Origin of the sequence: Duganella fentianensis, from assembly GCF_009857835.1 — a bacterium.
Classification (GTDB): Bacteria; Pseudomonadota; Gammaproteobacteria; order Burkholderiales; family Burkholderiaceae_D; genus Rugamonas; species Rugamonas fentianensis.
In genome coordinates, this window is sequence record NZ_WWCL01000001.1 from 913575 (window position 1) to 1027466 (window position 113892).

Consider the following 113892-nt stretch of genomic DNA (forward strand, 5'->3'; position numbering starts at 1 on the left):
AGCCATGCAGGCGGTGCTGCCCGAGGTGGATCCGGCCTACTATCCGCGCATGGTGGAGCGTTACCGCTACCATTTCCTGTCGCGCGACCATGAACTGGCGCTGTTCCCCGGCGTCCACGACATGCTGACGGAACTGTCGCAGAATGGCTATTTCCTTGCCGTGGCCACGGGCAAGAGCCGGGTAGGGCTGAACCGCGCCATGAACGATGTCAAAGTGCTGTCCCTGTTCGATGCCACCCGTTGCGCTGATGAAACATTTTCCAAGCCCCATCCTGCCATGTTGCAGGAATTAACGCGGGAGTTAGGGCAGGATATGCGCCGTACGGTGATGATAGGGGATACCACCCATGACTTGCTGATGGCCAATAACGCCGGTGCGCAGGGGATTGCTGTGCAATATGGTGCTCATCCGGTCGATCAGCTGGCGGCCTGTAATCCCTTGTACTCGGCTGCCACGGTGGCCGAACTGCACCAATGGTTGAGCGAGTACGCATGATGGCGAACGAAGAAATCCTGATCTGCGCGGCCGACACCGTGCTCGAAGGCGGTAAAGGCGTACGTTTTCCCGTAACGGCTGGCGGCGATGATGCCACCGGCTTTGTCGTGCGCTATGGCGGACAGGCGTATGCTTATCTGAATCGCTGCGCCCATGTACCGATAGAACTGGACTGGGCCGAAGGCGAGTTCTTCGAGTCCAGCGGCCTGTATCTGATGTGCTCCACCCACGGCGCCGTGTATGTGCCGGAAAGCGGCCATTGTGCCGGCGGCCCTTGCAAAGGTGGCCGGCTGCGGCCTATCGCAGTGGTCGAACGCGATCAGCAACTGTACTGGCAGCCTGACGACTATGTGCGTCCGGCCCGCGCCTGAATGTAGTTAAAAGATAAATATGAGCGATAACACCAGCGAAAACCCCGAAAACCAGCCCAACGGCGCCGAAAAGTCCGTCAACTCGCCCGCCGCCAGTGCGCCGGTGGCGGCGGCGCCATGGGAGCGCGAAGTGCTGGAAAAACTGGTGTTTGCTGCCTTGAACGAGCAGAAAGCGGCTCGCCGCTGGGGCATCTTCTTCAAAGCCATTACCGTGGTGCTGGTGGTAGTGGCGCTCAGTGCCTACCTTGATCTGGGCTGGACCGGCTCCGACGGCGAAGCGCTGGGGCGGCATACGGCGCTGATCGAGATCGAAGGTGCCATCGAATCGGAAGGCAGCGGCTCGGCGGCAGTGGTGATCCCCGCGCTGAACAAGGCTTTTTCCGACAGTGGCTCGGTGGCGGTGGTGATGCACATCAATAGCCCGGGCGGTAGCCCCGTGCAGGCCGGCATGATCGTTGATGAAATGCACCGTCTGCGCAAAGGCTATCCGGGCAAGCCGCTGTACGTGGTGGTGGACGAAATTTGTGCCTCGGGCTGCTACTACATTGCCGCCGGTGCCGACCGCATCTATGTCAACAAGGCCAGCATCGTCGGTTCCATTGGCGTGCTGATGGATGGCTTCGGCTTCTCCGGCATCATGGACAAGGTGGGAGTGGAGCGCCGCCTGCTGACGGCGGGCGAGAACAAGGGCTTTATGGATCCGTTCAGCCCGCTTTCCGACAAGCACAAGCAATATGCCCAGTCCATGCTCAATGAAATCCACCAACAGTTCATCCAGGTGGTGCGCGAAGGGCGCGGCAAACGTCTGAAGGAAAGCCCGGAAATGTTCTCCGGCCTGTTCTGGACGGGGGCAAAGTCCATCGACATGGGGCTGGCCGATGCTTTCGGCACTGTCGATAGCGTGGCGCGCGATGTGATCAAGGCGGAAGACATCATCGATTACACCCAGCATGAAGGCTTGCCGGAGCGGGTGCTGAAAAAATTTGGCGCGGCGCTAGGCGCTGGCGCCATGAAAGCCAGTCTGGAGCGGGTACAGCCGGCCCTGCGCTGAATCGTGAGTATTGGTGAAAATCTCGCTTGCATCCCCGATGTGATGAGCTATAGTGAAGCTGTAGTTCTTTCCAAGGGGGGCGATATAAACAGTTTATTTTGTTTTCACCACAATCTTGATCAGACAGACGGAACTACTACACTGCATCGTGGATGCAGCCTCGAGTGAATTGCGATTCCTCATACAGCCCCTGCCGGGGTTGAAGACAGCGGTGCAATGCCGCTGTTTTCTTTGGGTCTGTCAGTTTGCGTAAAGCCCCCCTTATCTAACCATGCAAGAAAATCCACCTGCCGCTGCGCGTGCCATAGCTGGTTGGCGGCGACAGGCACGTCGTCATTTTGCAGGGCGTAGCGGCACTGCATGATCAGGAGCTCGGTGCGGTGGCTGGCTGCCGCTAAGGCACTTAGTGCTGGAAGTTTAGTAAGCTTAGACATAACAGTTCTCTCTGGCACATTCCTAGTCGATTAGGCGGATTCCTAATCGGGTTTCAGTCTAGCAAGTGAAACGGTGCTCGATTTGATGTGCGTCAACCAACAGCTTTGTCTAGGACATTGCTTTCAAGCAGATATCACTGGCTTTCCCCCGTCCTGCACCATCCTGTAAAATCGGCCTATGAGCAAACTATCCCTAGACCGCATCCTGCAATCGCAGGGTTTTGGCACCCGTAAATACTGCCGTTCGCTGATCGACGATGGCGAAGTCAGTATCGCCGGCGTGGTGCACGACAATTACAAAGAAACCATAGCAACGGATGGACTGGTCCTCACCATCTTCGAAGAAGAATGGGCCTACCGCGAACATCTGTATATCGCGCTGTATAAACCTGCCAATTTCGAATGTTCGCGCAAGCCCAGCCACCATCCCGGCGTGCTGACGCTGCTGCCCGAGCAGTTCAGCTGGCGCGAACTGCAGCCAGTAGGCCGGCTTGACCACGATACGACCGGCATGCTGCTGATGTCCGACGATGGCCCATTTATCCATGCACAATCGTCGCCGAAGCGCCATGTTCCAAAAATCTATCAGGCCACGACGGCAGAGCCGGTAACGCCTGAACTGATAGAGCAGCTGAAATCCGGCGTGCAATTGCATGACGAACCGGCGCCACTGGCGGCCCAGCATTGCGTGCAGCGCGGCGAGCATCAGCTGGAAATCGTGCTCGAGCAGGGCAAATACCATCAGGTCAAACGCATGCTGGCTGCAGCCGGCAACCATTGCAGCGCGCTGCACCGTTCGGCCATCGGCGGCCTGACGCTGGATGCGCTGGCGCTGGAAGAGGGCGAGTGGTGCTATCTGACGCCGGAGCAACTGGCTTTGCTGGTGCCTAGCGCATGAAACTGGCCACCCTGAACGACGGCACGCGCGATGGCCAGCTGATGGTGGTGTCGCGCGACCTGAAGACGGCGCAGCTGGCCGATGGCGTGGCACGCACGCTGCAGCGGGCGCTGGACGACTGGAGCTTTATTGCACCCCAGCTCGATGCCATCTATCAGGAACTGAATCAGGGCCGGGGCCGCCGCACGTTTGCGTTCGAGCCGGCGCGCTGCATGGCGCCGCTGCCTCGGGCGTTCCAATGGGCCGACGGTTCGGCCTATGTGCACCATGTGGAGCTGGTGCGCAAGGCGCGCGGGGCAGAACTGCCTGCAGCGTTCTGGGAAGACCCGCTCATGTATCAGGGCGGCAGCGATGATTTCATCGGACCCTGCGACGACATCGCCCTCTTCCACGAAGAATGGGGCATCGATTTCGAAGCCGAAGTGGCCGTCATCACGGACGATGTGCCCATGGGCGCGACGCCTGATCAGGCGCACCAGCGCATCCGCCTGCTGATGCTGGTCAACGACGTCTCGCTGCGCAATCTGATTCCGGAAGAGCTGGCCAAGGGCTTCGGTTTCGTCCAGTCCAAGCCGGCCACGAGTTTTTCGCCCGTGGCCGTAACGCCGGACGAATTGGGCGATGCGTGGAAAGGCGGCAAAGTCCACCTGCCGCTGCATTCCACCTGGAACGGCAAGCTGGTCGGCAAGCCACAGGCCGGGGTCGATATGGTGTTCAACTTCCCGCAACTGCTCGCCCATCTGGCCAAATCGCGCAATGTGCGCGCCGGGTCCATCATCGGTTCGGGCACGGTGTCCAATACTGATGGCAAGCGCGGCTATTCCTGTATCGCCGAGCAGCGTTGCGTGGAGATGATCGCTGATGGCGTGGCTAGCACGCCGTTCATGGCGTTTGGTGACACCATCCGTATCGAAATGTTCGATAGTGATGGCAAGTCCATCTTCGGTGCCATAGACCAGAAAGTCACCCAGGCAGGTGTTTGAAAGTTAAATTTCCAATAGGAAATACCGAGTAAGGCGGGAAAACCCGCCGTATTCGGCTGATGGGCCGGCGCGCGCGAGCGGGATAATGGCACGATCAACAGAGTTCCCTTAACCCCGACCCCCGCAGCAGGCAGGCACCATGGCAGAAGATAGCGACGCCGAAAAGACCGAACCCGCGTCACAGAAGCGCCTCGAGCAGGCGCGTGAGGAAGGCGACGTTCCCCGAAGCCGGGAAGTGGCGACGTTTACCGTGCTGATGGCAGCCGGTGCCGGTCTGTGGATGACGGGTGAAGGGCTGATCCGTCAGCTCAGTTCGGCGCTGGTGTCGGGGCTGGCCCTGACACCGGAGCAAGTGTTCGATGCCGATGTGCTGATCAACCGCATCCTGGTCGATCTGGTGCGCGTGCTGCTGGCCTGTCTGCCGCTGGGCGTGGCCGTGATGATCGTAGCGCTGGTGTCGCCCCTGCTGGTGGGCGGCTGGCTGTTCACCGGCAAGGCCGTGATGCCGAATTTCGGCAAACTCAATCCCATCAACGGTATCGGCAATATGTTCTCCACCAATGCGCTGGTGGAGCTGTTCAAGGCCGTGGCCAAGGCGCTGGTGGTCGGGCTGGTGGCCTGGCTGGTGGTGATGAAGCAGAAAGATGCCGTGATCGGGCTGGCCGTCGAGCCGCTCAAACTGGGCACCGCCCATCTGCTGCATATGCTGGCCAGCAGCTTTTTGTTCATCGTCGGTGCGCTCGGCTTTATCGCCGCCATCGATGGTCCTTACCAGATGTGGCATTACGCCAACAAGCTGAAGATGACCCGTCAGGAACTGATCCAGGAATCCAAGGAGTCGGACGGCAATCCCCAGATCAAGGCCAAGATTCGCCAGCTGCAGCGCGAGATGGCCAAACGCCGCATGATGGCCGATGTGCCGACCGCCGATGTGGTGGTCACCAACCCGACTCACTATGCGGTAGCGCTGAAGTACGACGACGGCATGCGCGGTGCGCCGCGCGTGGTGGCCAAGGGTACGGACGAAGTGGCGGCCAAGATCCGCGAGATCGCACGCGAGCACAAAGTGACCATGCTGGAAGCGCCGCCACTGGCCCGTGCGCTGTTCAAGCATACGGAAATCGGCGACGAAATTCCGGAAGCCTTGTACGCGGCAGTGGCCGAAGTGCTGGCCTATGTGTTCCAATTGCGTCTGTTCAGCAAAGGCAATGGCAACCGTCCTGAAGTACCGAAGAAACTCGAGGTGCCGCCAGAGCTGGACCCTCTGCACGTGAGCACGCTCAAGCAGCAAACTGATACGAATAACGGAGCACCTGTATGAACGCCCTGAGCAACATCAAACTGCCGCCATGGTTGCAAGGCCTGGCCAATAGCCGTAACAAGAGCAGTCTGGCCGCGCCTATCCTGATCATCATGATGCTGGGCATGATGGTGCTGCCTCTGCCGGCCTTCATACTGGATTTGCTGTTCAGCTTTAACATCGCCCTGTCCGTAATCGTGCTGCTGACCAGTCTGTACACGGTCAAGCCGCTGGATTTCATGGCTTTCCCGACCATCCTGCTGGTATCGACCATGTTGCGTCTGTCGCTGAACGTGGCCTCGACCCGCGTGGTGCTGACCCAGGGCCATACCGGTGCCGATGCGGCCGGTAAGGTGATCGAAGCATTCGGCCACTTCCTGATCGGCGGTAACTACACGGTCGGTATCGTGGTGTTCATTATTCTGACCATCATCAACTTCACCGTGGTCACCAAAGGTGCGGGCCGTATTGCCGAGGTGGGCGCCCGTTTCGCACTGGACGCGATGCCCGGTAAGCAGATGGCGATCGACGCCGACCTGAATGCCGGCCTGATCGGCGAAGCGGAAGCGCGCAAGCGCCGTAGCGAAGTGGCGCAGGAAGCCGAATTCTACGGCGCCATGGACGGTGCCAGTAAATATGTACGCGGCGATGCCGTGGCCGGTATTCTGGTGACGGTGATTAACGTGGTGGGCGGCCTGCTGGTGGGCTTGCTGCAGCACGATATGCTGTTCGCCGACGCGATCAAGAACTACACTCTGCTGGCCATCGGTGACGGTCTGGTGGCACAGATTCCATCGCTGGTGATTTCGACGGCAGCCGGTATCGTGGTGTCGCGCGTGGCCAGCGAGCAGGATATCGGTACCCAGGTGGTAGGCCAGCTGTTTGCCAAGCCGCAGGTGCTGTATATCACGGCCGCCATCATCGGCGGCATGGGCCTGATTCCGGGTATGCCGAATCTGGTGTTCCTGCTGCTGGCCGCTGTACTGGGCGGTTCGGCCTATCTGCTGACGCGCAAGGAAGAATCCACCAAGGCGGAAGAGGTGGCGGCGGCCGAAGCAGCTGCGGCGGCACCGGCCACGGCGCCCGAGCAGGAAGAAGCCAGCTGGCAGGACATCATGCCGGTCGATACGCTGGGGCTGGAAGTGGGCTACCGCCTGATTCCGCTGGTTGACAAGACGCAGGGTGGCGAGCTGCTCAAGCGCATCAAAGGCATCCGCAAGAAGTTTGCCCAGGAAGTGGGCTTCCTCGCGCCACCTGTGCACATCCGCGACAATCTGGAACTCAAGCCTTCGGCCTACCGTATCGCGCTCAAAGGGGTGGAAGTGGGTACGGGCGAAGCCTATAACGGCCAGTTCCTGGCGATTAATCCCGGCATGGCCAGCGGCACCTTGCCCGGCATGGCCACCAGCGATCCGGCCTTCGGCCTGCCCGCTACGTGGATCGATGCCAGCCTGCGCGATCAGGCCCAGAGCATGGGCTATACGGTGGTTGATGCGGGCACCGTGGTGGCCACCCACCTGAACCATCTGATTACTACTCACGCTTCCGAGCTGCTGGGCCGTGCTGAAGTGCAGGCGCTGCTCGACCATCTGGGCAAGGATGCGCCCAAGCTGGTGGAAGATCTGGTGCCGAAAACGGTGTCGCTGTCGACGCTGCAGAAAGTGCTGCAGAATCTGCTGGTGGAAGGCGTGCATATCCGCGATATGCGTTCGATTATCGAAACGCTGGCCGAGCATGCCGGCAATACGCAGGATCCGAACGACCTGACGGCGCTGGTGCGGATTGCACTGGGTCGTGCCATCGTGCAGCAGCTGTTCCCCGGTGCTAACGAATTGTCGGTGATGACGCTGGATAACCGGCTGGAACGCTTGCTGATGCAGGCGCTGGCCGCCAGCGGTCCGGATGGTGCCGGCATCGAACCGGGGCTGGCCGATACCATCGCCCAGCAAGCCCAGCAGGCTACGGCCCAGCAGGAAGCGCTGGGGCTGACGCCGGTACTGCTGGTGCCTGGCCCGCTGCGGGCGCTGCTGTCGCGCTTCCTGCGCCGTTCGCTGCCGCAGCTGAAAGTGCTGTCGCATGCCGAAGTGCCGGAATCGAAAACCATACGTGTGACCGCGCTGGTAGGTCAGCAGCCCGCCTAATCAGCAGCATGTGACTGGCACGCTATTGCGCCAGTCGCAGTACAGGCCATGCAGGCAGCCTAGACTGCCTGCATGGACGATGACTATGATAGCCCTTGGAAGGAAGTGCTGGTCCACTATCTGCCGGACTTTATGGCCTTCTATTTTCCGCGTGCCCATGCCGCCATCGACTGGACGCGGCCGTTCAGCTTCCTTGATCAGGAACTGGCCGCCCTTACAGTTGGTGCGGCGTCGGGTAGACGGATGCTGGATAAACTGGTCCGCGTAGCCCGAGCCGACGGTGCCGAGCAGAGCTTGCTGCTGCATGTGGAACTACAGGGCTGGCGTGACGCTGCCTTTGCCGAGCGCATGTTCATCTACCATTATCGGGTGTATGACCGCTATCGCCAGCCGGTGGCCAGTATGGCTTTGCTGCTGGATGATAGCTGGCGCTGGCGTCCCGCGCACTTTGGCTATCAGGTACTGGATAGCCGCTTGCAGCTGGATTTTCCGGTGGTGAAGCTGCGCGATTTCGAGGCGCACATGGAGCGGTTGTGCAGCGATCCGAATCCGTTTGCGCTGGTCACGCTGGCCCATCTGCATGCGCGCCGGACGCGGCGCGATGCGTTTCAGCGGCGCCATGCGAAATGGCATCTGACCAAGCTACTGTTGCAGCGCGACTGGGATAGGCAGCGTATCATCGATCTGTATCGCACCATAGACTGGCTGCTGCGGCTGCCAGCCAGCCTGGAAAGCCGGGTGCGGCGTGGCATACATCTGATAAGGGAGGGTACCGACATGGCATACCTATCTTCTCTCGAGCGTTACGGTCTGGAGCAAGGCTTACAGCAAGGACAGGCCGCGCAGTTGCTGGACATACTGGAGTTGCGTTTCGGTACTTTGCCTGAGGCCGTACGCAACCGTGTAGCGACGGCAGAATCTGCCCAGTTACGGCGCTGGGCGCGCAACTTTGTTTTTGCCGAGCGGCTGGAACAGGTATTTGCCGCGGAATAGGCGGCTGGGGCTGCATAGGGGAAATACGGCCGAATTGTCCTCTTGTTCATCGGATCGTTTCCGGAGTGCATCGTCAATAATGGCACTGTACGAGGAAAAGTCGTCTCACCCAGAAGACGCTACTCGCCCCAGAATGCAGAGAGCCGGCCATGAACGTCAAAAAATTTACCGCCCCGACCTCCCGTGAAGCGCTGCGCAAAGTGCGCGAAGCCTTGGGCCCGGATGCCGTCATCCTGTCCAACCGTCAGGCCGACGGTGAAATCGAGATCCTCGCGCTGGCGAACGAAGACGCCGCCTCGCTGGCCATGCCGGCTCCCCATTCGCCTATGGCCGAACCGCCACCGATGCTGGACCTGCCTAGCGCTGCACCGGTAGCACGCGCCGAAGCGCCACGCGCTGCCGCACCAGCACCGCGTGCTCCTGCCGCCGCACCACGCCGCCCTGCAGCACCTGTTGCCGCTGCTGCGCCAGCCTACGCTAGTGCACCGGCTGCTGCCCCCGCTGCTGCAGCCATGAGCGCCGACCAGATCAACGCCATGGTGGCTGCCGCTGTAGCCAGCGCCAAGGAATCGGCCGCTGCCGAAATGATGGGCATGATGAATGAAATCCGCGCCATGCGCGGCATGATGGAAACCCAGCTGGCGGAAATCTCGTGGGGTGCCACCCAGTCGCGCGAACCACAGAAAACTGCCGTACTGCGCGAAATGCTCGCCGCCGGCTTCTCGGCCAGCCTGGCCCGCTACCTGATAGAAAAACTGCCAGCCAACCGCGATGCGGCCGATAGCATGCGCTGGATTAAATCGGTACTGAGCCGCAATCTGTCGGTGATGTCCAACGAAGATGCACTGCTCGATCAGGGCGGTGTGTTCGCGCTGGTCGGTCCTACCGGCGTCGGCAAGACCACCAGCACGGCCAAGCTGGCCGCCCGCTGCGTGATGCGCCACGGCCCGGACAAGCTGGCCCTGATCACCACCGATGCCTACCGTATCGGTGCGCACGAACAGCTGCGCATCTACGGCAAAATCCTGGGCGTGATGGTGCATTCGGTGAAAGACGAAGCCGACCTGCGCATCGCCCTGAAAGAACTGAAAAACAAGCACACCGTGCTGATCGATACCGTCGGTGTGAGCCAGCGCGACCAGATGGTGACGGAGCAGGTATCGATGCTGCAAGGCGCCGGTGCCAACGTCAAACGCCTGCTGTGCCTGAACGCCACGGCCACCCAGGAAACCCTGAACGAAGTGGTGCGCGCCTACCAGGGCAGCGGTCTGGCCGGCTGCATCATGACTAAACTGGACGAAGCGGCTGCCATCGGCAATGTGCTGGACGTGGTGATCCGCCAGAAGCTCAACCTGTTCTATGTGTCGAACGGCCAGCGCGTGCCGGAAGACCTGCATCTGGCTGATCCGGCTTATCTGATCGACCGTGCTTTCAAACTCAAGCGCGATGCGGCCGCCAGCCAGTTCCTCGATGCCGAGCTGCCGCTGGTAATGGGCGCCGGCACCAGCGATTCCGCACTGCGCGAGGTGCACCTTGGCTAATTTCGATTTCGATCAGGCCGAAGGCCTGCGCCGCATGCTGGCGGGGCCCAAGCCCCGTATCGTTACCTTCCTGTCTGCTTCGCCAGCGGACGACAAAGCCGCCATGCTGGTCAATCTCGGTGCTTCGCTGGCCCGTGCCGGCAACGACGTGCTGCTGATGGATGCCTGCGCCAGCGCCCATGGCGTGGCCAGCCGTCTGGGCGTCGATAGCGGCGCCAGCCTGCTCAACGTGGCACGGCAGGAATGTGCGCTCGATCAGGTTATCCATCAGGTACCGCAGGGTTTTGCTGTCGCGTCGATGACGCGCGGCCAGCCACGCAGCGGCCCGGACGAGACGCGCCGTCTGGCCAAAGCCTTCGACGTACTGGTGAAACAGACGGGCATCGTGATCGTCGATGGCGAATTCGATGCCCACGGCTTCCCGCTGCCCGTCATGGATAGCTCGGAAATTGTGGTGCAAGTGGGAAAAAGTGCTGCCTCGATCACGGCCGCATACAGTATGATCAAGCGTCTGAATCAGGAACTGGGCCGTCGTCCGTTCGGAATTCTGGTCACCGGGGCTTCCGAAGCGGAAGCAAAGGTGGTATACGATAACATGGCACAGGCTGCTAGCCGTTATCTGGCAGTCAACCTGATTTCCATGGGCTCGGTCCCGGCGGATGAATACCTGCAACGCGCAGCACGCTTGGGGCGTGCCGTGGTCGATGCGTTTCCGCTGGCCGGTGCTTCCGTGGCGTTCCGCCAGCTGGCCGGACGGTTTGCCATGGCGGCAAGCCCGGCCTGGCGCTAGGTCCGGCACGACGAGTGAACTAGTACGGTTGCAGACACGTACTCAATGACGATAAAAATAGTTTATGTACACGGTTAAAGGGAAAGCGGACAAGAATTCTTTACTGACGGAGCATATGCCGTTGGTCAAGCGCTTGGCCCATCACATGAAGGCGAAACTGCCCCCCAGCGTCGAAGTCGACGATCTGGTGCAGGCCGGTATGATCGGTCTGCTGGACGCCATCAGCCGGTACGAAGATAGCCATGGCGCCCAGTTCGAAACCTATGCCGTGCTGCGCATCCGCGGCGCCATGCTGGACGAGCTGCGCAATAGCGACTGGCTGCCCCGTTCCATGCGCCAGAACATGCGCAAGATCGAAGCGGCCATGAGCACGCTGCAGCAGCGTCTGGGCCACCCGCCGACCGAATCGGAGGTGGCGAAAATGCTCAAGCTGTCGCTGGCCGACTATCAGGAAATGCTGTCCGATGGCGGCGGCCACCAGCTGGTCTACTACGAAGATTTTCACGACGACGATGGCAACGATAGCTTCCTCGACCGCTATTGCTCGGATGAAGAAAGCGATCCGCTGCGCGCACTGCTGGACGGCGACTTCCGCCAGGCCGTGATCGACGCCATCGATGCACTGCCGCCGCGCGAAAAGATTCTGATGGGGCTGTACTATGAAGAGGAGCTCAACTTGAAAGAAATCGGCGCCGTGATGGGCGTGTCGGAATCACGCGTATCGCAATTGCATACGCAAGCAGTGGCACGTCTGCGTGCTTCGCTGCGGGAGCGGTCATGGACTGGGCCAGCGTAGCCGGGGTGCTGCTGGCGCTGGCCGGCATCATCATCGGCCAGTCGCTGGAAGGCGGCAAGCTGGCCTCGCTGTTCCAGCCGGCGGCCTTCGCCATCGTGGTGGTGGGCACGGTCGGTGCCGTGCTGCTGCAAAGCCGTTTTGCCAGCTTCAAGCGCGGCCTGCGCATGCTCAAGCTGGTGTTCGCGCCACCGCCGGACACCCGGCTGGCACTGGCGCGCGAGATCAATGCCTGGAGCCTGTCGGCGCGGCGCGATGGCCTGCTGTCGCTCGAACGTTACATGCTGTCCTCGAAAGACCCGTTCATTACCAAGGGCCTGCGCCTGATCGTCGACGGCATCAATCCCGACAAGCTGCGCCAGATTCTGGACGCCGAAATCACCGTGTACGAAACGGAAGAGCGGCTGGCTGTGCGCATCTGGGAATCGGCAGCCGGCTATTCGCCCACCATCGGTATTCTGGGCGCCGTGCTGGGCCTGATCCACGTGATGGAAAACCTCACCGATCCGAACAAACTGGGCGCCGGTATCGCCGTGGCCTTCGTCTCCACCGTGTATGGCGTGGGGCTGGCCAATCTGCTGTTCTACCCGATTGCCAACAAGCTCAAGGCCGTGGTCACGCAAGCCGTGTTCCAGCAGGAGATTGCTGCGGCCGTGTTCTACGACATCGCCACCGGCGACCATACCCGCGTGATCGACGAACGGGTGGCCACGCTGATGCGGGGGCGCTAGCATGCAGAACCGGCGCGCCCGCAGAAAGTTCGACGACGAACCGGAAAACCACGAGCGCTGGCTGATCTCGTATGCCGACTTCATCACCCTGCTGTTCGCTTTCTTCGTGGTGATGTATGCGATCTCCTCGGTCAATATCGGCAAGTACCGGGTGTTTTCCGACGCGCTCGGCGATGCTTTCGGCGGCGCCGGTTCGGCCCAGCTGATCAACACGGAAGTGCCCAGCCTGCCGCTGCCGAATGTGGCCATCAAGCGCCACGCCGATGCCGTGCGCAAGGAAAAGGAACACATGACCAAGCTGGCACAGGACCTGCTGTCCACGCTGGCGCCGCTGGTCAAGGAAGGCAAGGTCAGGGTGACGCAGAACAGCCGTGGCGTCAGCGTGGAAATCAATGCCTCGGTACTGTTCGATCCCGGTGATGCGCGCCTGACCGCGGAGTCCACGGAAGCACTGCGCGCCGTCGCGTCGCTGCTGCGTAGCGATAGTCACAATGTGCAGGTGGAAGGGCATACCGATAACCAGCCTATCCGCAATGCGCTCTTCCCGTCCAACTGGGAACTGTCGGCCGTGCGCGCCAGCAGCGTGGTGCGGCTGTTCGTCGATGCCGGCGTGGGGGCGGAACGCCTGACGGCGGTAGGCTATAGCTCGAATGTACCGGTGGCCTCCAATGATGATCCTATCGGGCGCGCGCGCAATCGCCGCGTGGCCGTGACCATCCTGTCCGGCATACCGGAAACCGTCACGGAAATTCCTACCGGCCTGCCGAATCAGTAAGCGGCAAAGTAAGCCGGAAAATAAGCCGGAAAATAAGCCGCAAAGACAGCAATGGCGACAGCGCAGAGATGCGGTGTCGCCATTTTTTTCGTGTGCTGTGCCTGCTGCCGCCGGAGGGCAGCAGACGCATTGGAAGACTGTTAGCCGGCCAGGAAACCGCGGCTGCGTGGCAGGGTGGTGGACATGCCGCCGGGACCGTAGAAATTATTCGGTGCCGCATGGGCAGGGCGCAAGGCTTGCAGGGCAGCCTGGGTATGGTTCATCTGCTTGTTGATCAGCATGCCGTTGATGCGGTTCAGCTCTTTGGCTTCGCGCGTATGCTGTAACAGGGCTCGCCACAGTGTGGCGGCTTCGCGGGCGTCGGCGCCGCTGGCGGCCACCCAGGCATCCATGCCGGCTTCTTCGGCCGGATAACCGGCCCGGCCCAAAGCCCGGTGGCGCTGGGCCGACAGCATGGTCATCTGCGTGACCAGCGTGTTCTTCTTGGTGGTGATGGCCGGCATGCCTTCCATCTCCGCCGCTACCAGTAATTGCTGCTCCTGCTTGAGCACATCCACCAGCGTGGACATAATCTGTTGTTCTTCGCGCAGGCTGTTCAGCGGGGTAGCGGTTGCCATGATGGACCTATCGTTTACGTGAGTGCAGCAGATCCTTGACGGTGTCGAGTAAGCCATCTGCTACTTTTTCTGAATTGACCTGGAACTGGCCGTCAGCAATTGCGAGCTTGATGCGTTCGACTTTTTTAGTGTCGAACACTGCGCTGCTGCTGCCGGTCGAACTGGCCGCCAATGCCTGCCCTTGTGGCGACAGGCGCACATTGTCTGACGTCGCTGGCGTGGCCGGAGCAGCGGCCTTTTCTGCGCCGCGCGCAGTCGAGGTCGAGGCCGGAGTCGCCGACGGCAAACCAGTGGTGCTCTTCAATGTATCGTTAATTTTCACAGCATTTCCTTCTCTGGTAGGAGTACGAAACTCCGGGATCTGAGTATCTATCGGCACCGTCTTAAGAAACTTTAGCGTTGCCTCGTATAAACTTCAGATCTGCCGTCGTTACGTCTGTTCCTGCGCACGCTGGCGCTAGAAAGCTACCTCTACCATGCCGCCTGCTTTGGCGATGCCACTGATCTGCTGGCCGCCTGCGGTACGCACTTGCACTACCTGTCCATCGCCGGCTGTGCTCATGGCACGGCCTTCGGAAGACACACTGAAACCATTGCCGCTGGTGATCACGCGCACCAGCTGGCCCGACTGCACCACCGGTTTGCTGCGCAGCGTATCGAGCCGCAGCGGCGTACCGGCAGGTAAGGAAATATTGGCACTTCGACCAATCACTTGCGCCGCTTCGGTGGCGATGCCGGCCGGCAGCATGGTCAGGTCGCCCTTGAGCGTGACCAGCTGGTTGCCGTCTATGCTCTGGCCCTGGGCCAGCGGCACGGCACTGGCCACATAGTCACCGATCACGGTCACCGTGGCTTGTACATAGATAGTCCATGGGCTAGGCGCTACGCAGCGCACACCCACCGTGGTCTTGCCCCAGGCGCGCGCACCGGCCATGAAGAAGGCTTGCGGCTCGGCACAGGCGGCCAGCTGCATGCGCGGATCGATGGCGCCTATGCTCAGCGTTACCTGGCCCGGCAGGCCGGCCGTCTGCACTTGCAGAAACTGTTCGACGCTGCGGCGCAGGGTGGCCGGGTCCTGGCGCTGCGCGGTGTTCTGGGCAGCAGCCGTGCCGACCGCCGTGGCGCTCAGGCAGAGCAGGGCGGCGTTAAGAGTGCAGGCGAGACGAGTATTCATGGCAGTTCAGCGGCCGTAGCCGGAAAGAGTCTTTCTGATGCTGCCATCTTAAACTTCCGCGCCCCACTTGAATGGATGAATAGGCTGGAAAAGCCCCCCCTTATTGGACGATGGTGCGGCACTGCTGATGCGTATCATCGATCCTGTCATTACACCTTGTCCGTGGTTGGACATTCATCAGTAGGCATGTGGAGAGGTTGGAGGCTGTCATGTTAGGAAAACTCGACGCTTATCTGCGCTTTAACGAAGCGGCACTGAGCTTGCGCTCGCAGCGCCAGGCTGTGCTGGCCTCGAACATCGCCAATGGTGATACGCCTAACTACAAGGCACGCGACATCGATTTCACCAGCGCGCTGCAAACGGCCCTGGATAAGAGCGGCGGCAATGTGCCGGCCACGCTGAAGACTACGGCGGCCAAGCATTTCCCTAACCCCCTGCAAGCAGCCGGTACCAATGCTGACGGTACGCCGCTGCTGTACCGCGGCGTAGTGCAGGGTGCGGTGGACGGCAATACGGTGGATATGGACGTGGAGCGCAACCAGTTCACCGATAACGCGGTGCGCTACGAAGCCGGCATCACCATGATCAATGCGCAGATCAAGCACATGATGGCCGCGATCCAGGGAGGTAATTAATTATGTCGCTGTTTAATATTTTCAATGTGTCCGGTTCGGCCATGAGCGCGCAGTCGCAGCGCCTCAACGTGGTGGCCTCGAACCTGGCCAATGCCGACAGTGCCACCAGTGCCAGCGGCGAAGCCTATCGTGCCCGCCAGGTGGTGTTCGAAGCCACCCCGCAGGCTGGTGACGGCAGCTCCACCGGCGTGCGCGTCAAGCAGGTGGTGGAAGACCAGTCGCCCATGAAGCAGATGTATGACCCGAAACATCCGATGGCGGACGAAAAAGGCTATGTGACCATGCCTAACGTGAATGTGGTGGACGAGATGGTGAATATGCTGTCGGCCTCGCGTTCCTATCAGACCAACGTCGAAACCATGAACGCAGCCAAAACACTGCTGCTCAAAACCCTGACCATCGGCCAGTAAAACCTAAGAGGCAATCATGACTATTAGCGGAGTAATCGACACGCCCAAGACTTCCACCGTCGCCAGTGCTGCCAGCACGGTGGCCAAGGATAGCGTGGCAGCCGATCAGGATAAATTCATGAAGCTGCTGGTAACGCAGCTGAAAAATCAGGATCCCTTGAACCCCATGGACAACGCTGCCATGACCAGCCAGCTGGCCCAGCTGTCGACCGTGACGGGCATAAACAAGGTCAATGCCACGCTGGAATCGCTGCGTACCGACCAGGCCAGTGCGCAGTCGCTGACGGCAACCAATCTGATCGGCAAAGGCGTGCTGGTGGCGGGCAAAGGTATCGAACTGTCGAGCAGCACCGACAGCAGCGGCAAGACCACCAGCAGCAGCGTGTTCGGGGTCGATCTGGCTTCGGCTGCGCAGAGCGTGACGATCTCCATCCAGGACGGTAGCGGTGCCACGGTGCGCACCCTGAGCCTGAAGAGCTCCGACGTGGGCACCTATCCCATCACCTGGGACGGCAAGACCGATGCCGGTGGCAAAGCTGCCGACGGCAACTATACCTTCACCGTCAAGGCCGTCAGTGGCGGCAAGACGCTGAGCGATGCTACTGCCCTGCAACTGGCCTCCGTGGCCAGCGTATCGACCGGTAGCGGCGGCGTGAAACTGAATACTTCACTGGGACAGTTCACCATGTCCCAAGTGAAAGAAGTACTGTAACGATTAACCGCTTCGCTTTATCTGAAGCGCACTTTAGCTCAAACCTAGCAGGGGGAATACCATGTTCCAACAAGGACTTAGCGGCCTGAACTCAGCATCCAAATCGCTGGATGTGATCGGTAATAACATCGCCAATGCCAGTACGGTAGGCTTCAAAGGCTCGCAGGCACAATTTGCCGATCTGTACGCCAACTCGCTGAACGGCGTGTCGGGCAACAATGCCGGTATCGGTGTGACCACTGCCAAGCTGGCCCAGCAATTCACTCAGGGCAATATCGAAACCAGTACCAACCCGCTCGATGTCTCCATCAACGGCGGCGGCTTCTTCCGCGAAGTGGTGAATGGCGCTGTGCAGTATTCGCGTAACGGCCAGTTCCATGAAGATAATACCCACACGCTGGTGAATGCCCAGGGCGCCCAGCTGACCGGCTATCTGTCCAATGCAGCCGGGGTGATCCTGCTCGGCGCACCAGTGCCGCTGACGCTGGACAAGTCCGACCTGACGCCGGTGCAGACCACCACGGCCAACTTCCAGCTGAACCTGAGCTCGGCCGAGAAAGTGCCGGCCACCATCCCCTTCGATGCCGGCGATCCGACCAGCTATAACAAGCAGACCGTGCTGAACGTGTACGACAGCCTCGGTACTTCGCACATCATGACCACCTATTACGTCAAGACCGATGCCAACACCTGGGACGTGTACGCTGCGGCCGATAACAAGGAGATCGTGTCCGGCAGCGTGGCGGCAGCCATCAATAGCGATGGCACCGTGCAGGGCGCCCGTACGGCCTACAACGATGCCGTGCGCGCCACGCCGCCTGATGTGGCAGCGATTGCGTCGGCCGCCGGTGCCTATGCCAGCGCCGCCTACAACTCCATGCTGACGGCCGCTTCGGTGCCACCGGCAGCAGCCTCGCAAGCCCAGCTGGACGCCCTGACGGCCGCCTTCTCGGCACTGGACCCGACTGCCAGCGGTTCGATTACCGGCATGACGCCGGACCAGATCAATGCCAAGCTGTCGGCCGCGATTACGGTACCGGCCATCAAGGTTGGCACCCTGCTGTTCGACAAGAACGGTGCGCTCAATCCGCAGGCCATGGCGCTGATGACGCCGCCACAGACCCTGCCGTTCAACATCAGTCTGCCGATCTTCCCCGATACCGGTGCCCAGCAGCCTATGGTGGTCTCGACCACTTTCGACAAGACCACCCAGTACGGCAGTGTGACCAACGATCTGGGTTCGGTCCAGAACGGTTATTCGGCCGGTTCGTGGCAGCGTTATGCGATCGATGAAAACGGCGTGATTCTGGGCCAGTACAGCAACGGTAAATCGCGCGCCATGGGACAGATCTGTCTGGCCAACTTCGCCAGCGTGGATGGTCTGACGCCGCTCGGTAACAATGCCTGGTCGGAAAGCTCGGCCTCCGGCACGCCAACCGTAGGGGTGCCGAATGCAGGTTCGATGGGCAAGCTGCGCGCCAGCTCGGTGGAAACTTCCAACGTCGACCTGACGGCAGAGCTGGTGAACATGATTACCGCCCAGCGCGTGTATCAGGCCAATGCCCAGACCATCAAGACGCAGGACTCGGTGCTACAGACGCTGGTCAACCTGCGCTAAGCCTAGCCGCGCACGCATAGTTACAGGAACGGAAAAAGGAAACGGCCATGGATCGTCTAGTCTATACCGCAATGACGGGGGCGCGCCACGTGATGGAGCAGCAAGCCACCGTGGCCAACAACCTGTCCAACGTCACCACCACGGGCTTCCGCGCCCAGCTCGACAGTTTTCGTGCCGTGCCGGTGGTGTCGGAAGGCCTGCAAACGCGGGCCTTCGTGGTTGATTCCACGGTCGGCGCCGACATGCGTGCCGGACCGATCCAGACTACCGGCCGTCCGCTCGATGTGGCGGTGCGCGATCAGGGCTGGCTGGCCGTCACCTCGGCCGACGGTTCGGAAGCCTATACCCGTAACGGTAGCCTGAAAGTCAGCGACAACGGCCTGCTGCAGACCCAGAGCGGGCTGACGCTGGTCGGTGATGGCGGCCCCATCGCCATTCCGCCCGATACCAACATCAGCATCGCCAGCGATGGTACGGTGAGTGCCATCTCGAACGATTTCAAACCGGGTCCGGCCAACGTGCTGGGCCGCTTAAAACTGGTCAACCCCGACACCAAGGGACTGGTGCGCGGTAATGACGGCCTGTTCCGTCAAACTAGCGGCGAAGTGGCGGAAAACGACCCCGCCGTACGTCTGGTCGATGGCGCGCTGGAAGGCAGTAATGTGAATGCCGTCGACTCCATGGTCAACATGATCAGTCTGGCAAGGCAGTTCGAAATGCAAATGAGTCTGCTCAAGAACGCCGAGAATAACGCCGCAAAAGCCACCCAGATCCTCGCTTTGAGTTGATGCCTGCTCCCGCATAATGCTTGCGTGGGATGAGTAGCTGTCGCTACCCCGTCCAAGCAAGGGAGAAGCATCATGATACGTTCACTGTGGATCGCCAAGACCGGCATGGAAGCGCAGCAGACTGCGCTCGACGTCACCACCAATAATCTGGCCAACGTCGGCACCAACGGCTTCAAGAAGTCGCGCGCCGTGTTCGAAGACCTGCTGTACCAGAACCTGCGCCAGCCCGGCGCCCAGTCCTCGCAGCAGACCAATCTGCCATCGGGCATGCAGCTCGGTACGGGTGTACGTCCCGTAGCGATCGAGCGCATCCATACGCAGGGGAACTCGCAAGCCACCGGCAACGACAAGGACCTGATGGTCAGCGGCAACGGCTTCTTCAATGTGCTGCTGCCGGACGGTACCACCGCCTACACCCGCGACGGCTCGTTCCAGCGCGATAACAATGGCCAGCTGGTCACCTCCAGCGGCTATGTGCTGCAGCCGGCCATTACCATTCCCCAGGCCGCCACCTCGTTCACGGTAGGCCGCGACGGCACCGTGTCCGTTACGCTGCCGGGCCAGACGGCGCCGCAGCAGATCGGCAGCATCCAGGTCTCGACCTTCATCAACCCCACCGGGCTGGAATCCAAGGGCGAAAACCTGTACGTGGAAACCGGCGTGTCGGGCAATCCGCAGACCAACACGCCGGGCACCAATGGCGCCGGGGTGATACTGCAAGGCTATGTGGAAACTTCCAACGTCAACGTGGTGGAAGAGATGGTGAATATGATCCAGACCCAGCGTGCCTACGAAATCAATTCCAAGGCCATCACCACGTCCGACCAGATGCTGCAGAAACTGTCGCAGCTGTAAGGAGACCGAGATGAAATCTAGCTTCCTGATGATCATCGTGGCACTGGGCCTGAGCGCCTGTGCCACCACCCCGACTTCCATCGTGCAGATGCCGCTGACGGCCCGTCCGCTCACCAGCGCACAGATGCAGGCCGCGCCCAACAGTGGCGCGATCTACCAGCCGGCCGCCTACCGTCCCATTTTCGAAGACCGCCGCGCACGCCATATCGGCGATGTGCTGACGCTGGTCATCACGGAAAAGACATCGGCCGTGAAAGCCGGCGCCAGCTCGGGTAACAAATCGGGCAGCGTCAGCGCCAGCGTACCGGGCCCGCTGCAATCGACGTTCGGCGGCACCATAGGCGCCAACAGCGCCAGCAAATTTTCCGATGCCGACAACCAGTCGGCCAGCAATACCTTCACGGGCACCATGGGCGTGACGGTGGTGGAAGTGCTGGATAACGGCAACCTGATCGTGGCCGGCGAAAAACAGGTGGCCATGAACAAGGGCGTGGAATTCATCCGCTTCTCCGGCATGATCAATCCGGACAACATCGGCACGGGCAATACCGTGCAGTCGACGGCGGTGGCCGACGCCAAGGTGGAATACCGCACCAATAGCACGATAGACCGCGCCGAGATGACCTCGATGGCCTCGCGCTTCTTCCAGAGCCTGTTACCTTTCTGAGTACTATCATGGACAGCTTACAATCAATCACGGAAGGCGTACGCCGCGTCAGCGGCCTGTGCAAACTGGCCGCACTGCTGCTGGTGCTGCTGGTGGGCGCGCTGCTGGTGCAGCCGGCCCGCGCCGAGCGCCTGAAAGATCTGGCCAGCATTGCCGGCGTACGGCAGAATCAGCTGATCGGCTACGGCCTCGTAGTCGGTCTGGACGGCAGCGGTGACCAGACTACCCAGACCCCGTTCACGGTGCAGAGCGTGGTCTCGATGCTGCAGCAGCTCGGTGTGAACCTGCCGCAAGGCACCACGCTGCAGCTGAAAAACGTCGCTGCCGTGATGGTGACGGCTTCGCTGCCAGCGTTTGCCCAGCCGGGCCAGACGCTCGATATCACCGTCTCGTCCATGGGTAATGCCAAAAGCCTGCGCGGCGGTACGCTGCTGATGACGCCCCTCAAAGGTGCGGACGGTCAGGTCTACGGTATGGCCCAGGGCAATGTGCTGGTCGGTGGCGTGGGCGCTGCCTCGGGCGGCAGCTCGCAGGTGGTGAACCATCTGAGCGTGGGTAAAATTTCCGGCGGCGCCACGGTGGAACGTGCCGTGGCCAGCAAGCTGGGCGAAAACAATTTCATCAATCTGGAACTGAATACGGCCGACTTCGCCACTGCCAGCCGCGTGGTGGAAGTGATCAACGATAAATATGGCCCCGGCATTGCCTATGCACTCGATAGCCGCGTGATCCGCGTGCAGTCGCCCAGCAGCAGCGACCAGCGCGTGGCCTTCATCGGCACGCTGCAGGATATGCAGGTAGCACCTTCGGAACAGCCGGCCAAAGTCATCATGAATGCCCGTACCGGTTCGGTGGTGATGAACCGCGCTGTGACGCTCGATACCTGCGCCATTTCGCACGGCAATCTGTCGGTGTCGGTGTCGGCCGAACCGCAGGTCAGCCAGCCTAATGCACTGTCCGGCGGCCGCACGGTGGTGACGCAGAATCCGCAGATCGGCATCAAGGCCGATAGCGGCAAAGTCATGCTGGTCAAAGGCGGCGCTTCGCTGGCCGATGTAGTGAAAGCCCTCAACGCCATCGGCGCCACGCCGCAGGATCTGCTGTCGATACTGCAGGCGATGAAAGCCGCCGGTGCCTTGCGCGCCGAACTGGAAATCATTTAAGCGGGTACCATCATGACTAGCCCGAACGTATCTACCGATCTGAGCAACAAATTCGCCCTCGACGTCAAGGACATGGGCGGTTTGAAGCAGTCGGCGCGCGCCAATGATCCGGCTGCGCTGAAGACGGCTGCGACCCAGTTCGAGGCCATGTTCGTCAATATGATGATGAAGTCCATGCGCGACGCCACGCCGCAGGACGGGCTGACGGATAGCCAGACCACCAAGACGTTTACTTCCATGCTGGACCAGCAGACCAGCCAGAACATCGCCAAGCGCGGCATCGGCCTGTCCGACATGCTGGTGCGCCAGCTGTCGCAAAGCAGCCAGCAGCAGGCTCTGGCCATCGGCAACGATGGCACGGCCAGTGCCCCTGCTGACGGTGCCGGTGGCAGCTTCGGCGGGCTGGCCAGCCTGATGGATGCCCGCCTGCAGCGCGCGATTGCGGCCGCGGGCGGCCCCGGCACGGGTTCGGTAGACGATAACAGCGCCGTGCCGGCCACCACGACCGGTTCCGGCGCCGAGCACGTGCGCAAATTCCAGCAGAAACTCGGCGCCGCAGCCGAAGAGGCCAGCCGCAGCAGCGGCATCCCGGCCAAGTTCATGCTGGGTCAGGCTGCGCTGGAAAGCGGCTGGGGCAAACGTGAAATCAAGGGCCGCGATGGCAGCAACAGCCACAACCTGTTCGGCATCAAAGCCAGCGGCGACTGGAAGGGCAAGGTAGTGGAGGCCACGACCACGGAATATGTGAACGGCAAGGCGCAGACCAGGGTGGAGCGCTTCCGCGCCTATGACAGCTATGCCGATTCGTTCAAGGACTACGCCAAGCTGATCGCGACCAATCCGCGCTATGAAAAAGTGCTGGCCAGCGCCGGCGATGCGACCCGCTTCGCCCAGGGCCTGCAGAAGGCCGGCTATGCCACCGACCCCCATTACGCGACCAAGCTGGCGAGCATCATCAAGCGCTCGCTGGCCGGATAATCCCGAGAATCAAGTTTGACGCCGGCTTGCCGTAAACGACACCATAGAGAGTAATCCATCATGTCCAGTCTCCTCAGCATCGGTACTAGCGGTCTGTTGTCGGCGCAAGTAGGCCTGTCAACCACCGGCAACAACATCACCAACGCTGGTGTGGCCGGTTACAGCCGTCAGGTTGCCATCCAGGTCGATTCGTCCACCCGCGACGAAGGCTTCGGCTTTGTCGGTAGCGGTACGGAAGTGGTGGCGGTGCGGCGTTTCTACGATAACTTCCTGGCCACCCAGCTGCGCGGTGCCGAAGCGACCCAGGCTTCGCTGGAAGCCTATAACAAACAGATCGCCCAGGTCGACAACCTGCTGGCCGATCCGACTGCCGGCCTGTCGCCAGCGCTGCAGGATTTTTTCAACGGCGTACAGGATGCTACCTCGAATCCCGCTTCGGCCGCTTCGCGCCAGGCGCTGCTGTCGAGCGCCGGTTCGCTGACGTCGCGCTTCCAGGGCCTGAGCGCAAGGCTGACGGAAATTGCTTCCGGGGTGAATAACCAGATCGCTTCCAACGTCACGGAAATCAATTCCTACGCGCGCGAGATCGCCAATCTGAACAACACCATTTCCGGCCTGACCACGGATGGCAAGCCTGCCAATGATTTGCTGGACCACCGCGACCAGCTGGTGACGGAGTTGAACAAGCTGGTCAAGACCACCATCCTGCAAGGCCCCAACAATACCCTGACGGTGGAAATGGGCACGGGCCAGCCGCTGGTGGTGGGCACCACCGCCTTCCAGCTGGGTACCTCGAATTCGCCGACCGACGTGGCCCGTGTCACGCTCGGCTATCAGGCCGATAATGGCGGCTTCAGCCCGCTGCCGGAAAGCGTCTTCACGGGCGGCCAGCTGGGCGGCCTGCTGGAGTTCCGTAATGGCGCGCTGGACCGGGCGCAGAATTCGCTGGGGCAGGTGGCCGCCGGTCTGGCCGTCAGCTTCAATGCCCAGCATGCGCTGGGACAGGATCAGAATGGTGCTCTGGGCACGCCTTTCTTCGGCCCCATCAATGCCTATGTGGGCCGTAACAACCGCAATTCGGCGGCCAGTACGGCCGACGTGACGGCCGTGGTGACGGATGCCAGCGCGCTGACGGCGAGCGACTACAGCGTCGATTACGATGGCACCAATTTCAACGTCACGCGCAAGAGCGATGGCAAGATCACCCAGATCAATCCCTTCCCGCAGACGGTACCGCAGACCATAGACGGGGTGGATTACACCATCACGGGCACGCCGCAGGCCAAGGATAACTTCGTGGTCCGTCCGACCTATCAGGCGGCCAGCCAGATGAATGTGCTGATTGTCGACCGCAGCAAGATTGCGCTGGCGGCGCCTATCACCACGGCCGCGCCTACCACCAATTCGGGCAATGGCAAGATTACCTCCGGCACGGTCGACCCGGCCTATCTGGCACCGGGCGCGGCGCTGACGGCACCGCTCACGCTGACCTACGACAAGGCCAGCGCCAGCTTCTCCGGCTTCCCGCCCACCCAGGATGTGACGGTAACGGTGAATGGCACGAGCACCGTGTATCCGGCCGGTACTGCCTCGATACCCTATACGGATGGCGCCCAGATCAGCTTCGGCGGGGTCAACTTTGCCATCAGCGGTACGCTGGCCGATCAGGATAAATTCACCGTCGGCCCGAATATCAGCGGGGTGGGCGATAGCCGTAACGGCGCTTTGCTGGCTGCACTGCAAAGCAAGAATATACTCGACGGCGGCAAAGCCACCTACCAGACCACCTATGCGCAGATGGTCAACTTTGTCGGTAACAAGGCGCGCGAAGCACAGATCAGCAACTCGGCGGCCGATGCGGCGGTACAGCAGGCCACCAATCAGCAACAAAGCGTTTCCGGCGTTAATCTGGATGAGGAAGCGGCGAATCTGTTACGCTATCAGCAGGCCTATCAGGCTGCCGGTAAAGTGGTGCAGATGGCCAGCACCTTGTTCGATACCCTGCTCAGTCTCAGGTAACTCAGGTAACCATCTCAGGTAATCATCATGACTATGCGTATTAGTTCGAAGACTATCTTCGACGTTGGCGTCAACCAGATAGGCTCGCTGCAAAATGCGGTGTCGAAAACCCAGCAGCAGCTGTCGACGGGCCGGCGCAATCTGACGGCGGCCGATGATCCTATCGCGACGGCGCGCGCGCTGGAAGTGACGCAATCGAAATCGATCAATACCCAGCTGGTCACCAACCGCTCGAATGCACGCAGCATGCTGTCGCTGGAAACGGTGGCGCTGGCCAGTTCCACCTCTATCCTGCAGGACATCAAGACACTGACCGTGAATGCCGGCAATGGCGGCATGACGCAGAAAGACCGCGAATCGCTGGCGGTGGAACTGGAAGGCCGGCTGGCCGACCTGCTGGGCCAGGCCAATTCCTCGGACGGTGTGGGCGGCTATGTGTTCTCCGGCTACAAATCCACCACCTTGCCCTTCTCGCCCACGGCGACGGGCGCCAGCTACCAGGGCGACCAGGGCCAGCGCGAACTGCAGGTGGGTTCGACCCGCAAGGTGCCGATCACGGATTCCGGCTCTTCCGTCTTCGAAAACAATGTGACGGGCAACGGCAATTTTGTCACCGGCCCCGATCCGGCCAACTATACGCGCGGCGGTTCGGGCATCATCAGCCCCGGTTCCGTCAAGGATGCCACCCTGCTGACGGGGCACAACTACCAGATCGATTTCCAGGTGGTGCCGGCCACAGCCGGTACGCCCAAGGTGACCACCTACACCGTGACCGACCTGACCCTCAATCAGCCCGTGCCGCCAGCGCCCGTGCCGGCCGTACCCCAGCCTTATACCAGCGGCCAGAGTATCAACTTCGACGGGCTGCAGTTCGAAATCAAGGGCGATCCGGCTGATCAGGATAATTTCACCATCGCCCCGAGCACGCGCCAGTCGGTGTTCACCACGGTGACGGATCTGATTGCGGCCTTGCGCGCACCCGGCGATGGCGCAGCCGGTCAGGCTAGCCTGAACAACAAGCTGAATCAGGCCCACATGAATATCGACAATGCCACCGACAACCTGCTGTCGGTGCAGTCGGCCGTCGGTTCGCGTCTGAAAGAGCTGGACTATCTGGACAGTTCCGGCGACGACCTGAATCTGCAATATGCCGCCACGCTGTCGGACTTGCAGGACGTCGATACGGTGAAAGCCATATCCCAGTTCACCCAGCAGCAGACCATGCTCGATGCGGCACAGAAGTCCTTCAAGTCTTTATCCGGCCTGTCGCTGTTCAACTACATCAGCTAAATCCGCATCCCCCGCCAGAACGGCATACAGCCCGCCGCCTGAAGTGCTTCAGGCGGCGGGTTTTTTGTATGGGCAGGGGCAGGCGCAGGCACTACGGGCCAGCGCCCCCGGGCGGCTTTATTTGACGGCGAGGATGCCGTGCTGGAGCGGCTGGCGCAGCCAGTCCTGCGGGCTGCTGGCGGTGTCGCTCAGGCTGGCGCTGGCGGCATCGTAGCGGCGTAGCTGTTCGCCCAGCGCGGCCACCTGGCTGGACAGGCTGGCGCTGGCGGCTGCCAGTGGGCCGGCTGCGGCCGCAGGGACGCTGAGCTGGTTCGGCGTGCTGGTGGCGTACTCGCCGGCGGACTCGGTGATGGCCTGAGCGATGGCCTGGGTGAGAGCGCTGGTATTGGCGGCGCGGCTGGTCAGGAACCAGACGTCGGCCAGCTGGCCGCTGCTGCCATCGCTACGGGTAAAGCTGGAGCGCAAGCCTATCCAGTTATTGTTATCGAGTTCGCTGACCTTGCTGGCATCCACCGTCAGGCTGGCCACGCCGACCGAGCCCAGCGTGCGCAATTCTCCGCTCTGGCTGACGCCGTCGCTATTGCTGTCGACCCAGACGCGCAGAGCATCGAACTGGCTATCCTTGCTATCGACGATGCCGTCATGGTTGCTGTCCAGATCGGACAGGGCGGCGAAACCGTCGCTGGCGCGGCTGCCATCGCTGCGCTGGGTAGCGGTGCCGAACAGTTCGCGGCCGTCGCTGATCTGGCCATCGTGGTTGCGATCGAGCACCAGCAAGCCGTCGCCGCTGCCTACCCAGCCCGTGTTGATACGTTCGCCATCGGCATAGATGTCGAACCGGGTGCCTGCTTCGATGCCCGTAGTGCGGATGCCGTTGCCATCCAGATCGAGGATCAGCGGGCTACCGGCCGGCAGTACGGCCAGCTGGTCGGCCGTCAGCGCGGCGCGCTGGTCGGTGGTCAGGGCGCACACCTGGGTCGATGCCATGGCCGCCACATCGGCGATGCTGATGGCCGCAATCTGTTCGGCCGTCAGGGCTTTGATCTGGGTGGCTTTGAGCGAGCGCATCTGCGCGGTGGTCAGCGAACCTATCTGCACTGCGCTCAGGTAGGCGATGGCGGTGGCCGTCAGATTGGCCAGCTGGGCCGTCTTCAGGGCGGCGATTTCATTGCCGTCCAGCGAGCGTACCTGATCGGAGCCGAGGGCATTCAGTGCCGAGGCCGACAGCATCGACAGCAGCACGGGATCGAGCACGGCCAGCTGGGCCGTGGTCAGGCCGATGGACTGGGTCGAACCCATGGCAGCCATCTGTGCCGTGCGCATGCCGTTCAGCATATCGGACGACAGGCCGCTGATCTGGTCGGAACTGAAGCCGCCGATCTGGTTTGTGGTGAAGGCACTCATGGAACCCAGTGCTGCCAGCTGGTCGGTGGTAATGCCGCGCACCTGGGTTACCGCCAGCGAAGCCAGCGCCTTGGTGGTAAGGGCGGCAAACTGGTTGGCCGTGAGGGCGGCCAGCTGGGCCGTCTTCAGGGTCTGCAGCTGGCCCGTGGTGAGGCCGCCGACAGCGTCGGCATTGAGCGCGGCGATCTGGTCGGTATTCAGGGTGGTCATGTTCAGACCACGCGCCTGATTCGGCGTCAGGCTGTTCAGCTGTGACGTGCTCAGGGTGGACATCTGGCGCAAGGTCAGCGCCGCCAGCTGGGCCGAGTTGATGGTGGCCAGCTGGTCGAGGTTGATGGAGCTGAGCTGGTCGGTGGTCAGCGCCGCCACCTGGCTGCCTGTCAGCACGCCCAGCGTGGTCAGCACGTTGATCTGGTCGGTGCTCATGGCCGTGATGTCGCCGGGGCTGAGGGTGGCAATCTGGCGTGTGGCCAGGGCGGCGATCTGGTCCAGCGTCAGCGCAGCAAACTGGATGCGGCTGAGGGCATTCAGTTGCAGGCTGGTCAGGGCCGGTACGTCGTCGACTTCGATGGCCTGCAGCTGGTCCGTGCTGAGGCCGGCAAACGCCGTAACATTCAGCGAACGCACTTGCGCCGTGGTCAGGCCAACGATCTGGTCGGTGCTAAAGCCTTGCAGCTGGCCTTTGCTGAGCGCGGCAATCTGGCTGGTCTTCAGCGTCACCATATGGTCGCCATCGATGGCCACGAACTGGTCGGTAGTGAGGGCGCTCACCTGCAGCGTGGTCAGGCCGGCCAGCGTCTGCAGACCGTTGATCTGGTCGCTGGTCAGGGCTTTCACCTGGGTGGTGGTGAGGGCGGCCACTTCGGCCGTGGTGAGGATGCCGAACTGGTCCACGCTGAGGTTGGCGATCTGCTGGGTGGTGAGCGCAGCGACCTGATTGGTCTTCAGCCCGGCCAGATCTTCCACTTCCATCGACCCAATCTGGTCGCTGGAGAGGCCGCGCAAGGCTGCCGTGTTGAGGGCGCGCCACTGGTTCACGCTCAGCAGCTGAATCTGGTGGGTGTTCATGGCCCCCAGCTGGCGGCTGTTCAGCGCGCTCAGTTGCAGGGTGTTGAGCACGGCGATCTGGTCGTCGTTCAAGGCCTGGATGCGGTCCGTGCTCAGGGCCGCTATCTGCATGGTGTTGAAGGCGCCCAGTGTGCCCAGCATGAAGAACTGGTCGGGTGTCAGATAGCCGAGCTGGGTCGAGGTCAGGGCGGCAATCTGCGCCGTGCTCAGGCTGGTCAGCTGCACGCTGGTCATGCTGACCAGTTCGTCCGAGGTGAGGGCGCGGATCTGGTGGCTGCGCAGTGCGGCCAGATCGTTGAGTTCTATGGCCACCAGCTGGTCGGTGCTGAGGCTGGCAATGGCGCGGGTCGACAGGGCACGGAACTGGTTTTCCGTCAGGTTGACGATCTGGTCGGTCGTCAGGGCGCGGATCTGGTTCTGGCCCAGCGCACTCACGGTGGCGGTATTCAGGCTGCCGATCTGGTTGTTGCTGATGGCCTGGATCTGGTCGCTGCTCAGGGCCAGCAACTGGGCCGAACGCAGGGCGGCGATATCGCCCAGCGAAATGGCCTGGATCTGGTCGCTATTCAGGGCCGACAGATTGCGCGTATTCAGCGCCAGTATGCTGGCGGTGCTGAGCGCGCCGATCTGGTCGGTAGTCAGTACGGCCAGCTGGGCCGAACGCAGCGCGGCCACCTGCACCGTGCGCAGGCTGGCGATCTGGTCTGGCGAGAGCGACAGGATCTGGTCCGAAGTCAGCGATTGCACCTGGCTGCTGGCCATGCCGCGCAGATTGCTCAGGGCTGCCAGTTGTGCCGTGCTCAGCACGGCAACCTGGGCCAGCGTCAGGGCCGCGACTTCCTGCGAAGTCAAAGCCCCCACCTGGTCGGTCGTCAGGGCCAGCAGCTGGGCGCTGTTGAGCACTTGCAGCTGGGCCGATTTCAGCGCGGCGATATCGGGCACTTCGATGGCGGCGATCTGGTCCGAATTCAGGCCGGACAGGGCGGCCGTGGCCAGCGCGGCCAGCTGGTTGCCGCGCAGCTGCACCATCTGGTCGGTGGTCAGCGCCGCCAGCTGGGTAGCGGACAGCACGGCCAGTTGCCTGGTGTTGAGTAGGCCGATATCGTATTCCGTCAGGCCGGCTATGCGGGTGGTCGACATGGCGGCAATCTGGGCCGTCGAATACTCGGCCAGATTGCCCAGCGATGCGGCTTGCACATTGCTGAGGGCTGCCAGCTGGGTCTGCGAGAAGGCGGAAATGCTGGCGCTACTTAATGCGCGTAGCTGGTCGGTCAGCAGGGCTGCCATCTGGTCGGTGGTCAGGGCGCGCAGCTGGGCCGAGGTCATGGCCGCGAAGTCGCGTGCTTCGATGGCGTCGATCTGGTCGGTGTTCAGCGCGGCCAGCAGGCTCAGGTTGAGGGCGCGTATCTGTCCCGTCGACAGTGCCACGATCTGGTCGCTATTGATGCCACCCACTTGCTGGTTGCCCAGCGCCGCCAGCTGTTTGGTGGTGAGCGAAACAAAGCGGGCTGGCGTGAGCGAGACCAGCTGGTCGGTACTGAGGGCCGATACCTGCTGGGTGGTCAGTACGGCCAGATTGCTCAGTGCGGCGATCTGGTCGCTGGTCAGGTAGCTGAGCTGGCGCGTCGTCAGGGCTGCCACTTCGCTGCTGATCAGGGTGCCGTACTGGGTCAGCGTGAGAGCGGCCAGCTGGTCGCTGCTGAGCATCATCAGCTGATTGGTTTTCAGTGCGATCAGATCCGGGCCCGTCAGGTTGATCAGCTGGTCGGTGGTCAGTGCCGCGATCACCGTGCCGGGCAGGGCGCGGATCTGGCCCGTGGTCAGGGCGGGAATCTGGTCGGTACTCAGATAGGTGATCTGGGTCTCGTCCAGTGCAGCCACTTGCGAGGTTTTCAGCGCGGCGATCTGGCTTTGCGACAATGCCATGATCTGGTCGCTGCTCAGGCCGCGGATCTGGCGCGTGCTGAGGCCGGCCAGACTGCTCAGGGCATTGAACTGGCTGGTGGTCAGTATGCCTAGCTGGCCCGGCGTCAGGGCCGCGATTTCCTGCGAAGTGAAGGCGCCCAGCTGGGCCAGCGTGAGCGCGCGCAGCTGATCGCTGCTCAGGCTGGCTACCTGATCGCTGCGGAAGGCCGCCACATCGGGCAGCTCCATGGCGGCAATCTGGTCGGTGCTGAAGCTGGCCAGCGTGTTCAGACTGAGCCCGCGGATCTGGGCCGTGACCAGCGCCGCAATCTGGGCCGTCGTCAGCGCGGCCAGCTGGATATTGCTCAGTGCGTTCAACTGGCCGGTACGGAAGGTCGGTATCTGTTCCACGCCAAGGCTGGCCAGCTGGTCGGTGGTAAAGCCTCCGACCTGATCGGTGGTGAAGGGCGACAGCGTGCTCAGACCATCGACCTGGGCCAGCGTCAGGGTAGCGATCTGGTCATTGCGCAAGGCAGCCAGCGTGCGGCTGGTCAGCGCAGCGAACTGGTTAGAGGTCAGCGATACCAGCTGGTCGCTGCTCAGGGCGGTGATCTGGTTGGTGCCCAGCGCCGCCACATTGGCCACGCGGATGGCAACGATCTGGTCGGTCGACAGGGCGCCCAGGGTGGTGCCGCTCAGGCTGCGCACCTGCGCCGAACTGAGGGCCGCAATCGCCCCCGTGGTCAGCGCCCCCACCTGCAGATTGGTCAGGCCGGCGATCTGGCTGGTTTTCAGGGTGGTGATGCGGTTCAGTGCCAGACTGGCGATCTGGTCGGTGGTGAGCGCCGCAATCTGGCGGCTGGTCAGCGGTGCCAGCGAAGCGAAGGCGGCGATCTGGTCGGTCGAGAGCGAACCGATCTGCAGCGGCGTCAGGTTGGCGATATCGATGGTGCTGAGCGAACCGAATTGGGGCGCGGTCAGCGCCCGCAATTGATCGCTGGTCAGGGCCGTAATCTGCTTGGTCGAGAGTGCTGCCAGATCCTGCAGTTCGATGGCTTGAATCTGCTCGGTATTCAGGGCTGCCAGCTGATCCGAGGTAAGGGCGCGGAACTGGCCCGTGGTCAGCGCCACCACTTCGGCACTGCTCAGCGCCATCATCTGGTCGGTGGTCAGGGCAGCGATCTGGCGCGAGGTCAGGCCGGCCAGAATCACCAGCGAAAGCGAGGCGATCTGGTCGGTCGTCAAGGCGGCGATGGCTTCCGGCGAGAAGCTGGCCAGCGAAGTCAGCGAGGCCAGCTGATCGCTGCTCAGGGCGGCTTTCTGATCAGGCGTGAGGGCCGCGATTTCGGCCGTGGTCAGGATGCTGATCTGCGAGGTGCTCAGGGCCCGCACCTGATCGGTACTCAGACCGGCCACCTGGCGCGTGTTCAGGGTGGCCAGCGAGATGTTGCTGATGGCCGCAATCTGGTCGGTGCTCAGGCCGGCCAGATTGGCCGGGCTGATGGCGCGCAACTGGGTGCTGGTCAGCGTGCGGATCTGGTCGGTGTTGAGGCTGACCAGCTGGTCGGTATTGAGCACGGCAATCTGGCGCGAGCTCAGGGTGCGCAGGTCGGCCGTATTCAGGGTGGACAGCTGGTCGGTGCTGAAGGCGCCGATCTGGCGCGAACTGAGCGCAGCCAGCGTCACCAGTGCATCGATCTGTTCACTGTTCAGGCTGGCAATCTGGCTCAGTGTCAGCGCGGCCAGATTGGCCGATGGCAGGGCGCGCAGCTGGGCCGTGCTGAGCGCCTGCAACTGGGCGCTGGTGAGCGAGGACAGCTGGCGCGTGGTCAGGGCCACCAGATCGGCATTGCGCAGCGCCGCCATGCGGTCCGTACCCAGGGCGGCGATGGCCACCGAGCTCAGTGCGCGCACCTGATCGGTGCTCATGGCATAGACCTGGTCACTGCTGATGGCGGCGGCCTGATCGGTGTTAAAGGCGGCCAGCTGGTTGGTCAGCAGGCTGGCAAAGCTGGCCGTGGTCAGATCGGCGATCTGGGCCGTGGTCAGACCCGGCAGCTGGCGCGTGCTGAGCGGGTTGAGCGAACTCATCGCGGCCAGCTGCTCGCTACTCAGTGCCGACAGCTGGTTGCTGGTCAGCGAGCGGATTTCGGCCGTGGTGAAGGCGGCCAGCTGGGCCGTGCTCAGGGCTGCCAGCTGCTGGCTGCTCAGCTGCGCTACCTGCGCCGTACGCATGGCGCGGATATCGCGCGTCTCGATGGCTGCAATGGCGTCCGTGCTCAGGTAGGCGATGGCGCTGGTGCTGAGGGCGGTAATCTGGGCTGTGTTGAGGGCGACGATCTGGTCGGTATTCAGGGCTTGCAGCTGGTCGCTGGTGAAGGCCGAGAACTGGCGCGTGCTCAGGCCGGTCAGGTCGCTCAGCGTGAGGGTGTTGATCTGGTCGGTGGTGAGCGCCTTGATCTGGCGTGTGCTCAGGGCCGACAGATAGCGCAGCGCATCGATCTGCTCGCTGTTCAGGGCCACGATCTGGTCGCTGGCCAGTGCCGCCGTATCGGCCGAAGTCAGGGCTGCGATCTGTTCCGTGCTAAGTACGGCGATCTGCTGGCTCAGCAGCTTGTTGACCTGGCTGGAATCGAGCGCGGCGATGTCGCGCGTTTCGATGGCCAGCAACTGGTCCGAGGTCAGCGCCGTGATGGCGGCCGAGTTCAGGCCGCGGAATTGCGGACCGCTGAGCGCGACGATCTGGTCGGTGGTGAGGGCGATGATCTGGTCGGAACCCAGTACGCGCAGCTGGCCGCTGGCCAGCGTAGCCAGATTGCGGGTCGACAGCGATTGCAGCTGGTCGGTGGTGAACGAGGCGATCTGCCGGCTCGACATGCCTGCCAGCGTAGTCAGCGCATTGAGCTGGTCGGTGGTCAGCACGCTGATCTGGTCGGTGCTGAGGGCGGCAATGGCGCTGCTGCTGAGGGCAGCAAACTGGTCGCTCAGCAGCACCACCAGCTGTTCCGTGTTGAGCCGGTTCACCTGCGAGGAACGCAGGGCGGCGATATCGCGCGTTTCGATCGCTTCGATCTGGTCGCTGCTCATGGCGTTCAGCACATCGCCCGTCAGGCTGGCTACCTGGCTGGCCGTCAGCCAGATGATCTGGTCGCTGCTCAGTGCCTGTACCTGCTCGCCATTCAGGGCGGCCAGCTGGGTGCTGGTCAGGGCGACGATGGCGCGGCTCTGCAGCGACACCATCTGGTCGGTAGTGAGTGCGCGGATCTGGGCCGAATTAAGCAGCGGCATGTTGCGCAGTACATTGATCTGGTCGGTGCTCAGGCTGGCCAGCTGGCCCGGCAGCATGCCGGTCAGGTCATTGCTGCTGATGGCGCTGACCTGATCGGTACTCAGTGCCAGCAGCTGGTCGGAATTGAGCACGCGGAACTGGCGTGTACTGAGCACGGCCAGATCGCGCGTTTCGATCGCCAGCATCTGGTCCGAAACCAGTGCCGCCAGCACGTCCGTGGCCAGACCGGCAAACTGGTCGGTGCTCAGTGCAACCACCTGATCGGTGGTCAGGGTGATGACCTGATCGCTGTTCAGCGCAGCCAGCTGGGCCGTGCTGAGCGTGGTCAGGGTACGGGTGGTGATGTTGCTGAGCTGGGCCGTCGTCAGGGCGCCCATCTGGGCCGAATTCAGCGGCGTCAGCGTACTGAGGGCATTGAACTGGTCGGTCGTCAGACTGGTGATCTGGTCGGTGCTGAAGGCGGCGATGGCCTGGCTGCGCAGCGCCCGCATCTGGCTGGTGCTGAGGCCGGACAACTGGGTGCCGCCAAGCGAGCGTATCTGGCTGCTCGACATGCCTACCAGATCGCGCGTTTCGATGGCGCCCATCTGGTCGCTGCTCAGGCTGTTGAGCAGGTCGGTGCTCAGGCCGGCCACCTGGGCGCCACTTAAGCCCACCACCTGATCGGTGCTGATGACGTTGATCTGGTCGAGGTTGAATACATTCAGCTGGCCCGTGGTCAGCTGGGCCAGATTGGCCGTGCTCAGGCTGGCGATCTGGCTGGTGGTGAGTGACTGGATGGCGCTGGTATTGAAAGCGCGCAGTTGCTGCGAGGCCAGTATGCCCAGCTGGTCGGTCGTCAGGCTGGCGGCCTGATCGGAACCCAGCGCCGCCAGTTGCGCCGTGGTGAGGGCGCGCAGATCGACGGTTTCCAGCGCCACGACCTGGCTGGCATTGAGCAGGTTGAGCTGGCGGGTGGTCAGGGCGGCCATTTCGCGCGTGCTCAGGGCTACCAGCTGGTCGGTACTCAGGGCCGAGAACAGGTCGCTACTGAGGGCGGCGATCTGCAGGGTGGACATGGTGGGAATGTTGTCCGTGCCCAGACCTGCCAGCGCGGCTACGCTCAGGGCATTGAGCTGGTTGGTGCGCAGCACCTTGGTCTGCGCCGTACTGAGCACGGCCACCTGTTCCGAACTGAGCACGCTCATATCTTCGGTCGTCAGCAGGCCGATCTGCACAGTCGTGAGACTGGCGATCTGGTCTGTTGTGAAAAGATTAACGATCGAAGTCATTACATTGTTCTCCCGGATGCTTCCATGATACGCGCATTATTGCCACATGGAAACCAAATCCTTGCTATGTGCTGTTCATACCTTCATTGTATTTCTCTATGGCACTACACTCAGTCCGGCTGGCCGCCGTCCCTGTACCGGCGGCGCGGGCGGCGCATTATTCTGCCGTTGCGACCAGGTGCGCGGCATCAGCCGCGCCCGCTCTATGCCATCCAGGAACCAGTTCTGCACCGGCGTGGCCAGGTACGGGAGCGTCATGGCCACCACCAGCAAACCCACCCCCAAGGTAATGGGGAAACCGATACCGAACAAATTCAACTGCGGCGCTGCACGCGTCAATATGCCGAGTGCAACGTTGGTAATCAACAAAGCTGCCACGATGGGCAGCGACAACTGCACCCCCGTGCTGAAAATCCTGCCGCCCCAGTCTGCCAACTGCTTGAAGCCACCGCCGTACACGGGCGAGGCCGACACAGGCAGGCTGTAAAAACTCTCCACCAGTGCCGACAGCAGCACCAGATGGGCATTCACTGCCAGAAACAGCATGGTCGCCACCAATGCCAGAAACTGGCTGATGGCCGACGAGCGCCCCTGCGTGTTCGGGTCGAAAAACGTGGCAAATCCCAGCCCCATGGTCAGACTGGAAATTTCGCCCGCCATTTCCACCGCCGCGAACACGATGCGGATACTAAACCCCATGGCCAGCCCGATCAGCATTTCCTGCACCACAATCAGCAAGCCGGCCAGCGAGAGCGGGTCGGCAGCCGGCTGCGGCGGCACTACCGGTGCAATCACCATGGCCAGCAGCGTGCCCAGCGAGACTTTGACGCTGGCCGGCACGGCCGAATTGCCGAACAGGGGCGCCGAGGCCAGCAGGGCCAGTATCCGCGTCAGTGGCCACAACAGGCCAGCTACCCACAGGTTAATATCGGCAGACGAGAAGGAAAGCATGAGGGCAGCCGGCCTATTTATTTCCGTAAAGCATATCTGACCTACCCCACCAGACCCGGTATGCCATTAAACACTTCGCGCATGTAATCGAGCATGGTGGCCAGCATCCACGGCCCGGCCACGACCAGTGCCACAAAGATACCGACCAGCTTGGGAATGAAGGACAGGGTGGCTTCGTTGATCTGGGTGGCGGCCTGGAAAATACTCACCACCAGACCGATCACCAGCGCCACCAGCAGCATGGGGGCGGCGATCATCAGCGTGACTTCCATCGCGTGGCGGCCCAGCGTCATGACACTTTCCGGGGTCATCGCAGCTCCTAGTAGAAACTCTGGGCAAGCGAGCCCAGCAGCAATTGCCAGCCATCCACCAGCACGAACAGCATCAGCTTGAACGGCAGCGAAATCACGGCCGGCGACATCATCATCATCCCCATCGACATCAGCACCGAAGCCACCACCATGTCGATGATGAGGAAGGGGATGAAGATGGCAAAGCCGATCTGGAAAGCGGTTTTCAGTTCGCTGGTGACGAAGGCCGGCACCAGTATGCGCAGCGGCACGTCTTCCGGTCCCTGCAGGGCAGGGCTGCGCGAAAGTTTGACGAACAGGGCCAGATCAGCCTGGCGGGTCTGCTTCATCATGAACATTTTTAACGGTGCCGCACCCCTGTCCATGGCCACGCTCATGTTGATGCGGTTTTCCTGCAGGGGCAGATAGGCTTCCGTATAAATCTTGTCGAAGGTCGGCCCCATCACGAACAGCGTGAGGAACAGCGCCAGCCCCACCATCACCTGATTCGGCGGCGAGGACTGGGTGCCCAGTGCCTGACGCAGCAGCGACAGCACGATGATGATGCGGGTGAAGCTGGTCATCAGCAGCAACGCCGCCGGGATGAAGCTCAGCGCCGTCATCAGCAGCATGGTCTGGATAGGCAGCGTGTAATTGGTGCCGCCGCCCGGTGCCGGTGTGGCCGTCAGGGCCGGTATGCCTATGCTCGATTCGGCCCCGGCCAGCAATGGCAGGCTGAGCGTTGCCAGTAGCAGCAGGGCGCGCGCGCCATGACGGCGCAGGAGGGAGTTATTTGCCATGGCGCTGTTCGATGGTCTGTTTCAGCCATGCGGCGAAATTCGGTTTGGCGGTGCTGTCCGGGCTGGCTAGTTCCGGCGGCAGTTCCTGCCGCGGCAGCGTGGTCAGGGCATTCATGCGGCCGGCCGAAGCGCCCACTACTATCCATTGTTCGCCCACTTCCAGCAGCAGGATGCGCTCGCGCGCGCCCAGATTGAGGCTATCGACCAGCTTGATATGGCGCTGGCTGCCCGTCAGGTGTTTGGGGCCGAAGCGTTTCAGCAGCCAGGCCAGACCGACCAGTACGGCCAGCACGAACAGCAGGGCCATGGTGGTCTGCAGCAGGCCGCCACTGCTGGCAGGCGCCGGTGCCGGCGTGGGGATGGTCATGGCCAGCGGGCCGGGCGGGGCGGCGTTAGCACTGGTGGCCGGCGCAGCAGCGCTGGCCGGCAGGCCGGCAGCAGGGGCGGTGCTGGTCGTGGCTGGTGCAGGCTGGGCAGCTTGGCTGGCTGCTGCAGCAGATGCGGCGGCGCTGCTAACCACTGCCGCAGCAGGAGTGCTGGCGGCTGTGGCGTGGGCGCTGGCGCCGTGCTGGCCGCCTATGGTGCCGGAAACGCGGTGCTGGGCGATTGCAGGCGCGGCGGCCAGAGCCGCCGCGATCAGGAGGGTGAAAGTCAGGCCACGCTTCATTTATTGAGTTTTCGGATACGTTCGGAAGGCGTGATGATGTCGGTCAGACGGATACCGAACTTGTCATTCACCACCACCACCTCGCCCTGCGCGATCAGACAGCCGTTGACCAGCACGTCCATCGGTTCGCCGGCCAGACCGTCGAGCTCCACCACCGAACCTTGCGCCAGTTGCAGCAGGTTCTTGATGGCGATCTTGGTGCGGCCCAGTTCCACCGTCAGCTGGACGGGAATATCGAGAATGAAATCGATATCGTTATGGGTTTCTGTCTTCGGCGCCGTGTTGGAAAAATCCTTGAACACGGCAGCGCTGGCCGCCTGCGCCTGGGCTTTTTCCGCCGCAGCCGCTTCAGCCTGGGCTTGCTCGGCGATGGCCGCGCCCCATGGATCGTCGTCCATAGGCTGATCGTCTTGATTATCCGACATGCTTCTCTCCTGTATTGCGGTCACCGGCCACGCCGGTCTTATTTGATGTTATCGGCATTGGCCAGCAATTTCTCTACTTTTAGCGCGTACTGGCCGTTCATCACCCCGTAGCTGCAATCCATCACGGGCACGCCATCGACGGTGGCGGCCAGCAGTTCCGGTATGTTCAGCGGGATGATGTCGCCCACGCGCATATTCAGTATCTCGTCGAAATTCACTTTGGCCGTGCCCAGCGTGGCCACCAGTTCCACTTCGGCGATCTGGATCTGCTGCGTCATCAGGCGGATCCAGCGCTTGTCCACTTCCAGTGCCTCGCCCTGCAGGCTGGAGGTGAGCGAATCGCGGATCGGTTCTATCATCGAGTACGGCATGCAGAAGTGGATCTGGCCGGACACGGAGCCCAGTTCCACCGTGAAGGTGGAGGCCACCACCACCTCGTTCGGGGTGGCGATGTTGGCAAACTGGGTATTCATTTCGGAACGGATGTATTCGAACTCGACGGGGAACACCGGCTCCCACGACTTGGTATAGGCTTCGAACACGATATCGAGGATGCGCAGAATGATGCGCTGCTCGGTCTGGGTAAAGTCACGCCCTTCGACGCGGGTGTGGAAGCGGCCATCGCCACCGAACAGATTGTCCACCAGCAGGAATACCAGACCCGGATCGAACACCATCAGGGCGGTGCCGCGCAGCGGCTTCATGTGCACCAGATTCAAATTGGTCGGCACCACCAGATTGCGGATGAATTCCGAATATTTGGACACGCGTACCGAGCCGACCGACACCTCGGCGCTGCGGCGCAGGAAGTTGAACAGGCCGACGCGCAGCAGACGGGCGAAACGTTCATTGATAATTTCCAGCGTAGGCATGCGCCCACGCACGATGCGCTCTTGCGTGGCAAGGTTGTAGGTGCGGACGCCCGCAACATCTTCCTGTGCCGCGACATCGTCCTGGTCGCCGTTGACGCCCTTTAACAGGGCATCAACTTCTTCCTGGGAGAGAAAATTATCAGCCATGACGTTCTAGCTACTGTATGGTTACTGAATGATAAACGAAGTGAACAGGACGTCCTGAATGTCCTGCGGCTCGCCCCGGTCTTCGAAGGGTTCCTTGAGCTGGGCGATGATCTCGCGGGCCAGCTGGACTTTGCCTTCGGGCGACTTCAAGTCTTGCGCGTGCTTGCTCGACAACAGCAGCAACATGCGGCTACGCACCTTGGCCATATTGTCTTTGACGGTCTTGCTTTCTTCCGGGCCACCCACTTCCAGCGTAAAGGCCAGTTGCAGATACTGGTCGGCACCGCCTTCACCCGGTTGCAGGTTGACGGTGAACGGTTCGACCACCACATATTCCGGTGGACCGGCATGGCCTTTTTTCGAGGCCTTGTGCTTGGTTTTGGCTGGCGCTTCCTCTTCCTCTTCATGCGCTGCATCGGCGTTTTTCGCATGCAGGAAGTACCAGGCAGCACCGCCGCCACCGCCACCGAGCACCAGCAGCAGTGCCACGATGATGATAATCAGTTTTTTACTGCCACCGCCCGCAGCGGGTGCGGCTTCGACTTTCGGCTCGGCTTTCATTTTAGGGTTCGCTTTCAAGTTGCTCTTCTACGACGGAAAGTGGATCACTCCGCCATTATGTCATTTTCGCCTGTCCCTGCGGCATCGCATGCAGGGAAAAGCGGGGCAATTCAGCCAGTGTTTGCTGTTTCCCTAGTGTAACAGGCGGAGCCCCGGTCCGCCCTGTTTTACCTTACCTCAGGCAAAGGTATCGACTGCGCCGGCCGGCAGACGGCGTGGCGGCGCGCTGCGCGGCGCTTCGCTACGCTCGTTATCGCGGCTCAGGCCGCTACCGCCAGTGCCGCTGCCGGAACGGCCGGAGCCGCCGGAACCGCTCTGGGCGGCGCTGGCCTGCTGGCTGAAAGCGTTGCCTTGATCTGACATACCGGCCGAAACGCTGGCATTACCGAGCTGGATACCGGCTTCGCTCATCATTTCCTTCAGCTTGGGCAGGGCCGATTCCAGCGCCTGCCGCACTTCCGGCTGGGCCGAAGTGAAGGCGGCCGTGGCCTGATCCTTGTTCACGCTCAGCACGACCTGCAGCGGGCCCAGATCCGGCGGATTGAGTTCCATGGTGGCGCTCTGTTCGCCGCCGGCGGCCATGAAGATGATTTTCTGGCCCAGTTGCTGGTCCCAGGCTGGCGTGCCGACGCGGCTGCTCAGCTTGTCCGTAGGCACGGCGCTGGCTGCTGCCGCCTTGGCCGCTGCCATGGCGTTCTGGGCGTTGCTGACTGCGCTAATAGCCGGTGCTGCTTCTTTCAGCTGGGGCGTGGCTTCGCTGTTGCTGCTGCGCGTGGTAACGGCGGCGGCCAGCGGATCGGCGCTGGTGGCGGCCTTGTCGGCGGCAGGCTGGGCGCTCACACTGGCCGGTTCGGCCTTGACGCCAGCGCTGGCACTGTTGCTGGCCATGCCGGTGTCGGCCTGCACGGCGACGTGCGGCTGTTCGCTGATCGTGCTGTCGGCCGCTGCTGTGGCCGGCTGGGCCGGCGTGGCGACGGCGGCTGCCAGTTCTTTCGGCAGGGCAGTGGTGGTGCTGGCCGGCGTTGCCGTGCTGCTGTCCGGCGTGGCATCGATGCTGGCTGCGCTGCTGCCGCTCTGCGCCTGTTTGAGCGCGGTTTTGAAGCTGGCGGGCAGGTCGGCGATGTCGCTGGCACTTTCCTGTGGCAGGGTGGCCGCATCCAGTACGGGAGCCTCCGGCGCGGCACTGGCGGCGCTGCTGGCCACTTCCGCTACCACGGCGCTGGCGGCCGGATCGGCGGCCAGTACGTCGGGCGCGCTCTGGGCGCTGTCGGCCACCGCGGCAGTGGCTGCACTGGCGCTGGCGGCCGGATCGGCGGCTACCGTGCTGCTGGCGGGCTGGTTGAAGGCCGCGACCAGTGCCAGCATCTGTGCCATCGGATCGGTCTGGGCGGCGTCCTGCGCGTCGCTGGCGGCACTGGCCGTGCTGTCGCCGCTGTCCTTGCCATCTTTGCTGCTCTGGGCATCGGCGGTCTTGCCGGCATTGCTGGCCGGTGCGGCCGCCGTGCCGCTGCTTTCGTGGCTGCTGGCGCTGGTGGCTTCTTTTTCGCTGGCAGCGCTGGCATTGCTGTTCTGGCTAGTGCCGGCCGTGCTGCCCGTCTGGCTGGCCTTGCTGCCTTCGCTGCGGCTGGTGGCCGGGCGTTCGGCGGCCTTGGGCGCGACGCTGATTACCGGGCTGCTGTTCTGGCGCTGGTCCATTTCGCGCGATAGCGCGCGCTGGAAGGCATTATCTCCGCCGCTGGCCTGCAGATTCAGATTGACTCTGGGCGCGGCCGCCACGTTGGGATTCAGCGTAGGAGTAAGTAGATTCTGGGTTTGCATGTTCGCGCCATCTCGGTTGGTTGCGGGGTGCTTGCGGTTTCCTCGGGCTAGCGTTTGTAATACGCCTGCCTTGCTGCATGTTCATCCATGAGCTTCTGGTCGCGCTTGTTTTCCAGCTTGAGCGCCGCGGCATCGGCCCGGTCGTTCAGGGTGGAGTAGGACATGCGCTTGCGCTCGCTGGCCTGCCAGGCCGACTTTTCCTGTTCGGCGCGGTACTCGGCGTGCCTGATCATCTCCAGCTGTCCATTCACAGCCGTGTCGAGCTTGTCCATAAACGCCTGAAAATTCCGATAGGCCATGGGCGTGATGCCGGCTGCCTGCGCTGCGTGAAAACGCTGTACGTATTCTTCACGGTAGCCCTGCAGCATCTGGTGCTTCTGTTTGGCATCCTCGACCGCCTTCAGCGCCACTCCGAGGCGTTTTGCCGCCTCGTCAGTTTCGCGCTGGGCCAGTCCCATCAGTGTCTCTAATTGCGCTTTTGAAGCCATGATGCATCAATTATAGGAGGGCACCGGGCCCGCCCATCAGTCGAATAGAGAGGTAAGTTGCCCTAAGCTCTCGCCCATGGTCACCCGTTCGGTGATCTGCTGCTGGAGGAAATGCTCGATGCGTTCGTGCAGCACGATGGCCTGGTCGAGCACGGGATCACTGCCGGCGGCATAGGCGCCCACGCTGATCAGGTCGCGGCTACGTTCATAGCGGGAAAATAGCTGCTTGAGGCGGCGTGCCTGATTCTGGTGCTCGGCGCTGGTAATGCCGTGCATGGCACGGCTGATCGATTGTTCGATGTCGATGGCCGGATAGTGGCCGGCTTCGGCCAGCCGGCGGTTGAGCACGATGTGGCCGTCCAGAATTGCCCGCGCCGAGTCGGCAATCGGGTCCTGCTGGTCGTCGCCCTCGGTCAGCACGGTGTAGAAGGCCGTGATCGAGCCGCCGCCCTGTTCGCCATTGCCGGCCCGCTCGACCAGTATCGGCAGCTTGGCAAAGACGGACGGCGGATAGCCTTTGGTGGCGGGCGGTTCGCCGATAGCCAGGGCAATTTCACGCTGCGCCATGGCGTAGCGGGTCAGCGAATCCATAATCAGCAGCACGTTCATGCCCTGATCGCGGAAATGTTCGGCTATCGCCGTGGAATAGGCCGCGCCCTGCAAACGCATCAGCGGCGGGGTGTCGGCCGGTGCGGCCACTACCACCGAGCGGGCCAGCCCTTCCTCGCCCAGAATCTGTTCGATGAATTCCTTGACCTCGCGGCCCCGTTCGCCGATCAGACCCACCACGATGATGTCGGCTTCCGTATAGCGTGCCATCATGCCCAGTAGCACGGATTTACCCACGCCGGAACCGGCGAACAGGCCCATACGCTGGCCCCGGCCCACCGTCAGCATGGCGTTGATCGAGCGTACGCCCACATCCAGCGTATCGGTAATCGGCGCGCGGCCCAGCGGGTTGGCCGGGCGGGTGTTGATGGGGGCGCTGGCGCTGGCGTTGAGCGGGCCCAGCCCGTCGAGCGGGCGGCCGGCGCCATCGAGCACGCGGCCCAGCAGTTCCGGTCCCACCGGCAGGTGACGCGCGCGGTCGCTGGGGCGGCGGCGCGGATGGGGCACGCTGCCGGGGCGGGGGATGGCCGGTTCGACGGGGAATACGCGGGTGCCCGGCACCACGCCTTCCACATCGCTCTGCGGCATCAGGAACAGGCGCTCGCCTTCGAAACCCACCACTTCCGCTTCGATATGGCCGCCGGCCGGCAGCGGCACGGTGCAGGCGGCACCGACGGCGAGGCGCAGCCCGACAGCTTCCATCACGAGGCCCGCGACCCGCGTGACGCGGCCGGAAACATGCATGGGCTCGACGAAATCGGCCAGCGTGGCGCAGTCATGCAGATAGGCTTGCCAGCGCGCTGCATGCGGGCTGGCCGCGCCGCTGGCGGCGGGGGCGGGCAGGCTGGTATCCATGTCAGTCCAGCCAGCTGATATCTTTGCCCAGCGCGTGGCTCAGGCGTTGCCAGCGTGCGGCAGCAGTGGCGTCGATCTGGTTGCTGGCCGTATCGACCTTGCAGCCGCCACGGCCCACCTGTTCGTCTTCGACGATGCGCCAGCCATTCTGCTGCAGTTCTTCGCCTATGCCGGCGCGGACCACGGCCGCATCGTCGGGGTGCAGCATCAGTTCGGCCGGCTGCTGCAGCGAAGGCAGGTAGTCGACCGCTTCGCGCACCACGGGCAGCAGCAGTTCCGGTTTCACGGGCAGGGCCGTCTTGAGCATGTTCTTGGCCAGATGCAGGGCCAGTTCCAGCACATCGTTGGCGATCAGCTGGTCGGCCTGCTGCACGGCCGTGCCGAAGTTTTCGGCCAGCTTGTGCAGTTCGGCCAGCACGGCATCGGTGCGCTGCTGGCCTGCTTCCATGGCCTCGGCATGACCGTCGGCATGGCCGGCCGTATGGCCTTCTTCATAGCCTTCCTGGCGGGCCTGTTCGCGGATAGCTTCCAGTTCTTCCACCGTGGGATAGCTCGGTGGCGGCGGGATGGGCGGGCCCATGTCTTCCTGCTCGCGCGCCTGCCGTTCCAGTTCTTCCTGCTCGTGCTGCTCGGCTGCCAGCTGCGCCGCTTCGGCATCGCGCAGGCGCTGCTCGGCCTCGCGTTTGGCCACGGCGCTGGGGCGCTCGTCGCCGAACGAGGTCATTTGCCAGCGCTGGAAGGCTGGCTGGGGTGTTTTTACCGTACTGTTCATCAGATGAAGGAATCGTCGCCTTTACCACCGAGCACAATCTGGCCTTCGTCGGCCAGACGGCGCACGATCTGCAATATGCCTTTTTGCTGGGCTTCCACTTCGGACAGCCGCACCGGACCTTTGGATTCCAGATCTTCGCGCATCATTTCGGCCGCACGGGCCGACATATTCTTGAAGATCTTCTCGCGCAGCTCGGGCGAAGCGCCTTTCAGCGCAATCACCAGCATGTCGGACTGGACTTCGCGCAGCAGCAGCTGGATGCCGCGGTCGTCGATATCGATCACGTTGTCGAACACGAACATCTCGTCCATGATCTTCTGCGCCATATCGTTGTCGTAGTTCTTGATGTTGTCCATCACAGAACCTTCCTGCTCGCCGCTCATGAAGTTAAGAATCTCGGCCGCCGTACGCACGCCGCCCAGCGAGGATTTCTTGATGTTTTCATTACCTGACAGCAGCTTGGTCAGCACGTCGTTGAGTTCGCGCAGCGCAGCCGGCTGCACGCCGTCCAGCGTGGCAATCCGCAGCACCACGTCGTTGCGCAGACGGTCGGTGAAGTGGCCGAGAATTTCGCAAGCCTGATCGCGCTCGAGGTGGACCAGAATGGTGGCGATGATCTGCGGGTGTTCGTTGCGGATCAGCTCGGCCACGGATTGCGAATCCATCCACTTCAGCGATTCGATACCGGAGGCGTCCTTCCCGCCCAGAATACGCGACAGCAGCACGGACGCCTTGTCGTCGCCCAGTGCCTTGGTCAGCACCTGACGGATGTATTCGTCGGAGTCCAGACCCACGGTGGAGGCGGCCGCCACCATGTCGCGGAAGTTGTCCAGCGTGCCCACCACGTCTTCGTGCGGCACGTTTTTCATGGTGGCCATGGCGGCACCGAGCTTGAGTACTTCGCGCGGGCCGAGGAATTTCATCACTTCGGCCGCTTCCGTTTCGCCCATGCACAGCATCAGAATCGCTGCCTTCTGCAGTCCGGTATTCTCAGTCATTTGCGCCTATCCATTCCTTGATGATGTTAGCCACAATCCGTGGGTCCTCGGTCGCCAGTTTCTTCGCCATGGCCAGATTTTCGCGGTAGCTGCGTACCGTGTTTTCTTCCATGAGGCGCAGCTCTTCTTCGGCGATGAGCGCTTCGTTCGGACCTTCGTCCACCACTTCTTCCTCTTCCGGTTCCGGCTCTTCCGGCTCCGGCTCGACGGCATTGAACTCGTCGATTTTCTTGAATACGGGCCGCATCATCGGCTTCACAATCCGCAGCACGATGTACAGCAGGATCATGGCGGTGATGAGGAATTTGGCGAAGTCCTTGGCCAGCGGCAGGTTGGCCGGATCGCGCCACCATTCGGGCGGCTGCTCGTACGGGCGATCCACCCCTTCGAACGGTGCATTGGCCACGCTGACGGCGTCGCCACGGTCCTGGTTGTAGCCCATGGCCTGCTTGACCAGATCGTTGATCTTGCCCATTTCCTCAGGCGTATAGGCTTTGACCGTGACCTTGCCATCCTTGCCGACGATGCGCTTGTGGTTGACCACCACGGCCACGGTCAGGCGGCGCAGACCGCCCATGCCGCGCTGTTCATAACGCACGGTCTTGTCGACTTCGTAGTTGGTGGTCGATTCCTTGTGGGTGGGCCCCGTGCTGCCCGTAGTGCCGGTGGCGGCGCCCGGTGGCGTGCCCGGTGCCGGCGCCGTGGTGCCGGTGGCGGCGGTCTGGTTGAGCGGTGCCGTGGCCGTGCCCGGCGGCTGGTTGGACAGGGCGCCCGGAATGCCGTTCGGATTATTGCTGCCGGCGCTGCCGCTGGTTTCGCTGCTCTGCTGGCTGCGGATGGCGGAAGCGGCCGGTGGCGAGTTCGGTTTATAGGTTTCGGCGGCCTGTTCGATCTGGGCAAAGTCCACATCGGCCGTCGCTTCGGCCCGCACATTGCCTTCGCCGACGATAGGAATGATGATGGATTCGACCTGACGGATCACCTGCTGCTGCATGTCCTTGACATACTTGAGCTGGGTCTCGTTCATGTTCTTGGCGTTCTGATTGGCGTTGCCGTTTTTGTTCAGCTCGGAAATCAGATTGCCGGCCTGATCGACCACCGTGACGTTGGCCGGAATCAGTTCCGGCACGCTGGAGGCAACCAGGTGGACGATGGCGGCCGTCTGCTCGACGTTGATCATGCTGTTGGGGCGCAGCGTCAGCAGCACGGAAGCGGTGGGCTTCTGCTGGTCGCGCACGAACACGGACGGTTTCGGCAGGGCCAGATGGACGCGCGCGTTTTCCACCGCTGCCAGCGACTGGATGGAACGGGCCAGCTCGCCTTCGAGGGCACGCTGGTAATTGACTTGCTCGAGGAATTGCGACACGCCCAGCTTCTGGTTTTCCATCAGTTCGAAGCCGACGCTGCCGCCTTTGGGCAAGCCCTGCGCGGCCAGCTTCAGGCGCACATCATGCACCTGATCGGTGGGCACGAGGATGGCCGTGCCATTGTCGGAAAACTTGTGCTTGATGTTCAGCTTGTCCAGCTCGGCTGTGATGGCGCCGCCGTCGCGGTCGGTGTAGTTGGAAAACAGCACGCCATACTCGGGCGGCTTATTCCACAGATACAGCCCGAACAGCACGGCAATCACGGCCGCCGCGGCTGCTGCGCGGGCGAAATTGCGTCCCAGCGGAGTCTGGAAGAACGATAACTGCTCGGCGACTTCTTCGTCGCCCGTCTCGCTAGGGTTCTCGTTAGCTATGGTTTCGGCTACGGCCATGATGATGGTTTTCCGGTACGGGGTTGGTGTGAGGATGAACGATTATTGCCTGAGTTGTGACATTTCAATCCGGCAAATAGAGCCTCGTTTAGGCCTCTGCTCGCAACTGCTGCTGGACCTGTGCCCTGCTATTCTGCTAGCACTGAAAGAGCCGTGACGTATTGTAACGCTGCGGCCCGCCATGACGTGGAATTTGTTCCATGACAGCAACAAGACGGAGTGAGCAATGAAAACCGGTGGCATCGACAGTACCCAGATCCAGAACATGATTGCACAGCTGAAGGCGCATGCTGCCCGCCCGGGCCTGACGCCGCCTGTCATCAAGACGGAACCGGCCGCTGCAGCGCCGCGCGTACAGTTTGCCGATGCGCTCAAGTCGGCGCTGGACGGGGTCAATGCCAGTCAGGTCAAGGCGGAAGACATGAGCCAGAAGTTTGCGCTCGGCGATGATAGTGTCAGCCTGTCGGACATGATGATCGCCACCCAGAAAGCCAGTATCAACTTCCAGGCCACGATTCAGGTGCGCAACAAGCTGGTGTCGGCCTATCACGACATCATGAATATGCAGGTGTAAGCCAGTACGGGCCCGCAGCGGGCCTGATTGATCTAGTTCAGCCCGGCAATACGGGCATTACGCTCGCGTTCCAGACGGGTAATGTAGCGCTGCACGGCCGCCAGATTGCCCCGCGAAATATTCATGAACTCGCAACCGAGCCGGCGGTTGCTCTTGTTGTTGAGCAGCGTCAGATCCAGCGAGTTACGCACTTGCAGATCGGTAGTGACAGGGCCGATTTCCGGCAGTTCCAGCTTGCAGTCGCGGTATTCGCGGCCTATGGCTTCACCCAGCACCATGCGGTTATCGAGGATGGCGATGCCGCCGCAGCTGATATCGGCCAGCGGGAAGCTGGTCGGGCCGCCCAGTTCTTCCGGCAGCTTGAGCAGGATGCGCACGGGATTGCTGACCGGGGTGGCGATGCGGTAGTATTCGCGCCGCTGCAGACGGATCAGCGTGGGCGGCACGGCGATGCGGTAGGCCGGGCTGCCGCCATAGGTGCTGGCCGTGGCGCTATCGGCCGCAAACAGGATGCGTACCTTGTCGAGCGAGGTTTCGAACGACAGCCGGTGGGCCGACAGGATGCGTTTGTTCTGGGCCGTATCGATGGAGGTATCGAGGATGACGGTGTTGCTGGCTTCATCGACATCGAGGATGGAGGTGACGCAAACGTCGTTCTCCCCCTGGATCAGCATGCGGATCAGCTGTTTTTTGCTAGCGATGCCGCGCAACAGGGAAACAATTTCCTTGCGCGATTCGACTTCGAAATCGTGCCAGTTTTCTAAAGCCGTATCCTGAAAATGTGGGTACATCAGTTCCGAGTGTCAGTGAGTGAAGCGAGCGGGTCGGGCGGCGCCGGTAGCGGCAGGCCAGACTTTTGCGCTGATTCAATATGATATAGCCACGCTAGTAGTTCCGCAATCGTCCTATAGAGGGTGGGCGGAATTTGTTGGTCCAAGTCAATATCCATGAGCAAAGACACCAGATCGCGCGACTCGTGCACGAACACGCCGGCCTCGAGCGCGATGTCGATAATCTGCTCGGCGATCAGGCCGCGCCCCTTGGCCACCACCTTGGGGGCGGCATCGTTGGCGCCATAAGCCAGCGCGACGGCGCGCGGCACGGGGCGGGGGCTGTGTTCATCCGTCATGGTCGTCCCCATCCTGGATCTGGCAGGACGTCAGGGGGATGCCGGCTGCGGCCATGGCCTGTTCCAGCACGCCCGCCTGGGCGCGCAGGGTGGCGCCGCTGGCAGCATCGTCGGTCTGCAGCTGCAGATGGACTTGCTGGCCGACCAGGGTGATGGTGGCCGACAGTTCGCCCAGCGCGGCAAAGCGCAGGCGCAGGCTGCTGCGCCAGATGGGCGTGGCCTCGGCCTCGGCACCGTTGCGGCCGCGCGGCTCGCGCTCGGTCTGGCGCTGGATTTCCCACTGCATGGGCTGGCCCGGCCAGGCTTCGCCCTGCCACTGCACGCGGCCCTGTTCGTGCGTCAGCAATTGCTGGTTGATTTGCTGGGCGGCAGTGCGGTCCGGTATGCCGGCCGCGTCGTTGCCGTGATCGGCGGCGCGCTGGGCCTGCTGCATCTGCGGTTCGCGCTGTAGCTGTTCCAGCGTGCGCTCGCCGCGGCTCCATGCCGCCACGTGGGATTCATAGAACAGGCCGCTGTCTTCGATGGTGCTTTGCAGCGTCTGCGCCAGCCGGGCCGGTTCCGGCGCACCCTGACTGAACAAAGCGGTTTTTCCCAGCAGGGGCAGGGCGCTGGCCGCTGCTGGCTGGCTCAGCACGGAACCCAGTATCTTTGCCGCATTGCTCAGTTCCGGCTGGCTGGTGCCGGCATCGAGTCCGGGCAGCTCGGCCAGCGGCGTCAGTGGTGCCTTGCCCAGCAGGCTGGCGGCGGCGCTGTGGCCCCGCGTTGCCTGGCTGCCGCCAGCAGCACCGGCAGCAGCAGCGGTAGCGGCGCCGGAGGCCGGACGGGGCAGGCCGGGCGCGATCTCGTCGTCGCTGCCGGCGGGCAGCGCAGACGGTGGAGTCGTCGGGCGGCTGGAGGCTGGCCCGCTGGCTGCCATGACGCTGGCGGCCAGTGCAGGAAAGGCGGCTGCGGCGCTGGCCAGCTGGGCTGCGGCACCGGCCAGTGCTGCAGGATTGCCGGCGGCATTGCTGGCCGGAGTATTTGCTGCAGCCGCAGCGGCGGCCGAGGCGGCAGAGCTTGCAGGCGCAGCAGAGGCCGCCGCCGTGGCAGCGCTGTTCTGGCCGCCCGCTGCGCTGCTGGTGGCCGGGTGACTGCCGGCCGCCAGAGCGCTGGCCGTGCTGGCGCTGGCGGATGCGCCGCCAGCACTGGCGGGTGTGTACAGGTCGCCGGTGCCGGCCGGTGCATGGGCATCGCCATACAGCACGACGCTGCTGCTGGGCTGGTTGAGTTCGAAGGTCGCGCGCGGTTCGGCGCTGAGAACGGTGAGGGGCAGGCGGCTGCCCACGCTGGCGTCGGCCGGCAGCTGCATGCGCACGGCATGCTCGGCCACATTGACCATGAAGCTGCCGTCATTGAAACGCGAGAGCACTTCACCCGTGACGGACTGGCCGACCAGGCTTTGCAGCGCGCGCTGGAAAGCGGCCTGACGGCCATCGCCGATGGCGACGGCCGGGCTGGCTACCGCCACTGCGCCGACGGGCGGGATGGTCAGCGAGTTGGGCAGCATGGTGGGCTAAGCCCTCAGACGCTACCGTAAGCGTTGAGCACGCGCCGTTCCGTGCCGGTGGCGTTGATCAGTTTCGACAGCTGCGCCATCCACGGCATGGTCAGATCGCGGATCTGGCGGTCGGCGTTGAGCATCTGGCGTATCAGTTCGATCTTGCGTTCGCGCTGGGGGCCGCGCATGGGCGTGCCCGTATCCTGTTCGCGCAGGGTCTGGACGTGGGCCGCACACGCCTGCTCCAGCAGCACGAGCTGGTCCCAGTCGCTGCGTTGTGCCGCCAGCACCATCTGTTCGGTCAGGTCGGCCATGGTGGCATACACAGCTAAGACTTCTTGGTGGTTCATCATGTATCAGGCGCTCGCGAGAGAAGGGGTAGGGGCAGGCTGGCCGGTGACCGCTGGCGTATCGGCAATCGCATTCCAGGCGTCGCGCAATTCCGTCAGCAGGCGCTGGACTTCCTCGAGGATGCTGGGGTCGTTATTCAGGTTGGCCGTCAGCAAGCGGGCACTCATGTACTCATACAGCGCATCCAGACCTTCGGCAATTTCTCCGCCGGCTTTCTTGTCGAGCGCGGCGCGCAGGCCGCTATCGATAATCATGATGGCTTTGGAGATCGACTTGCCTTTTTCGCCGATATTGCCGTCGCGCATGCTTAGCAGCGCAGTGCCCAGCGCCACCAGCGCACCGTCGAACAGCATGACGATGAGCTTGTGGGGACTGGCGGCTACTACGCCGGTTTCCATACCTACTTTGGCATAGGCATGCACGCCAGTTTGTCGGGATCCGAACATACTCACTCTCCTGTTAAAGCGTTCGCGCCTAGCCTTTGCTGAGGGCGGCGAACTGTTGCGTCAGGAATGACGCGGTTTTATTCATACTGGCAATCGACGTATCGAGTGCCGTATATTGCTTACGATAACGCGCTTCGATGTCCGTCAATCGCGAATTAAAAGCGTCTTTTTGCTTGGTAATGTCTTTTACGGAATTATTCAAACCCGTGGTACGGCTGGTAATTGCCCCTTTGGCACCCAGATAGCTGGCCGCCAGCGCATTGAGCTGGTAGGCATAGCCTTGCGAGAAACCGAAGCTGCCCCGGTTGCCCAGCGCATCGCCGGTCACCGTCAGTTTCAGTCCTTCCACCGGTGCGCCGGCGGCGCCGGTCAGGTTCTGGCCGTCGCCGGTCGCCATATAGCCGCCGATAGTGCCGGCCACATCCAGACCATCGACCGAGCTGCCGCTGCCGAACACGGCGCTGGCATCCGTGCCGCTGGCCGTGATCAGATGGATATTCGATTTCGCGCCATAGCGCGTCGATTGCAGCTTGAGCTTGCCGTCGTCGCCCACCGTGGCCGTGACGGTGGCACCGGCATTCGCGAACGCGGAGACGCCATTGATCGACGATTGCAGCAGGGTGGCCAGCTGGCTGGGGTTGTAGGTACCGGCTGGCAGGCTGATGGTAGCCGTATTGGCCAGCGTAGGCGGCGTGGTGTCATTCAGCGTGACGGTCCAGGTGGTATCGGCATCGATGGTGGTTTCTGCCGGCAAGGCCACGTTCCCCTGCAGCGTGCCTTGCGTTGCCAGCTGGGTAATGTTGAGCGCATAGTCGCCCGCCTTGGTATTGCTGCCCGAGCTGACGAACTTGATATCGGGATCGGTGCCGCGCCCCACGGCAGCGAACAGACCGGCGATATCGTTGAAATTGGTGTTGATGGCCTTCTGCAGTTTGGCATTGTCTAGCGACAGTGTGCCATCCTTCTGGAAGGAAATACCGATCTGTGACAGATTGGTCAGGCTGGTGCCGCGCAAGCCCGTGATCGAGGCCGACAGCTGGCGCCGCACGCCTGATTGCAAGCTGCGCAGCGTGGTGTCGCCCAGCAGCGGGCCACCGGACTTGGTATCGGCGTTGTAGGCGCCGAGCGAAGTGATCTGGCTGTTCAGTTCGTTAAACGCTTTGACGAAGCCGTTCACATTGGTGGTCAGCGCGCTGCTATCCTTGGCCACTGTCAGGGTCGAGTTGCCGACTGCCAGCGCACTGATGTTGACGCCCGCGATGGCACCCGAGATGCTGGTGCTGGAACTGGTCACGGCGATGCCATTGACAGTGGCGCGGGTATCGGCCGCCGCCGCTTTCTGGCTCAGGTTCTGCACGCCGGCCGGATCGTAGCCCAGCAGGGACACCAGATCGGGGTCGGGCGGGTTGCCGCCCGAGCCAGCCAGCGTGATTTTCATGGTCGAACTGACACCGGTAGCGCTGGAAGTCAGAATCAGGTGATTCGGGGTGGCGCCGGTGCCCGTCGAGCCATCCGAAACTATGCTGGCGGTAACACCGAAATTGCCCTTGTTGATGGCATCGAGGATGCCTTGCAGCGTGTTATTGGTACTATCGATAACGATGTTGCCGCTGGTACGGGTCGCGTCGGCGGCGAAGCTGGCGCCGAGGTAGGCACCGCCGGTGCCGGCCGTGAAACCGGCACCGGCCGGATTGGTGCCGCCCACGGAAATCGGACTGCCATCGTTGGAGACCAGCGAAATACTGCCCACGGCCGTGCTGCTGGAGCCCACATTGGCCGTGCCGCTATTGCCGATGCCGCCAGTGACGCTGCCAGTGACGACTTCCGTGACGGCGATATTGCTGCCATCGGCATTCGAGAATCGCAGCGTGCCATCGGCGGCCGTGCCGCTCACGGTGATGTTGGCGTCGGCCAGTGCCCGTGTCACGGCGCTGCTGGTCAGTGCGGTATCGAGCGCCGCGGCCGTCAGACCGGCGCCGCCGGCCACGCCGCTAGCCTGGGCGGCAATTTCCACTCCGCCCACGGTGAGTGCGTAAGTGCCGCCACCGCTGGTATCCACGTCGCCATAGGTGCTGGCACCGGAGGCGCCGAACAGGTTGGCGCTGGTCACGGTAGCACTAGGCTTGGCGGACACGCCGGTGGTGGTGCTCTTGGCATTGATGGCGTCGGCCAGCAGACGGGCGCTGCGGGTGCTGCCATCGGTGGCGATCACGGTGTTGTTGAGCGTGAGCGAGCCCGGCGTCAGGCCGCCCGTGCTCAGGCTGGCACCGAGTGCGCTGCCGCTGATGCCGAAGGTGCCGCCGCTGACGGTGCCGAGGGCGAAGTTAATCGTGGTCTTGTTGCCCACGCCGATAGCGGCCGTGGTGCTCTTGTAGCCGCCCGAGGCGAGCGTCTGGGCCTGCGCGATCTGGCTGATGTTGACGCGGTAGTTGCCGGGCTGGGCGGTACTATTGGCGGTAGCGCTCATCACCGTCGAATCACTGGGGGTGCTGATGAGCGACTGGAAACTGGAAACCGAGGTCAGGCTGGCGAGCGAGCCCTGAAAACTGCCGAGCGCGCTGGACAGGTTGCCGAAGGCGGAAACCTGGGCCAGATAACTGGCCGACTTCTTGTCGAAATCCGCCAGCGGGGCAGACTCCACCGCCATCAGCTTACTGACGATGGTGTTGACGTCGATGCCTGAGCCGATGCCGGGTGATGAGATGCCCACGTTGCGCTCCTAAGTAAAGCAATAATATAAGACAATATCGGCCGAATCAAACCTGACTTGAGAGGGGAGAATACCCGCCAGTTCGGCAAAAGCTGAAAAAACAGGCAGCAGGGATGTGGCAAAACGACGGCCCGGCGTCACTCAGACGCCGCCGTGAGGGGCGGGCACGCGACTTACGGCGGCGTGGCGGTAGACAAGGCGACAACTGCGCGCAGTGCGCAGTTGCGTCAGGCGGTTTGCTGGATCAGCAGACCGGTGCTGGCTTTCGACTCCAGCGATTTGGCAATTTCCAGTGCTTCAGGCGAAGGAATCTGGCGCAGCACTTCACCGGTGCCGGAATCGACCACTTTGACCACCGTGCGTTTGGTGTCATTGTCGACGGAGAATTCCAGACCCTGCGATTTGGCTTGCGACGATTTATTCAGCTGCGACACGGCATTTTTCACCTGATCCAGCGTCGGCACATTGGCCGAAGCGGTCACTGCGGCGGCCGTTTCCACGGCAGTGGCAGGTGCCCGGGCTGCGCCTTGCGGTGCGGCCGTATCGCTGGCGGCAGGACGGTCGACCGTGCGGGCCGTCGTGCTGGTGCCAATAGTATCGATAGTCATGATGCTTCCTTTGTGAAAAATCCCCGACTGATGACATCAGCCGGGGAACCTAGTCAGAGTGACAATGTTACGTCAGCTCGTCCCCGGATTTTAGCCACGCAGCAGCGACAGTACACCGTTAGGCAGCGAGTTCGCCTGGGCCAGGATCGCGGTACCAGCTTGTTGCAGGATCTGACCGCGGGTGAGGCTGGCAGTTTCTGCAGCGAAGTCGGTATCTTGAATCCGGCTACGCGATGCCGACAGATTCTCGGTCGCGATGTTCAGGTTCGAGATGGTCGAAGCAAAGCGGTTCTGAATCGCACCCAGTGCAGCGCGGTTCGAGTTAATCTGGTTCAGTGCAGCGTCCAGAGTTTTCAGTGCTTTGTTCGAGCCGTCCACGGTGCTGACGTCGATTTTGGCGACCGATTGCAGATCCGAACCGGTGGAAGCTGCAACGATGTCGGTGGTGGTCGAGCTGATGGTGAAGCCGCTTTCCGACGAGAAGTCCAGGTGGCCACCAACCGTGCTCGAGCTGCCCGCGCCGTTGATGGTCTGTGGCGTACCTTCCACAGCGGCTACCGAACCGTTGGCTGGCTGGTCAGGACCACGCAGTGCAGCAGCGGCGAGCGAGTCGTCCGAAGCAGCATTGGTGTTGGTGATCTGGATGTCAGCGCCCGACGAGTTGGTCAGTTTGATCTCTTTGTTGTGGGTGGTGCCGTTGGTCTGGATCGTTGCGCTGATGCCGGTGGTGCCGACTTGCGCATTGATGGCCTGGGCTACTGCCGACAGATCGCCGCCTTTGATTTTGGCCGAGATGGTCACTGCGGTCGAGTTAGCATCTGCTTCGATCGAGTTGTCGCCACGCAGGGTGAATTGCAGCGAACCATCAGCGAAACCGGTCGCGGCTGGGCCGGACAGGGTAGCGGTGGTCGAAGCCGTTGCGGTGACACCGGAAGTGCCGCTCAGTGCATTGACGGCAGCCGCGATTTTTTTCGAGCTGTCGCCCACTTTCACGTCCACGCTGGTGCTCTGACCGGTACCGGAAGTCACGGTCAGGGTCTGGGCCTGAACACCGTTAGCGGTGGTGGCAGTGGCAGCATTGGCGCTACCGGCGGTGTTACCGTACAGAGCAGCCAGAGCATTGTTACCAATGTCGGTTGCTTTGGCCGATTGCACGCCCACGTTAATGGTTTGGTTGGCGTTAGCACCGACCTGGAATTGCGAGGAGGTCAGCGAGCCGTCCAGTACGTTCTGGCCGTTGAACTGGGTGGTGTTGGCTACACGGTTCAGTTCGTTCGACAGGGCAGCAACCTCACCCTGGATCGATTTACGGTCGGAATCGGAGTTGGTGCCGTTGGCCGATTGAACAGCCAGTTCGCGAATACGTTGCAGCAGATCGCCGGCGGTGCTCAAGCCACCCTCGGCCGTTTGCGCCAGCGAGATACCGTCGTTGGCGTTGCGTGCAGCCGTCGTATTACCGCGAATTTGCGAAGTGAAACGCTCGGAAATGGCCAGACCTGCAGCGTCGTCTTTGGCGCTGTTAATACGCAGACCCGAGGACAGGCGTTGCAGCGAGGTCGACAGGGATGCTTGCGAGGTGGTCAGGTTACGTTGCGAGTTCAGCGATGCAATGTTGGTATTGATGACTTGTGCCATGATGTTTCTCCAGACTTAATACTTCGATTGGGCTATTTGCTCATTCCCATTGGTCTGCCTCGTTATTCTGAGACAATCAAACCGCTGTTGTGATGACTAACGGTTGCCGTGTGGGAAAAATTTAGGGTAAAAAAGCCGCAAAATTTTGTATTAAACGCCTCAAGTTCCTAGCTGATGGGCGTCTAAACGACGCCAAAACGGGAAACTTTAGGGTGAAAAAATTTATTTTTCGCCCATGTTTTTAGGCAAAAAAAAGCCCGGCATAAGCCGGGCCCCCTAAGAAAACGCTGATTTAATTATTTATTCGGCAACGACGACGCGGTTTTTCCCCGTCTGTTTGGCCGTGTACATGGCTTTGTCGGCCCGCTTGACCAGTTCCGTCTGGTCTTCATTGGGGCGGCGCAGGGCGACCCCGGCCGAGAAGGTGATCAGCACTTTCTCGTTATCGTGCAGGAAGAAGTGCTTGGTCAGCTCGCGCTGCAGCCGGGTCATGGTGCTGGTCGCCGCTTCCACCGTGGTTTCCGGCATCAGGATGAGGAATTCCTCGCCACCGAAGCGGGCAATCACATCCATCGAGCGCAGCGTATCCTTGACGATCTTCACCAGATGCTTGAGCGCGCCATCGCCGGCGATGTGGCCATAGGTGTCGTTGAGCTTCTTGAAGTCGTCCAGATCGAGGATGGCGATGCACAGCGGCGTGCCGCGGCGGTCCGAGCGCGCCGTTTCACGTTCGAACACATCGTCGAGACCACGGCGGTTCAGGCTGCCCGTGAGCTGGTCTTCACGCACCAGCTCGCTTAAATGCTGCAATTTGGCTTCCAGCTGGTGGATGCGCTGTTCCGCGTCCTGCACTTCCTGCCGTGCCAGCACCATCTTGTCGCGTGCCTTCAGGGCTTCGCTCTGCACCAGCCGGGTTTCGCGCAGCACTTCGTCGAGGATGGTGTTGAGCTCGGCGATGTTGTCGGCCTTGCTGATCTTTTCCGAATAGCCGCCGATTTTCTCGTGGAAATCGCCGGTGGACGCCGCCACCTGGCCGAGCCGGTCGATAAAGGTCATCATCATATTCTTGACGGTGAGCTTGACGTCCGACAGGCTGTGCTTGAGCTGGCCCTGTTTATAGATGACTTCTTTCAGGCTGCGTGTCGCTTCTTCCAGCGCGCGCACATCGAGCGGGCCGGCGATCAGATTCTGCACGGCTTCGATCTGGCCGCGCAGCCAGCTATCGTCGTCCAGCAGCTCGCCGACGTTTTCCAGCAGCAGGCGGAACAGGCGCAGCAGCAGTTCCTGCTGTTCCGCGCTATCGCCGCCGCGCAGTTCGATCTGGTAGCACAGCTGTTTCAGCCGCACGGCAATATCGGCCAGCGCCTCTTCGCTGTGGGCCAGCTTGGTAGCCGCCCCCAGCGATTCCGCTTCCGCCACCAGCACGGGGGCGCCGCTGAGCAGCGAGGCCACAGCATAAGTCAGCGTGCGGCTGAGCAGATCACGCAGCGTACGGCTCTGGTCGTCGTCCGGCCCCAGACCGGCCACTTCGATGCCGCCCCGTTTGGGCTGCAAGTGTTTTTCTGCCAGCTGGCTCAGGGCGCGGCCATAGCCATCCCAGTCGCGCGTTTTGAGCGCACGCTGGCAGCGCCGGCCGAAATCGGCCAGTTCGCCATGCGGCTGTTCACCGAGACGGTTGGCAAACTGGCTGAGCACGGATTCCGGGCCGGGGTCTACCGCGCCCAGCGGGGTGGCAGGGGCGACGGCCTGAGTGCCGGCAATTTCATGGTAGATGTCGCGGTAGGCTTCCGGCGTGGGCGCCACGCGCCGCAGGGCCAGTCGGCGGAAAGCTTCACGCGCGATCTCGGCTGGATTCTGCTCGGGAGTATTCGGTTTGCTGGACATGTGAAGCGCGACCTCTTAAAGATAGACTCGTTCTTAGCATCTTAAGTGTGCGCTGAGCTCGCCATTCCCGCGAGTAGAGGGCAGAAAACCTGTTTCATTTTGGCATTAATAAACGGCAAGTATAAACGGCAAGTCCTCCGCGCACTGGCTCGCCGCTACATGGTCTTATTCTACCAAGTGGTTGCGGATCGCGTAGTGCGTCAGTTCCGCGCTGTTTTTGAGCTGCATCTTGACCAGCAGACGGGCGCGGTATTCGCTCACCGTCTTGACCGAGAGCGACAGTTCGCGCGCGATATGGCTGACGGTTTTGCCGGAGGCTATCATGGTCAGGGTCTGGTACTCGCGGTCGGACAGGCTTTCATGGGGTGGCGCCAGATGGTCTGCCCCCACGTGGTTGGCCAGCTGCTGGGCCAGCGTGGCGCTGACATATTTGAGGCCGCCCGCCACCTGACGGATGGCCTCGAGCAGCTCGGCTGGCGCACACTGCTTGCCCAGATAGCCGGCCGCACCGGCCTTGAGGGCACGCAGCGCATACTGCTCTTCGCGCTGCTGGGAGAAAATCAGCACAGCCAGTTCGGGGTGGTCTTTGCGTATCTGTTTGAGTACTTCGATGCCGCTACGGTCGGGCAGGGCGATTTCCAGCAGCAGCACCTGGCAGCGCGCCTTGCGCAGCAGACGGATGGCATCGAGGCCGTTATCGGCTTCGCCACCGAATTGCAGGTCCAGGGTGCCGGCCAGCACATGTTTCACGCCTTCGCGCACGATGGCGTGTTCGTCGGCGATAAAGATTTTGATGCGGTTCTTTTCAGACATGAGGCTAGGTCTTCCCGAGTTGCTACGCCAGAGTTACGGCGCCTGTCGCCTGCATGATACGTGAAACCATGTTCACTGCGGGGAAAATCGGGCTGGTCCGCAACAGTGCGCGCTCTGCACGGATAGTCTGTAAATGGCTACAATAAGCTTATGAATAAAGCCTTTGTGAAAGAATCCGATGGCGATGACGATGACGAAGCCGCCGCGCTGGCGCTGGCCATCCCGCCCGGTTCAAAAAATTACATTACGCCTGCGGGCTATCAGCGCATCAAGGACGAGCTGCTGCAACTGATCGATGTGGAGCGGCCGGAAGTGGTGCGCATCGTCCACTGGGCCGCCTCGAATGGCGACCGCTCGGAAAACGGCGACTACATCTACGGCAAACGGCGTTTGCGCGAGATCGACCGGCGCATCCGCTTCTTGACCAAGCGCATGGATCTGGCGGCCGTGGTCGACCCCAGCGTGCACCATGGTTCGGACCAGATCTATTTCGGCGCGACCGTCACCTATTGCGACCAGCACGGGCAGGAACGCACCATTACCATCGTCGGCATCGATGAACTTGATCCGCTCAACGGCAAGATCAGCTGGGTGGCGCCGGTAGCGCGGGCGCTGACCAAGGCGCGTGAAGGTGATGTGATCACCTTCCATGCGCCGCATGGGGTGGATGAGCTGGAAGTGCTGGCAGTCAGTTATCCGGCGCCGGCCGCCGATTAGGCTGGCCGGCTAGCGCAGCGGATGAGCGCCACGAGCGCAGCCAAGGCGCGCTGGCCGCGCCACCTGCCTTAGTTGGTCTTAGCTGCGTTCGCGCAGCACGCGGTTGACGCCGGCCACGCGGCGCACATTGCGCAGCAGGGCGGCCAGATGCACGCGGTCCTTCACCTGTATGGTGAAGCGCAGCTGGTGCAGCACGTGTTCCTTGTCCTCGTCCATGCCCACATAGGTGATGTTGGCATCGGATTCGCCGATCTCGGCCGCCACGCGGGCCAGTATGCCCTTCTCGTTATTGATCAGCAGCTTGATGCGGCTGTCGAAGCGGCGGTTTAGTTCCGTGCCCCACTTGACGGCGATCCAGCGTTCCGGCTCCTTGGCCTTCTGGCGCTTGGCCAGCACGCAATCGAAGGTGTGCACCAGCAGGCCCTGATCACGGCGCAGCTGGCCGATGATGGAGTCGCCCGGTATCGGCATGCAGCACTGCGCCAGCTGGACCGACACACCTTCGCTGCCGCAGATGGTGACAGGATCGAGTTCGGCCGCGTTGTTATGGTCGACCGGACCGCTGGCCGATTCGCCGCCGCGCAGGCCGAGGATGTGGCGCGCCACCAGTGCCGCCATGCGTTTGCCGATGCCGATATCGGCATACAGCTGGTCCAGCGATTTGGCGCTCGATTCGTTCAGCAGGCGTTCTACCAGCCCGTCTTCGAGTTCCTGATTCAGGCCCAGCGAGGACAGCGCATGCTCGAGCAGCTGGCGCCCCAGCGTGATCGATTCCGGCAGATTGATGGTGCGCAGATGGTGGCGGATGGCCGAACGGGCTTTGCCCGTGCGCACGAACGACAGCCAGCTAGGGCTTGGGCGCGAATTCGGATCGGTGACGATTTCGACGATGTCGCCGTTGCGCAGTTCGGTGCGCAGCGAAGCCGCTTCGTTGTTGATGGTGACGGACACCGTATGGTCGCCGATGCCGGTGTGGATGGAGTAGGCGAAGTCGATGGCGGTAGCGCCGCGCGGCAGCGCAATGATCTTCGACTTGGGCGTAAACACATACACGGAATCGGGGAACAGGTCGACCTTGACGTGTTCGAGGAACTCGGCCGAATCGCCGGTCTGCTGCTGGATATCGAGCAGCGACTGCAGCCAGGCGTGGGTGCGCTGCTGCAGGTCGGACAGATTGGCGTCGCCATTCTTGTACAGCCAGTGCGCCGCCACGCCCGATTCGGCCGTGCGGTGCATTTCCTGGGTACGGATCTGGAACTCCACGGGCGTGCCGTAAGGGCCGATCAGCGTGGTATGCAGCGACTGGTAGCCATTCAGCTTGCGGATCGCGATGTAGTCCTTGAACTTGCCCGGCATGGGCTTGTACAGCGAGTGCAGCGTGCCCAGTGCCACATAGCAGTTGGGGAAGCTGTCGACCACCACGCGGAAGCCGTACACGTCCAGCACCTGCGAGAACGACAGGTGCTTGCTGCGCATCTTCTTGTAGATGCCGTACAGGGTTTTTTCGCGGCCGTACACTTCGGCCGGAATATTCGCCAGCGCCAGCGTGTTGGTGACGGAATCGAGAATTTTCTTGACCACCTCGCGGCGGTTGCCGCGCGCTGCCTTGACGGCTTTCGCCAGCGTGCGGTAGCGCATCGGGTGCAGGTGCGAGAACGACAGGTCCTGCAGCTCGCGGTAGATATTGTTCAGGCCAAGGCGGTGCGCAATCGGCACATACACGTCCATGGTTTCGGACGAGATGCGCGCCTTCTTGGCCGGCGCCATCACTTCCATGGTGCGCATATTGTGCAGCCGGTCGGCCAGCTTGATCAGAATGACGCGCACATCCGAGGCCATGGCCAGCAGCATCTTGCGGAAGTTCTCCGCCTGCGCTTCGATCTGGCTCTGGAATTCGATCTTCTCCAGCTTGGACAGGCCATCCACCAGATTCGCCACCGGTGCGCCGAAGCGTTCGATCAGCTCTTCCTTCTTGACGTCCTGATCTTCCATCACATCGTGCAGCAGGGCCGCCATGATGGCCTGCGCATCGAGCTTCCAGTCGGTGCAGATTTCTGCCACCGCGATGGGGTGGGAGATATACGGCTCGCCCGATTTGCGCAGCTGGCCCAGATGCATCTCGTCCGAGAAGCGGTAGGCTTCCTTGACCTTTTTCAGGTCGGCCGGCGACATGTATTCGGCCAGGCGTTCAGTCAGATGGGAAATCGACGCGACGCCCGCAGTCACGGTGGGCGCAGCCAGAGGCGACGTAGCAATCACAGGGGCAGCAGCAGAGGTAGAGGGTGCAGCGGAGGAAGTACTGGATGCAGCCGATGCTGCAAGAGCGGGAGTGTCACTGCCGTTGCCATTGTTCGGGCTAGCCGTTGCCGCGACCGGCGCGCTGGCCGGTTCGTCGGGTGGCGTGCTCTGGCCAGAGCTGGCCAGAGACTGCGCGGCAGTGAGCTGATTCATACAGAAACCAGCTTGATTACATTGGTACCTTTTTCAACATTTCCAGACCGACTTTGCCGGCAGCGATTTCGCGCAGGGCGACCACGGTAGGCTTGTCCTTGGCTTCTACTTTAGGCGTATGGCCTTGCAGCAGCTGGCGTGCGCGGTAGGTCGCGGCCAGAGTCAGCTGGAAGCGGTTAGGTACGTTTTTCAGACAATCTTCAATAGTAATACGGGCCATCATAACTCCTAAAATCTTGTGTATTTATTCAGCGTGGATACCCAGTTGGGCAAACAGCGAGGCGTTGCGTGCCGCTTGTTGCGCAAACCGGCAACGGGCCGCTCTGACTATCGCCGTCAATTCACTGAGTGCGACGGCAAATTCTTCGTTGATAATAGCATACTCGAACTCGGGAGCGTGGGCGATTTCGCCGCCCGCTGCCAGCAGCCGGCGCGTGATCACGTGCGGTGCATCGGTTGCGCGTTTTTTCAGGCGTTCTTCCAGCGCATCGATCGATGGCGGCAGGATGAAAATACCAGCCGCCTGCGGGAACTGCTTCTTCACCTGACGCGCGCCCTGCCAGTCGATTTCCAGCAGAATATCGGTGCCGGTTTTCATCTGCTCTTCGATCATGATGCGCGAAGTGCCGTAGTAATTGCCGTGCACTTCGGCCCACTCCAGAAACTCGCCCGCGTCGGCGCGCTGCTCGAAATCTTCCGCCGTCGTGAAATAGTATTCCTTGCCATGGGTCTCGCCCGGACGCGGCGGCCGCGTGGTCGTCGAGATCGACAGTTTGATGCTGGGCTCCTGCGCCAGCAGTGCATTGACCAGCGTGGACTTGCCGGCGCCCGAAGGGGCGACGACCATGAACAGGCTGCCTGCAAATGCGTTGGTTAAGCTCATCGTGATCTTTCCTGAGGTGGGCAGTGAGCGCCCAAAGAAGTATTTTACCAAGAGCCCGGAAGGCGGACCAGATTCCGTCATCGGCGCTGATGCGCGGGCGCAGTTTTTTTTGCTTGCAGCGGCTGATTTTGCGTGCTAAAGTTATCGTCACAATGATTATCGCGATAAGTAAATTTCATAACCAGCCGCAGGAGTTGTTCATGAACTTATTCAAACTACCCTTGGCCGCGCTACTGGCAGCGTTGCTGGCAGCACCCTTGATGGCCGGCGCAACTCAGTCCTCGTGCGCCGAGCCGTTTGCCTGCATCCGTCAGGTCGATGCCGGCGAGCTCAATGTGGGCTATGTCGATGCCGGCCCGGCCGATGGCAAGGTGGTGATACTGCTGCATGGCTGGCCGTATGACATCCACAGCTACACGGACGTCGTGCCTATGCTGACCGGTGCCGGCTACCGCGTGCTGGTGCCCTATCTGCGCGGCTTTGGCACGACCCGTTTGCGTGCAGCCGACGGTGTGGCGGATGGCGAACCGGCCGCCGGCGGCGCCGACGTGATCGCCTTCATGGATGCGCTGAAAATCGACCGCGCCATACTGGCCGGCTTTGACTGGGGCGCGCGCAATGCCGCCATCGCTGCGGCGCTGTGGCCGGAGCGGGTGCAGGGACTGGTGGCCGTCAGCGGCTACCTGATCAGCAGCCAGCAGCAGGCCAGCCAGCCGCTGGCGCCCGAGGCGGAACTGCAGTGGTGGTATCAGTTCTACTTTGCTACCGAACGGGGGCGGGCCGGCTATGCGGCCAACCGCCATGCCTTCGCCCGTCTGATCTGGCAGCAGGCTTCGCCGCGCTGGCAGTTCGATAACGCGACGTTCGAGCGCAGTGCGGCAGCGCTGGATAACCCCGACCATGTCGCCATCACCATTTCAAATTACCGCTGGCGACTGGGGCTGGAAACCGGCCAGGCCCGCTATCAGGCACTGGCAGCCCGGCTGGCCAGCCTGCCGCCTATCAGCGTGCCCGCCATCACGCTCGAGAGCGATGCCAATGGCGCGCCGCACGCCGCGCCGCAAGCCTATGCGCAGCGCTTTACCGGCCCTTACCGCCACCAGCAGGTCAGCGGTGGCATCGGGCATAACCTGCCGCAGGAAGCGCCGCGTGCGTTTGCCGATGCGGTGATCGCCGTGACCCAATTTTGACGTGTGTTGTTCTCTTGAACTGGAAAGGAAATCTGATGCAAACGCTGGAAAAAATTCTGTACACGGGACGTACCCGTACCACTGGCGGCCGTAGCGGCCATGCCCGCAGCGACGATGGCCGGCTCGATATTCAGCTCGCGCCGCCCGGCAGCGCTGCCGCCGGCAGCAATCCCGAGCAGCTCTTCGCTGCCGGCTGGTCGGCCTGTTTCATCGGTGCGCTGGGCCGGGCGGCACAGGCGCAGCACTTGGTGCTACCGGCAGACACCGTGGTCGATGCCGAAGTCGATCTGGGTACTGGTGCGGATGGCTTTGCGCTGCAGGCGCGCCTGCGGGTCAGCCTGCCCGGGCTGGAGGCGGAACAGGCGCAGGCCTTGCTGGCGGCCGCACACCAGATCTGCCCGTATTCGAAAATGAGCCGCAACAACATCCACGTCGAACTGTCGCTGGCCTGAGCTGCTGGCCAGAGTCTTTAAACCCGGGAAGGAAGTGTCATGCAACCTCGTTCATACATACTGGCGATGCTGCTGGGCTGGGCCAGTTTCAGTGCTGCCCTGCCAGTGCAGGCGGCCAGTCCCATTGCGGCGGCCGTTAGCAGTGCCGCGCGTCCCACCATCGTGCTGGTCCACGGCGCCTTTGCCGATAGTTCCAGCTGGACCGTTGTGGCGCAGCTGCTGTCTGCGCACGGCTATCCGGTAGTCAGTGTGGCCAATCCGCTGCGCGGCGTGCAGGCCGATGCAGCCTATACGGCCAGTCTGGTCCGGTCGATTGCGGGGCCAGTGGTGCTGGTCGGTCATTCCTACGGCGGCATGGTGATTGCCCGTGCGGCACAGGACGAGGCGCAGGTCAGGGCGCTGGTGTTTGTCGCGGCACTGGCGCCCGAAGCTGGCGAAACGGTGGCCGGACTGGCGGGGAAATTCCCCGGCAGTACACTGGGCACTGCACTGGCCGATCCGGTCACGCTACCCGATGGTGCGCAGGAGCTCTACATACGGCAGGATAAATACTGGCAGCAGTTTGCTGCCGATGTGGCCGAGCCGCAGGCTGCCGCCATGGCTGTGGCCCAGCGACCGGTGGCGCTGGCAGCGCTGAACGAACCGGCCGGCGCAGCTGCGTGGCAGCGCTTGCCATCGTTTTTTGTGTATGGCACGGCTGACCGCAACCTGCCGCCGGCAGTGCTGCGCTACATGGCCGAACGTGCCCATGGCCGCGAGATCCGCGAAATTCCCGGTGCTTCGCATGCGCTGATGGCGAGCCATGCGCAGCAGGTGGCCGAACTGATAGAGGTGGCCGCCCGTACGGGCGCGCCAGCGCAGCCATGAGGCCGGGAGCGGGAGGCATGCGACGCTGGATGCTGACTCTGGCCGGAGCCGGCGTACTGGCGGGCGCAGTGCTGGTGGCGCGCGGTCAGGGCAGTTTGCCGGTGGAGGGAACGGGCGCCGGCTTCGAAGGCGCCAGTGGCTGGCTGAACTCGGCCCCGCTCAAGGCTGCCGATTTAAAAGGCAAAGTGGTGCTGGTGGATTTCTGGACGTATTCCTGCATAAACTGCCTGCGCACCATGCCGTATATCCGCGCCTGGGCCGAAAAATACCGCACGCAAGGGCTGGTCGTGGTGGGCGTGCACACCCCGGAATTCCGCTTCGAACAGTCGCAGGCCAATGTGCAGACGGCAGTGCAGCGCTTGCGCATCGACTTTCCGGTGGCGCTGGATAGCAGCCAGGCGATCTGGCAGGCTTGGGGGAATCGCTTCTGGCCCGCCTATTATCTGCTCGACGGCAACGGCAAGATACGTTACCACCAGTACGGCGAGGGCGATTACGACCGCACCGAGGCCGCCATCCAGCGTCTGCTGGCGGAAGCGCATGGCACGGCACCGACCGATCATAGTCTGGTGCGCCCCGAGGCGAAGGCCGAGCAGTCGGCGCCGGATCTGGCCCGGCTGGGATCGGACGAAACCTATCTGGGCTATGGCAAGGCAGAGCGCTTCCATTCGCCCCAGCCGCTGCGGCCCGATCAGCCGCAGCGCTACAGCGTGAGCACTTTGCGCCTGAATCAGTGGGGGCTGGCCGGCAACTGGCTGGCCGGCGAGGAGAAGATCGTCGCGCAGGAGGCCGGTGCCAGCATTGCCTACCAGTTCAGCGCGCGTGACCTGCATCTGGTGCTGGGCCCCGGTGCGGCAGGGCGGCCGCTACGCATACAGCTGACGCTGGACGGCGAGCCGCCGGGCGCCGATCATGGCAGCGATATCGACGCCGCCGGCATGGGGCTGGTCGATGCCACCCGCCTGTATCAGCTGGTCAGGCAGGGCACCAGAGTGGGTCCGCGGCGCTGCGTCATCCGCTTCCTCGACGCGGGCGCCGAGGCCTACGCCTTCACTTTCGGCTGAGGGAGCGCTTGATGCCGGGCTTGCGCAACGGGGGCGCAGCGACGACAATTCCCAGCTTGATAACCAACCATGGGCGCAATTATGGGTGCCAGTGAAAATCGCAACAGGCAGGCGGCCAGGCTGGGCGACTTTATGTGCTTTGCCATCTATTCCACCAATCTGGCCTATTCGCGGGTGTATAAGCCGGTGCTCGAAGCGCTGGGCCTGACCTATCCCCAGTACGTGACCATCATCTGCCTGTGGGAGCAGGACCATCAGACCGTCAAGGGCCTGAGCGAGCAGCTGTTTCTTGAGCCTAGCACCATGACGCCTATGCTGAAACGGCTGGAAGCCATGGGCTATGTATCGCGTGAGCGGGACAAGGACGATGAGCGCAGCGTCCGGATTTCGCTCACCGAGGCGGGGCGCCAGCTGCGCGAACAGGCGTTCGACTACCGCGACATCACGGCCAGAGCGGCAGGGCTGAATGCCGATGAGTTCAAGGCGCTGCAGAAGGCCATCGTCAAGCTCAGGTCCAATCTGATGAATGCGGCCAGCGCCAGCGACGCCGAATAAGCACCTCGGTACGCCCGCCTAGCGGCTGCGCGCAAAAAAAAACGCAGGCGCGCAGCCTGCGTTGTGTGGGCCGGACAGGGCCGGGCCTTATTCGAGGTTCTGTACCTGTTCGCGCATCTGCTCGATCAGCAGCTTGAGTTCCATCGAGGCGTCGGCCAGCTCCTTGACGGAGGCTTTGGCGCCCAGCGTGTTGGCCTCGCGGTTGAGTTCCTGCATCATGAAGTCCAGCCGCTTACCCACCTGACCGCCTTTTTTCAGGATGTGACGGGTTTCGTTCAGGTGCGCCGACAGGCGGCCCAGTTCTTCTGCGACGTCGATGCGGATGCCGTACAGGATCACTTCCTGACGGATGCGTTCCAGCGCATCCTGACGCGACAGCGCCGAGTTGGAACCCTGGCAGGCCAGCCCCAGTGCATCCTGCATGCGCTCCACGGCTTTCTGCTGGAAGGCTGCCACCACTTGCGGGATCAGCGGGGTAATGCGCTTGACGATGGCTTCCATCGCATCGATGCGGGCCGTCAGCATGGCTTCCAGCGCCGCGCCTTCGCGCTGGCGGCTGGTGACGAAGGCGCTCAGGGTGCGCGTCATCAGGGCGGCCACATCGGCCTGCAGCGATTCCTGGCCGATTTCCGCTTCTTCGATCACGCCGGGCCAGCGCAGCAGCTCCGCCACCGACATGGTGTGGGCGGCAGGGAAGTGGCTGCTGACTTCATTCTGCAGGCGTTGCAATTCCGTCAAGATGGGCAGGTTCAGCGCCTGGGTGCCGGCACTGGCTGCCTTGCGCCCGAAACTCAGGCGCAATTCCACCTTGCCGCGCGTGATCGCGCCCATGATGGCAGTGCGCAAATCCGGCTCCAGCGCGCGCAAATCGTCGTTTATTCGAAACTGTAGATCGAGAAAGCGCGAGTTGACGCTCTTGATTTCGATGGTCAGTGTACCCGCAGCACTTTCGCTGGTGGCGACCGCGTAGCCCGTCATACTGGAAATGCTCAAAGGATGTCCCCGGTTAAATCTTTACAAAACAGTGATTTATCCACACAATCGGCGGGTTCAGGCGAGGAGTCCTATGGCAGCACAAAACAACGCCCCCCTACCAGATGGTCTGGAAATTGCTGGATATCGCATTGTAAAGAAAATTGCGTCGGGTGGGTTCAGTATTGTTTACCTTGCTTACGATAGCGAGGGCGCGGCCGTGGCCATCAAGGAGTATTTGCCGGCCGCGCTGGTCCAGCGCCTGCCCGGCGAACTGGTGCCGACGGTGGCGCCGGCCCACCTGCCGGCCTTCCGTATCGGCCTCAAATGCTTCTTCGAAGAGGGGCGGGCACTGGCCCGTATCGCTCACCCCAACGTGGTCAGCGTGCGCAATTTCTTCCGTGCCCATGAAACGGTTTATATGGTTATGGCCTACGAATCGGGCAATACGCTGCAGGACTACATCGCCCGCCAGCGCAACCGCAACAGCAAAGTGGGCGAAGCCTTTATACGCACTATTTTTTTACAAGTGATCAAGGGCCTGCGTGAAGTGCACGCCAACAAGCTGCTGCATCTTGATCTGAAGCCGGCCAATATCTATCTGCGCACGGATGGCTCGCCCATGCTGCTCGATTTTGGTGCGGCGCGCCAGACGCTGAATCAGGATATGCCCACGCTGACGCCCATGTACACGCCCGGCTATGCGGCGCCTGAGCTGTACGACAAGGGCGGCGGACTGGGCCCGTGGTCGGATATCTACAGTCTGGGTGCCGCCATGTTTGCCTGCATGGTGGGGGCGCCACCCCAGCCGGCCGATCAGCGCCGCAGCGCAGACAAGATGGCGGCCCATTTCGTACAGCTGCAGGGCCAGTATTCGGATGAATTGCTGAAACTGCTTGAATGGTGTCTGGCGCTGGAGCCGCTGGACCGGCCGCAAAGTCTGTTCGCCCTGCAGAAGGTGCTGCTGGCTACAGCACCGGCGCCCGTGGTCACAGACGCTGCGGCGCCGCCTGCCAGCGGTTTCATGGCGCGGCTGGGGAGCGGCTTGCGGCGCTGGCTGGGCGGTACGGACAGCGGTAGCGCGCCGTCGGCCGGACCGGCCACACGCCAGTAGCAGGAGCGCGGTACGATGCAATTTTCCGTCTACCAGCAAAGCCATATCGGCGCACGCAAGCAGAATCAGGACCGCATGGGCTACAGCTACACGCGCGATGCGCTGCTGCTGGTGCTGGCCGATGGCATGGGCGGCCATGCCCATGGCGAAGTGGCGGCCACGGTGGCGCTGCAGACCATCTCGCTGCTATTCCAGCAGCAGGCCACGGCCTATGTGAAAAAGCCGGAACAGTTTCTGCAGCAGGCCATACTGGCCGCGCACGAAACCATACACCGCCACCGTCAGGTCAAAGGCATGAGCGAAACTCCGCGCACCACTGTCGTGGCGGCGCTGGTGCAGCACAACACGGTGGTGTGGGCCCATTGCGGCGATTCGCGCCTGTACTGGCTGCGCGACGGCCAGGTGCTGGCGCGTACGCGTGACCATAGTCATATCGAAAACCTGATCGCCAGGGGGCTGGTGCCGGCCGAGCAGCGCCACACCCATCCGGACCGCAACAAGCTGTATAACTGCCTCGGTGCGGATAGCCTGCCGCGCGTGGAGCTGGGGCAGGGTGTCCTGCAGAGCGGTGATGTGCTGCTGTTGTGCTCGGATGGTTTGTGGTCTATGCTGCCGGATCAGGAAATCGCCCACAGCCTGCAGCACCAGCCTATCGTGCGCGCCGTGCCGGCCATGCTGCAGGCAGCGCTGGCCGCCGGTGGACGCAGCTGCGACAACGTGACGGCGCTGGCCATCATGTGGCAGGGCAGTGCCATGGCCGACCAGCGCGGCAAGGCGGCGGACGAGCTATCGAGTATGATCTCGACCGAAGCGCTAAGCCAGCAGGAACATAGCAGCACCATTGCGCGCAGTGCTGCTGGCCAGCGCGCCGACCTGTTCGATGACGCTGAAATCGAAAAAGCCATTGCCGAAATACGCGGGGCGATCGCAAAATCTTCGCAATTACTCAAATAAGGAAAACAGTATGACTTTTGTCTCCCGCCCTAGCGGCCGCGCCGTCGATGCGCTGCGCGCCCTGCGCCTGACCCGCAACTACACCAAGCACGCAGAAGGCTCGGTGCTGATCGAATGCGGCGATACCAAGGTGATCTGCACCGCCAGCATCGAAGAGAAAGTACCGGGCTTTTTGAAAGGCAAAGGGCAGGGCTGGATGACGGCCGAATACGGCATGCTGCCCCGCTCCACCCATAGCCGCATGGACCGCGAAGCGGCCCGTGGCAAGCAGTCCGGCCGCACCCAGGAAATCCAGCGCCTGATCGGCCGTTCGCTGCGCGCAGCCTTCGATCTGGAAGCTTTCGGCGAGCGCACCCTGCACCTCGATTGCGACGTGATCCAGGCCGACGGCGGCACCCGCACGGCATCCATCACGGGCGCCATGGTGGCGGCCTATGATGCGTTCTCCAAGCTGGTGGCCAGCGGCGCCGTGCCGGCCATGCCGCTCAAGAGCTTTGTGGCGGCTATCTCGGTAGGCGTGTATCAGGGCATGCCGGTGCTTGATCTCGACTACGTGGAAGATTCCGGCTGCGATACCGACATGAATGTGGTGATGAACGATGCCGGCCACTTCATCGAAGTGCAGGGCACGGCCGAAGGCGCCGCGTTTGACCGTGAGGGCATGAACCGTCTGCTTGATCTGGCGCAGGCCGGCATTGCTGATCTGATCAAACTGCAGAAGCAGGCGCTGGGCCTGACGGCTTAACTCAGCGCCCCAGCCAGTAGGGAATCGGGCTGCCGCCGCAGGTGCGGCAGCCAAACGGTTTACAATGTCGGCTTCCATGCTTTTTTACAGCGCAGCAGCGCTCTTGCAGCCGACATCATGACCCAACGCCTGATCCTCGCCTCGAACAACGCGGGCAAACTCAAAGAATTCAACCAACTGCTGTCCACCGTGGGCTATGCCGTCCACGCCCAGGGCGAATACGATGTGCCGGAGGCGGACGAGCCTTTCCACACCTTCGTGGAAAACGCCCTGCAGAAGGCGCGCCATGCCGCCCGCCTGACCGGACTGCCAGCGCTGGCCGATGATTCCGGCGTCTGCGTGAATGCACTCGGTGGTGCGCCGGGCGTATATTCGGCGCGCTATGCGGGCGAGCCCAAGTCGGATGCCCGTAACAGTGCCAAGCTGATTGCCGATCTGGCCGCGCATGCTGATAAATCGGCCTATTACTATTGCGTGCTGGTGTTCGTGCGCCATGCCGATGACCCGCAGCCGGTGATCGCCGATGGGCGCTGGAATGGCGAGATCATCGCCGAAGCGCGCGGTGAAGGTGGTTTCGGCTACGATCCGCATTTCTATATTCCGGCACTGGGCAAGTGCGTGGCCGAACTGGCGGCAGACGAGAAGAACCGCCTGTCGCACCGCGGGCAGGCATTGCGCGCTCTGGTCGAGAAGCTCAAATGATTCCGATTAAAGTCGTGGGAGCCAAATCGGCTACCCAGCCCAGCGCAGCGGCCAGCCATAGCGATGTGGCGGGCGTGGCGGCCAAATATCTGGCCGGTGGCACGCTGAATCTGACGGCGCTGCCGCCGCTGTCGCTGTACATCCATTTTCCGTGGTGTGTGAAGAAGTGCCCGTATTGCGACTTCAATTCGCACGAAGCCAGGGACGGCGGCTATCAGGCCGGCTTCCCCGAAAAGGAATATCTGGATGCGCTGCGCACCGATCTGGAAATGGCGCTGCCGCTGATCTGGGGCCGCAAGATCTACACCATCTTCATCGGCGGCGGCACGCCTAGCCTGCTGTCGGCAGCAGGGCTGGACCGTCTACTGTCGGACGTGCGCACCTTGCTGCCGCTCGATAGCGATGTCGAGATCACCATGGAAGCCAATCCCGGCACCTTCGAGGCAGAGAAGTTCAAGTCCTACCGTGCCAGTGGTGTGAACCGGCTGTCCATCGGTATCCAGAGTTTTAGCGAGCGCCATCTGAAGGCGCTGGGCCGCATCCACGACGATGGCGAAGCGCGCCGCGCGGTGGATATCGCCGTGGCCAATTTCGATAACTTCAATCTCGACCTGATGTATGCGCTGCCGTCGCAGACGCTGGAAGAAGCGCAGCGCGATATCGAAACGGCACTGTCCTACCAGCCGCCGCACCTGTCGCTCTACCATCTGACGATGGAACCGAATACGCTGTTCGCCAAGTATCCGCCGGCTCTGCCGGATGACGATGCCAGCGCCGACATGCAGGACATGATCGCCGAACTGACGGCGGCCAACGGCTACCAGCATTACGAAGTGTCGGCCTATGCCAAGGCGGGACGGCGCGCGCGCCACAATCTCAACTACTGGGAATTCGGCGATTATCTGGGCATAGGCGCAGGCGCCCACTCCAAGCTGTCCTTCCCGCACCGCATCCTGCGTCAGGCCCGCTACAAGCAGCCCAGGGCGTATATGGAGCAGGTAGCGCTGGGCGCACCTGTGCAGGAAGAGCGCGAGATCGGTCGCGAGGAAATGGGCTTCGAGTTCATGCTCAATACCCTGCGCCTGTGCGGCGGTTTCGATCCGCGCCTGTTCATGGAACGCACCGGCATGGCGCTCAATGCCATCGAACGCCAGCTCAATGCCGCGGAAGCCAAAGGACTGCTATACCGCGATCACCAGCTCATCCGTCCGACCGAACTGGGTCAGCGCTTCCTCAATGATCTGCAGGAGATGTTCCTAACCACCTGAGTGGCACAGGTGGCTTAGAAGCTGGCGGCCTGTTTCAGATCGGGGCGCTCGCACCAGCGCGCGAAGTCTTCCGCCATGCGTTCGCTTTCGCCGATGGCGCGGCGCCAGTCGCGCATGCGCAGGCCGTGGTTCTGGCCATAGGCCTTGAAGTCGGCCCGGTCGGGCAGTTTGCTGTTGGGCAGATGGGCGACAAATTCCGGCGAGGGTGAAATCAGGATCACATTTTCCAGCGCGGCATCGCGCGCGCGCCGCCATGGCAGGCTTTTATCGAGCCAGCCCGGCACGATGTAGTCGCTAAAGTGCGGATACAGCACCAGTCCCTCGTCGCGCTGGTAGGGCAGGTGCAGGTGGTAGTCGATCAGTCCCCCGTCCCAGTACGGTCCTTGCGGTGCACCGGCGATATCGTTGACCGCCTGTAGCACCAGCGGGATGGAACCGGAAGCCAGCAGGGCATCGCGCAGATTGGCGTCGGACAGACCGACAAAGTGGGCATGGAAAGCGTCGAAGCCGTCGCGCAGCCACGCGCTGTGATCGTGCTGGTGATGGAAGATCACGCGTTCCATGGCTTTGGCCAGCTGGCTGCGCGCCAGCAGGTTGCCCGTCGCTGCACCGATGAAACCGGCCATTTCGCGCCAGCGCTGGCCATCGCTGCGCCCCAGCGCGCCGATGCCGCGCACCGTCAGCACGGACAGATGGTGCTGAGTATGGTGCAGCACTTCGGCGCCGCGCCCATCGAGCAGTTCATCGAGCAGGGTGCGGCAGGTGGCTGTCACCTGCGGCGACTTTACTTTTTCCGGATACTGCTGGGCCGAATACAGTTGCGCCAGCCGCTTGTGGGCGGCCACCGGATCATCAAATGCCGATGCCGCCATACGCCATGCACCGATGGAAGCGCCGATCAGACGGCGCTGGCGCGGTGCGCCTTTCAGCCATTCGCCGAAGGCCCAGATATCGAGGCCATTGAGGATCAGCCCTTTGGGGCCGCCTGCTGCGGCAGGGATGATGGCAATGTCGGCCGCCTGCATACCTTCGGCAGCGATGCGGGCGCGGGCCCGCTTGCCGAGGCGTATGGTGATCGACGACGTCATGGCTGCAGGCCGCCGCCCAGTGCGCGATACAGATCGACGGCACTGCCGCTACGCTGCTGGCGTACTTGCACCAGCGTCTGCTGGGCGCTGAACAGTTCGCGCTGGGCGTCCAGCACATCGAGGCTGCTGGCGATGCCCTGCTCGAAGCGCAGCTGCAGCAGCTTCAGGCGGTCGGCCTGTGCTTCGACGATGCTGTTCTGTGCCTGCACCTGTTCACCCAGATAGTCGCGCGCTGCCAGCGCATCGGCCACTTCGCGGAAGGCGGTCTGTATGGTTTTTTCGTAGTCGGCCACGGCGATATTCTTGCGCGTTTCGGCCAGACTCAGATTGGCGCGGTTGCGGCCCGCATCGAAGATGGGCAGCGACAGTTGCGGCGCGAACGACCAGCTGCCGGAACCGCTATCGAACAGGCCACCCAGCGATGGGCTGCTGCTACCTAATGAGGTGGTCAGGCTGATGCGCGGGAAGAAGGCCGCGCGGGCGGCACCGATATTTGCGGTGGCCGCTTTCAGGCGCTGCTCGGCAGCGCGGATATCGGGCCGGCGTGCCAGCAGTTCGGACGGCAGGCCGGCTGGCAGCGCGCTCATGGCATCGAGCTGGCGCTGGTCGGGCAGGGCGCCGCTGGTGCTAGTGCTAGGCTGGTTCTGGCCGACCAGCAGCGTCAGCGCGTTCTCTGCCTGCGCACGCTGGCGCGCCAGCGACAGGGCGGCGGCACGCGCGGTTTCCATCAGCGTTTCGGCCGAGCGCAGATCGAGGCGCGAAGAGGCGCCCACTTCGGCGCGCTGCTGGGTAAGCTGGTAAGTGCGGCTGCGCGCCGCATAGGTCTGCTGTGCCAGCGCCAGTTGTTCGGCGTAGGCGCGTTCCGTGTAATAGGCTTGCGCTACCTGTGCCACCAGACTGATTTGCGCTGCCTGACGGGCTTCTTCCGTGGCCAGATAGCTGGCCAGTGCCGCATCGCTCAGGCTTTTTACGCGGCCGAAGAAATCCAGCTCGAAGGCGGAAATCGCCAGTCCTGCATCGTAGCGTTTGCCGACGGTGCTGTGGCCGCTGGAGGACAGGAAGGCCGGCGTCTTGGCGCGCGCCACGCTGGCGCTGGCGTTCAGATTCGGCAGGCGGTCGGCCGATTGCACATCGTACAGCGCGCGTGCTTCGTCCATGCGCAGCACGGCAGTGCGCAGGTCGCGGTTATGTTCCAGCGCCGCGGCTATCAGTTGCTGCAACCGGGTGTCGGCAAAGAAGCTGCGCCAGCCCGTATCCACGGCGCTAGCAGCGCTGGCAGGCAGGGTTACGCTGGTGCGTGCGGCCGCACCGGCCGTATCCTGCGGATAGGCGTCGGCGACAGGGGCAGACGGACGCTGATAGGTCGGCGCCAGCGAGCAGGCCGACAGCAGCGCTGCTGCCAGCAAGGTAGGAGCCGTTTTAATCAATGGTTTCATGGTTCTTGTCGTTCAGTTCATGTGCGGCCAGTTTGCGCTGGCGTTCGCTGCCCTTGAAGATTTTGCGGATCACCACGAAGAATACGGGCACGAGGAATACGGCCAGCACGGTCGCAGTAATCATCCCGCCCATCACGCCCGTGCCGATGGCACGCTGGCTGGCCGAACCGGCGCCGGTGGCGATCACCAGCGGCAGCACGCCGAGGATGAAGGCCAGCGAGGTCATGATGATGGGGCGGAAGCGCAGGTGCACGGCTTCCAGCGTGGCTTCGATCAGGCCCTTGCCTTGCGCCTGCAGGTCCTTGGCGAATTCGATAATCAGAATCGCATTTTTGGCCGACAGACCGATAATCGCAATCAGGCCCACTTTGAAGTACACGTCATTGGGCAGGCTGCGCAGGGTGGCACCGAGCAGCGCACCGAGCACGCCGAGCGGCACCACCAGCAGCACGGCCACGGGAATGGTTTCGCTCTCATACAGCGCGGCCAGTACGAGGAAGGCAGCCAGCAGCGACAGGGCAAACAGGGCAGGCGCCTGCGAGCCCGAAGTTTTCTCTTCCAGCGACTGGCCGGTCCATTCGATGCTGAAGCCGGGCGGCAGCTGTTCGGCCAGACGTAGCAGCTCGTCCATGGCTTCGCCCGTCGAGCGGCCCGGTGCTGCATCGCCCGTGAGCTTGATGGCCGGGTAGCCGTTGTAGCGCACCAGCTGCACAGGGCCCTGTATCCAGCGTGACGATGCGAAGGAGGCGAACGGCACCATGGTGCCGCTGGCACTGCGCACATGCAGTTGCAGAATGTCCTGCGGCTGCAGACGGCGCGGCGCATCGGCCTGCACGATCACGCGCTGCTGGCGCCCGCTGCTGGCAAAGTCGTTGACGTAGGACGAACCGAGTGCGCCCGACAGCATGCTGTTGATGTCGGCGAAGCTGACGCCCAGCGCATAGGCTTTTTCGCGATCGATGTCGACCTGCAGTTGCGGCGCATCTTCCAGCCCTTCGGGACGCAGGCCCTTGAGTATCGGGCTCTTGGAAGCCAGTCCCAGTAACTGGTTGCGGGCTGCCAGCAGAGCAGCGTGGCCTTGCGCGCTGCGGTCCTGCAGGCGCGCCGTAATGCCGGTGGCATTACCCAGTTCGCGGATAGGCGGAGGGCTGAGCGGGAACACCACGGCGTCGGCGATGCCGGACAGGGCGCCAAAGGCGCGCTGGGCGATGGCCTGTGCCGACTGGTCGGGACCGCGCTCGCTCCAGTCCTTGAGCGGCACGAATACCAGACCGGCATTCTGGCCGTTACCCGAGAAGCTGAACCCGGCGACGGCGATGGTGCGCGCCACGCCCGGCTGCTGGCGGAAATAGCTATCCACTTTGGCCAGCACGGCTTGCGTACGGCTGGTGGATGCGCCCGGCGGCAGCTGCACGTTGGCGATCAGATAGCCCTGATCTTCGTTCGGCAGGAAGGACGAAGGCAGGCGTACATACAGCCAGCCCACCACGCCGCACAGCAGCGCGAAGATGATCAGATAGCGGCCGGTACGCTGCAGCATGCGTGCGATGACGCCCTGATAGCGCGTAGCGCTGCGCGCAAACACGCGGTTGAACCAGCCGAAGAAGCCGCGCTTCTCGTGGTGGTGGCCTGCCTGCACGGGTTTCAGGATGGTGGCACACAGGGCCGGCGTCAGGGTCAGCGCCATCAGCGCCGAGAACAGCATGGCCGACACCATGGCCAGCGAGAACTGGCGGTAGATGGCGCCCACGGCGCCGCCGAAGAAGGCCATGGGGATGAACACGGCGATCAGCACCAGCGTAATGCCGATGATGGCGCCGGTGATCTGGCCCATGGCCTTGCGGGTGGCGTCACGTGGCGACAGGCCTTCCTCGCTCATGATGCGCTCGACGTTTTCCACTACCACGATGGCATCGTCCACCAGAATACCGATGGCCAGCACCATGCCGAACATGGTCAGCACGTTGATGGAGAAGCCGAATAGCTGCATGGCGGCGAAAGTGCCCATCAGCGCCACTGGCACTACGATGGTGGGAATCAGCGTATAGCGGAAGTTCTGCAGGAACAGATACATCACGAGGAACACCAGCACCACCGCTTCCAGCAGGGTCTTGACCACTTCCTCGATGGAGATCTTGACGAACAGCGAAGTGTCGTACGGTACGGCGTACTTCACGCCGGGCGGGAAGTACTTGGACAGTTCTTCCATCTTGGCGCGTACGGCGGTAGCCGTCTGCAGTGCGTTACCCGTCAGCGACAGCTGCACGGCGATGGCGGAGAAAGGCTGGCCACTCAGGCGCGCGCTGATGTTGAAGCTGGCACCGCCCATTTCGATGCGCGCCACATCTTTCAGGCGTACCAGCGCGCCACTCGATTGCGAGCGCAGTACGATCTGGCCGAATTCGGCGGCAGAAGTGAGCTGACCCGATACCACGATGGGCGCGGATATGGTCTGCGCGGCAGGGCTGGGCAGGTCGCCCAGCGTGCCGGACGTGACCTGCGCATTCTGTGCGCGGATGGCGGCCGTGACATCGGCCATGGTCAGTTTCAGGCCGACCAGCTTGGCCGGATCGACCCAGATGCGCATGGCGCGTTCGGTACCGAACAACTGGGCCTGACCGACGCCGGGGATACGCTTGATTTCGTTGACCACGTTGCGCGCCATGTAGTCGCCCAGCGCGGTCGGATCGAGCCGGCCATCGGTGGAAGTCAGGCCAACGAACATCAGAATGTTGGAACGTGCCTTGTTAACCTGCACGCCCTGCTGTGTAACGGCTGCAGGCAGGCGCGATTCCACCCGCTTGATGCGGTTCTGCACATCCACTGCAGCCAGTTCGGGATTGGTGCCGGGCTGGAAGGTCACGGTGATGGTGACGGCGCCGTTAGCCTCGCTGGAGGACTCGATGTACTGCATGCCATCGGCGCCATTCATTTCCTGCTCGATCACGCTGGTGACAGCGTCGTCCAGCACCTGCGCCGTAGCGCCCGGATAGTTGGCAGTGATGACGATGGAAGGCGGGGCGATAGTCGGGTATTGCGACACGGGCAGCACGGTAATCGCCAGCATCCCGCCCAGCAGGATGAACAGGGCGATGACCCATGCGAACACGGGCCGGTCGATGAAGAACTTGGCCATCAGGACTCCCCGTTATTTCGCTGCGCTGGCAGGTGCAGCAGCGCTGGCGGCATTGCTGGCCGGGCTGCTAGCCGTAGCTGCAGCAGCAGCATTGGCGCTGCCGGCCGGGCCCTGCCATGGTGCCGGTTTGACGGTGGCACCCGGCTTGGCTTTCTGGAAGCCTTCCACGATGATGCGTTCGCCGCCTTTCAGGCCGCTGCTGACGATCCAGTTCTGGCCATCGGCTGCGCTGGCCGTGACCGGCAGCGACTGCACCTTGTTGTCGGCGCCCACCACCAGCACGGAGGAGCCTTCCGGTCCGCGTACCACGGCCTGCTGCGGCACACTGATGGCCGCGCCATTCACGCCCTGTTCAAGGCGGGCACGCACATACATACCGGGCAGCAGGGTGCGCTGCGGATTGGGGAATTCGGCGCGCATGGCCACCGTGCCCGTGCTTTCATCCACCGAGACATCGGAGAACAGCAGCTTGCCGGCCTGCGGGTAGGGCTGGCCGTCTTCCGTCAGCAGGGTGACGCGGGCGGCGCCATTGCCGGCGCTTTTCAGTTTGCCGCTGGCCAGCGCTTTCTGCAGCGCCAGCAGTTCCGACGACGACTGGGTGATCGTGACGTAGATCGGATCGAGCGTCTGCACGGTAGCCATAGGCGTCGCTTCGCCCTGACCGACCAGCGCACCTTCCGTGACCAGCGCGCGGCTGATGCGGCCCGAGATCGGCGCCGTCACGGTGGCATAGCCCAGCGTCAGGCTGGCATTGGTGCGGGTAGCTTTGGCGGTGGCCAGATCGGCGCTGGCCTGCTTCTGCGCTGTCACGGCATCATCGTATTCCTGCTGGCTCACAGCTTGCGCCGCCAGCAGTGGCTTGTAACGTTTGACCTTGAGTTCGGCCTGCGCCAGATTGGCTTCTGCCTTGGCTACTGCGGCCTGAGTGCTGTCGTAGCTAGCCTGGAACTGGGCCGGATCGATGCGGAACAGCACATCGCCCGCTTTGACTTCGCTGCCTTCCTTGTACACGCGCTGTAGCACGATGCCGGCGGTACGGGCGCGTACCTGCGCCACGCGCGAGGCTTCGGTGCGGCCCGGCAGCTCGCTGCTGACGGTCACGGCGCCCGAAGCGACGGTGATGACGGCGACGCCGGCCGGTGGCGGGGCGGAAGGGGCAGCAGCTTTATCGCCGCAGGCGGCCAGCAGCGACAGGCTGATAGCGCCGCCTGCCAGCATGGAGTAACGGAATGCAGATCGCATATTTGGTTCTCGTAATCGAAACTGAAAGTAGGTGAAGTGCGCCGCCAGACTGTGCAGCTGGCGATGGTCGCTGCATTGTAATACAGACGTTTATGTAACGTTTTGTAAATGGCAATTGCATGAAAAAAGGGCGGGGTGACAGCCTTTGCTGCCACCCCGCCCTGTATGCGGTTCAAGCTTTACGGTAAGGCGAAATCAACGCATGCCCGAGATGATCTGTTTCAGCTTGCCCGAATCGGCGCAGAAGGCGCGGATGCCTTCGGCCAGTTTTTCCGTCGCCATGGCATCTTCGTTGAGCTGGAAGCGGAAGGTCTTTTCATCCTGTGCCAGTTTCATCATGCCGGTGGTGGAAGCGGCCTCGCTGCTCAGCTTACGCTCGACCAGACCATCGCTGTCCTGCAGTTGCTGCAGCAGGTCGGGACTGATGGTCAGCAGATCGCAGCCGGCCAGTTCCAGAATCTGGCCCACGTTGCGGAAGCTGGCGCCCATCACTTCGGTCTTGTAGCCGAACTTGCGGTAGTAGTTGAAGATGCGCTTGACGGAAGCCACGCCCGGATCTTCCGAGGGCAGGTACTCGATGCCGGTGGATTTCTTGTACCAGTCATAGATGCGGCCGACGAACGGCGAAATCAGCTGGGCACCTGCTTCGGCGCAGGCGATGGCCTGAGTCAGCGAGAACAGCAGCGTCATATTGCAGCGGATACCTTCTTTCTCCAGAATCTCGGCAGCGCGGATACCTTCCCAGGTCGAAGCCATCTTGATCAGCACGCGCTCGCGGTCGATGCCGGCCTTGCGATACAGTTCGATCAGTTCACGTGCCTTGGCTACCGAACCTTCCGTGTCGAACGACAGGCGGGCATCGATTTCGGTCGAGACGCGGCCAGGAATAGTGCGCAGGATCTGCTTGCCGAAAGCGATCAAGAGGTGATCGATGGTGGTGGTGATGGAGTTGTCGAGGTTATCGCGCACGGCTTTTTCCAGCAGCGGCTGATACTCTTCTTTCTGCACCGCCTTCAGGATCAGCGATGGGTTGGTGGTGGCGTCGCGAGGGGTGTAAGCCTGGATCGACTGGAAGTCGCCGGTATCGGCTACCACGGTGGTGAATTTCTTGAGCTGTTCGAGCTGGTTCATGTGCGCTGCCATTTAGGGTGAGGACAATAAGTGGTCTTATTGTACTCAAGCTAACAGCTTGCGCAAAGAAAGCATGGCGATATAGTCGCTATATCGCCATACAATAAACGCCAGTTTGCCGTTCTTGCAACGTTAGCGAATGAAGGAATCGAACTGCAGGTCGAACTCCTGCAGGGCTTTCTGGGCATTCTGCATTTTTTTGCGGAAGTCCGGCCCCCGCTGCAGCGCCAGCCCCACGGCCAGCACGTCGATCACCACCAGATAGGCCAGACGGGCCGAAATCGGCGTGTAGGGGTCGATGTTGAAAATCAGATCGATAGGAATCAGCACCGTGGCCAGATCGGCCAGCGGCGTACCGGAAGGCGCCAGCACGATTACATCGGCGCCGCCACGGCGTGCCAGCTTGATCGAACGCACCAGCGACGGGCTGTTGCCGCGCTGGGAGATGGCCACCACGGCATCGCCAGTGCGCAGCAGGGCTGCCGCGATACTGTGAATGTGCGGGTCGGCGTAGGCCACGGTGGGCACGCCCGAGCGGAAGAACTTGTGCTGGGCGTCCGTGGCCACGATGCCGGAAGTGCCCTGACCGTAGAATTCGATCTTGTTGGCTTTGGACAGAATGTCGAGTGCCTTCTGGATCGCTTCCGGATCGAGGTTGTTACGCAGGTCGAGCAGGGTGTTGATGGAACGGCTGCAGATCTTGTTGACCAGATCGGCCGCCAGGTCATCCTGGGTAGGCTGCTCGTTCAGTCCGGGCAGGGCCAGTGCCAGCCCCTGCGCCAGTTTCAGCTTGAACTCGTGCCAGCCATCGTAGCCGAGGGTGCGGCAGAAACGCACCACCGTGGGTTCCGACACTTGGGCGCTTTTAGCCAGTGCAGTGATGTTCTGGCTGACCGTCTGGCCGGGGTTATCAAGCACGGCCAGCGCCACCTTGCGCTCCGATTTGGAGAGCGAGTCGAGCTGGGTGCGGATGGAATCGAGCAGCATAGTGGTTTGATCTTCTGAGGCTTAATCTTCCGGCAGCACTTCTTCGCGCCATTGCAGGCCATCGCGGCCGATCAGGGCCGAAGCGGCAGCAGGGCCCCAGGTGCCGGAGGCGTAGGGCAGCGGGAAGCTGTCGTCCGATTCCCAGTTGTTGAGGATAGGCTCGACCCATTCCCATGCCGCTTCCAGCTCGTCGCCGCGCATGAACAGGGTCAGCTGGCCGCGCAGTACATCCAGCAGCAGGCGCTCGTAGGCATCCATGCGCGGGGATTTGAACGATTCGCGGAAGTCCAGTTCCAGCTCGGCCTGTTTCAATCGCATGCCGTCGCCCGGGGTCTTGGCCATCAGGTTCATGCGCAGGCCTTCGTCCGGCTGCAGACGGATCACCAGCGAATTAGGCTGGAAGCTATTGGTCGGCTGGGCGAAGATCGAGTGCGGGATCTGTTTGAAGCGCACCACGATTTCGGCCAGACTGTCGGCCATGCGCTTGCCGGTACGCAGGTAGAACGGCACGCCGGCCCAGCGCCAGGTATCGATTTCCGCCTTCATGGCGACGAAGGTCTCGGTGCGCGAGTGTTCCGGCGCATCCGGCTCGTCGCGATAGCTAGGCACAGCTTTGCCGTCCACATGGCCGGCGCGGTACTGGCCGCGCACAATGTTCTGTGCCAGCGTGGTCGGAGTGAATTTTTTCAGCGAACGCAGCACGTGCAGCTTGGCGTCACGCACGGCATCCGGTGCGATCGAAGTCGGCGGTTCCATCGCCACGATACACAGCAGCTGCAACAGGTGGTTCTGCAGCATGTCGCGCAGCGCGCCCGAGGTGTCGTAGTAGCCCAGACGGTTGCCGACGCCGAGTTTTTCGGCGATGGTGATCTGCACGTCCGAGATCCATTCACGGCGCCACAGCGGCTCGAACAGGATGTTACCGAAGCGCAGAGCCAGCAGATTCTGTACCGTCTCTTTGCCCAGATAGTGGTCGATACGGTAGATCTGCGATTCTTCGAAGACTTTGCCCACTTCGGCGTTGATCTGTTTGGCCGAAGCCAGATCGCGGCCCAGCGGTTTTTCCAGCACCACGCGCGAATTCTTCGTCACCAGACCATTGGCTTTCAGGTTCTCGCAAATCTGCGAGAATATGGCCGGTGGCGTGGCCAGATAATAGACCTTGGTGATCGCATCGTCCTTGCGCAGGGCATCGACCAGCGTGTGGTAGGTGCCGGCATCGGTGGCGTTCAGCGAGACATAGGTAATGCGCGCAGTGAACTTGGCCCACGCAGCCGCCGAGACGGTGGTCGCCTTGATATGTGGTTTCGACGTGGTTTCTATGGTGTGCAGGAATTCTTCCTGACTGGCGTCGGCGCGGCCTACGCAGATGATGCGGGCCGAAGCCGGCAGATCGTTGGCCACATCGCGGGCAAACATCGCAGGCAGCAATTTGCGCATCGCCAGATCGCCGCTGCCGCCAAACAGAACCAGGTCAAAATCGGTAAGAGCCATAATAGTGTGAATTCGCAGTAAGTAGAGTGCAAAGAAAGGACTGCAGGTGTAAATTTACTACACGAATTGTTGACTTGCAAGAAAATTTACTACAAAGTGCCGGAGGTGATGCTTGTGGCCCACGTCCGGCTGCTACCGTCGGTCAGGATGACAAAGTTTATTCCATATACGGCACTTCCGTGCGGCCGGTCACGTCCACCCGTACGCGCAGCAATTTGCCGCTCAGCGGATAGGCCGCCAGTTCGTCCGCCGGACGCGCGCCGGCGCTGGTGATGTACAGCGTGCGCAGGTCGGCATCGCCAAAGGCCAGCATGGTGGGGCAGCGCACCGGCAGCGCCAGTTCACCGAGCAGGGTGCCATCCGGCGACAGCTTGACGAGGCGGGCGCCTTCGAACATGGCGACCCAGTAATTACCTTCGCTATCGACGGCAGCGCCATCGGGACGGCCGCCGTAGTTGCTGGCTTTATCGGCCGAGAACTGCATCAGCGTGCGCTGGTTGCTCACCGTGCCGCTATGCAGATTGAAATCGTAGCGCGACACGCGGTGGGCGCTGGTATCGGCGTGGTACAGGCTGCGGTAGTCTGGGCTGAATCCGAGACCATTGGAATTGGTCACGCCGCCCGACCATGCCAGACGCACCTGACCTTTTTCCAGTACATACATTTCAGCCGCCGGCTTGTCGCGCGGCTCGTAGATGGTGCCGACCCAGAAGCGGCCCGCGCCATCCACATGGCCGTCGTTGAAACGGGCGATGCTGGTGTCGTAAGGCGCTGCCGCGATAGGCGTCAGGCGCACTGCCTCGCTGCTGGTATCGAGGTGGGCAAAGCCGCTGCGCATGGCCACGATCAGGCCGCCGCGCTGGCACAGCGCCAGCGTGGCCGGTTCGCTGGCTAGCTTCCATGCCCGGTGTGCGCCCGTAGCGGGATCGAGCCGGTGCACGGTGAATGCGGGAATATCGACCCAGTACACAGCCTGTTCCTGCGGATGCCACAGCGGGCATTCGCCGGTCTGCATGACGGCGTCGTACGCGACGCTGATTTCGCTAGTGTTCATCATAGGTGCTGCGCTGCCTTGGCCATGACGATCAGGCCGTTGGTGGAGCTGTCGTGACGCTCCGGCTGTACGCTGCCCGTCAGTTCGGCCTGAATGTTCTTGGCCAGTACCTTGCCCAGTTCTACGCCCCACTGGTCGAAGCTGTTGACGTCCCAGATGGCGCCTTGCACAAAGGTCTTGTGTTCGTACAGAGCGATCAGCGCGCCCAGTGCGGACGGGGTGAGCTGGTCCATCAGGATGGTGTTGGAAGGGCGGTTGCCGGGGAAGACCTTGTGCGGCAGCAGCGCTTCGATTTCATCGGCACTCAGATTCAGCGCCTGCAGATCGGCACGGGCTTCTTCTGCCGTTTTACCTTTCATGAAGGCTTCCGACTGGGCGAAGCAGTTGGCCAGCAGGGCGTCATGGTGGCCGGCCAGATCATGGGTGGCGCGCAGGGTGGTGATGAAATCCATAGGCGTGACATCGGTGCCCTGATGCAGTAGCTGGAAGTAGGCATGCTGGGCGTTGGTGCCGCATTCGCCCCAGACGACCGGGCAGGTCGGCGTATCGACCACGGCGCCATTGCGGGTGACGCGCTTGCCGTTGCTTTCCATGTCGAGCTGCTGCAGATAGGCCGGGAAGCGGCTCAGGTCCTGATGGTAGGGCGCGATCGAGAGCGAACCGGCATCGAGGAACTGGCGGTTCCAGAAGCCCACCATGGCCAGCAGCACCGGCATGTTCTGCTCCAGCGGCGCAGTGCGGAAATGCTCGTCCATGGCATGCGCGCCCGCGAGGAAGTCATTGAAGTAGCCAAAGCCCACGGCCAGTGCCAGCGACAGGCCGATGGCCGACCACACCGAATAGCGGCCACCCACCCAGTCCCAGAACGGGAACATATTGGCGGTATCGATGCCGAAGGCGCTGACGGCCTGCTTGTTGGTGGAGACGGCGACGAAGTGGCGTGGCAGATCGGCTTCCGTGGCCGACTGCAGGAACCAGTGGCGCGCCGTGCCGGCGTTGAGCATGGTCTCGGCCGTGGTAAAGGTTTTCGAAGCGACGATGAACAGCGTGGTTTCCGGATTCACCTGCGCCAGTGCGGCGTCCATGTCGTGGCCATCGACGTTGGAGACGAAGTGCATTTTCAGGCGCGGGTGGCTGTAGGAGCGCAGTGCCAGCACGGCCATTTTCGGGCCCAGATCGGAACCGCCGATGCCGATGTTGACCACGTCCGTGATCGGCTTGCCCGTATAGCCCAGCCATGCGCCGCTGCGTACGCGGTCGGTGAAATCCTTGATCTGCTCCAGCACCGCATGCACGTCGCGGACTACATCCTGCCCATCCACCACCAGCGATTTGCCGCGCGGCATACGCAGGGCCGTGTGCAGCACGGCGCGTTGTTCGGTAAGATTGATTTTCTCGCCGGCGAACATGGCGTCGCGCAGGCGCTCGACACCGCGCTCGCGTGCCAGATCGAGCAGCAGTTCTACCGTGCGGCCATCGAGGCGGTTCTTCGAATAGTCGAGGAACAGGCCGGCGGCATCCACCGTCAGTCTGGGGAAGCGCTGGGCGTCATCGGCAAACAGCTGGCGCATCTGCCATGTGCGGGCTGCGGTAGCGTGGCTGGCGAGGGCTAGAAAGCTGGAGGTAGAGGTCAGAGCTGGCTGGCGCATAATAGTCGGCGTAGTGAGAGCTGATAGTGAGAGCGGATGGAGAGGATGCGGAATATCATACAGGAAAAACAGGTAAATTCACTACGTTTACTTCAAAAGCTTGTGTTTTTCGTATCGGGCTATGGGCGTTTTAGCGCCGGCTCACCATTTGTTGGCGAGGTTTTCGTCGCTTTCTGGCGCTCGCTGGCTATGTTTGAGTAAATAAAAGGCTGGCTGATACGGAAATTTGTAGTAAAATTTCATGGAATTCATTCATAAGGAACGATCATGGCGTTGCATCCAGTCCTAGAAACCGTCACCGCGCGCATCATCGAGCGCAGCAAACCTTCGCGTGGCGCCTATCTGGCCCATCTCGAAGCGGCCCGTATCAAAGGCGTGCAGCGCGGCGCGCTGTCGTGTACCAATCTGGCGCACGGTTTCGCGGCTTTCCCTGCCAACGACAAGCTGGTGCTGAAGGAAGTGAAGAAGCCTTCCGTCGCCATCATCTCTTCCTATAACGATATGCTGTCGGCGCACCAGCCGTTCGAAGGCTATCCGCAACTGATCAAGCAGGCCGTGCGCGAAGTGGGTGCGGTGGCCCAGTTTGCCGGTGGTGCGCCGGCCATGTGCGACGGCGTAACGCAGGGCCAGCCCGGCATGGAACTGTCGCTGTTCTCGCGCGACGCCATCGCCATGGCGGCTGCCGTGGCCCTGTCGCACAATATGTTCGACTCGGCCGTGTATCTGGGCGTGTGCGACAAGATCGTACCGGGCCTGCTGATCGGCGCGCTGCACTTCGGCCACCTGCCTGCCGTGTTCGTGCCGGCCGGCCCGATGACTACCGGTCTGTCGAATTCGGAAAAAGCCAAGATCCGCCAGCTGTACGCACAAGGTAAAGTGGGCCGCGAAGAACTGCTGGAAGGCGAGGCCAAGTCCTACCATGGCGCCGGCACCTGCACTTTCTATGGCACCGCCAACAGCAACCAGATGCTGATGGAAGTGATGGGCCTGCACCTGCCGGGTGCAGCCTTCATCAGCCCGAACACCCCGCTGCGCGACGAACTGACCAAGGCCGCGGCACGCCGCGCTGCCGTGATCACGGCGCAGTCGGACGAATATCTGCCGGTTGGCCATGTGGTGGATGAAAAGTCCATCGTCAACGCCATCGTGGCGCTGCTGACCACGGGCGGTTCCACCAACCACACGCTGCACCTGGTCGCCATCGCCAAGGCAGCCGGCATCGTGATCGACTGGAACGACTTCGACGAACTGTCGCGCGTGGTGCCGCTGCTGACCCGTATCTACCCGAACGGCGACGCCGATGTGAACCACTTCCATGCTGCCGGCGGCACGGGCTTTGTGATCCGCGAACTGCTCGATGCCGGTCTGCTGCATGACGACGTCACCACCATACTGGGCAAAGGCCTGCGTGCCCACGCTGCCGAGCCTTTCCTGGGCGAGAACGGTCAGGGCGTGGTGTGGAAAGACGCGCCGCTGGAATCGGGCGACGAAAAAGTGCTGCGCAAAGCAGGCGCGCCATTCTCGGCCGACGGCGGCATGGTACTGGTCAAGGGCAATCTGGGCCGCGCCGTGATGAAAGTCTCGGCAGTGAAGCCTGAACACCGCACGGTGGAAGCACCGGCGCTGGTGTTCAATTCGCAGGAAGCCTTCATGGCCGACTACAAGGCCGGCAAGCTCGATCGCGATTTCGTGGCCGTGATCCGCTTCCAGGGCCCGCGCGCCAACGGCATGCCGGAACTGCACGCGCTGACGCCAGCGCTGGCCAATCTGCAGGATGCCGGCCGCCATGTGGCGCTGGTGACGGATGGCCGTATGTCGGGCGCCTCGGGCAAGGTGCCGGCCGCGATCCACGTTTCGCCGGAAATTCTGGCCGGTGGCCCGCTCGGTCTGGTGCGCGATGGCGACATGATCCGCCTGTGCGCCAACACTGGCACGCTGGAAGCACTGGTCGATAGCGCGGCATGGCATGCACGTGCCATGGCCACGGCCGACCTGTCGCCGAATCAGGTGGGCATGGGCCGCGAGCTGTTCGCCATGTTCCGTAACAGCGTATGCGAAGCCGAGAAAGGTGCGACCACCTTCCCGCTGCCATCGCCCATCCCTACCACGGTAGGCCTGCACGACCAAGACCCGGTAGGTAATACCGTACCGGGTTCCGACGAAGATTTCTCGATGAAGAAAGAAGCCTAATCATGACCATGACTCTGCTCGACATTATGCGTACTTCCGCCGTGATCCCCGTGATCGCGATCGATGAACCTGAACACGCCGTGCCACTGGCACGCGCGCTGGTTGCCGGCGGTATCCGCGTGCTGGAAGTTACGCTGCGCACCAGGCACGGTCTGGGGGCCATCAAGGCCATGTCGGAAGTGGAAGGTGCCATCGTCGGCGTCGGTACGCTGACCCAGCCGGACGAATTTGCCGCTGCGCGTGACGCCGGCGCCGTGTTCGGCGTATCGCCGGGCCTGACGCCTGCGCTGATTGCTGCCGCCAAGAGCAGCGGCCTGCCGCTGCTGCCGGGCGTGATGACGCCTTCGGAAATCATGGCGGCGCGCGAACAGGGCTTCCGTCAGCTGAAGCTGTTCCCGGCTGTGCCGGCAGGCGGCGTGGGCATGCTGAACGCCATCGGTGGCCCGCTGCCCGATGTGACCTTCTGCCCGACCGGCGGCATCTCGCAAGACACTGCGTCGCAATTCCTCGCGCTGAAAAACGTCGCCTGCGTAGGCGGTTCGTGGCTCACGCCGAAAGACGCCATCGCCGCTGGCGACTGGGAGCGCATTACCGATCTGGCCAAAGCTGCCAGCGGCCTGCGCTCGCGCTAAGTACCGTCTCCCTTGGACGTGGTGTGACCGCTGCGGCGGTACACCACGTTTTTTTATGGCGGCGTCAGATTGCCTGTTGCGGCAGGCAGTGCAGGCCCGCTTCGGTAGCCAGTTTGAGTACGGGGGCGGCGAGGGCGGCATCGCGGTAGTACAGGATGTTGGTGTCATCCCAGCCGGCAGCATAGATGCAGCCCAGTTCCGGCATGATGATGAACTGGGCAGGCACGCCGTAATCGCTGTAGCGGCACTGGCGCAGATAGCCCGCCTTGTCGTTGTAGCGCTTGATGACCAGCTTGGCCTTGGCGGGCCAGCGGCCGCGGTAGCGCACCGTGTACAGTGGCGTGAGGTCGTACAGCGCGCCCCAGTGCTGGGCGAACAGGCGGTTGCGGCGTTCGCGCTCGGCGCCTTCGTAGCAGTCCAGCAGATGCCATTCGCTTTCATCTTCCAGCCAGTGGTCGAATACGGAGATGGCCATGCCTTGCAGGCCGCCGTCGCCGGCCAGTTCGCGGATCTGCTGCAGTTGCGGGAACTGGCGCTGGATTTCTTCAGTCACGCTGGCTTCAGCGCGGGACAACATTTTCATAACTTTCCTTCTGTATAGCGGTGCTTGCTGCGCAGCAGTATAACCCCTTACTGCGCACGGCAAGGCGGCAATTGCGATTTGCCTAGCTGATAGCGGCAACAATTTGTTCGCGCAGCCACTGGTGCGCGGCATCGCGATGCACCCGTTCATGCCACAGCATGGCCATTCGGAAGCCCGGCACTTCTACCGGCGGCGCGACGCTGCGCAGGGCGGGATTGCTGCGTACCAGCCGCTCGGGCAGCATGGCCACTAGATCGGTCTGCGCCAGCGCTGCCATGACAAACAGGAAGTGCGGCACGGACAGCGCCACATGGCGTGTCAGGCCGGACGCCGCCAGTGCCTGATCGGTCACGCCGCTAAAGCCGCCGCCATTGGGCGACACGATGACATGATCCAGCGCACAGAACTGGCTCAGGCTGGGGCGGCGTTTCAGGCGCGGATGGCCTTGCCGCCCCGCCAGCACATAGCGCTCCTCGAACAGCAGGCGATGGCGCATGCCGGCCGGCGCTTCCGTTTCGGTGTGAAACGCCAGATCGATCTCTCCCTGTTCGGCCTGACGGCTGATGCGCGGCGGCGCCAGTTCCACCACGGCCAGCCGGCTAGCCGGTGCTGCAGTGCGGATGGCTGCCAGTGCCGGTAGCACGATGGTCGATTCGCCATAGTCGGTAGCGGCAAGGCGCCAGGTATTGCTGGCCGCTGCGGGATCGAAGGCGGCGCTGGGCGCTACTGCATGCTCGAGCGCTGCCAGCGCCAGCCGCAAGGGTTCGCGTAGCGCTTCGGCTCGGGCGGTGGGCTGCATGCCGCGTGGACCGGGCAGCAGCAGGGGATCGCCGAAAATTTCGCGCAGGCGTGCCAGATGCACGCTGATGGAAGGCTGGGAGAAGTGCAGCCGTTTTGCCGCACGCGTGACATTGTGCTCGGCCAGCAGCACATCCAGCGTCACCAGCAGGTTGAGGTCTATGCTGCGTAAATTAATCATGACTATACCTGAAATACTTGAAATTCATTTCTACTATACCTCATGGCGCCCTAAGCTTTAGTCTTTCCCTCAACTAGCCGGAGCCAGACCATGAATGTATTGATTGTTTATGCCCATCCCGAAGCGCAGTCGCTGAATGGCGCCCTGAAGGATTTCACTGTGAGCCATCTGCAGGCAGCCGGCCATCAGGTGCAGGTATCGGACCTGTATGCCATGCAGTGGAAGGCTGCGTTCGACGCGGATGATATCGTCGGTGGTCCGCAGGGCCAGCGTTTCGATGCTTCGCGCGATTCCCAGTATGCCTACGCCAACGGCTTGCAGAGTGCCGATATCGCCGCCGAGCAGGACAAATTGCGCTGGGCCGATATGGTGATCTTCCAGTTCCCGCTGTGGTGGTTCTCCATGCCGGCCATCATGAAGGGCTGGTTTGACCGCGTGTATGCCTACGGCTTCGGCTATGGTGTGGGTGAACACTCGGATGCACGCTGGGGCGACCGCTATGGCGAAGGCACGCTGGCTGGCAAGCGCGCCATGCTGGTGGTGACGACGGGCGGCTGGGAGTCGCACTACAGCGCGCGTGGCATCAACGGCCCGATAGACGATATTCTATTTCCCATTCAGCACGGCTTGCTGTTCTATCCGGGTTTTGCCGTGCTGCCGCCGCTGGTGATTTACCGTACCAGCCGCATGGATCAGGCGCGCTACGCCAGCGTGCAGCAGGAACTGGCGCAGCGGCTGGACCGGCTGGCAACGATGGCGCCCATCCCTTATCGTGCGCAGAACCATGGCGATTATCTGATCCCCGCCCTGACGCTGAAAGAGGACGTGGCGGCCGGCCAGAGCGGCTTTGCGGCCCACCGCATGTAGCGCGGACGGCCTAGGCGCGACGCTCCGTGAGCGTCATGCGCAGGCCTATGGGCGACATGGTGAACGCCATGCGCTCTTCCGGCTCGGCGCCGTTTTCCGTACCCAGCATGGTGATGTCGAAGCTGCCGAGCAGCATGGCGCTGGCCAGCTTGATTTCGAGCAGCGCCAGATAGCGTCCGGGGCAGGTGCGCAGACCTGAACCGAAGGGCATGGCCAGATGCTTGTTCATGGCGTCGCTACCTTGCTGTAGCCAGCGTTGCGGATCGAATTCTGCGGCCTGTGCTACATGCTGTTCGCTCACGCTATCATGCCGCATCACACACCAGATCAGATTCCCTTTTGGGATGTGCACATCGCCGATCACGCTGTCGCGCAGCGCTTCCAGCGGAATGAAGGGCGCCACCGGCTTGAGGCGCATGGCTTCCTGTGCGCAGGCATCGAGGTAATCGAGGCTATCCATCTGCTCGATGGTGAAGGCGGCCGGATCGGGCGCCATCTTCAGCACTTCGGCGCGGGCCCGTTCCAGTGCAACCGGGTGCTGCTGCAATAGATACAGCATCCATGCCAGTGTATTGCTGGTGGTGTCCTCACCGGCCAGCAGCATGGTGGTGACGTTGCCTGCTACGGCAGCGTCATCCACACCGCTGCCGCCTTCATCGGCCGCACAGATCATGGCTTCCAGCAGATTGGCCGGACGCTCGCGCCGTTGCGGTTCATCCTGCAAACGCTGGCGCGCTGTGGCGATCAGCGCATCGACGGCGCTGCTCAGGTGTTGCACGCTGCGGTCCAGTTTGCGGTCGCGTGGCAGCTTGACATAGCGCCAGTAGGGGAACAGGGCGACGGAACGGCGTGCCACTTCGGGCAGCACGATATCCATGTGGCGCTGGATTACGTCTTCGCCGCCATCGATGGTGTTGACATCGCTGCCGAACGCCAGACCGGCGATGATGTCGACGCTGTAGCGTTTCAGGTCTTCGCACAGATCGATCACCAGGTGCTGCTGCGCGGCCTGCTGCCAGCGCTTCTGCAGGCGCAGCCCGACTTTGACCAGCGCCGGAAAATAGGCCTTGATGGCATGCGGTGCCAGCGCCGCCATGACCATGCGGCGCTGGTCGCGCCAGACGCTGCCTTCGGCCAGAAACACGCCGGGGCGGCCCCCCATTTCATTCGAAACCTGGGCCGTAATGGAAGGACGGCGGAAACCGTCGGGGCGGTCGCGCAGGGCCGCGTTGACCAGTTCATGCCCGGCCAGCACCACGATGGGCGTGGAACCGAACTGCATACGGAAAATGGGGCCATACTGCTGGCTCCAGCGCTCCACATGCTGGTGGATGCGCTCGGGGCGGATCTGGCCCAGATTGCCGGCCAGTGGCCAGGGGCGCGGGCCCGCTAGCTGGGCGATGCTGCGTAGGGCGGGCGTGCTGCCCAGAGTCTGTTCGATCATCTGCTGTCCTATGTGCTGCAGCTGACGCTGCGGTTGCGACCCTGATGCTTGGCCTGATACAGTGCGCGGTCGGCCGCACCGATCAGCATTTCGATATCGGGCTGGGTATCCACGTCCAGCGTGGCGATGCCTATGCTGACGGTAACATGCTCGGCATTGCTATGGCGCCCGTGCGGTATGGCCAGCTCCTGCACGGCCGCACGTATGGCTTCGGCCATACGCTGCGCCTGCGGCAGGTCGGTGTCCGGCAGGATGATGCCGAATTCTTCGCCGCCGTAGCGCGCCATCAGGTCGCACGGCCGCTTGAGGATGGCGGCCATGGTGGCTGCCACGCGGATCAGGCACTGGTCGCCCTTCTGGTGGCCGTAGTGGTCGTTATACGGCTTGAAGTGGTCGATATCTATCATCAGCAGCGATAGCGGCTGGCCGCTGCGGCGCGCGCGCCGGTGCTCGCGATCGATCGCCACATCGAAGTGGCGCCGGTTGGCGATGCCGGTCAGGCCGTCGGCAAAGGTCTGCGAGCGCAGCACCAGCGCCTGCTCGCGCAGCAGCTTCTCGCGCCCGACGGCGATGCTGACATCGCTGATCTGGATCAGGCAGTGGCGCCGGGCGCCGGCCACGGCGATCGGGCTGATCTCGATGGCCTGCTGGATGCGCTCCTGCTTTTCCATCGCCGTGGCATGGGCATACAGGGGGAAGGGCGCCTTGTTCAGGGTTTGCGACAGCAGGGAAGGGAAGTTGTTGCTGAGCGCCTGGGTGATCGCCATCTCCACCCGTCCGCCCTGCAGCTCGGGGCAGATCGCCAGAAACGGCTGGCCCAGCGCCTGTTCGGTGCTGATGCCCGAGTACTGCTGCATCCAGCTATTCCACAACACGATGCGGCGTTCGGGATTGAGCACGATAGCGCCCATGCTGATGGCGGACAGCACGCTTTGCAGCAGGCGCAGGCGGTGGTCGGGCGGCGAGTTCGGCATGCTGCGCCCCTCAGTCCTGGCCCATCGCGCGGGCGATGTAGCGGTTGATCTGCTCTTTGAGGTCGTGCAGCGCCGTGACATCGAGCACGAAGGCGACATAGCCCTGTATCTGGTGGCGTTCCAGCACGAAGTCGATATGCAGCATCAGCACCACGGTATCGGGCTGGCTGCCCGAAGCGATCATGATTTCATCGCTGGTGCCCACATGGTATTGCGGCAGCGAGCCATGCAGCTCCTGATGGAAGATATTGGCCAGCGTGCCCACGCAGGAATTCAGGATGATGTTGCCGATCTCGCACATGGCTTCCTGTTCCATCTCCGTCAGCTCTTTTAGCGGCACGGCTTCGCCCACCATCAGCCGGACGATTTCCAGACTTTTATCTTCGGGGAACATCAATATGGCCTGGGTGTCGAATGCGCCTTCGAAATGCTGGCTGACGCCGCAGATGCGCTCCGCTTCCGGGTCCCTGTTATCGAGCAGGCGGGCCGCCACGCTACGCTCGACAAAGCTGATGGACGGGACCGACATCGTCACCGCTTCGTTCACGATGGCGCTCATGGAGGCTGCAGCCTGACCCACGCCGATATTGAAGATTTCGATCAGCGCATCGTTTTCCAGTTCGGACAGGGTAAACATGGTCAGCCTTCGCTCAGGGGAGCCAGCAGGCTGGCGATACGGGCTTCCGTAATGGGCTTTTCCACAAAGCCCAGCCCCAGCGCCGTGGCGCGTTCGCGCGTGGCCGTCTGCACATTGGCCGTCAGCAGGGAGATCGGCACGGCCGGCCATTCGTGGCGTAACTGCTCGGCAGCAGCGATGCCGCCCATGCCGGGCATGTTGACATCCATGAGGACCAGATCAGGCCTCATGCTGCGCGCCTTGAGCAGGGCTTCCTCGCCGCTGGCGGCTTCTTCGATAGTCCAGTCGGCATGCAGCAGGCTGATGTAATTTCGCGCCACCATGCGCGAAACCCTGCTGTCATCGACGATCAATATGGTCTTGGGAGACGTCATTGCGCTATCCTCGGCGGGCGAGTGGCTAAGCGTTGATTCTCGCACATTCACGTGCATGAATGGCAAGCTTCTGGCGGTGGGTGCGGCAGGCACGCCACGTTACTTTTGCGCAATGTGGAATTGATTTCCTACTGGTAATTCGGGAGTGCGAGGCCTGATCCGTTAAAATAGCGCCCATCCCCTTTTTTACCCATCTCTTCGAATAGATAGACTATGACCCAGGACGAACTGAAACAAGCCGTAGCCCGTGCCGCCATTGCCTACGTGGTAGACAACGAAATCATCGGCGTGGGCACCGGCTCCACCGCCAACTTCTTCATCGACGAACTGGCGCTGATCAAGCACCGCATCAAAGGCGCGGTGGCGTCGTCGGAAGCCACGGCAGCCCGTCTGCGCGGCCATGGCATCGAAGTGTTCGATCTGAACGATGTGCCAGCGATTGCCGTGTACATCGACGGCGCTGATGAAATCAACGCTGCCGGTGCCATGATCAAGGGCGGCGGCGCAGCGCTGACGCGCGAGAAGATCGTCGCTTCCGTGTCCGGCCAGTTCGTCTGCATCGCGGACGGTTCCAAGCTGGTGGATGTACTGGGTAAATTCCCGCTGCCGGTGGAAGTGCTGCCGATGGCACGCAATGCCGTGGCGCGCGAACTGGCCAAACTGGGCGGCACGCCCAAGCTGCGCCTGAAAGCCGGTACGGACGAAGCGTTCGTGACTGACAACGGCGGCAATATTCTGGATGTAGCCGGTCTGGCGATCACCGATCCGGTGGCACTGGAAGCGCAGATCAACCAGATCGTCGGCGTGATCGCCGTGGGCCTGTTCGCTGCCCGTGGCGCCAATGTCTGCCTGCTGGGCATGGCCGAAGGCGTGAAAACCCTGAAGTTCTGAGCGTAAGCCAGAAATGACTACGGGCGGCACAGGCCGCCCGTAGCATGTAGTCCGGCGCAAGGCCGGACACGGATCGCTGAAACTAGCGACTAAGCGTGTGCTTAGGCGCTAGGCGGCACGTAGCCGGCAGCAGCATCGGCGCCATCGCCGAAGAAGTGCTTTTCCATCTGCTGCGCCAGATATTTACGGGCGCGCTGATCGGCCAGATTCAGACGGTTTTCGTTGACCAGCATGGTCTGGTGCTTGAGCCATGCAGCCCACGCTTCTTTCGACACCGATTCGTAAATCTTCTTGCCGAGTTCGCCCGGATATGGCGGGAAGTCCATGCCTTCGGCTTCCTTGTTAAGTTTGATACATTGCACGGTGCGGGCCATTTGCGACACTCCTAAAGCTGAACGTAAAACGCCATTATAAGGTTTTAATCAGAACCTGGGATTTGCGCTGCCAGTTGTACATGCGCTGCCGGTCTTTAGGCAGGGCATCCACGGTGGCCGGCACAAAGCCGCGTTTCTGGAACCAGTGGGCCGTACGGGTGGTCAGCACGAACAGCTTGGTGATGCCGATGGCACGGGCGCGGTTCTCCATGTGCTTGAGTATGCGCTCGCCATCGCCCTGCGCCTGCACTTCCGGATTGACAGTGAGGCAGGCCATTTCGGCCATTTTCTGTTCGGGGAAGGGGTACAGCGCCGCACAGCCGAAGATCACGCCATCGTGGTCGATCACGGAGAAGTAGTCGATTTCGCGTTCTATCAGTTCGCGGCCCCGTTTCACCAGCGTGCCATCGGCTTCCAGCGGTTCGATCAGTTTGATGATGCCGCCCACGTCTTCGATGGTGGCCTGACGCAGCGATTCCAGATTGTCATGCGAAATCATGGTGCCCACGCCATCGTGGGTGAACAGTTCCAGCAGGGCCGAGCCATCCATCTCGAACGGCACGATGTGGGAACGCTCGACGCCATTGTGGCAGGCCTTGACGCAGTGCTTGAGGTAGAACGCCGTCGAATCGGGCAGGAAGCCGGCCATCAGCACGGCTTCGGCCTGATGCGAGGACAGTTCGCGGATTTCCGTGCCGCCCGCATCCGTCATCATCGGGGTTTCGGTAATGAAGATCAGCTTGTCGGCGTGCAGGGCGATCGCCGCGCTGCAGGCCACATCTTCCATGGTCAGGTTGAAGGCTTCGCCGGTGGGCGAGAAGCCCAGCGGCGAGAGCAGCACCAGACCGTCCGAACCGAGGATGGAGTGGATGGTTTCGGCATCGACTTTACGGGTGATGCCGGTCAGCTCGAAATCGACGCCATCGATCACGCCCAGCGGACGTGCCGTGATGAAGTTGCCAGAAATGATACGGATCGCCGCATGCGACATGGGCGTATTCGGCAAGCCCTGGCTGAACGCTGCTTCGATATCGAGGCGCAGTTCGCCGGCAGCTTCCTTGGCGCATTCCAGCGCGGCCGGGTCGGTGATGCGCACGCCGTTGTGGAAGCGGCCTTCTACCTGACGCAAGGCCAGCTGTTCGGCGACCTGCGGGCGCGAGCCATAGACCACGGTGACGTTGATGTCGAGCGCGTGCAGCAGCGACAGATCATGGGCCAGCACTTGCAGTGCGCCAGCGCTGACCAGTTCACCGGGGAAGGCGACCACGAAGGTCTTGCCACGGAAGGCGTGGATGTAGGGCGCGACGGAGCGCAGCCAGTGGACGAATTGGGTAGGGTTTTCCATTAGGCGCATTATAATTCGGTGCGCGACTTCCGCGCCAAAACCTTTGTAAAAAACAATGTCAGACGTCCGTAATCAGCCTAAAAACCCGCAGAATCGCCCCGCACAACGCTCGCCGCAAGGTCGCAAGCCGGATCAGCCACCCCGCCCCAAGCCTGTGCAGTCCGCAGGGCAGGCCGCTGCGCAGCCAGTTGTGCAGCCCGCCGGGCAGGGCGGGGCACGCCAGCCGCAGGGCGAGCGCAAGCAGCGTGAACCGCGCCCTAGGCTGACGCCGGAGGAGCAGGCCGCGCGCGAAGCGGAGCGGCTGTTCCGCAACCCGCTGCCGGAGATCAGCTACCCCGAGGACCTGCCCGTTTCGGGCCGCCGCCACGAGATCGCCGAGGCCTTGCAAGGCCATCAGGTGATTATCGTCAGCGGTGAAACGGGTTCCGGCAAGACCACCCAGCTGCCGAAAATCTGTCTGGAGCTGGGGCGCGGCCAGAAGGGCCTGATCGGCCATACCCAGCCGCGCCGTATTGCGGCATCGTCGACGGCCAAGCGGATTGCGCAGGAACTCGGTGCTCCGCTGGGCGTGCACGTGGGCTTCAAGGTACGTTTTGCCGATACGCTGACGCGCGGCGCGTCCGTCAAGCTGATGACGGACGGGATACTGCTGGCCGAAACCCAGACCGACCCGCTGCTGAAGAACTACGACACCATCATCATCGACGAAGCGCACGAGCGCAGCCTGAACATCGACTTCCTGCTCGGCTATCTGAAGCAGCTGCTGCCGCGCCGTCCCGACCTGAAGGTGATCATTACTTCGGCGACCATCGATGCCGACCGTTTCGCACGCCATTTCGGTACGGCTGAGAAACCGGCGCCCGTGATCGAAGTGTCGGGCCGTCTGTACAAGGTGGAAGTGCGCTACCGCCCGATTGATAGCGACGTGCCGAATCCGGCCGTGGCCAATGCCGAAGGTAAGGGCCAGCGTACTGCAGCCGCGCGCGAGAAGCGCGACCTGATCGATGCCGTAGTCGATGGCGTGGACGAAGTGGCGCGTATCGGCAGCGGCGATGTGCTGGTGTTCCTGCCCGGCGAACGGGAAATCCGCGATGTGGCCGAGGCACTGCGCAAGCACCATCCGCCCCATGTGGAGATACTGCCGCTGTTTGCGCGGCTGTCGGCGGAAGAGCAGGAGCGTGTGTTCAGAACCACCAATGCGCGCCGCATCGTGCTGGCCACCAACGTGGCCGAGACTTCGCTGACCGTGCCCGGTATCCGCTACGTGGTGGATGCCGGTCTGGCGCGCGTCAAGCGCTACAGCTACCGCAACAAGGTCGAGCAGCTGCAGATCGAGCCGATTGCCCAGTCGGCGGCCAACCAGCGTGCCGGCCGTTGCGGCCGGGTGGCCGATGGCGTGTGTATCCGCCTGTACGACGAGCAGGAGTTCCTGCAGCGACCCAAGTTCACCGAGCCGGAAATTCTGCGATCCTCCCTGGCCTCAGTCATTCTTCGCATGAAGACCCTGCATCTGGCCGATGTGGAGACCTTCCCCTTCATCGAGCCGCCGCTGGCACGGGCGATTGCGGACGGCTACCAGCTGCTGCAGGAACTCGGTGCGGTGGACGAGTACAACCAGATCACGCCACTGGGCAAAAAGCTGGCCAAGCTGCCGCTCGATCCCCGTGTGGGCCGCATGATACTGGCGGCGCAGGACAACGTCTGTCTGGACGAAATGCTGATCATCGCCTCGGCGCTGTCGGTGCAGGACCCGCGTGACCGGCCGATGGAGCACCAGCAGGCGGCCGATGAAGCGCACAAGAAGTTCGCCGACGAGAAATCGGAATTCTTGAGTTATCTGAAAATCTGGAAGTGGTTCGAGAACGCCATCGAGCACAAGAAGACCAACCGCCAGCTGATGGACAACTGCCGCACCAACTTCCTGTCGCAGCTGCGTCTGCGCGAGTGGCGCGATGTGCATTCCCAGTTGCTGACCATCGTGAAAGAGCAGGGCTGGCGCCTTAACGAAACACCGGCCACTTACGAGAACCTGCATCTGGCGCTGCTGACTGGTCTGCTGGGGAATATCGGCTTCAAGAGTGATGATGAGCCGGGTGCCGGCTACCTCGGTGCGCGTGGCATCAAGTTCAATATCTGGCCCGGTTCCTCGCTGCTGAAGAAGCCCGGCAAGTGGGTGATGGCGGCCGAGCTGGTGGACACCACCCGTCTGTATGCGCGCTGCGTGGCGCAGATCCAGCCCGAGTGGCTGGAAAAAGTGGGCGGCCATCTGCTGAAAAAATCGTGGGGCGAGCCGCGCTGGGAAAAACGCGCCGCACAGGTGACGGCTTCCGAGCGTGCCACCCTGTACGGGCTGGTGGTGTATAGCCAGCGCCGTATCAACTACGGCCAGTTCAACCCCAGCGAAGCGCGCGAAATCTTTATCCGCGATGCGCTGGTGGGTGGCGACTACGATACCCGTGCGCCGTTCTTCGCCCACAACCACAAGCTGGTCAAGGAAATCGAGAACCTCGAGCACAAGTCGCGCCGTCTCGACGTGCTGGTGGATGACGAACTGATTGCGGCCTTCTACGACAAGCTGCTGCCGGCCGATATCGTCAACGGTGCCGGTTTCGAGAAGTGGCACAAGCAGGCCACGCTGGATAACCCCAAGCTGCTGTACCTGATCCGCGATGAACTGATGCGTCACGAGGCAGCCGGTGTGACCACCGACCTGTTCCCGAAAACCATGGCGGTGACGGGGCTGGAACTGCAGCTGACTTATCACTTCGAGCCGGGCAGCGTGCGTGATGGCGTGACCATGGCGGTGCCGCTGTATGCGCTGAACCAGCTGCCGCGCGAGCGCTGCGAATGGCTGGTGCCGGGCATGCTGAAGGAGAAAGTGCATCTGCTGCTGAAGTCTCTGCCGCAAAAGCTGCGCCGCCACTGCGTGCCGCTGCCTGACTATGCGGCACGCTTCTGCGAGCGCGTGCAGGAGGCGGGCAGCTTTGGCCGTGGTGATCTGATCGACGCCATCATTGCCGATATCCGCGCCCAGATCACCATCTCGGTGCTGACCAGCGACTTCAAACCGGAGACGCTGCCGGCGCACCACTTCATGAATTTCAAGGTGATCGACGAGCATGGCCGTCAGCTGGACATGGGGCGCAATCTGGCGACGCTGCAGGCCGAATTCGGCACGCAGGCGCGCGAGAGCTTCCAGAAGATGGCCGAGGCCAATGGTGGGCAGGGCGTCAGCATGCGTGCGCTCAGTACCAGTGGTGGCAAGGTGCCGGCGAAGACGCCAGTGCAGTATGGTGCGGCTGCGGCCCAGCCAGCGGCGCAGGCCGGCGCTGCGGCGGGTGCTGCAGGTGCGAAAAGCGGTCAGGCGCAGCCTGCGGCGGGCGCTGGCAATGCCGCCAGCGGCTCGAGTACCGCTAATGGCATTACGCTCAATGGTCTGACTAGCTGGACTTTCGGCGAGCTGCCGGAACTGCTGGAAATCGTGCAGGGCAAGCTGACGCTGATCGGCTTCCCTGCGCTGGTGGACAAAGGGACGCACTGCGATCTGGAAGTGTTCGACGATCCGACCGTGGCGGCACGCACCCATCGCGCCGGCCTGCGTCGCCTGTTCGCTTTGCAGATGAAGGATCAGATCAAGTTCATCGAAAAGAGCATCCCCAATCTGCAGCAGATGGGCATGCAGTTCATGAGCATGGGTACGCAGGAAGAACTGCGCGAGCAGATCATCCAGAAGGCGCTGGACATCGCCTGCCTGCAGGACCCGTTGCCGCTCGATGCCGCCAGCTTCGCCAAGCGCAAGGATGAGGGCAAGTCGCGGCTGGTGCTGCTGGTGAACGAGATTGCGCGCCTGCTGTCGCAGGTGCTGACCGAATTCCACGGCATGCCCAAGCGTCTGCAAGGCTTGCCCGCGGCCGTGGCCAGCGATATGCAGGCGCAGTTGCAGGGGCTGGTGAACAAGCGCTTCCTGATGGATAACGAGTACAGCCAGCTGGCGCACTTCCCGCGCTATCTGAAAGCGATGAATGTGCGCATCGAGAAGATGCGCGGCGATCCATCGCGCGATGCCAAGCAGATGGCGGAATGGCAGCAGGCAGCGCAGCTGTATCAACGCGCTGCACGCGACAAATCGGCGGGCCGGAATACCGATCCGAAGATGGTGGAATTCCGCTGGATGCTGGAAGAATTGCGTGTCTCGCTGTTTGCACAGGAGCTGCGTACGCCTATGCCGGTGTCGGTCAAGCGCCTGCAGAAAGTGTGGGAATCGATGCAGCGCTGATGCTGCGGCAGGATTAAGCTGCAAGGGCGCGGCCACCTAGTAGTGGTCGCGCCCTTTTTTTGTGGACGGGCAGCTTAGAGCAGGAAGGCGAGTACCGCCACGGCAGTCGGCGCCAGTGCACCCAGCAGCAGGCCGATGGCACCGATGGAGGCGTCGCGGAAGCCGTGGCGCAGCAGCGCGGCACCGGCCGGATTGGGCGCGTTGGCGATCACCGTCAGGCCGCCACCGGCCACGGCGCCTGCCACCAGCATGTATTGCGACTGGGCGCTGATGCCCTGTATCAGCGAACCGAGATAGGTCAGCGCAGCGTTGTCGGTAATCGCCGTCAGCCCCAGTGCGCTGAAGAACAGCGCGGTTGGCGCCAGACTTTCCACGATAGGCTGCAACCACCATTGCTGCATCCCGCCCAGCACCACCAGACCGGCGAGGAAGAAGCCTACCAGCAGGCCTTCCTTGATGATCAGCGGCTGCTGGTAGCGCTGGTAGGCGATGGTAAAGCCGAGGAACAGCATGAACAGGCCGAGGAACAGCACAGGGTGGTGGCTGAACACCACCACCAGCGCCAGAAAGGCCAGATGCACGGCGCTTACCAGCAGCGGCACGGGCGCGCTCTCGCTATCGCTATTGGTGTGCGGGCGCAGATGGCGCGCCAGTACGGCCGTGATGACCGTGGCGTTGAACAGCACGGCCAGCGCCGCGCGCCAGCCGAAATGCTGGGCCATGAAGGCGCTATCCCATTGCCAGGTAGTGGCCACCATCAGCACGGGCGGGGCGGCGTAGGCCGTCAGCGTGCCGCCTATCGACACATTCACGAACAGCACGCCCAGTGCGGCGTATTTGAGCCGCTCCGGCATATCGTCGCGGAACACCAGTGGCGCCAGCATCAGCGCGGCTAGCGTCATGGCGGCCGGCTCGGTAATCAGCGAGCCACTGAGCGGCACCAGCGCCATGCCGAACCAGACCAGAGCCAGCTCGGTGCGCAGCGGCAGCAAGCGCGCCAGACCGCCGAGCAGACCCTGTACCACGGCCAGCACGGGGCGCGAGGCGGCCACCACCATCACGGTGAACACGAACAGCGGTTCGGTGTACTGGCGCGATTCGGCATAGGTGATGGCGCTCTCGCCACCGCCGACGATGGCCATGCTGATGATCAGCACGATGGCCCAGAAGCCGAACACCACTTCCACTTCGCCGAGCAGGTGGAACAGACCCGCGTGGCGCGGGTGGCGGTGGGCCAGCTGTTCGATGGATTTGGCGGCAAAGGTATGCAGTAGTGCCAGACCAAACAGGATGGCGCCCAGCAGTTGTACGGTGTGCAAAGTTAATCCTTGTCCAATGATTTAAATGGCTAGATAGTCATCTTACAACATGCCGCGTACGCTACAGAAGAATGCCGGATCGGATGGTGTATCCTAGTCCGAATTAAGACTGAAATTAGTCTTTATCTCTTTGTTGTCGAGGTTTGAGCATGAAATTTTCCACGCAGGTAAAACCTATCAGCTATCTCAAAAGCCATACGGCCGAGATTGTGAAGGAGCTCACGGAGCATCGTCAGCCCTTACTGATTACCCAGAATGGCGAAGCCAAACTGGTGGTCATGGACGTTAAGAGCTACGAAGAGCAGGAGGAGACGCTGGCTTTACTTAAATTGCTAGCGATGGGGAATCATGAAATCGAGCAGGGCAAGTTCCGTGATGTTGAGGAGGTGTTTGCCGAACTCGATAAGGCCGATGAGGTATGACGCATCGCGTTGTTCTCCTTGCTTCGGCTGAGCAAGATCTGAAAGACCTGAGAACCTATCTGCTCAAGAATTTTTCTTCCGACACATGGGCTAGCTCTTACGCCCTGATCAAACACACCATACGCCAGTTGCAGCACTTCCCGCAGGCGGGAACCATTCCTGACGAACTGGAAAAGCTGCACCTTGCGCAATACCGGCAGGCACTGGCGGGGATGAACCGCATCATTTACGAAGTCCGGCAGGAAGTGGTTTACGTTCATATGATTGTCGATGTGCGGCGTGATATGAAAAGCTTGCTGACGCGACGACTATTGCGCCTCACATAGCCTGGCCCAGTAGTTGTAGCAGACCGTCGGCAAAGCTGTTGCGCCAGTGTTCGTAGCCGTGGGCTGCGGCATATTCGCGGTAGCTGGCGGCATAGCCTTTGGCCTGTAGTACATGCAGCAGATGGCGGCTGGTGTCGCGGATGCCGGGCTGGTTGTCCCGTCCCAGCTCGAACAGGCCCGCTTCCAGATGGATCTGCAAGGGCTGGCGCGGCGTGCTGGCGATCTGCTCAGTCAGCCATTCGGCCGGACGGCTGTAGCGCTGCGCCTGTTCCCAGTCCGGCGCCCACCAGAAGGAGCCGGACTGGCTATACACTTTGCCGAACAGCTCGGGGTGGCTGTAGCCGGCCCAGACGGCGGCCAGCCCGCCATAGCTGGCGCCAGCGACCACGGTGCGGCTGGCCGGTGCGGACAGGCCGCGCGCCTGCGCCCAGGGCATCAGCTCTTCAGCCAGAAAACGGGCAAAGGCCGGGTTGGGCGGTAATTCCTGGCTGCGGGTTTCATTGCTGGGGTTGTGGATGAAGATGGCCGCCGTGCGTGGCAGGCGGCCGCTGGCGATCAGATTGTCCAGTATCACCGGTGTCGGCACGTCGCGCGTATAGTGCTCGCCGTCGAACACCACCAGCAGGGCACGCTGCGGGTCGTTCGCTTGCCAGCCGGCCGGCCGATACAGCTGGATTTCGCGGCTGTTGCCCAGTATCTGGCTAGGCAGGCGCAGGCTTTCCAGACTGCCGGCGGCCACGCTCGGCCGCGGCGCGTTCCAGATGGCGACTGGTGCGGCCGGTAATTCGAACAGGCTCTCGCCATCGTATTGGTCCAGCGGTGCGGCAATGCTGCTATGCGGGTTGAGCGGATCGCGCTGGGCCGTGGCGAGGATGGCGCGGCGGCGGATGTGCGGCGCCGCGTTCAGTTCGGGAACATCCGGTGCCAGCCGGTAGGCCAGCCGGGTGCTGTCAGGCAGGCGGTAGCTGCGGTACCAGACATCGGTGCCGGGCAAATGCTGCAGTTTCTCGTGGTCGGCCGATGGTCCGCCAAACAGGCGCACGCCCCGTTCGGCGCCGCGCCACAGGAAGGTCACCAGTGTTTCGTGTTCGGCCAGCGGCGGCGTGACGCCCGTGCTTTCTACCAGCGGGGTGGTGCTATGACGGAGTTCGGCCCAGAAGGCTTCCAGTCCGGCCGGCTGCTGCAGTAGTGCCCTTAGCCGCGGGCTGTCCGGCAGCTGGGCGGGGGCGGTCTGTGCCGTGCGGGGCACTTGTTGCAGCAGTTCCAGCCGGTAGTCGCCGGCCTGCGGTGCTCTGACGTCGAGCCGGTAAGGGCCAGCCGCACCGGCCACGAACATGAATTCTTCGGTGTCGCGCTTGCCCTGACTGAGGACGCGTACGCGCTGGCCGTTTTTGTCCAGCAGCACCAGTCGCATGCCATGACCGCTTAGGCGGCCTTGCACATAGTCGCCCGGCTGGAGCGTGAGCTGATGTTCGCGGCTGGATTTGGCCGCCAGCGTGCCGCTGTAGACGGGGAGTTCAGCGGCGCAGAGGGCGGCGCTCAGGCCGGAAAACAGTAAAGCGGGCAGGACGATGGAAAGAGGCAGGCGGCGCGGCATGAGGGTTCCTTGTAAAAATGTAATGGGTGAATGTTGCAAATGATAATGATTCTCATTACAATAATAAAGTAAATTCACTCGCTCGCCAGCAGACGCCAGCCAGCCTTCATCTTTCGGAGAAAATATGGCGCTGCAAATTACCCCTATCGCACTGGCGATAGCGATGCTGTCCCTGCCGCATTGGGCCGTGGCACAAACCCAGACAGACAAAGACAAGAGTCCCGCGGAAACCACGCTGCCGACCGTGCAGGTTTCCGCCACGCTGGAACGGGCTGGCGATCTGCCGGCCGCCTATGCAGGCGGGCAGGTGGCGCGCGGTGCGCGGCTGGGCCTGCTGGGCAATCAGGACGTGATGGATGTACCGTTCAACATCACCAGCTATACGGCCCAGCTGATCGAAGATCAGGGCGCCAGAACGGTGGCCGATGTGCTCAACAACGACCCCTCGGTACGCTTTACCACCTCGGGCTCGCATGCCTACGAGAACTTCCGTTTGCGCGGTTTCGATGTGCATTCGTCCGATCTGGCCGTGAACGGCATGTACGGGCTGGCGCCGCTGGGCCATGCCTCGCTGGAATTTGCCGAGCGGGTGGAAGTGTTCAAAGGCCCGAGCGCCATGTTTGCCGGTATGGCGCCTAGCGGCGGTGTAGGCGGCACCATCAATCTGGTGCCCAAGCGCGCTGCCGACACACCGCTGACCCGGGTTAGCGTGGGTTATCAGACGGAAGATCAGCTGTCGACCAGCATCGATGTGGGGCGCCGCTTTGGCAGCGCCAGGGAATTCGGCGTACGCGTGAATGGTGCGTATAGCGATGGCGAAGCCGCCCTGAAGGGGCAGGACAAAACCCACCGCTTCTTTTCCACGGCGCTGGACTATCGTGGCACGGCGCTGACTGCCTCGCTCGATGTTTACGACAGCAAGGACAAGTTCAGCGGCGGCTCGGCCGCCATGTTCGGCTTTGCCAGCCCGGACCTGCCGGCCGCACCGGATGGCCGCATCAACATGCTGAGCTCGGCGGCAGGCGAACTGGCGAGCCGGGCAATCATTGCCCGCGCCGAATACGCCGTGAACAGCCAGCTCGCGCTGTTTGCCAGCGCCGGCGCCCGAACCCATGATTATTCGGGCTGGGTGAATGGCACCCATGTGCACAATATTCAATCGAATGGCAATGCCCAGGTGCGCGGCGTGGCCCAGCGTGGCTATGACGATAGCCATGCGGCCGAAGCGGGAGCACGGCTGTTTGTTTCGGCCGCCGGCATCAGCCATGATCTGGTGCTGCAGGCCACCCGGCTGGAGCTGGAATCGGGCAGCCTGTCGAATGTGACGGGCATGGTGGCGACCAATATCTACCAGCCCGTGGCACCGCCGCTGCCGGCCATGCCTGCGCTGTACGTGCCGAAAGGCAGTAGCGCTACGCTGTCCAGTCTGGCACTGGTGGATAACCTCGTGCTGCTGCAGGACCGTTTGCGCCTGACTGCGGGCGTGCGCCAGCAGCAGGTACAGCAGCGCAGCTATAACCCTGCCGGTGGGGTAACGGCCAATTACGACGAGGCGGCGCTGACGCCGGCCTTGGGCGTGCTGTTCAAACCGTGGGGCGAGGGGCTGGCCCTGTATGCCAGCTATGTGCAGGGCCTGAGCCAGGGCGCCAGCGTGAAGATGGCGAACGGCTATGTGAGCGACCAGACCTTCAAACCCTACAAGACGGCCCAGCGCGAACTGGGGGTGAAGTGGAATGCCGGGCGCTACACCCATACGGCGGACTACTTCGAGATCGCCAAGCCGGAGCTGATTACCACCGGCACGGCACCCAAGCTGCTGGCTTCCGATAGTGGCGAGTCCAAGGTACGCGGGGTGGAGTGGAATACCTTTGGCCAGATTCTGCCATCTCTGAGTGTGCTGGGCGGGCTGTCCTATACCAAGAGCGAGCTGACCAAGTCGGCGGGCGGCATCAATCAGGGCAATGAACTGTTCGGCGTGCCGCGCTGGCAAGCCAATCTGGGTACGGAGTGGGATACGCCGCTGGCAGGCGTACACCTGAATGCACGGGTGATCGCCACTTCCAAGCAGTATCTGAACAATGCCAACACCTACCAGATTCCGGGCTGGGGCCAGCTGGACGTGGGTGGCCGCTATGAAACCCGGCTGGCGCAGCACCGTGCCGTGCTGCGGCTGAGCATCAACAATCTGCTCGACCGCGCTTACTACTCGGGCAGCTTTGCCGAACCGCGCGCCACGCTGGCGCTGGGACGTACCGTGCAGACTTCGCTGTCGGTCGATTTCTAAGCGGGTTCCGCTCCATCCGCCGTGCCGCGCGTGCCGCTTGCGCGCGGCACGCTTTTCTTTCGCCCTGCTGGCCTGTGTCCTATGTCCTATTCTTTTCTCTTGAGCTTGCTGGCCCAGTGTGCCGGCACTGTGCTGCTATATCTGGCCTCGCCTAAGCAGCACTGGCTGGCCACGCCGCTGGCAGCACGGCCGGCCCGTGCGCTGGCCTGCGTTCTGTTGCTGGCTGCGCTGGCCGGTCTGCTGCACAGCTTCCAGCTCGCGGCGGCGCTGTTCGTCTTCCTTCACGTGCTGATGCTGCTATTGCTGCTCCTGCCTTATTGCGGGGCGTGGCTGGTGTTGCGCCGGAGGGCAGTCTGATGGCGCGCCCGCAAGCGGCGCCCATTGCGCGCGACTGGCTAGGCAAAACGCTGGCCGGCATCCTGCTGGGATTCACTCTGGCACTGGGCTGTTCCGCGCTGTTTGTCTGGCTGGCCGCGAGCCTGCCGCAGTCGGCCCGTAGCCAGTTAGCCATGTGGCTGCTGGCGCCCGTCTGGATAGGCGTGCTGGGCGGAGTGTTTTTCTTCCATAGCGGCAAACAGGCGTGGCTATGGCTGGGCGCAGCAAATCTGCTGGTGTTCCTCATTCCCATTGTCGGCCGTCATTTCTAATTCAGGCAGCATCATGCGATCAGACTATCTCCGCATCTATAAATCCGTTCATACCTGGACCGGCATTCTGGCCGGCATGGCCCTGTTCATTGCGTTCTATGCCGGTGCGCTGACCATCTTCAAGGATGCGCTGGCGCGCTGGTCTAGCGCACCGTCGGCCGTATATGGCCAGGCGCTGGCGCTGGAACGTGCGCCCGAGCTGATCGTGCGTACTTTGCAGGCCCAGCCGGCAGCGGGCAAGGATTTCCGCCTGCATCTGGCCGCGGCCGAACATCTGCCTGGCGGGCTGTCGTGGCAGCTGCGGCCGGAGGGCGAGGACGAGCATGAAGCGGGCACGGCGCGTCACTACGTCGCCACGCTGGAGAGCACGGGCAGCGTGCAGGTGACGCAGGTGGCGCCGTCCGGGCTGGTGAGCTTTATCGATCGCCTGCACCGGGTCGCGGGCTTGCCGGACGATAAGGACGAATATCGCTGGGTGATGGGCGTGGTTGCATTGCTGTATGCACTGGCCCTGATCTCGGGCGTGATCGTGCTGCTGCCATCGCTGGTCAAGGATTTCTTTGCCCTGCGCATAGGGAAAAATCTCAAACGCATGTGGCTCGATGCGCACAATGTGGTGGGCATCGCCAGCTTGCCGTTTCATCTGGTGATGGCGCTGACGGCCATAGTGTTTGCCTACCACGATGGGTTTTATGTGATCCAGAATAAGCTGATCCATGCGCCGCGGCCAGCCGCAGCACGGCCTGCCGGTACGACGGCGCTGGTGCGTGATCCGGCGCAGATGCTGTCGCCCGTGCAGTTGCTGGCGCGGGTAAGAACATTGTCACCGGATTTTGAGCCCAGTTCGCTGCAATATCTGCAGGTGAGCAGTGCGCGCGCGGCTGTGCGGGTCTGGGGCCATGATCCGGCCGCCCATGCGCCGCGCTTTGGCGGCGGGTTTGTCGCGCTCGATCCCTACACGGGCAAAGTGCTGAGTGCCGATTTCCTGCCCGGGCGCCAGAGCAATGCCTATGCTCTGATCGGCAGTTTCTTTGCGCTGCATTTCGGTACCTATGGCGGCCTGCCTGTGCGCTGGCTGTATTTCCTGCTGGGCCTGGCAGGCGCGTGGCTGTTCTACAGCGGTAATCTGCTGTGGGTGGAAAGCCGCCGCAAAAAAACTGCTCCGCAGGGCGCGGATGCTGTGACGGCGGTACCTGCGCAGCGGCGCGATGTCCGGCTGCTGGCAGCGGCCACGGTGGGCATCTGTGTGGGGACGGTGCTGGCCATCTCGCTGATCATCGTTGCCAGCAAATGCCTGAGCCTGCCACATGGCTGGTATCCGTGGATGTATTACCTGGTGCTGCTGGCGGCGCTGGGCTGGTCCTGCTGGCGCGGGGCGGCGCGTGCGGCGATACATCTGTTGTGGCTGGCGGCGCTGGCAACGCTGGCGATTCCGGCCAGCAGCCTGCTGGGCTGGGCATGGCCTGCACTGGGCCTGTGGGGCCATACCAGCAGCGCTGCGCTGGGCGTGGATGGCACTGCCGTGCTGGGAGCACTCGGCCTGATCTGGATGGCGCGGGCCAGCAGACGGCGTGCCCTGCATGGCCCGGCCGATAGCGTGTGGGCGATCCGCTGACGCTGGCCTGATCAGGGCGGCAAGGGAAGAGGGCAGATAGGGATTGACTAAGCCGAGCAGAAAATGTACTGTATGCATATACAGTATTTTTCGCTTTGCTATTGTCCTGAAATGAGCCGCTCCGCATCACTTGTCGCGCCGGAAACAGTCCATCCTTCGCTCTGGCTGGCGTCGCAACTGGCGCGCAGCAGCGGGCGCTGCATCGATACGGGCTTTGCTGCCCTGTCCAGCCAGCTGCCCGGTGGCGGCTGGCCGCAAGGCGTGCTGATCGACCTGTTGCTGCAACAGCACGGCATGGGCGAGTTGCGCCTGTTGCGGCCCGCCTTGCAGGCGCTCGGGCGGCGCCCCATCGTGCTGCTGCAGCCGCCCCATGCGCCGCAGGCGCTGGCACTGGCCGCGCTGGGGCTGGAACCGTCGCAACTGGTGTGGATACGCAGCGGCGCGCGCAGCGCCGATGCGTTATGGGCGGCCGAACAGGTGCTGCGCAGCGGCTGTTGCGGCGCGCTGCTGCTGTGGCAGAACCATGCGCGCGGCGAAACCCTGCGCCGTCTGCATCTGGCCGCGCAGACCGGCGATACGCTGTTCTGTCTGCTCAGGCCGCTGGCGGCGGCGCAGGATGCTTCGCCGGCGCCGCTCAGGCTGGCGCTGCACACGGCACCGGGCGGCATCGAGATCGGTTTCGTCAAGCGACGCGGGCCGCAACGTGATGCGCCGCTGTTTTTACCTCTGACACCTACTCTGTTTCAACGCCATGCGTCTCTGGATCGCTCTACACCTGCCGCGCTTGCCACTCGAAGTCTTCTGTCCGCGCTGGTCGGCTGACCAGTGCACGGTGGTGCTGGAGCAGGAGCGTGTGGTGGCCATGTCGGCGCTGGCGCAGCAGGCCGGCGTGCAGGCGGGCATGCGGCGCGGCGGCGCGCTGATGCTGCTGCCCCATGCCCAGTTCCAGCAACGCGCGCCGCAACTGGAACTGGAAGCGCAGCAGGCGGTGGCGCTGGCGCTGCTGCAATTTACCCCGCAGCTGGCGCTGGTGGAAGAGGCGACGCTGCTGCTTGATGTGGGCGCCAGCCTGCGCCTGTTCGGCGGTCCGCTGGCCTTATGCCGGCGCGTGCGCAGCAGCTTGCGCGCACTGGGCTTCAGCGCCACGCTGGGCTGCGCACCGACGGCGCGCGGGGCGTGGCTGCTGGCGCGCAGCGGCGGCGGGCGGGCCTTGAAAATGGCCAGCTTGCTGGGCCGGATTGATGGCCTGCATGTGAGTGTGCTGCCGCCGGCGCGGCCTTATCTGGCATGGCTGGAAGGCATAGGCTGTCTGACGCTGGGGCAGCTGCGCCAGTTGCCGCGCCCCGGTCTGCAGCGCCGCTGCGGGCGCGCTTTGCTCGATATGCTGGATGATGCCGCCGGCATGCGCCCCGAGCTGTACCAGTGGCTGCAGCCACCGGCCAGCTTCCGCGCCCGCATCGAACTGTTCGACCGCGTGGAGCAGACCTCGGCCCTGCTGTTCGGCGTACAGCGTTTGCTGCAGCAGCTGACGGGCTGGCTGACGGCGCACCAGTTTGCCGTCGAACGCGTGCGTCTGCTGCTCGAACATGAACGGGGCCGGCAGGCAGGGCCGCCCACCGTGATCGAAGTTGTGCTGGCGGAACCGACGTGGCGCGATGTCCACTTGCTGCGGCTACTGAAGGAGCGGCTGGGGCGGCAGGAACTCGATGCGCCCGTGATCGGCCTGTGTCTGGAAGCGCCGCAGGTGCAGCCCATGGCGCCGCCCAGCGAGTCGCTGTTTCCCGAACCGGGGGGCAGCAAGGAGGACTGGCAGCGGTTGCTGGAAGTGCTGACGGCGCGGCTCGGTGCGGAGAACGTGCTGCAGGCAGCGCCGCTGGCCGATTACCGGCCCGAGCATGCCAACCAGTGGGTCAGCGTGCAGCAGAAAATCCGTGCGCCGGATGCCCGTGCCCAGCTACCGCCCGATGTGCCGGCCCTGCCGCGCCCGGCATGGCTGCTGGCCCAGCCGATAGCGCTGCTGATGCGCGAGCACCGGCCTTACTATGGCTCGCCGCTGAAAATCATTTCGGCGGGCGAACGCATCGAAGCAGGGTGGTGGCAGTCTTTGCAGACGCGTGATTATTTTATGGCGGAAGGGGCGGATCACGCCCATTACTGGTTGTACCGCGAACGGCCTAGTGGCGGTGATCCGGCGCAGGCGCGCTGGTATCTGCACGGCTTTTTTGCCTGAGTGGCAATGCTGCTGGCTGCTACGCGGGCAGCAGCCAGACAGGTGGGGCGGCAGGCGATCAGTCGCCGTATTCTTCGGACAGGTCTTTCCAGCCTTTGCTGGTCGCAAAAGTGTTAAAAGCGTCAGGCGCTTCCAGCACCAGCAGGCGGTTTTCCTGCAGTACGCTGTCGCCCGCCGATACGCTGGGGCCGTTGTAGCCGAGCTTGCGCAATTGCGCCTGCACGGCGGCGATCAGGCCGGCGTCTTTGTGCAGACCGCCGATGGGGCCGGCAAAATCGACATAGACGTCGATCGCGCCATAGCCTTCATCGAAAATGCGGATGGCTTTGACTTTGTGGGTACGGCCGCTGCCGTCGATGGCCTCGAAGGGGCCGCTGAGATGGATGTCGGTGTCTTGATTCATGGCGCCAGCATACACCAGATTGGCGCCGCGTTGCGCCACCGCCGCCAGTGAGACGGCCGTGGCGCAGCGTCAGGCCTATTTCAAAGGCTGCAGAATCGCTTCCAGACGGTCCGGCGTACCACTGATGCGTTCCAGACGCGGATACTTGAGACCCTCGTGGTAGTCGAAGGCATAGGTCTGATACAGATTGCCTTTTTTCACCAGCAGGTTGATCGGGTCTTTGCTGGTCTTGGCCGCCGTGATGGCGGCGCGCAGCACTTCCGGCTTGTAGGCGCGGCCATTCACGGCCACCAGCGTGCTACCACCGGACAGGCCGGCCTTGAAGCCCAGACCTTCCCACTGGAAGGCTTCCAGTTTGCCTTCCGAGCCTACCGAGAAGCCCAGCGAGTACTGGAAGTTGGCCGACTTGCTCTGCTCTTCCTGTGCTTTCAGGAAGTCGGTCGGCTTTTCCGTGTACACCAGCTTCCAGCCGGCGCGGGCCAGACCGTCGAGCGGCGCGCGCGGACCATGGCCGTCCAGACGGCTGCGCAGGAAGGTGGCCCAGTCATACGGCTGGATGGCGTTCAGTTCGCGCACCACGTCTTCGAAGGTGTAATGCTTGGCCACGTTGACGCCGTCATCGACGCCGAAGAAACGACGGGCGAAATCGTTGAGCGAGCGCTTGTCGCCCGACAGTTCGCGGATCAGGGTATCGGCATCCAGCCAGATCAGCTCGCCTTCGGAGTAATAGTCCTCGGCACGCTGCCAGTTGTTCCAGCCCTGCGCACGGCGGCCATTGACGATAGGGTCATTGGTGGTGTCCTGCACGGCGCGCCATTCGCGGCCTTTGACGTTGTCGTAGCGGGCCGCAGTGGCAGCAATCAGGTCGCGCGTATGCTCGGCCTTGATCAGGCCGGAGCGGGCCGCCAGTACGGCGCCCCAGTACTGGGTCTGGCCTTCGTACACCCACAGCAGCGAGTTCTGCAGCGGGGTATTGAAATTTGGTACGTTCTGGTCGGCCGGACGGCGGAACTTGCCGTTCCACGAGTGGGTGAATTCATGCGGCAGCAGCTCGCGCCGCGCTTCATGCTTGGACCAGTCGGTGAAGTAGCCGAGCTTGACGCCGTTTTCGCTGGACTGGTGGTGCTCGCGGCCGATGCCGCCGAATTCGTCGCTGATGGCGAACAGGAAATCGTAGTGCTTGTAGTGCTGCGAGTTAAACAGTTTATACGCTTGCTGGATCAGGGCGCGGTGTGGCGCGATCTGCTCCGGCGTGGCTTCCAGCTGGTCGGCCGAGTCGGCCACTACGTTCAGATGCACGGGGATGCGCGCGCCCGGATCGAGATCGATGCGGCGGAAGTAGCGCCCGGCGAACAGCGGCGAATCCATCATGGCTTCCAGATCGAGCGGCTTGAAGGCGATCTCGTCGCCGCTGCGCTGGGCGGTTTCCAGCGCCGTGCCGTACTGCCAGTCTTTTGGCACGGTCAGGTTGGC

The 113892-nt window shown here is 62.5% G+C and carries 102 protein-coding genes (2 of these 102 running past the window's edge); 49 read left to right on the plus strand and 53 right to left on the minus strand.

What is annotated here, in order from left to right; translation table 11 throughout:
* The 3 genes in view from GTP23_RS03900 to GTP23_RS03910 are tightly spaced (at most 19 nt apart) and all read left to right on the plus strand, a layout consistent with a single transcriptional unit that may run on beyond the window.
* Nucleotides 1-496, plus strand: the 3' portion of a protein-coding gene (locus GTP23_RS03900; RefSeq protein WP_161033940.1) for an HAD-IIIA family hydrolase. The gene continues 164 nt to the left of window position 1, outside the view; only the last 496 of its 660 coding nucleotides appear in the window; its start codon lies off the left edge, out of view; it ends in the stop codon at nucleotides 494-496.
* Nucleotides 493-867, plus strand: a complete 375-nt coding sequence (locus tag GTP23_RS03905) for a Rieske (2Fe-2S) protein (RefSeq protein ID WP_161033941.1) — start codon at nucleotides 493-495, stop codon at nucleotides 865-867. Before GTP23_RS03900 ends, GTP23_RS03905 begins: the two co-directional genes overlap by 4 nt.
* Before the next feature lie 19 nt (nucleotides 868-886).
* Complete coding sequence (locus GTP23_RS03910) at nucleotides 887-1918, plus strand: S49 family peptidase (RefSeq protein ID WP_161033942.1); 1032 nt, start codon at nucleotides 887-889, stop codon at nucleotides 1916-1918.
* Between the two features lie 179 nt (nucleotides 1919-2097).
* Here GTP23_RS03910 and GTP23_RS03915 read toward each other — a convergent pair whose 3' ends face one another.
* Nucleotides 2098-2352 carry a hypothetical protein gene (locus GTP23_RS03915; RefSeq protein ID WP_161033943.1) on the minus strand — a complete coding sequence of 85 codons (255 nt, stop codon included), beginning with the start codon at nucleotides 2350-2352 and terminating at the stop codon, nucleotides 2098-2100.
* Between the two features lie 178 nt (nucleotides 2353-2530).
* Between GTP23_RS03915 and GTP23_RS03920 the strand changes: the two genes are divergently transcribed.
* The 10 genes from GTP23_RS03920 to motD all read left to right on the plus strand — a co-directional run bounded on the left by GTP23_RS03920 (nucleotide 2531) and on the right by motD (nucleotide 13297).
* Entirely contained in the window at nucleotides 2531-3250 is a 720-nt protein-coding gene (locus GTP23_RS03920; RefSeq protein ID WP_161033944.1) for a pseudouridine synthase, read from the plus strand.
* Nucleotides 3247-4233, plus strand: coding sequence for a fumarylacetoacetate hydrolase family protein (locus tag GTP23_RS03925; RefSeq protein WP_161033945.1), 987 nt, complete (start codon nucleotides 3247-3249; stop codon nucleotides 4231-4233). The genes GTP23_RS03920 and GTP23_RS03925 overlap by 4 nt, the downstream gene beginning before the upstream one ends.
* A 139-nt stretch (nucleotides 4234-4372) precedes the next feature.
* Nucleotides 4373-5554, plus strand: a complete 1182-nt coding sequence (gene flhB, locus GTP23_RS03930) for a flagellar biosynthesis protein FlhB (RefSeq protein WP_161033946.1) — start codon at nucleotides 4373-4375, stop codon at nucleotides 5552-5554.
* Nucleotides 5551-7674 (plus strand): flagellar biosynthesis protein FlhA, encoded by a 2124-nt coding sequence (flhA, locus tag GTP23_RS03935; protein ID WP_161033947.1) that lies wholly within the window; start codon nucleotides 5551-5553, stop codon nucleotides 7672-7674. Before flhB ends, flhA begins: the two co-directional genes overlap by 4 nt.
* A gap of 72 nt (nucleotides 7675-7746) precedes the next feature.
* Nucleotides 7747-8667 carry an RpnC/YadD family protein gene (locus GTP23_RS03940; protein ID WP_161033948.1) on the plus strand — a complete coding sequence of 307 codons (921 nt, stop codon included), beginning with the start codon at nucleotides 7747-7749 and terminating at the stop codon, nucleotides 8665-8667.
* A 149-nt stretch (nucleotides 8668-8816) separates the two neighbouring features.
* Entirely contained in the window at nucleotides 8817-10208 is a 1392-nt protein-coding gene (gene flhF / locus GTP23_RS03945; protein ID WP_161033949.1) for a flagellar biosynthesis GTPase FlhF, read from the plus strand.
* Nucleotides 10201-10998, plus strand: coding sequence for a MinD/ParA family ATP-binding protein (locus GTP23_RS03950; protein WP_161033950.1), 798 nt, complete (start codon nucleotides 10201-10203; stop codon nucleotides 10996-10998). Before flhF ends, GTP23_RS03950 begins: the two co-directional genes overlap by 8 nt.
* A gap of 64 nt (nucleotides 10999-11062) precedes the next feature.
* The gene (locus GTP23_RS03955; protein ID WP_155433248.1) at nucleotides 11063-11794 is read left to right on the plus strand and encodes an RNA polymerase sigma factor FliA; all 732 of its coding nucleotides are present in this window, start codon (nucleotides 11063-11065) and stop codon (nucleotides 11792-11794) included.
* Nucleotides 11776-12522 (plus strand): flagellar motor protein, encoded by a 747-nt coding sequence (locus GTP23_RS03960; RefSeq protein ID WP_161033951.1) that lies wholly within the window; start codon nucleotides 11776-11778, stop codon nucleotides 12520-12522. The genes GTP23_RS03955 and GTP23_RS03960 overlap by 19 nt, the downstream gene beginning before the upstream one ends.
* Nucleotide 12523: 1 nt before the next feature.
* Nucleotides 12524-13297, plus strand: coding sequence for a flagellar motor protein MotD (gene motD / locus GTP23_RS03965; RefSeq protein ID WP_161033952.1), 774 nt, complete (start codon nucleotides 12524-12526; stop codon nucleotides 13295-13297).
* A 140-nt stretch (nucleotides 13298-13437) separates the two neighbouring features.
* Here motD and GTP23_RS03970 read toward each other — a convergent pair whose 3' ends face one another.
* The 3 genes from GTP23_RS03970 to flgA form a co-directional block, all read right to left on the minus strand.
* Nucleotides 13438-13914, minus strand: a complete 477-nt coding sequence (locus GTP23_RS03970; protein WP_161033953.1) for a flagella synthesis protein FlgN — start codon at nucleotides 13912-13914, stop codon at nucleotides 13438-13440.
* Nucleotides 13915-13921: 7 nt separating this feature from the next.
* Nucleotides 13922-14236: a flagellar biosynthesis anti-sigma factor FlgM gene (flgM, locus tag GTP23_RS03975; RefSeq protein WP_161033954.1), complete on the minus strand. Its 315-nt coding sequence runs from the start codon at nucleotides 14234-14236 to the stop codon at nucleotides 13922-13924.
* Between the two features lie 135 nt (nucleotides 14237-14371).
* The gene (flgA, locus tag GTP23_RS03980) at nucleotides 14372-15088 is read right to left on the minus strand and encodes a flagellar basal body P-ring formation chaperone FlgA (RefSeq protein WP_161033955.1); all 717 of its coding nucleotides are present in this window, start codon (nucleotides 15086-15088) and stop codon (nucleotides 14372-14374) included.
* Nucleotides 15089-15297: 209 nt separating this feature from the next.
* Between flgA and flgB the strand changes: the two genes are divergently transcribed.
* From flgB to flgL, 11 genes are all read left to right on the plus strand, one after another.
* Entirely contained in the window at nucleotides 15298-15723 is a 426-nt protein-coding gene (gene flgB, locus GTP23_RS03985; RefSeq protein ID WP_155433253.1) for a flagellar basal body rod protein FlgB, read from the plus strand.
* A gap of 2 nt (nucleotides 15724-15725) precedes the next feature.
* Entirely contained in the window at nucleotides 15726-16133 is a 408-nt protein-coding gene (gene flgC, locus GTP23_RS03990) for a flagellar basal body rod protein FlgC (RefSeq protein ID WP_155433254.1), read from the plus strand.
* Between the two features lie 16 nt (nucleotides 16134-16149).
* A complete protein-coding gene (locus GTP23_RS03995) occupies nucleotides 16150-16845 on the plus strand; it encodes a flagellar hook assembly protein FlgD (RefSeq protein ID WP_161033956.1) in 696 nt (231 codons plus the stop codon).
* A gap of 61 nt (nucleotides 16846-16906) precedes the next feature.
* Entirely contained in the window at nucleotides 16907-18463 is a 1557-nt protein-coding gene (locus GTP23_RS04000; protein ID WP_161033957.1) for a flagellar hook protein FlgE, read from the plus strand.
* Between the two features lie 47 nt (nucleotides 18464-18510).
* Nucleotides 18511-19251 (plus strand): flagellar basal-body rod protein FlgF, encoded by a 741-nt coding sequence (gene flgF / locus GTP23_RS04005; protein ID WP_155433257.1) that lies wholly within the window; start codon nucleotides 18511-18513, stop codon nucleotides 19249-19251.
* Between the two features lie 72 nt (nucleotides 19252-19323).
* On the plus strand, nucleotides 19324-20106 hold the full coding sequence (gene flgG, locus GTP23_RS04010) for a flagellar basal-body rod protein FlgG (RefSeq protein WP_161033958.1): 783 nt from the start codon (nucleotides 19324-19326) through the stop codon (nucleotides 20104-20106).
* A gap of 10 nt (nucleotides 20107-20116) precedes the next feature.
* Nucleotides 20117-20773 carry a flagellar basal body L-ring protein FlgH gene (locus GTP23_RS04015; RefSeq protein ID WP_161033959.1) on the plus strand — a complete coding sequence of 219 codons (657 nt, stop codon included), beginning with the start codon at nucleotides 20117-20119 and terminating at the stop codon, nucleotides 20771-20773.
* An 8-nt stretch (nucleotides 20774-20781) separates the two neighbouring features.
* The gene (locus GTP23_RS04020) at nucleotides 20782-21936 is read left to right on the plus strand and encodes a flagellar basal body P-ring protein FlgI (protein ID WP_161033960.1); all 1155 of its coding nucleotides are present in this window, start codon (nucleotides 20782-20784) and stop codon (nucleotides 21934-21936) included.
* Between the two features lie 12 nt (nucleotides 21937-21948).
* On the plus strand, nucleotides 21949-22914 hold the full coding sequence (flgJ, locus tag GTP23_RS04025; RefSeq protein ID WP_161033961.1) for a flagellar assembly peptidoglycan hydrolase FlgJ: 966 nt from the start codon (nucleotides 21949-21951) through the stop codon (nucleotides 22912-22914).
* 60 nt (nucleotides 22915-22974) lie between these two features.
* Nucleotides 22975-24933 (plus strand): flagellar hook-associated protein FlgK, encoded by a 1959-nt coding sequence (flgK, locus tag GTP23_RS04030; protein ID WP_161033962.1) that lies wholly within the window; start codon nucleotides 22975-22977, stop codon nucleotides 24931-24933.
* Nucleotides 24934-24960: 27 nt separating this feature from the next.
* Entirely contained in the window at nucleotides 24961-26223 is a 1263-nt protein-coding gene (gene flgL / locus GTP23_RS04035) for a flagellar hook-associated protein FlgL (RefSeq protein ID WP_161033963.1), read from the plus strand.
* Between the two features lie 117 nt (nucleotides 26224-26340).
* On the opposite strand, the gene GTP23_RS04040 is transcribed toward flgL, so the two are convergent.
* The 14 genes from GTP23_RS04040 to fliF all read right to left on the minus strand — a co-directional run bounded on the left by GTP23_RS04040 (nucleotide 26341) and on the right by fliF (nucleotide 47172).
* Nucleotides 26341-35160 (minus strand): SPM autocatalytic domain-containing protein, encoded by an 8820-nt coding sequence (locus GTP23_RS04040; protein ID WP_161033964.1) that lies wholly within the window; start codon nucleotides 35158-35160, stop codon nucleotides 26341-26343.
* A 96-nt stretch (nucleotides 35161-35256) separates the two neighbouring features.
* A complete protein-coding gene (fliR, locus tag GTP23_RS04045; protein ID WP_161033965.1) occupies nucleotides 35257-36111 on the minus strand; it encodes a flagellar biosynthetic protein FliR in 855 nt (284 codons plus the stop codon).
* A gap of 41 nt (nucleotides 36112-36152) precedes the next feature.
* Nucleotides 36153-36422 (minus strand): flagellar biosynthesis protein FliQ, encoded by a 270-nt coding sequence (fliQ, locus tag GTP23_RS04050; RefSeq protein ID WP_161033966.1) that lies wholly within the window; start codon nucleotides 36420-36422, stop codon nucleotides 36153-36155.
* 8 nt (nucleotides 36423-36430) lie between these two features.
* A complete protein-coding gene (fliP, locus tag GTP23_RS04055) occupies nucleotides 36431-37201 on the minus strand; it encodes a flagellar type III secretion system pore protein FliP (protein ID WP_161033967.1) in 771 nt (256 codons plus the stop codon).
* Nucleotides 37191-37868, minus strand: a complete 678-nt coding sequence (gene fliO / locus GTP23_RS04060) for a flagellar biosynthetic protein FliO (RefSeq protein ID WP_161033968.1) — start codon at nucleotides 37866-37868, stop codon at nucleotides 37191-37193. The genes fliP and fliO overlap by 11 nt, the downstream gene beginning before the upstream one ends.
* On the minus strand, nucleotides 37865-38293 hold the full coding sequence (gene fliN, locus GTP23_RS04065; RefSeq protein ID WP_155433269.1) for a flagellar motor switch protein FliN: 429 nt from the start codon (nucleotides 38291-38293) through the stop codon (nucleotides 37865-37867). The genes fliO and fliN overlap by 4 nt, the downstream gene beginning before the upstream one ends.
* A 38-nt stretch (nucleotides 38294-38331) precedes the next feature.
* Nucleotides 38332-39312 (minus strand): flagellar motor switch protein FliM, encoded by a 981-nt coding sequence (gene fliM / locus GTP23_RS04070; RefSeq protein WP_161033969.1) that lies wholly within the window; start codon nucleotides 39310-39312, stop codon nucleotides 38332-38334.
* 21 nt (nucleotides 39313-39333) lie between these two features.
* Nucleotides 39334-39873, minus strand: coding sequence for a flagellar basal body-associated protein FliL (gene fliL, locus GTP23_RS04075; RefSeq protein WP_161034621.1), 540 nt, complete (start codon nucleotides 39871-39873; stop codon nucleotides 39334-39336).
* A gap of 177 nt (nucleotides 39874-40050) precedes the next feature.
* Nucleotides 40051-41691 carry a flagellar hook-length control protein FliK gene (locus GTP23_RS04080; RefSeq protein WP_161033970.1) on the minus strand — a complete coding sequence of 547 codons (1641 nt, stop codon included), beginning with the start codon at nucleotides 41689-41691 and terminating at the stop codon, nucleotides 40051-40053.
* A 47-nt stretch (nucleotides 41692-41738) separates the two neighbouring features.
* Nucleotides 41739-42179 carry a flagellar export protein FliJ gene (gene fliJ, locus GTP23_RS04085; protein WP_161033971.1) on the minus strand — a complete coding sequence of 147 codons (441 nt, stop codon included), beginning with the start codon at nucleotides 42177-42179 and terminating at the stop codon, nucleotides 41739-41741.
* Nucleotides 42180-42215: 36 nt separating this feature from the next.
* The gene (fliI, locus tag GTP23_RS04090; RefSeq protein WP_161033972.1) at nucleotides 42216-43643 is read right to left on the minus strand and encodes a flagellar protein export ATPase FliI; all 1428 of its coding nucleotides are present in this window, start codon (nucleotides 43641-43643) and stop codon (nucleotides 42216-42218) included.
* Nucleotide 43644: 1 nt separating this feature from the next.
* Nucleotides 43645-44415, minus strand: coding sequence for a flagellar assembly protein FliH (locus GTP23_RS04095; RefSeq protein ID WP_229255907.1), 771 nt, complete (start codon nucleotides 44413-44415; stop codon nucleotides 43645-43647).
* Entirely contained in the window at nucleotides 44415-45413 is a 999-nt protein-coding gene (fliG, locus tag GTP23_RS04100; protein ID WP_161033973.1) for a flagellar motor switch protein FliG, read from the minus strand. Before fliG ends, GTP23_RS04095 begins: the two co-directional genes overlap by 1 nt.
* Nucleotides 45406-47172 (minus strand): flagellar basal-body MS-ring/collar protein FliF, encoded by a 1767-nt coding sequence (fliF, locus tag GTP23_RS04105; protein WP_161033974.1) that lies wholly within the window; start codon nucleotides 47170-47172, stop codon nucleotides 45406-45408. Before fliF ends, fliG begins: the two co-directional genes overlap by 8 nt.
* Nucleotides 47173-47398: 226 nt before the next feature.
* Here fliF and fliE point away from each other — a divergent pair, with 226 nt between their 5' ends.
* Nucleotides 47399-47746 carry a flagellar hook-basal body complex protein FliE gene (fliE, locus tag GTP23_RS04110; protein WP_161033975.1) on the plus strand — a complete coding sequence of 116 codons (348 nt, stop codon included), beginning with the start codon at nucleotides 47399-47401 and terminating at the stop codon, nucleotides 47744-47746.
* A gap of 32 nt (nucleotides 47747-47778) precedes the next feature.
* On the opposite strand, the gene GTP23_RS04115 is transcribed toward fliE, so the two are convergent.
* The 10 genes from GTP23_RS04115 to GTP23_RS04160 form a co-directional block, all read right to left on the minus strand.
* Nucleotides 47779-48537, minus strand: a complete 759-nt coding sequence (locus GTP23_RS04115) for a flagellar brake protein (RefSeq protein WP_161033976.1) — start codon at nucleotides 48535-48537, stop codon at nucleotides 47779-47781.
* Nucleotides 48537-48875, minus strand: coding sequence for an EscU/YscU/HrcU family type III secretion system export apparatus switch protein (locus GTP23_RS04120; protein ID WP_161033977.1), 339 nt, complete (start codon nucleotides 48873-48875; stop codon nucleotides 48537-48539). The genes GTP23_RS04115 and GTP23_RS04120 overlap by 1 nt, the downstream gene beginning before the upstream one ends.
* Complete coding sequence (fliK, locus tag GTP23_RS04125) at nucleotides 48865-50421, minus strand: flagellar hook-length control protein FliK (protein ID WP_161033978.1); 1557 nt, start codon at nucleotides 50419-50421, stop codon at nucleotides 48865-48867. Before fliK ends, GTP23_RS04120 begins: the two co-directional genes overlap by 11 nt.
* Nucleotides 50422-50435: 14 nt before the next feature.
* Nucleotides 50436-50765 carry a flagellar protein FliT gene (locus GTP23_RS04130; RefSeq protein ID WP_161033979.1) on the minus strand — a complete coding sequence of 110 codons (330 nt, stop codon included), beginning with the start codon at nucleotides 50763-50765 and terminating at the stop codon, nucleotides 50436-50438.
* A gap of 3 nt (nucleotides 50766-50768) precedes the next feature.
* Nucleotides 50769-51209: a flagellar export chaperone FliS gene (gene fliS / locus GTP23_RS04135; RefSeq protein WP_161033980.1), complete on the minus strand. Its 441-nt coding sequence runs from the start codon at nucleotides 51207-51209 to the stop codon at nucleotides 50769-50771.
* A gap of 28 nt (nucleotides 51210-51237) precedes the next feature.
* The gene (fliD, locus tag GTP23_RS23065; protein WP_161033981.1) at nucleotides 51238-53919 is read right to left on the minus strand and encodes a flagellar filament capping protein FliD; all 2682 of its coding nucleotides are present in this window, start codon (nucleotides 53917-53919) and stop codon (nucleotides 51238-51240) included.
* Nucleotides 53920-54146: 227 nt separating this feature from the next.
* Nucleotides 54147-54527 carry a flagellar protein FlaG gene (locus GTP23_RS04145; RefSeq protein WP_161033982.1) on the minus strand — a complete coding sequence of 127 codons (381 nt, stop codon included), beginning with the start codon at nucleotides 54525-54527 and terminating at the stop codon, nucleotides 54147-54149.
* A 90-nt stretch (nucleotides 54528-54617) separates the two neighbouring features.
* Entirely contained in the window at nucleotides 54618-56162 is a 1545-nt protein-coding gene (locus GTP23_RS04150; RefSeq protein WP_161033983.1) for a flagellin N-terminal helical domain-containing protein, read from the minus strand.
* A 300-nt stretch (nucleotides 56163-56462) separates the two neighbouring features.
* Nucleotides 56463-58046: a GGDEF domain-containing protein gene (locus GTP23_RS04155; protein WP_161033984.1), complete on the minus strand. Its 1584-nt coding sequence runs from the start codon at nucleotides 58044-58046 to the stop codon at nucleotides 56463-56465.
* A 165-nt stretch (nucleotides 58047-58211) separates the two neighbouring features.
* Nucleotides 58212-58859 carry a response regulator gene (locus tag GTP23_RS04160; RefSeq protein WP_161033985.1) on the minus strand — a complete coding sequence of 216 codons (648 nt, stop codon included), beginning with the start codon at nucleotides 58857-58859 and terminating at the stop codon, nucleotides 58212-58214.
* 150 nt (nucleotides 58860-59009) lie between these two features.
* Between GTP23_RS04160 and greB the strand changes: the two genes are divergently transcribed.
* Entirely contained in the window at nucleotides 59010-59576 is a 567-nt protein-coding gene (gene greB / locus GTP23_RS04165; RefSeq protein WP_161033986.1) for a transcription elongation factor GreB, read from the plus strand.
* 78 nt (nucleotides 59577-59654) lie between these two features.
* Here greB and GTP23_RS04170 read toward each other — a convergent pair whose 3' ends face one another.
* From GTP23_RS04170 to gmk, 3 genes are read right to left on the minus strand one after another with little or no spacing between them, the layout of a single operon-like run.
* Nucleotides 59655-62027: a RelA/SpoT family protein gene (locus GTP23_RS04170; RefSeq protein WP_202411910.1), complete on the minus strand. Its 2373-nt coding sequence runs from the start codon at nucleotides 62025-62027 to the stop codon at nucleotides 59655-59657.
* Nucleotides 62028-62043: 16 nt separating this feature from the next.
* The gene (rpoZ, locus tag GTP23_RS04175; protein WP_005665923.1) at nucleotides 62044-62247 is read right to left on the minus strand and encodes a DNA-directed RNA polymerase subunit omega; all 204 of its coding nucleotides are present in this window, start codon (nucleotides 62245-62247) and stop codon (nucleotides 62044-62046) included.
* 24 nt (nucleotides 62248-62271) lie between these two features.
* Nucleotides 62272-62910 carry a guanylate kinase gene (gmk, locus tag GTP23_RS04180; RefSeq protein ID WP_161033987.1) on the minus strand — a complete coding sequence of 213 codons (639 nt, stop codon included), beginning with the start codon at nucleotides 62908-62910 and terminating at the stop codon, nucleotides 62272-62274.
* Nucleotides 62911-63110: 200 nt separating this feature from the next.
* Here gmk and GTP23_RS04185 point away from each other — a divergent pair, with 200 nt between their 5' ends.
* From GTP23_RS04185 to GTP23_RS04205, 5 genes are all read left to right on the plus strand, one after another.
* Entirely contained in the window at nucleotides 63111-64100 is a 990-nt protein-coding gene (locus GTP23_RS04185; protein ID WP_161033988.1) for an alpha/beta fold hydrolase, read from the plus strand.
* 35 nt (nucleotides 64101-64135) lie between these two features.
* A complete protein-coding gene (locus GTP23_RS04190; RefSeq protein WP_161033989.1) occupies nucleotides 64136-64552 on the plus strand; it encodes an Ohr family peroxiredoxin in 417 nt (138 codons plus the stop codon).
* Between the two features lie 39 nt (nucleotides 64553-64591).
* Entirely contained in the window at nucleotides 64592-65419 is an 828-nt protein-coding gene (locus GTP23_RS04195; protein WP_229255908.1) for an alpha/beta fold hydrolase, read from the plus strand.
* A 17-nt stretch (nucleotides 65420-65436) separates the two neighbouring features.
* Nucleotides 65437-66483: a thioredoxin family protein gene (locus tag GTP23_RS04200; protein WP_229255909.1), complete on the plus strand. Its 1047-nt coding sequence runs from the start codon at nucleotides 65437-65439 to the stop codon at nucleotides 66481-66483.
* A gap of 81 nt (nucleotides 66484-66564) precedes the next feature.
* Nucleotides 66565-67038 (plus strand): MarR family winged helix-turn-helix transcriptional regulator, encoded by a 474-nt coding sequence (locus tag GTP23_RS04205; protein WP_161034625.1) that lies wholly within the window; start codon nucleotides 66565-66567, stop codon nucleotides 67036-67038.
* An 87-nt stretch (nucleotides 67039-67125) separates the two neighbouring features.
* On the opposite strand, the gene GTP23_RS04210 is transcribed toward GTP23_RS04205, so the two are convergent.
* Complete coding sequence (locus GTP23_RS04210) at nucleotides 67126-68016, minus strand: YicC/YloC family endoribonuclease (protein ID WP_161034626.1); 891 nt, start codon at nucleotides 68014-68016, stop codon at nucleotides 67126-67128.
* 88 nt (nucleotides 68017-68104) lie between these two features.
* Here GTP23_RS04210 and GTP23_RS04215 point away from each other — a divergent pair, with 88 nt between their 5' ends.
* The 5 genes from GTP23_RS04215 (at nucleotide 68105) to hemW (ending at nucleotide 72793) form a co-directional block, all read left to right on the plus strand.
* Nucleotides 68105-69124 carry a serine/threonine protein kinase gene (locus GTP23_RS04215; RefSeq protein ID WP_161033991.1) on the plus strand — a complete coding sequence of 340 codons (1020 nt, stop codon included), beginning with the start codon at nucleotides 68105-68107 and terminating at the stop codon, nucleotides 69122-69124.
* 15 nt (nucleotides 69125-69139) lie between these two features.
* Nucleotides 69140-70078 (plus strand): PP2C family protein-serine/threonine phosphatase, encoded by a 939-nt coding sequence (locus GTP23_RS04220; RefSeq protein ID WP_161033992.1) that lies wholly within the window; start codon nucleotides 69140-69142, stop codon nucleotides 70076-70078.
* Between the two features lie 10 nt (nucleotides 70079-70088).
* Nucleotides 70089-70823 carry a ribonuclease PH gene (rph, locus tag GTP23_RS04225; RefSeq protein ID WP_161033993.1) on the plus strand — a complete coding sequence of 245 codons (735 nt, stop codon included), beginning with the start codon at nucleotides 70089-70091 and terminating at the stop codon, nucleotides 70821-70823.
* 117 nt (nucleotides 70824-70940) lie between these two features.
* Nucleotides 70941-71525, plus strand: a complete 585-nt coding sequence (gene rdgB, locus GTP23_RS04230) for an RdgB/HAM1 family non-canonical purine NTP pyrophosphatase (RefSeq protein WP_161033994.1) — start codon at nucleotides 70941-70943, stop codon at nucleotides 71523-71525.
* Nucleotides 71522-72793 (plus strand): radical SAM family heme chaperone HemW, encoded by a 1272-nt coding sequence (gene hemW / locus GTP23_RS04235; protein ID WP_161033995.1) that lies wholly within the window; start codon nucleotides 71522-71524, stop codon nucleotides 72791-72793. Before rdgB ends, hemW begins: the two co-directional genes overlap by 4 nt.
* Before the next feature lie 14 nt (nucleotides 72794-72807).
* On the opposite strand, the gene GTP23_RS04240 is transcribed toward hemW, so the two are convergent.
* From GTP23_RS04240 to pgi, 9 genes are all read right to left on the minus strand, one after another.
* Nucleotides 72808-73881 (minus strand): patatin-like phospholipase family protein, encoded by a 1074-nt coding sequence (locus tag GTP23_RS04240; RefSeq protein WP_161033996.1) that lies wholly within the window; start codon nucleotides 73879-73881, stop codon nucleotides 72808-72810.
* Nucleotides 73878-75317, minus strand: a complete 1440-nt coding sequence (locus GTP23_RS04245) for an efflux transporter outer membrane subunit (RefSeq protein ID WP_161033997.1) — start codon at nucleotides 75315-75317, stop codon at nucleotides 73878-73880. The genes GTP23_RS04240 and GTP23_RS04245 overlap by 4 nt, the downstream gene beginning before the upstream one ends.
* Nucleotides 75301-78453: an efflux RND transporter permease subunit gene (locus tag GTP23_RS04250; protein WP_161033998.1), complete on the minus strand. Its 3153-nt coding sequence runs from the start codon at nucleotides 78451-78453 to the stop codon at nucleotides 75301-75303. The genes GTP23_RS04245 and GTP23_RS04250 overlap by 17 nt, the downstream gene beginning before the upstream one ends.
* 12 nt (nucleotides 78454-78465) lie before the next feature.
* Complete coding sequence (locus tag GTP23_RS04255; protein ID WP_161033999.1) at nucleotides 78466-79695, minus strand: efflux RND transporter periplasmic adaptor subunit; 1230 nt, start codon at nucleotides 79693-79695, stop codon at nucleotides 78466-78468.
* Between the two features lie 195 nt (nucleotides 79696-79890).
* The gene (gene tal / locus GTP23_RS04260; RefSeq protein WP_161034000.1) at nucleotides 79891-80826 is read right to left on the minus strand and encodes a transaldolase; all 936 of its coding nucleotides are present in this window, start codon (nucleotides 80824-80826) and stop codon (nucleotides 79891-79893) included.
* Between the two features lie 132 nt (nucleotides 80827-80958).
* Entirely contained in the window at nucleotides 80959-81813 is an 855-nt protein-coding gene (locus tag GTP23_RS04265) for an SIS domain-containing protein (RefSeq protein ID WP_155433302.1), read from the minus strand.
* Between the two features lie 21 nt (nucleotides 81814-81834).
* Nucleotides 81835-83307 (minus strand): glucose-6-phosphate dehydrogenase, encoded by a 1473-nt coding sequence (gene zwf / locus GTP23_RS04270; RefSeq protein ID WP_161034001.1) that lies wholly within the window; start codon nucleotides 83305-83307, stop codon nucleotides 81835-81837.
* A gap of 157 nt (nucleotides 83308-83464) precedes the next feature.
* Nucleotides 83465-84361: an SMP-30/gluconolactonase/LRE family protein gene (locus GTP23_RS04275; RefSeq protein WP_161034627.1), complete on the minus strand. Its 897-nt coding sequence runs from the start codon at nucleotides 84359-84361 to the stop codon at nucleotides 83465-83467.
* Nucleotides 84361-86010, minus strand: coding sequence for a glucose-6-phosphate isomerase (gene pgi / locus GTP23_RS04280; RefSeq protein ID WP_161034002.1), 1650 nt, complete (start codon nucleotides 86008-86010; stop codon nucleotides 84361-84363). Before pgi ends, GTP23_RS04275 begins: the two co-directional genes overlap by 1 nt.
* A 267-nt stretch (nucleotides 86011-86277) precedes the next feature.
* Between pgi and edd the strand changes: the two genes are divergently transcribed.
* Both edd and eda read left to right on the plus strand, forming a co-directional pair.
* Nucleotides 86278-88200: a phosphogluconate dehydratase gene (gene edd / locus GTP23_RS04285; RefSeq protein WP_155433305.1), complete on the plus strand. Its 1923-nt coding sequence runs from the start codon at nucleotides 86278-86280 to the stop codon at nucleotides 88198-88200.
* Between the two features lie 2 nt (nucleotides 88201-88202).
* A complete protein-coding gene (gene eda, locus GTP23_RS04290; RefSeq protein WP_161034003.1) occupies nucleotides 88203-88832 on the plus strand; it encodes a bifunctional 4-hydroxy-2-oxoglutarate aldolase/2-dehydro-3-deoxy-phosphogluconate aldolase in 630 nt (209 codons plus the stop codon).
* Nucleotides 88833-88896: 64 nt separating this feature from the next.
* Here eda and GTP23_RS04295 read toward each other — a convergent pair whose 3' ends face one another.
* Nucleotides 88897-89415, minus strand: coding sequence for a hypothetical protein (locus GTP23_RS04295; RefSeq protein WP_161034004.1), 519 nt, complete (start codon nucleotides 89413-89415; stop codon nucleotides 88897-88899).
* Between the two features lie 82 nt (nucleotides 89416-89497).
* Nucleotides 89498-90394: a LysR family transcriptional regulator gene (locus GTP23_RS04300; protein WP_161034005.1), complete on the minus strand. Its 897-nt coding sequence runs from the start codon at nucleotides 90392-90394 to the stop codon at nucleotides 89498-89500.
* Nucleotides 90395-90484: 90 nt separating this feature from the next.
* Between GTP23_RS04300 and GTP23_RS04305 the strand changes: the two genes are divergently transcribed.
* Nucleotides 90485-91261 (plus strand): NAD(P)H-dependent oxidoreductase, encoded by a 777-nt coding sequence (locus GTP23_RS04305; protein WP_155433309.1) that lies wholly within the window; start codon nucleotides 90485-90487, stop codon nucleotides 91259-91261.
* A gap of 10 nt (nucleotides 91262-91271) precedes the next feature.
* On the opposite strand, the gene GTP23_RS04310 is transcribed toward GTP23_RS04305, so the two are convergent.
* The 4 genes from GTP23_RS04310 to GTP23_RS04325 are packed head-to-tail and all read right to left on the minus strand — an operon-like array spanning nucleotide 91272 to nucleotide 94690.
* Complete coding sequence (locus tag GTP23_RS04310) at nucleotides 91272-92705, minus strand: cytochrome P450 (protein ID WP_202411914.1); 1434 nt, start codon at nucleotides 92703-92705, stop codon at nucleotides 91272-91274.
* Nucleotides 92706-92713: 8 nt separating this feature from the next.
* Nucleotides 92714-93679 carry a sensor domain-containing diguanylate cyclase gene (locus GTP23_RS04315; RefSeq protein WP_161034006.1) on the minus strand — a complete coding sequence of 322 codons (966 nt, stop codon included), beginning with the start codon at nucleotides 93677-93679 and terminating at the stop codon, nucleotides 92714-92716.
* A 10-nt stretch (nucleotides 93680-93689) separates the two neighbouring features.
* Nucleotides 93690-94316 (minus strand): chemotaxis protein CheX, encoded by a 627-nt coding sequence (locus tag GTP23_RS04320; RefSeq protein ID WP_161034007.1) that lies wholly within the window; start codon nucleotides 94314-94316, stop codon nucleotides 93690-93692.
* A 2-nt stretch (nucleotides 94317-94318) separates the two neighbouring features.
* Entirely contained in the window at nucleotides 94319-94690 is a 372-nt protein-coding gene (locus GTP23_RS04325; RefSeq protein ID WP_161034008.1) for a response regulator, read from the minus strand.
* A gap of 213 nt (nucleotides 94691-94903) precedes the next feature.
* On the opposite strand from GTP23_RS04325, the gene rpiA reads away from it, so the two are divergent.
* On the plus strand, nucleotides 94904-95581 hold the full coding sequence (rpiA, locus tag GTP23_RS04330) for a ribose-5-phosphate isomerase RpiA (RefSeq protein ID WP_161034009.1): 678 nt from the start codon (nucleotides 94904-94906) through the stop codon (nucleotides 95579-95581).
* A 101-nt stretch (nucleotides 95582-95682) separates the two neighbouring features.
* Here rpiA and GTP23_RS04335 read toward each other — a convergent pair whose 3' ends face one another.
* On the minus strand, nucleotides 95683-95955 hold the full coding sequence (locus tag GTP23_RS04335) for an oxidative damage protection protein (protein ID WP_155433315.1): 273 nt from the start codon (nucleotides 95953-95955) through the stop codon (nucleotides 95683-95685).
* A gap of 34 nt (nucleotides 95956-95989) precedes the next feature.
* A complete protein-coding gene (argA, locus tag GTP23_RS04340; RefSeq protein ID WP_155433316.1) occupies nucleotides 95990-97300 on the minus strand; it encodes an amino-acid N-acetyltransferase in 1311 nt (436 codons plus the stop codon).
* Nucleotides 97301-97355: 55 nt separating this feature from the next.
* Here argA and hrpA point away from each other — a divergent pair, with 55 nt between their 5' ends.
* Nucleotides 97356-101576, plus strand: coding sequence for an ATP-dependent RNA helicase HrpA (hrpA, locus tag GTP23_RS04345; protein ID WP_202411916.1), 4221 nt, complete (start codon nucleotides 97356-97358; stop codon nucleotides 101574-101576).
* Nucleotides 101577-101650: 74 nt separating this feature from the next.
* Here hrpA and GTP23_RS04350 read toward each other — a convergent pair whose 3' ends face one another.
* Nucleotides 101651-102895, minus strand: coding sequence for a putative Na+/H+ antiporter (locus GTP23_RS04350; RefSeq protein ID WP_161034010.1), 1245 nt, complete (start codon nucleotides 102893-102895; stop codon nucleotides 101651-101653).
* 149 nt (nucleotides 102896-103044) lie between these two features.
* Between GTP23_RS04350 and GTP23_RS04355 the strand changes: the two genes are divergently transcribed.
* Complete coding sequence (locus GTP23_RS04355) at nucleotides 103045-103317, plus strand: type II toxin-antitoxin system Phd/YefM family antitoxin (RefSeq protein WP_161034011.1); 273 nt, start codon at nucleotides 103045-103047, stop codon at nucleotides 103315-103317.
* Complete coding sequence (locus GTP23_RS04360) at nucleotides 103314-103643, plus strand: type II toxin-antitoxin system RelE/ParE family toxin (RefSeq protein WP_161034012.1); 330 nt, start codon at nucleotides 103314-103316, stop codon at nucleotides 103641-103643. Before GTP23_RS04355 ends, GTP23_RS04360 begins: the two co-directional genes overlap by 4 nt.
* On the opposite strand, the gene GTP23_RS04365 is transcribed toward GTP23_RS04360, so the two are convergent.
* Nucleotides 103636-105240 carry an alpha/beta hydrolase-fold protein gene (locus GTP23_RS04365; protein ID WP_161034013.1) on the minus strand — a complete coding sequence of 535 codons (1605 nt, stop codon included), beginning with the start codon at nucleotides 105238-105240 and terminating at the stop codon, nucleotides 103636-103638. The genes GTP23_RS04360 and GTP23_RS04365 overlap by 8 nt on opposite strands.
* Nucleotides 105241-105364: 124 nt before the next feature.
* Here GTP23_RS04365 and GTP23_RS04370 point away from each other — a divergent pair, with 124 nt between their 5' ends.
* From GTP23_RS04370 to GTP23_RS04395, 6 genes are all read left to right on the plus strand, one after another.
* Entirely contained in the window at nucleotides 105365-107524 is a 2160-nt protein-coding gene (locus GTP23_RS04370; RefSeq protein WP_161034014.1) for a TonB-dependent receptor, read from the plus strand.
* An 81-nt stretch (nucleotides 107525-107605) separates the two neighbouring features.
* Nucleotides 107606-107881 carry a hypothetical protein gene (locus GTP23_RS04375; RefSeq protein WP_155433323.1) on the plus strand — a complete coding sequence of 92 codons (276 nt, stop codon included), beginning with the start codon at nucleotides 107606-107608 and terminating at the stop codon, nucleotides 107879-107881.
* Nucleotides 107881-108171, plus strand: coding sequence for a hypothetical protein (locus GTP23_RS04380; protein WP_161034015.1), 291 nt, complete (start codon nucleotides 107881-107883; stop codon nucleotides 108169-108171). Before GTP23_RS04375 ends, GTP23_RS04380 begins: the two co-directional genes overlap by 1 nt.
* A 13-nt stretch (nucleotides 108172-108184) precedes the next feature.
* Nucleotides 108185-109786, plus strand: coding sequence for a PepSY-associated TM helix domain-containing protein (locus GTP23_RS04385; protein ID WP_161034016.1), 1602 nt, complete (start codon nucleotides 108185-108187; stop codon nucleotides 109784-109786).
* Between the two features lie 111 nt (nucleotides 109787-109897).
* A complete protein-coding gene (gene imuA / locus GTP23_RS04390; protein WP_161034017.1) occupies nucleotides 109898-110608 on the plus strand; it encodes a translesion DNA synthesis-associated protein ImuA in 711 nt (236 codons plus the stop codon).
* Entirely contained in the window at nucleotides 110538-112016 is a 1479-nt protein-coding gene (locus GTP23_RS04395; protein WP_161034018.1) for a Y-family DNA polymerase, read from the plus strand. Before imuA ends, GTP23_RS04395 begins: the two co-directional genes overlap by 71 nt.
* Nucleotides 112017-112074: 58 nt before the next feature.
* Here the strand turns inward: GTP23_RS04395 and GTP23_RS04400 are convergent, their stop codons facing one another.
* Together GTP23_RS04400 and GTP23_RS04405 are read right to left on the minus strand one after the other, a co-directional pair.
* Nucleotides 112075-112419 (minus strand): hypothetical protein, encoded by a 345-nt coding sequence (locus tag GTP23_RS04400; protein WP_161034019.1) that lies wholly within the window; start codon nucleotides 112417-112419, stop codon nucleotides 112075-112077.
* 75 nt (nucleotides 112420-112494) lie between these two features.
* Nucleotides 112495-113892 carry the 3' portion of a M61 family metallopeptidase gene (locus tag GTP23_RS04405; protein ID WP_161034020.1) on the minus strand. The gene runs 483 nt beyond the window's last position, so only the last 1398 of its 1881 coding nucleotides appear in the window; the start codon falls outside the window, past its right edge — the gene reads right to left on this strand; the stop codon is at nucleotides 112495-112497.

Bases quoted from the DNA above. Each gene is read 5' to 3' on its own strand.
- GTP23_RS03960 (WP_161033951.1), top strand. From the start codon at position 11,776: ATGGACTGGGCCAGCGTAGCCGGGGTGCTGCTGGCGCTGGCCGGCATC.
- GTP23_RS04245 (WP_161033997.1), bottom strand. From the start codon at position 75,317: ATGAAACCATTGATTAAAACGGCTCCTACCTTGCTGGCAGCAGCGCTG.
- GTP23_RS04310 (WP_202411914.1), bottom strand. From the start codon at position 92,705: ATGATCGAACAGACTCTGGGCAGCACGCCCGCCCTACGCAGCATCGCC.
- GTP23_RS03940 (WP_161033948.1), top strand. From the start codon at position 7,747: ATGGACGATGACTATGATAGCCCTTGGAAGGAAGTGCTGGTCCACTAT.
- GTP23_RS04130 (WP_161033979.1), bottom strand. From the start codon at position 50,765: ATGATGAACCACCAAGAAGTCTTAGCTGTGTATGCCACCATGGCCGAC.
- fliM (WP_161033969.1), bottom strand. From the start codon at position 39,312: ATGGCTGATAATTTTCTCTCCCAGGAAGAAGTTGATGCCCTGTTAAAG.
- GTP23_RS04250 (WP_161033998.1), bottom strand. From the start codon at position 78,453: ATGGCCAAGTTCTTCATCGACCGGCCCGTGTTCGCATGGGTCATCGCC.
- GTP23_RS04365 (WP_161034013.1), bottom strand. From the start codon at position 105,240: ATGCCGCGCCGCCTGCCTCTTTCCATCGTCCTGCCCGCTTTACTGTTT.
- fliI (WP_161033972.1), bottom strand. From the start codon at position 43,643: ATGGATACCAGCCTGCCCGCCCCCGCCGCCAGCGGCGCGGCCAGCCCG.
- GTP23_RS04115 (WP_161033976.1), bottom strand. From the start codon at position 48,537: ATGTACCCACATTTTCAGGATACGGCTTTAGAAAACTGGCACGATTTC.
- GTP23_RS04000 (WP_161033957.1), top strand. From the start codon at position 16,907: ATGTTCCAACAAGGACTTAGCGGCCTGAACTCAGCATCCAAATCGCTG.
- GTP23_RS04305 (WP_155433309.1), top strand. From the start codon at position 90,485: ATGAATGTATTGATTGTTTATGCCCATCCCGAAGCGCAGTCGCTGAAT.
- GTP23_RS03925 (WP_161033945.1), top strand. From the start codon at position 3,247: ATGAAACTGGCCACCCTGAACGACGGCACGCGCGATGGCCAGCTGATG.
- fliF (WP_161033974.1), bottom strand. From the start codon at position 47,172: ATGGCCGTAGCCGAAACCATAGCTAACGAGAACCCTAGCGAGACGGGC.
- argA (WP_155433316.1), bottom strand. From the start codon at position 97,300: ATGGAAAACCCTACCCAATTCGTCCACTGGCTGCGCTCCGTCGCGCCC.
- fliO (WP_161033968.1), bottom strand. From the start codon at position 37,868: ATGAAGCGTGGCCTGACTTTCACCCTCCTGATCGCGGCGGCTCTGGCC.
- GTP23_RS04325 (WP_161034008.1), bottom strand. From the start codon at position 94,690: ATGACGTCTCCCAAGACCATATTGATCGTCGATGACAGCAGGGTTTCG.
- GTP23_RS03970 (WP_161033953.1), bottom strand. From the start codon at position 13,914: ATGGCAACCGCTACCCCGCTGAACAGCCTGCGCGAAGAACAACAGATT.
- fliQ (WP_161033966.1), bottom strand. From the start codon at position 36,422: ATGACCCCGGAAAGTGTCATGACGCTGGGCCGCCACGCGATGGAAGTC.
- edd (WP_155433305.1), top strand. From the start codon at position 86,278: ATGGCGTTGCATCCAGTCCTAGAAACCGTCACCGCGCGCATCATCGAG.
- GTP23_RS04200 (WP_229255909.1), top strand. From the start codon at position 65,437: ATGCGACGCTGGATGCTGACTCTGGCCGGAGCCGGCGTACTGGCGGGC.
- tal (WP_161034000.1), bottom strand. From the start codon at position 80,826: ATGAACCAGCTCGAACAGCTCAAGAAATTCACCACCGTGGTAGCCGAT.
- GTP23_RS03995 (WP_161033956.1), top strand. From the start codon at position 16,150: ATGACTATTAGCGGAGTAATCGACACGCCCAAGACTTCCACCGTCGCC.
- GTP23_RS04020 (WP_161033960.1), top strand. From the start codon at position 20,782: ATGGACAGCTTACAATCAATCACGGAAGGCGTACGCCGCGTCAGCGGC.
- flgF (WP_155433257.1), top strand. From the start codon at position 18,511: ATGGATCGTCTAGTCTATACCGCAATGACGGGGGCGCGCCACGTGATG.
- GTP23_RS04080 (WP_161033970.1), bottom strand. From the start codon at position 41,691: ATGCAAACCCAGAATCTACTTACTCCTACGCTGAATCCCAACGTGGCG.
- gmk (WP_161033987.1), bottom strand. From the start codon at position 62,910: ATGAGCTTAACCAACGCATTTGCAGGCAGCCTGTTCATGGTCGTCGCC.
- pgi (WP_161034002.1), bottom strand. From the start codon at position 86,010: ATGCGCCAGCCAGCTCTGACCTCTACCTCCAGCTTTCTAGCCCTCGCC.
- GTP23_RS03905 (WP_161033941.1), top strand. From the start codon at position 493: ATGATGGCGAACGAAGAAATCCTGATCTGCGCGGCCGACACCGTGCTC.
- GTP23_RS04040 (WP_161033964.1), bottom strand. From the start codon at position 35,160: ATGACTTCGATCGTTAATCTTTTCACAACAGACCAGATCGCCAGTCTC.
- GTP23_RS04300 (WP_161034005.1), bottom strand. From the start codon at position 90,394: ATGATTAATTTACGCAGCATAGACCTCAACCTGCTGGTGACGCTGGAT.
- flgK (WP_161033962.1), top strand. From the start codon at position 22,975: ATGTCCAGTCTCCTCAGCATCGGTACTAGCGGTCTGTTGTCGGCGCAA.
- fliP (WP_161033967.1), bottom strand. From the start codon at position 37,201: ATGGCAAATAACTCCCTCCTGCGCCGTCATGGCGCGCGCGCCCTGCTG.
- GTP23_RS04220 (WP_161033992.1), top strand. From the start codon at position 69,140: ATGCAATTTTCCGTCTACCAGCAAAGCCATATCGGCGCACGCAAGCAG.
- GTP23_RS04385 (WP_161034016.1), top strand. From the start codon at position 108,185: ATGCGATCAGACTATCTCCGCATCTATAAATCCGTTCATACCTGGACC.
- GTP23_RS04170 (WP_202411910.1), bottom strand. From the start codon at position 62,027: ATGAATCAGCTCACTGCCGCGCAGTCTCTGGCCAGCTCTGGCCAGAGC.
- fliN (WP_155433269.1), bottom strand. From the start codon at position 38,293: ATGTCGGATAATCAAGACGATCAGCCTATGGACGACGATCCATGGGGC.
- GTP23_RS04210 (WP_161034626.1), bottom strand. From the start codon at position 68,016: ATGACGGGCTACGCGGTCGCCACCAGCGAAAGTGCTGCGGGTACACTG.
- GTP23_RS04185 (WP_161033988.1), top strand. From the start codon at position 63,111: ATGAACTTATTCAAACTACCCTTGGCCGCGCTACTGGCAGCGTTGCTG.
- flhA (WP_161033947.1), top strand. From the start codon at position 5,551: ATGAACGCCCTGAGCAACATCAAACTGCCGCCATGGTTGCAAGGCCTG.
- eda (WP_161034003.1), top strand. From the start codon at position 88,203: ATGACCATGACTCTGCTCGACATTATGCGTACTTCCGCCGTGATCCCC.
- GTP23_RS04265 (WP_155433302.1), bottom strand. From the start codon at position 81,813: ATGCTGCTCGATTCCATCCGCACCCAGCTCGACTCGCTCTCCAAATCG.
- fliR (WP_161033965.1), bottom strand. From the start codon at position 36,111: ATGCTTTCCTTCTCGTCTGCCGATATTAACCTGTGGGTAGCTGGCCTG.
- GTP23_RS04155 (WP_161033984.1), bottom strand. From the start codon at position 58,046: ATGTCCAGCAAACCGAATACTCCCGAGCAGAATCCAGCCGAGATCGCG.
- GTP23_RS04190 (WP_161033989.1), top strand. From the start codon at position 64,136: ATGCAAACGCTGGAAAAAATTCTGTACACGGGACGTACCCGTACCACT.
- GTP23_RS04160 (WP_161033985.1), bottom strand. From the start codon at position 58,859: ATGTCTGAAAAGAACCGCATCAAAATCTTTATCGCCGACGAACACGCC.
- imuA (WP_161034017.1), top strand. From the start codon at position 109,898: ATGAGCCGCTCCGCATCACTTGTCGCGCCGGAAACAGTCCATCCTTCG.
- rpoZ (WP_005665923.1), bottom strand. From the start codon at position 62,247: ATGGCCCGTATTACTATTGAAGATTGTCTGAAAAACGTACCTAACCGC.
- GTP23_RS04375 (WP_155433323.1), top strand. From the start codon at position 107,606: ATGTCCTATTCTTTTCTCTTGAGCTTGCTGGCCCAGTGTGCCGGCACT.
- GTP23_RS04255 (WP_161033999.1), bottom strand. From the start codon at position 79,695: ATGCGATCTGCATTCCGTTACTCCATGCTGGCAGGCGGCGCTATCAGC.
- rdgB (WP_161033994.1), top strand. From the start codon at position 70,941: ATGACCCAACGCCTGATCCTCGCCTCGAACAACGCGGGCAAACTCAAA.
- GTP23_RS04205 (WP_161034625.1), top strand. From the start codon at position 66,565: ATGGGTGCCAGTGAAAATCGCAACAGGCAGGCGGCCAGGCTGGGCGAC.
- motD (WP_161033952.1), top strand. From the start codon at position 12,524: ATGCAGAACCGGCGCGCCCGCAGAAAGTTCGACGACGAACCGGAAAAC.
- GTP23_RS04400 (WP_161034019.1), bottom strand. From the start codon at position 112,419: ATGAATCAAGACACCGACATCCATCTCAGCGGCCCCTTCGAGGCCATC.
- zwf (WP_161034001.1), bottom strand. From the start codon at position 83,307: ATGGCTCTTACCGATTTTGACCTGGTTCTGTTTGGCGGCAGCGGCGAT.
- GTP23_RS04370 (WP_161034014.1), top strand. From the start codon at position 105,365: ATGGCGCTGCAAATTACCCCTATCGCACTGGCGATAGCGATGCTGTCC.
- GTP23_RS03910 (WP_161033942.1), top strand. From the start codon at position 887: ATGAGCGATAACACCAGCGAAAACCCCGAAAACCAGCCCAACGGCGCC.
- GTP23_RS04150 (WP_161033983.1), bottom strand. From the start codon at position 56,162: ATGGCACAAGTCATCAATACCAACATTGCATCGCTGAACTCGCAACGT.
- rpiA (WP_161034009.1), top strand. From the start codon at position 94,904: ATGACCCAGGACGAACTGAAACAAGCCGTAGCCCGTGCCGCCATTGCC.
- flgJ (WP_161033961.1), top strand. From the start codon at position 21,949: ATGACTAGCCCGAACGTATCTACCGATCTGAGCAACAAATTCGCCCTC.
- hemW (WP_161033995.1), top strand. From the start codon at position 71,522: ATGATTCCGATTAAAGTCGTGGGAGCCAAATCGGCTACCCAGCCCAGC.
- fliK (WP_161033978.1), bottom strand. From the start codon at position 50,421: ATGCTGCCCAACTCGCTGACCATCCCGCCCGTCGGCGCAGTGGCGGTA.
- GTP23_RS04395 (WP_161034018.1), top strand. From the start codon at position 110,538: ATGCGTCTCTGGATCGCTCTACACCTGCCGCGCTTGCCACTCGAAGTC.
- fliJ (WP_161033971.1), bottom strand. From the start codon at position 42,179: ATGGCTTCAAAAGCGCAATTAGAGACACTGATGGGACTGGCCCAGCGC.
- GTP23_RS04240 (WP_161033996.1), bottom strand. From the start codon at position 73,881: ATGACGTCGTCGATCACCATACGCCTCGGCAAGCGGGCCCGCGCCCGC.
- GTP23_RS04275 (WP_161034627.1), bottom strand. From the start codon at position 84,361: ATGAACACTAGCGAAATCAGCGTCGCGTACGACGCCGTCATGCAGACC.
- GTP23_RS03955 (WP_155433248.1), top strand. From the start codon at position 11,063: ATGTACACGGTTAAAGGGAAAGCGGACAAGAATTCTTTACTGACGGAG.
- hrpA (WP_202411916.1), top strand. From the start codon at position 97,356: ATGTCAGACGTCCGTAATCAGCCTAAAAACCCGCAGAATCGCCCCGCA.
- fliG (WP_161033973.1), bottom strand. From the start codon at position 45,413: ATGACTGAGAATACCGGACTGCAGAAGGCAGCGATTCTGATGCTGTGC.
- GTP23_RS04295 (WP_161034004.1), bottom strand. From the start codon at position 89,415: ATGAAAATGTTGTCCCGCGCTGAAGCCAGCGTGACTGAAGAAATCCAG.
- GTP23_RS03915 (WP_161033943.1), bottom strand. From the start codon at position 2,352: ATGTCTAAGCTTACTAAACTTCCAGCACTAAGTGCCTTAGCGGCAGCC.
- GTP23_RS04145 (WP_161033982.1), bottom strand. From the start codon at position 54,527: ATGACTATCGATACTATTGGCACCAGCACGACGGCCCGCACGGTCGAC.
- flgB (WP_155433253.1), top strand. From the start codon at position 15,298: ATGTTAGGAAAACTCGACGCTTATCTGCGCTTTAACGAAGCGGCACTG.
- greB (WP_161033986.1), top strand. From the start codon at position 59,010: ATGAATAAAGCCTTTGTGAAAGAATCCGATGGCGATGACGATGACGAA.
- fliL (WP_161034621.1), bottom strand. From the start codon at position 39,873: ATGAAAGCCGAGCCGAAAGTCGAAGCCGCACCCGCTGCGGGCGGTGGC.
- flhB (WP_161033946.1), top strand. From the start codon at position 4,373: ATGGCAGAAGATAGCGACGCCGAAAAGACCGAACCCGCGTCACAGAAG.
- GTP23_RS04195 (WP_229255908.1), top strand. From the start codon at position 64,592: ATGCAACCTCGTTCATACATACTGGCGATGCTGCTGGGCTGGGCCAGT.
- GTP23_RS04095 (WP_229255907.1), bottom strand. From the start codon at position 44,415: ATGAACAGTACGGTAAAAACACCCCAGCCAGCCTTCCAGCGCTGGCAA.
- fliS (WP_161033980.1), bottom strand. From the start codon at position 51,209: ATGTTCGGATCCCGACAAACTGGCGTGCATGCCTATGCCAAAGTAGGT.
- GTP23_RS03920 (WP_161033944.1), top strand. From the start codon at position 2,531: ATGAGCAAACTATCCCTAGACCGCATCCTGCAATCGCAGGGTTTTGGC.
- GTP23_RS04120 (WP_161033977.1), bottom strand. From the start codon at position 48,875: ATGACGGATGAACACAGCCCCCGCCCCGTGCCGCGCGCCGTCGCGCTG.
- rph (WP_161033993.1), top strand. From the start codon at position 70,089: ATGACTTTTGTCTCCCGCCCTAGCGGCCGCGCCGTCGATGCGCTGCGC.
- GTP23_RS04215 (WP_161033991.1), top strand. From the start codon at position 68,105: ATGGCAGCACAAAACAACGCCCCCCTACCAGATGGTCTGGAAATTGCT.
- GTP23_RS04315 (WP_161034006.1), bottom strand. From the start codon at position 93,679: ATGCCGAACTCGCCGCCCGACCACCGCCTGCGCCTGCTGCAAAGCGTG.
- GTP23_RS04335 (WP_155433315.1), bottom strand. From the start codon at position 95,955: ATGGCCCGCACCGTGCAATGTATCAAACTTAACAAGGAAGCCGAAGGC.
- GTP23_RS04380 (WP_161034015.1), top strand. From the start codon at position 107,881: ATGGCGCGCCCGCAAGCGGCGCCCATTGCGCGCGACTGGCTAGGCAAA.
- GTP23_RS04355 (WP_161034011.1), top strand. From the start codon at position 103,045: ATGAAATTTTCCACGCAGGTAAAACCTATCAGCTATCTCAAAAGCCAT.
- flgG (WP_161033958.1), top strand. From the start codon at position 19,324: ATGATACGTTCACTGTGGATCGCCAAGACCGGCATGGAAGCGCAGCAG.
- fliE (WP_161033975.1), top strand. From the start codon at position 47,399: ATGAAAACCGGTGGCATCGACAGTACCCAGATCCAGAACATGATTGCA.
- GTP23_RS04360 (WP_161034012.1), top strand. From the start codon at position 103,314: ATGACGCATCGCGTTGTTCTCCTTGCTTCGGCTGAGCAAGATCTGAAA.
- GTP23_RS04320 (WP_161034007.1), bottom strand. From the start codon at position 94,316: ATGTTTACCCTGTCCGAACTGGAAAACGATGCGCTGATCGAAATCTTC.
- flgL (WP_161033963.1), top strand. From the start codon at position 24,961: ATGACTATGCGTATTAGTTCGAAGACTATCTTCGACGTTGGCGTCAAC.
- flgC (WP_155433254.1), top strand. From the start codon at position 15,726: ATGTCGCTGTTTAATATTTTCAATGTGTCCGGTTCGGCCATGAGCGCG.
- flgA (WP_161033955.1), bottom strand. From the start codon at position 15,088: ATGAATACTCGTCTCGCCTGCACTCTTAACGCCGCCCTGCTCTGCCTG.
- flhF (WP_161033949.1), top strand. From the start codon at position 8,817: ATGAACGTCAAAAAATTTACCGCCCCGACCTCCCGTGAAGCGCTGCGC.
- GTP23_RS04015 (WP_161033959.1), top strand. From the start codon at position 20,117: ATGAAATCTAGCTTCCTGATGATCATCGTGGCACTGGGCCTGAGCGCC.